General features: G+C 66.9%; 110 protein-coding genes and 1 pseudogene (2 of these 111 running past the window's edge). 74 read left to right on the top strand and 37 right to left on the bottom strand.

Annotated features, from left to right (window positions below):
- Window positions 1-1,481, top strand: the 3' portion of a protein-coding gene (locus BRW65_RS07090) for an MOSC and FAD-binding oxidoreductase domain-containing protein (RefSeq protein WP_073872721.1). Its footprint begins 283 nt before the window's first position; the window shows 1,481 of its 1,764 coding nt (coding positions 284-1,764); its start codon lies beyond the left edge, outside the window; the stop codon is at window positions 1,479-1,481.
- Window positions 1,482-1,770: 289 nt separating this feature from the next.
- Complete coding sequence (locus tag BRW65_RS07085; protein ID WP_073873031.1) at window positions 1,771-2,367, top strand: hypothetical protein; 597 nt, start codon at window positions 1,771-1,773, stop codon at window positions 2,365-2,367.
- 247 nt (window positions 2,368-2,614) lie between these two features.
- Here BRW65_RS07085 and BRW65_RS07080 read toward each other — a convergent pair whose 3' ends face one another.
- The gene (locus BRW65_RS07080) at window positions 2,615-3,460 is read right to left on the bottom strand and encodes a class I SAM-dependent methyltransferase (protein ID WP_073872718.1); all 846 of its coding nucleotides are present in this window, start codon (window positions 3,458-3,460) and stop codon (window positions 2,615-2,617) included.
- Between the two features lie 170 nt (window positions 3,461-3,630).
- Here BRW65_RS07080 and fmt point away from each other — a divergent pair, with 170 nt between their 5' ends.
- The 4 genes from fmt to ribD all read left to right on the top strand — a co-directional run bounded on the left by fmt (window position 3,631) and on the right by ribD (window position 7,746).
- Window positions 3,631-4,563, top strand: a complete 933-nt coding sequence (fmt, locus tag BRW65_RS07075; RefSeq protein ID WP_073873027.1) for a methionyl-tRNA formyltransferase — start codon at window positions 3,631-3,633, stop codon at window positions 4,561-4,563.
- A complete protein-coding gene (locus BRW65_RS07070) occupies window positions 4,560-5,948 on the top strand; it encodes an RsmB/NOP family class I SAM-dependent RNA methyltransferase (protein WP_073872715.1) in 1,389 nt (462 codons plus the stop codon). The genes fmt and BRW65_RS07070 overlap by 4 nt, the downstream gene beginning before the upstream one ends.
- An 89-nt stretch (window positions 5,949-6,037) precedes the next feature.
- Window positions 6,038-6,727, top strand: coding sequence for a ribulose-phosphate 3-epimerase (rpe, locus tag BRW65_RS07065; protein ID WP_073872711.1), 690 nt, complete (start codon window positions 6,038-6,040; stop codon window positions 6,725-6,727).
- On the top strand, window positions 6,724-7,746 hold the full coding sequence (gene ribD / locus BRW65_RS07060; protein ID WP_073872708.1) for a bifunctional diaminohydroxyphosphoribosylaminopyrimidine deaminase/5-amino-6-(5-phosphoribosylamino)uracil reductase RibD: 1,023 nt from the start codon (window positions 6,724-6,726) through the stop codon (window positions 7,744-7,746). Before rpe ends, ribD begins: the two co-directional genes overlap by 4 nt.
- On the opposite strand, the gene BRW65_RS07055 is transcribed toward ribD, so the two are convergent.
- From BRW65_RS07055 to BRW65_RS07045, 3 genes are all read right to left on the bottom strand, one after another.
- The gene (locus BRW65_RS07055; RefSeq protein WP_073872704.1) at window positions 7,743-8,729 is read right to left on the bottom strand and encodes a GGDEF domain-containing protein; all 987 of its coding nucleotides are present in this window, start codon (window positions 8,727-8,729) and stop codon (window positions 7,743-7,745) included. The genes ribD and BRW65_RS07055 overlap by 4 nt on opposite strands.
- Window positions 8,730-8,845: 116 nt before the next feature.
- Window positions 8,846-10,408 carry an MFS transporter gene (locus BRW65_RS07050; RefSeq protein ID WP_073872701.1) on the bottom strand — a complete coding sequence of 521 codons (1,563 nt, stop codon included), beginning with the start codon at window positions 10,406-10,408 and terminating at the stop codon, window positions 8,846-8,848.
- Entirely contained in the window at window positions 10,405-11,112 is a 708-nt protein-coding gene (locus BRW65_RS07045) for an LppX_LprAFG lipoprotein (RefSeq protein ID WP_073872698.1), read from the bottom strand. The genes BRW65_RS07050 and BRW65_RS07045 overlap by 4 nt, the downstream gene beginning before the upstream one ends.
- 129 nt (window positions 11,113-11,241) lie before the next feature.
- Here BRW65_RS07045 and BRW65_RS07040 point away from each other — a divergent pair, with 129 nt between their 5' ends.
- Window positions 11,242-11,835, top strand: a complete 594-nt coding sequence (locus tag BRW65_RS07040) for a riboflavin synthase (RefSeq protein ID WP_073872696.1) — start codon at window positions 11,242-11,244, stop codon at window positions 11,833-11,835.
- Between the two features lie 30 nt (window positions 11,836-11,865).
- Here BRW65_RS07040 and BRW65_RS07035 read toward each other — a convergent pair whose 3' ends face one another.
- Window positions 11,866-12,141 carry a hypothetical protein gene (locus BRW65_RS07035; protein WP_073872694.1) on the bottom strand — a complete coding sequence of 92 codons (276 nt, stop codon included), beginning with the start codon at window positions 12,139-12,141 and terminating at the stop codon, window positions 11,866-11,868.
- Window positions 12,142-12,362: 221 nt separating this feature from the next.
- Between BRW65_RS07035 and BRW65_RS07030 the strand changes: the two genes are divergently transcribed.
- The 4 genes and pseudogenes from BRW65_RS07030 (at window position 12,363) to BRW65_RS07020 (ending at window position 14,648) form a co-directional block, all read left to right on the top strand.
- Entirely contained in the window at window positions 12,363-13,640 is a 1,278-nt protein-coding gene (locus BRW65_RS07030; RefSeq protein ID WP_068259922.1) for a bifunctional 3,4-dihydroxy-2-butanone-4-phosphate synthase/GTP cyclohydrolase II, read from the top strand.
- Window positions 13,641-13,642: 2 nt separating this feature from the next.
- Window positions 13,643-13,714, top strand: a pseudogene (locus tag BRW65_RS32870) (16S rRNA (guanine(966)-N(2))-methyltransferase RsmD); the annotation flags it as partial.
- Window positions 13,711-14,190 (top strand): 6,7-dimethyl-8-ribityllumazine synthase, encoded by a 480-nt coding sequence (ribH, locus tag BRW65_RS07025; protein WP_073872682.1) that lies wholly within the window; start codon window positions 13,711-13,713, stop codon window positions 14,188-14,190. The pseudogene BRW65_RS32870 and the gene ribH, both read left to right, overlap by 4 nt.
- Entirely contained in the window at window positions 14,187-14,648 is a 462-nt protein-coding gene (locus BRW65_RS07020) for a PH domain-containing protein (protein ID WP_073872680.1), read from the top strand. Before ribH ends, BRW65_RS07020 begins: the two co-directional genes overlap by 4 nt.
- Window positions 14,649-14,716: 68 nt before the next feature.
- Here BRW65_RS07020 and BRW65_RS07015 read toward each other — a convergent pair whose 3' ends face one another.
- The gene (locus BRW65_RS07015) at window positions 14,717-15,055 is read right to left on the bottom strand and encodes a hemophore-related protein (protein ID WP_073872678.1); all 339 of its coding nucleotides are present in this window, start codon (window positions 15,053-15,055) and stop codon (window positions 14,717-14,719) included.
- A gap of 285 nt (window positions 15,056-15,340) precedes the next feature.
- Here BRW65_RS07015 and uvrC point away from each other — a divergent pair, with 285 nt between their 5' ends.
- The 9 genes from uvrC to BRW65_RS06970 all read left to right on the top strand — a co-directional run bounded on the left by uvrC (window position 15,341) and on the right by BRW65_RS06970 (window position 26,939).
- Window positions 15,341-17,296: an excinuclease ABC subunit UvrC gene (gene uvrC, locus BRW65_RS07010; RefSeq protein ID WP_073872676.1), complete on the top strand. Its 1,956-nt coding sequence runs from the start codon at window positions 15,341-15,343 to the stop codon at window positions 17,294-17,296.
- Complete coding sequence (gene rapZ, locus BRW65_RS07005; protein WP_073872674.1) at window positions 17,293-18,210, top strand: RNase adapter RapZ; 918 nt, start codon at window positions 17,293-17,295, stop codon at window positions 18,208-18,210. The genes uvrC and rapZ overlap by 4 nt, the downstream gene beginning before the upstream one ends.
- Window positions 18,207-19,283 carry a uridine diphosphate-N-acetylglucosamine-binding protein YvcK gene (gene yvcK, locus BRW65_RS07000; protein ID WP_073872668.1) on the top strand — a complete coding sequence of 359 codons (1,077 nt, stop codon included), beginning with the start codon at window positions 18,207-18,209 and terminating at the stop codon, window positions 19,281-19,283. Before rapZ ends, yvcK begins: the two co-directional genes overlap by 4 nt.
- Window positions 19,280-20,257: a DNA-binding protein WhiA gene (gene whiA, locus BRW65_RS06995; protein ID WP_139272911.1), complete on the top strand. Its 978-nt coding sequence runs from the start codon at window positions 19,280-19,282 to the stop codon at window positions 20,255-20,257. Before yvcK ends, whiA begins: the two co-directional genes overlap by 4 nt.
- A gap of 841 nt (window positions 20,258-21,098) precedes the next feature.
- Window positions 21,099-22,364 (top strand): PPE family protein, encoded by a 1,266-nt coding sequence (locus BRW65_RS06990; RefSeq protein WP_073873023.1) that lies wholly within the window; start codon window positions 21,099-21,101, stop codon window positions 22,362-22,364.
- 14 nt (window positions 22,365-22,378) lie between these two features.
- Entirely contained in the window at window positions 22,379-23,740 is a 1,362-nt protein-coding gene (locus BRW65_RS06985; RefSeq protein ID WP_073872666.1) for a PPE family protein, read from the top strand.
- Window positions 23,741-23,837: 97 nt separating this feature from the next.
- Window positions 23,838-24,194, top strand: a complete 357-nt coding sequence (locus tag BRW65_RS06980) for a DUF732 domain-containing protein (protein ID WP_073873020.1) — start codon at window positions 23,838-23,840, stop codon at window positions 24,192-24,194.
- 77 nt (window positions 24,195-24,271) lie between these two features.
- Window positions 24,272-25,282 (top strand): PPE family protein, encoded by a 1,011-nt coding sequence (locus tag BRW65_RS06975; RefSeq protein WP_244168012.1) that lies wholly within the window; start codon window positions 24,272-24,274, stop codon window positions 25,280-25,282.
- A gap of 268 nt (window positions 25,283-25,550) precedes the next feature.
- A complete protein-coding gene (locus tag BRW65_RS06970; RefSeq protein WP_073872664.1) occupies window positions 25,551-26,939 on the top strand; it encodes a WS/DGAT/MGAT family O-acyltransferase in 1,389 nt (462 codons plus the stop codon).
- 65 nt (window positions 26,940-27,004) lie between these two features.
- Here the strand turns inward: BRW65_RS06970 and BRW65_RS06965 are convergent, their stop codons facing one another.
- From BRW65_RS06965 to BRW65_RS06950, 4 genes are all read right to left on the bottom strand, one after another.
- Window positions 27,005-27,850 (bottom strand): DUF559 domain-containing protein, encoded by an 846-nt coding sequence (locus BRW65_RS06965; protein WP_073872662.1) that lies wholly within the window; start codon window positions 27,848-27,850, stop codon window positions 27,005-27,007.
- A gap of 151 nt (window positions 27,851-28,001) precedes the next feature.
- Entirely contained in the window at window positions 28,002-29,264 is a 1,263-nt protein-coding gene (locus tag BRW65_RS06960; protein WP_073872660.1) for an alpha/beta hydrolase, read from the bottom strand.
- Window positions 29,264-30,871, bottom strand: a complete 1,608-nt coding sequence (gene fadD12 / locus BRW65_RS06955) for an acyl-CoA ligase FadD12 (RefSeq protein ID WP_073873013.1) — start codon at window positions 30,869-30,871, stop codon at window positions 29,264-29,266. The genes BRW65_RS06960 and fadD12 overlap by 1 nt, the downstream gene beginning before the upstream one ends.
- A gap of 24 nt (window positions 30,872-30,895) precedes the next feature.
- Window positions 30,896-31,636, bottom strand: a complete 741-nt coding sequence (locus BRW65_RS06950) for a lysophospholipid acyltransferase family protein (protein WP_244168021.1) — start codon at window positions 31,634-31,636, stop codon at window positions 30,896-30,898.
- Between the two features lie 359 nt (window positions 31,637-31,995).
- On the opposite strand from BRW65_RS06950, the gene BRW65_RS06945 reads away from it, so the two are divergent.
- The 6 genes from BRW65_RS06945 to tpiA all read left to right on the top strand — a co-directional run bounded on the left by BRW65_RS06945 (window position 31,996) and on the right by tpiA (window position 38,830).
- The gene (locus BRW65_RS06945) at window positions 31,996-32,358 is read left to right on the top strand and encodes a hypothetical protein (protein ID WP_244168011.1); all 363 of its coding nucleotides are present in this window, start codon (window positions 31,996-31,998) and stop codon (window positions 32,356-32,358) included.
- Window positions 32,359-32,499: 141 nt separating this feature from the next.
- On the top strand, window positions 32,500-34,257 hold the full coding sequence (locus tag BRW65_RS06940) for a DUF3556 domain-containing protein (protein ID WP_073872654.1): 1,758 nt from the start codon (window positions 32,500-32,502) through the stop codon (window positions 34,255-34,257).
- Window positions 34,254-35,681, top strand: a complete 1,428-nt coding sequence (locus tag BRW65_RS06935) for a phytoene desaturase family protein (protein ID WP_073872652.1) — start codon at window positions 34,254-34,256, stop codon at window positions 35,679-35,681. Before BRW65_RS06940 ends, BRW65_RS06935 begins: the two co-directional genes overlap by 4 nt.
- A gap of 106 nt (window positions 35,682-35,787) precedes the next feature.
- Entirely contained in the window at window positions 35,788-36,807 is a 1,020-nt protein-coding gene (gene gap, locus BRW65_RS06930; RefSeq protein ID WP_073872650.1) for a type I glyceraldehyde-3-phosphate dehydrogenase, read from the top strand.
- A gap of 2 nt (window positions 36,808-36,809) precedes the next feature.
- A complete protein-coding gene (locus BRW65_RS06925; RefSeq protein ID WP_073872646.1) occupies window positions 36,810-38,048 on the top strand; it encodes a phosphoglycerate kinase in 1,239 nt (412 codons plus the stop codon).
- The gene (gene tpiA, locus BRW65_RS06920; RefSeq protein ID WP_073872644.1) at window positions 38,045-38,830 is read left to right on the top strand and encodes a triose-phosphate isomerase; all 786 of its coding nucleotides are present in this window, start codon (window positions 38,045-38,047) and stop codon (window positions 38,828-38,830) included. Before BRW65_RS06925 ends, tpiA begins: the two co-directional genes overlap by 4 nt.
- A 7-nt stretch (window positions 38,831-38,837) precedes the next feature.
- On the opposite strand, the gene BRW65_RS06915 is transcribed toward tpiA, so the two are convergent.
- Window positions 38,838-39,521, bottom strand: coding sequence for a PAS and ANTAR domain-containing protein (locus BRW65_RS06915; RefSeq protein ID WP_073872642.1), 684 nt, complete (start codon window positions 39,519-39,521; stop codon window positions 38,838-38,840).
- 198 nt (window positions 39,522-39,719) lie between these two features.
- Here BRW65_RS06915 and secG point away from each other — a divergent pair, with 198 nt between their 5' ends.
- From secG to BRW65_RS06900, 3 genes are read left to right on the top strand one after another with little or no spacing between them, the layout of a single operon-like run.
- Window positions 39,720-39,953: a preprotein translocase subunit SecG gene (gene secG / locus BRW65_RS06910; RefSeq protein ID WP_040624202.1), complete on the top strand. Its 234-nt coding sequence runs from the start codon at window positions 39,720-39,722 to the stop codon at window positions 39,951-39,953.
- 45 nt (window positions 39,954-39,998) lie between these two features.
- Window positions 39,999-42,806, top strand: coding sequence for a phosphoenolpyruvate carboxylase (gene ppc / locus BRW65_RS06905; protein WP_073872640.1), 2,808 nt, complete (start codon window positions 39,999-40,001; stop codon window positions 42,804-42,806).
- A gap of 16 nt (window positions 42,807-42,822) precedes the next feature.
- A complete protein-coding gene (locus tag BRW65_RS06900) occupies window positions 42,823-43,635 on the top strand; it encodes a DUF1206 domain-containing protein (protein WP_073872638.1) in 813 nt (270 codons plus the stop codon).
- A gap of 7 nt (window positions 43,636-43,642) precedes the next feature.
- On the opposite strand, the gene BRW65_RS06895 is transcribed toward BRW65_RS06900, so the two are convergent.
- Genes BRW65_RS06895 through tkt form a run of 6 tightly spaced genes read right to left on the bottom strand, consistent with a single transcriptional unit; the run spans window position 43,643 to window position 50,540 of the window.
- Window positions 43,643-44,041: an ATPase gene (locus tag BRW65_RS06895; protein ID WP_067275764.1), complete on the bottom strand. Its 399-nt coding sequence runs from the start codon at window positions 44,039-44,041 to the stop codon at window positions 43,643-43,645.
- A gap of 26 nt (window positions 44,042-44,067) precedes the next feature.
- Complete coding sequence (gene pgl, locus BRW65_RS06890) at window positions 44,068-44,817, bottom strand: 6-phosphogluconolactonase (RefSeq protein ID WP_073872636.1); 750 nt, start codon at window positions 44,815-44,817, stop codon at window positions 44,068-44,070.
- The gene (opcA, locus tag BRW65_RS06885) at window positions 44,814-45,725 is read right to left on the bottom strand and encodes a glucose-6-phosphate dehydrogenase assembly protein OpcA (protein WP_073872634.1); all 912 of its coding nucleotides are present in this window, start codon (window positions 45,723-45,725) and stop codon (window positions 44,814-44,816) included. The genes pgl and opcA overlap by 4 nt, the downstream gene beginning before the upstream one ends.
- A gap of 49 nt (window positions 45,726-45,774) precedes the next feature.
- The gene (gene zwf, locus BRW65_RS06880; protein ID WP_073872632.1) at window positions 45,775-47,319 is read right to left on the bottom strand and encodes a glucose-6-phosphate dehydrogenase; all 1,545 of its coding nucleotides are present in this window, start codon (window positions 47,317-47,319) and stop codon (window positions 45,775-45,777) included.
- Complete coding sequence (gene tal, locus BRW65_RS06875; protein WP_073872630.1) at window positions 47,316-48,434, bottom strand: transaldolase; 1,119 nt, start codon at window positions 48,432-48,434, stop codon at window positions 47,316-47,318. The genes zwf and tal (BRW65_RS06875) overlap by 4 nt, the downstream gene beginning before the upstream one ends.
- Before the next feature lie 15 nt (window positions 48,435-48,449).
- On the bottom strand, window positions 48,450-50,540 hold the full coding sequence (gene tkt / locus BRW65_RS06870) for a transketolase (protein ID WP_073872628.1): 2,091 nt from the start codon (window positions 50,538-50,540) through the stop codon (window positions 48,450-48,452).
- Window positions 50,541-50,797: 257 nt separating this feature from the next.
- Here tkt and BRW65_RS06865 point away from each other — a divergent pair, with 257 nt between their 5' ends.
- Window positions 50,798-51,724 (top strand): heme o synthase, encoded by a 927-nt coding sequence (locus tag BRW65_RS06865; protein ID WP_073872626.1) that lies wholly within the window; start codon window positions 50,798-50,800, stop codon window positions 51,722-51,724.
- Window positions 51,725-51,801: 77 nt separating this feature from the next.
- Here the strand turns inward: BRW65_RS06865 and BRW65_RS06860 are convergent, their stop codons facing one another.
- The gene (locus BRW65_RS06860; RefSeq protein WP_073872624.1) at window positions 51,802-52,776 is read right to left on the bottom strand and encodes a quinone oxidoreductase family protein; all 975 of its coding nucleotides are present in this window, start codon (window positions 52,774-52,776) and stop codon (window positions 51,802-51,804) included.
- Window positions 52,777-52,795: 19 nt separating this feature from the next.
- On the opposite strand from BRW65_RS06860, the gene BRW65_RS06855 reads away from it, so the two are divergent.
- Window positions 52,796-53,458, top strand: a complete 663-nt coding sequence (locus tag BRW65_RS06855; RefSeq protein ID WP_073872622.1) for a hypothetical protein — start codon at window positions 52,796-52,798, stop codon at window positions 53,456-53,458.
- On the opposite strand, the gene BRW65_RS06850 is transcribed toward BRW65_RS06855, so the two are convergent.
- From BRW65_RS06850 to mptB, 4 genes are all read right to left on the bottom strand, one after another.
- On the bottom strand, window positions 53,408-54,361 hold the full coding sequence (locus BRW65_RS06850; RefSeq protein WP_073872620.1) for a COX15/CtaA family protein: 954 nt from the start codon (window positions 54,359-54,361) through the stop codon (window positions 53,408-53,410). The genes BRW65_RS06855 and BRW65_RS06850 overlap by 51 nt on opposite strands.
- Before the next feature lie 133 nt (window positions 54,362-54,494).
- The gene (locus BRW65_RS06845) at window positions 54,495-55,205 is read right to left on the bottom strand and encodes an ABC transporter permease (protein WP_244168020.1); all 711 of its coding nucleotides are present in this window, start codon (window positions 55,203-55,205) and stop codon (window positions 54,495-54,497) included.
- Window positions 55,206-55,282: 77 nt separating this feature from the next.
- Entirely contained in the window at window positions 55,283-56,218 is a 936-nt protein-coding gene (locus tag BRW65_RS06840; protein ID WP_167374008.1) for an ABC transporter ATP-binding protein, read from the bottom strand.
- Entirely contained in the window at window positions 56,215-57,915 is a 1,701-nt protein-coding gene (gene mptB, locus BRW65_RS06835; protein WP_073873005.1) for a polyprenol phosphomannose-dependent alpha 1,6 mannosyltransferase MptB, read from the bottom strand. The genes BRW65_RS06840 and mptB overlap by 4 nt, the downstream gene beginning before the upstream one ends.
- Window positions 57,916-58,021: 106 nt before the next feature.
- Here mptB and BRW65_RS06830 point away from each other — a divergent pair, with 106 nt between their 5' ends.
- Genes BRW65_RS06830 through BRW65_RS06800 form a run of 7 tightly spaced genes read left to right on the top strand, consistent with a single transcriptional unit; the run spans window position 58,022 to window position 64,250 of the window.
- Entirely contained in the window at window positions 58,022-58,801 is a 780-nt protein-coding gene (locus BRW65_RS06830; RefSeq protein WP_073872618.1) for a helix-turn-helix transcriptional regulator, read from the top strand.
- Window positions 58,798-60,246, top strand: a complete 1,449-nt coding sequence (sufB, locus tag BRW65_RS06825) for a Fe-S cluster assembly protein SufB (RefSeq protein ID WP_073872616.1) — start codon at window positions 58,798-58,800, stop codon at window positions 60,244-60,246. Before BRW65_RS06830 ends, sufB begins: the two co-directional genes overlap by 4 nt.
- The gene (gene sufD / locus BRW65_RS06820; protein WP_073872613.1) at window positions 60,243-61,406 is read left to right on the top strand and encodes a Fe-S cluster assembly protein SufD; all 1,164 of its coding nucleotides are present in this window, start codon (window positions 60,243-60,245) and stop codon (window positions 61,404-61,406) included. Before sufB ends, sufD begins: the two co-directional genes overlap by 4 nt.
- Entirely contained in the window at window positions 61,403-62,185 is a 783-nt protein-coding gene (gene sufC, locus BRW65_RS06815) for a Fe-S cluster assembly ATPase SufC (protein WP_073872611.1), read from the top strand. Before sufD ends, sufC begins: the two co-directional genes overlap by 4 nt.
- A 4-nt stretch (window positions 62,186-62,189) precedes the next feature.
- A complete protein-coding gene (locus BRW65_RS06810) occupies window positions 62,190-63,431 on the top strand; it encodes a cysteine desulfurase (protein WP_073872607.1) in 1,242 nt (413 codons plus the stop codon).
- Window positions 63,428-63,928: a Fe-S cluster assembly sulfur transfer protein SufU gene (gene sufU, locus BRW65_RS06805; RefSeq protein ID WP_084187739.1), complete on the top strand. Its 501-nt coding sequence runs from the start codon at window positions 63,428-63,430 to the stop codon at window positions 63,926-63,928. Before BRW65_RS06810 ends, sufU begins: the two co-directional genes overlap by 4 nt.
- Window positions 63,903-64,250, top strand: a complete 348-nt coding sequence (locus BRW65_RS06800; RefSeq protein ID WP_068077128.1) for a metal-sulfur cluster assembly factor — start codon at window positions 63,903-63,905, stop codon at window positions 64,248-64,250. Before sufU ends, BRW65_RS06800 begins: the two co-directional genes overlap by 26 nt.
- A 213-nt stretch (window positions 64,251-64,463) precedes the next feature.
- On the opposite strand, the gene BRW65_RS06795 is transcribed toward BRW65_RS06800, so the two are convergent.
- Window positions 64,464-65,195 carry a DUF5666 domain-containing protein gene (locus tag BRW65_RS06795; RefSeq protein WP_073872603.1) on the bottom strand — a complete coding sequence of 244 codons (732 nt, stop codon included), beginning with the start codon at window positions 65,193-65,195 and terminating at the stop codon, window positions 64,464-64,466.
- A 299-nt stretch (window positions 65,196-65,494) separates the two neighbouring features.
- Here BRW65_RS06795 and BRW65_RS32170 point away from each other — a divergent pair, with 299 nt between their 5' ends.
- The 3 genes from BRW65_RS32170 (at window position 65,495) to BRW65_RS06780 (ending at window position 67,933) form a co-directional block, all read left to right on the top strand.
- Window positions 65,495-66,064: a hypothetical protein gene (locus BRW65_RS32170; RefSeq protein ID WP_244168010.1), complete on the top strand. Its 570-nt coding sequence runs from the start codon at window positions 65,495-65,497 to the stop codon at window positions 66,062-66,064.
- Window positions 66,065-66,166: 102 nt separating this feature from the next.
- Window positions 66,167-66,901 (top strand): NADP-dependent oxidoreductase, encoded by a 735-nt coding sequence (locus BRW65_RS06785; protein WP_073872601.1) that lies wholly within the window; start codon window positions 66,167-66,169, stop codon window positions 66,899-66,901.
- 411 nt (window positions 66,902-67,312) lie between these two features.
- Window positions 67,313-67,933, top strand: a complete 621-nt coding sequence (locus BRW65_RS06780; RefSeq protein WP_073872599.1) for a GNAT family N-acetyltransferase — start codon at window positions 67,313-67,315, stop codon at window positions 67,931-67,933.
- 123 nt (window positions 67,934-68,056) lie between these two features.
- On the opposite strand, the gene BRW65_RS06775 is transcribed toward BRW65_RS06780, so the two are convergent.
- On the bottom strand, window positions 68,057-68,371 hold the full coding sequence (locus BRW65_RS06775) for a putative quinol monooxygenase (RefSeq protein WP_167374007.1): 315 nt from the start codon (window positions 68,369-68,371) through the stop codon (window positions 68,057-68,059).
- Between the two features lie 524 nt (window positions 68,372-68,895).
- Here BRW65_RS06775 and BRW65_RS06770 point away from each other — a divergent pair.
- From BRW65_RS06770 to tal (BRW65_RS06755), 4 genes are all read left to right on the top strand, one after another.
- Window positions 68,896-69,666, top strand: coding sequence for an SDR family NAD(P)-dependent oxidoreductase (locus BRW65_RS06770; RefSeq protein WP_073872595.1), 771 nt, complete (start codon window positions 68,896-68,898; stop codon window positions 69,664-69,666).
- 28 nt (window positions 69,667-69,694) lie between these two features.
- Entirely contained in the window at window positions 69,695-70,183 is a 489-nt protein-coding gene (msrB, locus tag BRW65_RS06765) for a peptide-methionine (R)-S-oxide reductase MsrB (RefSeq protein ID WP_073872593.1), read from the top strand.
- Window positions 70,180-70,728 (top strand): peptide-methionine (S)-S-oxide reductase MsrA, encoded by a 549-nt coding sequence (gene msrA / locus BRW65_RS06760; protein WP_073872591.1) that lies wholly within the window; start codon window positions 70,180-70,182, stop codon window positions 70,726-70,728. The genes msrB and msrA overlap by 4 nt, the downstream gene beginning before the upstream one ends.
- 159 nt (window positions 70,729-70,887) lie before the next feature.
- Window positions 70,888-71,976, top strand: coding sequence for a transaldolase (gene tal / locus BRW65_RS06755; RefSeq protein ID WP_073872589.1), 1,089 nt, complete (start codon window positions 70,888-70,890; stop codon window positions 71,974-71,976).
- A 67-nt stretch (window positions 71,977-72,043) separates the two neighbouring features.
- Here tal (BRW65_RS06755) and BRW65_RS06750 read toward each other — a convergent pair whose 3' ends face one another.
- Window positions 72,044-72,643 (bottom strand): sigma-70 family RNA polymerase sigma factor, encoded by a 600-nt coding sequence (locus BRW65_RS06750; RefSeq protein WP_073872587.1) that lies wholly within the window; start codon window positions 72,641-72,643, stop codon window positions 72,044-72,046.
- Window positions 72,644-73,153: 510 nt separating this feature from the next.
- Here BRW65_RS06750 and BRW65_RS06745 point away from each other — a divergent pair.
- The 9 genes from BRW65_RS06745 (at window position 73,154) to BRW65_RS06700 (ending at window position 80,366) form a co-directional block, all read left to right on the top strand.
- Window positions 73,154-73,609, top strand: coding sequence for a DUF5709 domain-containing protein (locus BRW65_RS06745; protein ID WP_073872585.1), 456 nt, complete (start codon window positions 73,154-73,156; stop codon window positions 73,607-73,609).
- A gap of 33 nt (window positions 73,610-73,642) precedes the next feature.
- The gene (locus tag BRW65_RS06740; protein ID WP_073872583.1) at window positions 73,643-75,058 is read left to right on the top strand and encodes an NAD(P)H-quinone dehydrogenase; all 1,416 of its coding nucleotides are present in this window, start codon (window positions 73,643-73,645) and stop codon (window positions 75,056-75,058) included.
- Between the two features lie 289 nt (window positions 75,059-75,347).
- Entirely contained in the window at window positions 75,348-76,715 is a 1,368-nt protein-coding gene (locus BRW65_RS06735; RefSeq protein ID WP_073872581.1) for an NAD(P)/FAD-dependent oxidoreductase, read from the top strand.
- A 28-nt stretch (window positions 76,716-76,743) separates the two neighbouring features.
- Window positions 76,744-77,343: a sulfite oxidase-like oxidoreductase gene (locus BRW65_RS06730; protein ID WP_073872579.1), complete on the top strand. Its 600-nt coding sequence runs from the start codon at window positions 76,744-76,746 to the stop codon at window positions 77,341-77,343.
- Between the two features lie 8 nt (window positions 77,344-77,351).
- A complete protein-coding gene (locus BRW65_RS06725) occupies window positions 77,352-78,113 on the top strand; it encodes a ferredoxin reductase (RefSeq protein WP_073872577.1) in 762 nt (253 codons plus the stop codon).
- Window positions 78,110-78,382: a DUF6510 family protein gene (locus BRW65_RS32165; protein WP_073872575.1), complete on the top strand. Its 273-nt coding sequence runs from the start codon at window positions 78,110-78,112 to the stop codon at window positions 78,380-78,382. The genes BRW65_RS06725 and BRW65_RS32165 overlap by 4 nt, the downstream gene beginning before the upstream one ends.
- Before the next feature lie 489 nt (window positions 78,383-78,871).
- The gene (locus BRW65_RS06710) at window positions 78,872-79,300 is read left to right on the top strand and encodes a Rid family hydrolase (RefSeq protein ID WP_073872573.1); all 429 of its coding nucleotides are present in this window, start codon (window positions 78,872-78,874) and stop codon (window positions 79,298-79,300) included.
- Between the two features lie 34 nt (window positions 79,301-79,334).
- Entirely contained in the window at window positions 79,335-79,838 is a 504-nt protein-coding gene (locus BRW65_RS06705; RefSeq protein WP_073872571.1) for a DUF421 domain-containing protein, read from the top strand.
- A 120-nt stretch (window positions 79,839-79,958) separates the two neighbouring features.
- Window positions 79,959-80,366: a four-helix bundle copper-binding protein gene (locus tag BRW65_RS06700; RefSeq protein WP_073872569.1), complete on the top strand. Its 408-nt coding sequence runs from the start codon at window positions 79,959-79,961 to the stop codon at window positions 80,364-80,366.
- 184 nt (window positions 80,367-80,550) lie between these two features.
- Here BRW65_RS06700 and lpdA read toward each other — a convergent pair whose 3' ends face one another.
- The 8 genes from lpdA to BRW65_RS06660 all read right to left on the bottom strand — a co-directional run bounded on the left by lpdA (window position 80,551) and on the right by BRW65_RS06660 (window position 93,553).
- Entirely contained in the window at window positions 80,551-81,960 is a 1,410-nt protein-coding gene (gene lpdA / locus BRW65_RS06695; protein ID WP_073872567.1) for a dihydrolipoyl dehydrogenase, read from the bottom strand.
- A 259-nt stretch (window positions 81,961-82,219) separates the two neighbouring features.
- A complete protein-coding gene (locus BRW65_RS06690) occupies window positions 82,220-82,654 on the bottom strand; it encodes a hypothetical protein (protein ID WP_279627649.1) in 435 nt (144 codons plus the stop codon).
- A 226-nt stretch (window positions 82,655-82,880) separates the two neighbouring features.
- The gene (locus BRW65_RS06685) at window positions 82,881-83,258 is read right to left on the bottom strand and encodes a tryptophanase (protein WP_244168008.1); all 378 of its coding nucleotides are present in this window, start codon (window positions 83,256-83,258) and stop codon (window positions 82,881-82,883) included.
- Window positions 83,259-83,594: 336 nt separating this feature from the next.
- Entirely contained in the window at window positions 83,595-83,939 is a 345-nt protein-coding gene (locus tag BRW65_RS06680) for a hypothetical protein (protein WP_073872563.1), read from the bottom strand.
- Window positions 83,940-84,130: 191 nt separating this feature from the next.
- The gene (locus tag BRW65_RS06675) at window positions 84,131-84,646 is read right to left on the bottom strand and encodes a YkgB family protein (RefSeq protein ID WP_073872561.1); all 516 of its coding nucleotides are present in this window, start codon (window positions 84,644-84,646) and stop codon (window positions 84,131-84,133) included.
- A gap of 307 nt (window positions 84,647-84,953) precedes the next feature.
- Window positions 84,954-87,230, bottom strand: a complete 2,277-nt coding sequence (locus tag BRW65_RS06670; RefSeq protein WP_073872559.1) for a LuxR C-terminal-related transcriptional regulator — start codon at window positions 87,228-87,230, stop codon at window positions 84,954-84,956.
- A 633-nt stretch (window positions 87,231-87,863) separates the two neighbouring features.
- Window positions 87,864-90,671 carry a helix-turn-helix transcriptional regulator gene (locus BRW65_RS06665; protein ID WP_073872557.1) on the bottom strand — a complete coding sequence of 936 codons (2,808 nt, stop codon included), beginning with the start codon at window positions 90,669-90,671 and terminating at the stop codon, window positions 87,864-87,866.
- An 86-nt stretch (window positions 90,672-90,757) separates the two neighbouring features.
- Complete coding sequence (locus BRW65_RS06660; protein ID WP_073872555.1) at window positions 90,758-93,553, bottom strand: helix-turn-helix transcriptional regulator; 2,796 nt, start codon at window positions 93,551-93,553, stop codon at window positions 90,758-90,760.
- 455 nt (window positions 93,554-94,008) lie between these two features.
- Here BRW65_RS06660 and BRW65_RS06655 point away from each other — a divergent pair, with 455 nt between their 5' ends.
- From BRW65_RS06655 to BRW65_RS06570, 16 genes are all read left to right on the top strand, one after another.
- Window positions 94,009-94,389 (top strand): hypothetical protein, encoded by a 381-nt coding sequence (locus BRW65_RS06655; protein WP_073872553.1) that lies wholly within the window; start codon window positions 94,009-94,011, stop codon window positions 94,387-94,389.
- Between the two features lie 75 nt (window positions 94,390-94,464).
- Complete coding sequence (gene usfY / locus BRW65_RS06650) at window positions 94,465-94,809, top strand: protein UsfY (protein WP_244168007.1); 345 nt, start codon at window positions 94,465-94,467, stop codon at window positions 94,807-94,809.
- 661 nt (window positions 94,810-95,470) lie between these two features.
- On the top strand, window positions 95,471-95,686 hold the full coding sequence (locus tag BRW65_RS32160; protein WP_244168006.1) for a hypothetical protein: 216 nt from the start codon (window positions 95,471-95,473) through the stop codon (window positions 95,684-95,686).
- Window positions 95,687-96,600: 914 nt separating this feature from the next.
- Complete coding sequence (locus BRW65_RS06630; RefSeq protein WP_073872547.1) at window positions 96,601-97,035, top strand: cupin domain-containing protein; 435 nt, start codon at window positions 96,601-96,603, stop codon at window positions 97,033-97,035.
- Between the two features lie 62 nt (window positions 97,036-97,097).
- Window positions 97,098-97,577: a hypothetical protein gene (locus BRW65_RS06625; protein ID WP_244168018.1), complete on the top strand. Its 480-nt coding sequence runs from the start codon at window positions 97,098-97,100 to the stop codon at window positions 97,575-97,577.
- Window positions 97,578-97,697: 120 nt separating this feature from the next.
- Window positions 97,698-99,176, top strand: coding sequence for a dihydrolipoyl dehydrogenase family protein (locus BRW65_RS06620; protein ID WP_073872545.1), 1,479 nt, complete (start codon window positions 97,698-97,700; stop codon window positions 99,174-99,176).
- Between the two features lie 76 nt (window positions 99,177-99,252).
- The gene (locus tag BRW65_RS06615; RefSeq protein WP_244168017.1) at window positions 99,253-100,194 is read left to right on the top strand and encodes an NADP-dependent oxidoreductase; all 942 of its coding nucleotides are present in this window, start codon (window positions 99,253-99,255) and stop codon (window positions 100,192-100,194) included.
- A 32-nt stretch (window positions 100,195-100,226) separates the two neighbouring features.
- Window positions 100,227-100,616: a Rid family hydrolase gene (locus tag BRW65_RS06610; RefSeq protein WP_073872543.1), complete on the top strand. Its 390-nt coding sequence runs from the start codon at window positions 100,227-100,229 to the stop codon at window positions 100,614-100,616.
- A complete protein-coding gene (locus BRW65_RS06605) occupies window positions 100,613-101,278 on the top strand; it encodes a nitroreductase family protein (RefSeq protein ID WP_073872541.1) in 666 nt (221 codons plus the stop codon). Before BRW65_RS06610 ends, BRW65_RS06605 begins: the two co-directional genes overlap by 4 nt.
- A 66-nt stretch (window positions 101,279-101,344) precedes the next feature.
- Window positions 101,345-101,614: a hypothetical protein gene (locus tag BRW65_RS06600; RefSeq protein WP_139272901.1), complete on the top strand. Its 270-nt coding sequence runs from the start codon at window positions 101,345-101,347 to the stop codon at window positions 101,612-101,614.
- Between the two features lie 98 nt (window positions 101,615-101,712).
- Window positions 101,713-102,093, top strand: a complete 381-nt coding sequence (locus BRW65_RS06595) for a nuclear transport factor 2 family protein (RefSeq protein WP_073872536.1) — start codon at window positions 101,713-101,715, stop codon at window positions 102,091-102,093.
- A 30-nt stretch (window positions 102,094-102,123) separates the two neighbouring features.
- On the top strand, window positions 102,124-102,891 hold the full coding sequence (locus BRW65_RS06590) for an SDR family NAD(P)-dependent oxidoreductase (protein ID WP_073872534.1): 768 nt from the start codon (window positions 102,124-102,126) through the stop codon (window positions 102,889-102,891).
- Between the two features lie 56 nt (window positions 102,892-102,947).
- Window positions 102,948-103,478, top strand: coding sequence for a cupin domain-containing protein (locus tag BRW65_RS06585; protein WP_244168005.1), 531 nt, complete (start codon window positions 102,948-102,950; stop codon window positions 103,476-103,478).
- Between the two features lie 86 nt (window positions 103,479-103,564).
- A complete protein-coding gene (locus BRW65_RS06580; RefSeq protein WP_073872981.1) occupies window positions 103,565-103,873 on the top strand; it encodes a hypothetical protein in 309 nt (102 codons plus the stop codon).
- 243 nt (window positions 103,874-104,116) lie between these two features.
- A complete protein-coding gene (locus tag BRW65_RS06575; RefSeq protein ID WP_073872978.1) occupies window positions 104,117-104,875 on the top strand; it encodes an SDR family oxidoreductase in 759 nt (252 codons plus the stop codon).
- A gap of 3 nt (window positions 104,876-104,878) precedes the next feature.
- Window positions 104,879-105,289 carry a cupin domain-containing protein gene (locus tag BRW65_RS06570; RefSeq protein ID WP_073872532.1) on the top strand — a complete coding sequence of 137 codons (411 nt, stop codon included), beginning with the start codon at window positions 104,879-104,881 and terminating at the stop codon, window positions 105,287-105,289.
- Window positions 105,290-105,464: 175 nt separating this feature from the next.
- Here the strand turns inward: BRW65_RS06570 and BRW65_RS06565 are convergent, their stop codons facing one another.
- Together BRW65_RS06565 and BRW65_RS06555 are read right to left on the bottom strand one after the other, a co-directional pair.
- Window positions 105,465-106,241, bottom strand: coding sequence for a DUF5666 domain-containing protein (locus BRW65_RS06565; RefSeq protein WP_244168004.1), 777 nt, complete (start codon window positions 106,239-106,241; stop codon window positions 105,465-105,467).
- A gap of 86 nt (window positions 106,242-106,327) precedes the next feature.
- Entirely contained in the window at window positions 106,328-108,154 is a 1,827-nt protein-coding gene (locus BRW65_RS06555) for an acyl-CoA dehydrogenase (protein WP_073872526.1), read from the bottom strand.
- Between the two features lie 209 nt (window positions 108,155-108,363).
- Here BRW65_RS06555 and trxA point away from each other — a divergent pair, with 209 nt between their 5' ends.
- The 4 genes from trxA to BRW65_RS06535 all read left to right on the top strand — a co-directional run bounded on the left by trxA (window position 108,364) and on the right by BRW65_RS06535 (window position 111,534).
- Window positions 108,364-108,717, top strand: a complete 354-nt coding sequence (trxA, locus tag BRW65_RS06550) for a thioredoxin (RefSeq protein WP_073872524.1) — start codon at window positions 108,364-108,366, stop codon at window positions 108,715-108,717.
- Window positions 108,718-108,772: 55 nt separating this feature from the next.
- Window positions 108,773-109,582: an enoyl-CoA hydratase gene (locus BRW65_RS06545; protein WP_073872522.1), complete on the top strand. Its 810-nt coding sequence runs from the start codon at window positions 108,773-108,775 to the stop codon at window positions 109,580-109,582.
- A gap of 21 nt (window positions 109,583-109,603) precedes the next feature.
- Window positions 109,604-111,232, top strand: coding sequence for an ABC-F family ATP-binding cassette domain-containing protein (locus BRW65_RS06540; RefSeq protein WP_073872520.1), 1,629 nt, complete (start codon window positions 109,604-109,606; stop codon window positions 111,230-111,232).
- A 104-nt stretch (window positions 111,233-111,336) separates the two neighbouring features.
- Window positions 111,337-111,534 carry a helix-turn-helix domain-containing protein gene (locus tag BRW65_RS06535; protein WP_073872974.1) on the top strand — a complete coding sequence of 66 codons (198 nt, stop codon included), beginning with the start codon at window positions 111,337-111,339 and terminating at the stop codon, window positions 111,532-111,534.
- Window positions 111,535-111,542: 8 nt separating this feature from the next.
- Here the strand turns inward: BRW65_RS06535 and BRW65_RS06530 are convergent, their stop codons facing one another.
- Both BRW65_RS06530 and BRW65_RS06525 read right to left on the bottom strand, forming a co-directional pair.
- A complete protein-coding gene (locus tag BRW65_RS06530; protein WP_073872518.1) occupies window positions 111,543-112,124 on the bottom strand; it encodes a TetR/AcrR family transcriptional regulator in 582 nt (193 codons plus the stop codon).
- 9 nt (window positions 112,125-112,133) lie between these two features.
- Window positions 112,134-114,744, bottom strand: the 3' portion of a protein-coding gene (locus tag BRW65_RS06525; protein WP_139272900.1) for an aconitate hydratase. It continues 206 nt past the right edge of the window; 2,611 of the gene's 2,817 nt are visible here — the last part of the coding sequence; the start codon falls outside the window, past its right edge; it ends in the stop codon at window positions 112,134-112,136.

Here is a 114,744-nt window from a genome sequence, read left to right as displayed (position 1 = left end):
CCGATGACGAAGTATGCATCGGGGATCGCTATCGCATCGGCCAGGTGATCCTCGAAGTCACCCAACCCCGGGTTACGTGCTATCGGGTGGGCATCCGGGTTGGTGAGCCGCGGATGCCGGCGCTCCTCGTATCGCATCGACGCCCGGGCTTCTATTGCCGCGTACTCGCCGAAGGGGAAGTCGAGGCCGGGCAAGCCGTCGAGAAGATAGCCGACGGTCCCCAAGGGGTCACCGTCGCCGAGATCGACGCGCTGCTCTATCTACCGGGTCATCCCCGCGACGCGCTGGAGCGGGCATTGCGCATTCCGGCGCTGAGCCCGGGCTGGAAGTGGTCGCTGCAGCAGCTGCTCGACCAGGGTGCTGTCACAGCGACGACAACCGGCAACAGCGGCTTGACTGGCAGCAATTCGCCGCCACCCGCCTGGGCGGGCTTCCGTCCGCTGCGCGTGGTTGTCGCGCGGGACGAAAGCCGAAGCGTGCGCTCCGTCTCGCTGGGTGACGCCGAAGGCGCGCCGCTGCCGGAATGGCAGCCCGGCCAGTCGATTACGGTACGCATCCCGGCCGGGCCCAATGGCGAGTCCCTCATCCGCAACTACTCGCTGTCCAACGAGCCCGGCGCAGGCATCTATCGGATCAGCGTCAAGCTCGAGCCGGGCGGCGCCGTCAGCTCGTACATCCACGACCACGTCCGGCGCGGTGACATGCTTGATGTCGCCGCCCCGCGCGGCACCTTCTTCCTCGATGACGGCAACGACCCACTGATCCTGCTGTCCGCGGGAGTTGGTGTGACGCCGGTGCTTTCCATGCTGCATGTGCTGGCGAAGGCCGCGTCGAAACGGTCGATCTGGTGGGTGCATGGCGCGCGTGACGGCACGGAACACCCGTTCGCTGCGGAAGCGCGAGAATTGCTCCGAGCCCTTCCCAACGGGCAGTCGCACGTGTTCTACAGCCGCCCGAGGGCCACTGACCGCCGGGGCGTCGACTACGACGAATCGGGCCGGGTCACCGGAGACAGGCTTCGCGCCCTTGCCCTGCCCGCATCGGCGCAAGCCTTTCTGTGCGGGCCGGAACAGTTCATGGACGAAATAGCAACGGCGCTCACGGGATGCGGCCTGGACCCCGCGAGGATTCATACAGAGAAGTTCGGCGCCCTGGCCGGTCTGACCCCCGGTATCGCCCCCACTGCGGCGAAGCCGCCGCACCCGCCCGACGGCCCGGTGGGACCCGGACCGGAGATCCATTTCGCACGCAGCGCACTGTCGGCGCAGTGGGCGCCCACTTACGGGAGTCTTCTCGCCTTTGCCGAAGCCTGCGACGTGCCCACCCGGTGGTCATGCCGCAGCGGCGTCTGCCATAACTGCGAAACAGCCCTGGTTTCCGGGCAGGTGCGATATAGCGTCGACCCTCTCGAACCCCCCGCTCGGGGCAACGTGCTGCTGTGCGTTTCCACGCCGGCCGAAGACGTCGTCCTGGATCTCTGAGGATCAAGGCGAGCGCCTACACCGATGAGCCGTCAGGCCTAGCGTGCAATGTGCGCAAGGGCGCGACATGCTGACCGGTCAGGTCGACCCAGACCCGTCGGCCGCCTTCGGAATTCGTTGCTGAAAACGATCACAGTATTCTGACTTTTCCCCTTGTTCGTGGGCGGTGGACAAGCCACCCTAGTATCGAGGTAAATCGAAAAACTGTTCGCCACAATTAATTTAGGGCGTTATGGTCCTTCGCTGGCCCCCAACAAAGAACGCCGACGATCAACGAAACGAGCAAGACATGGAAAGCCAAGAGCTGGACCGGTTCGTGTACTCTCAAACCCCCGGCTATGTCGAGAGTGAGGTGCGGAAAGCCTTCCACGACGCAGTACCTCTGAAGACCGTGGTCACGTACTGCTACGACCCCCGCGCTGCGGAGATTCCGTTCCAACTTGCGAAGTTTCTCTCCGGAGAGGTGTATCCGGGTGAGGTCGTGTACGACCGTGAGGGCAAGAAGGTCGGTTCGACGTCGACAATTTTCCCCGTAGTGGTAGCGGGGGGTCGCACGGTCGACGCCTTGCGGTCTATCACGATCGCTCACCATCTGTTCGGCCTTGAGAGGGTAGTCGTTGTGCACCACACGAACTGCGGTACAAGCAGTTTCACCAGCAAGGGGCTCCTCGACGCCTATAAGCTGGAGCAGGGCATCGACATCGGTGGCGTGTATGACCAGGCAAGCATCGCCATCGATCACCTGGCGTCCACACTTCGCCATGACGTTCAAGTAGTGCGGGACTCGCCAGCGGTACCAGCGTGTGTCAAGGTGGTCGGGTACGTCTACGACATCGACGCGGATGCGTTCGTCGGTGATATCGCCATCACGCCCGCTCGCGAGTGATTGACGGCCTGCTTGCACAGCGAGGGCGACGGAGGCGATGAAGCCCACATTGTGCCGGCCGCCGATAACTTGATCGCTGCACCCATGGGCGCCACTGTAAGTGCGTCCGCCTCCCACAGCTTCGTCGGCCGCGCAATCCCGTTCTGCGCGAAGAAAACCGGGCAACCTCGGCACCCAAGCAAATCCAAAAGGCAGTTGCCTCTTGCGGCCGGGAGCGAGATGTTGCCGTGGGTGGCGGCCTGACTCGCTACCGCTTCTCGGCGGTGACCAGCAGGTACTCCCAGTCCATGCTGCCGTGGGCGAGGTATTGCTCGGCGAGCTCGATGAGTTGGGCGTCCAGCTCCGCGGCCAGCACACGGTTGTGGCCGATGTTCGTGTAGGCCTCGATCGTCGGGCCGTAGTGGTTCTTGAAGTAGGTGTGCACCGCCGCGGCGCTGTCGAACCGGTTCACTCGCAGCAGGCCTCGCCCCGCCGTCATCCGCGCGACGCGGTCACCGAGCAGGCCGGTGACGTAGCCCTCGCGTCCCCACAGCGCGGCTGGCGGCACGGCCTGGGACAGGCTGGGGCGGTAGGGCCGGATGGTGGCGAGCATCCGGCCGAAGAATCCCTCCGGCGTCCAGCTGATCACGCCGATCGTCCCGCCCGGCCGGCAGACCCGGACCAGTTCGTCGGCGGCCCGCTGCTGATCGGGGGCGAACTGCACGCCGATCGCGGAGATGACCACGTCGAACTCGCCGTCGCCGAAGGGCAGCGCGTGCGCGTTGGCCTCCCGGTAGTCGAGCGTCAGCCCCTGCGCCGCGGCGCGGGCTCGTGACCGCTGCAGCAGCTCGGGGGTGAGGTCGCTGGACACCACGGTGGCACCCGTGGCGGCGGCCGGCAGCGAGATGTTTCCGGAGCCCGCGGCGACGTCGAGCACGCGGACGCCCGGGCGGATACCGGTGGCCCTGACCAGGACCGGGCCCAGCGGGGCCATCACTTCCTCGGCCATCAGGGCGTAGTCGCCCAACGCCCATACCGTGCGGTGCACGGCGGCGTCGCTGATCGTGGTGTCGCTAGTGGTCGTGGTGTCGCTGATCGTCGTGTCGAGGGTCATCAGGCCTCCTTGAAAGGTAAGGAAAGGGCTGCCCACTCGACCTCGTTGTCACTAGCGCGGCAGAGCGGCCACATCCGCAGACGGTAACCGCTAGCAACAGTATGCATGAGAAATAATCAACGCACGCAAGTTTTTGATGGGCGGCGGGCGGCGCTTTCTAGACTGTGCCGGTGCGTCTCCTCTTCGCCGGCACCCCCGAACCCGCGCTGCCCGCGCTGCGCCGCCTCATCGACTCGCCCCGGCATGAGGTGATCGCCGTGCTGACCCGGCCGGACGCCGCCGTCGGCCGGCACGGCAGGCCGCAGCCCTCGCCGGTGGCCAGCGAAGCACTCGACCGGGGCATTCCATTGCTACGGCCGGCGCGGCCGAACTCGGACGAGTTCGTCGCCGAACTGACCGAGCTCGCGCCGGACTGCTGCGCCGTCGTGGCCTACGGCGCGTTGCTGCGCGAGGGCTTGCTCGGGGTGCCGCCGCACGGATGGATCAACCTGCACTTCTCGCTGCTGCCCGCCTGGCGTGGGGCGGCGCCGGTGCAGGCGGCGATCGCGGCCGGGGACACCGTCACCGGGGCGACGACCTTTCAGATCGAGCCGAGCCTGGACTCCGGGCCCATCTACGGCGTCGTCACCGAGACGATCCGGCCGACCGACACCGCGGGGGAATTGCTTGAGCGTCTGGCGGTTTCGGGCGCGGCGCTGCTGTCGACGACCCTGGACGGCATCGAAGATCGGACGTTGACGCCGCGACCGCAACCCGCCGACGGGGTCAGCAGCGCGCCGAAGATCACCGTCGAGCAGGCCCGCGTGCGCTGGGACCTGCCGGCGCTGGTCGTGGAGCGCCGGATCCGCGCGGTCACACCCAATCCGGGCGCCTGGACACTGATCGGCGACCTGCGCATCAAGCTGGGCCCGGTGCGCATCGACGAGGATGCTCCAGAACCGTTGGCGCCCGGCGCTATTCACGTCGGCCGCAAAGACGTGTGGGTCGGCACCGGCTCGCAGGCCGTGCGGCTGGGCCAGATACAGCCGCCCGGCAAGAAACTCATGGACGCGGTCGACTGGGCCCGGGGCGCGCGGCTCGACTCCGCGGCGCGGGCGACATGAGCCCGCCGCGGCCCACCGACCGCGGGCGCGGCAAGCGGCGGCGGCCGCTCGACCCCGCGCGCGCCGCCGCGTTCGACGTGCTGCGGGCGGTCAGCGAGCGCGACGCCTACGCGAACCTTGCCCTGCCCGCGCTGCTGCGCGACCGTGGAATCGGCGGCCGCGACGCCGCGTTCGCCACCGAACTGACCTACGGCACCTGCCGCACCCGGGGCCTGCTCGACGCGGTCATCGCCGCCGCCGCCAACCGCTCGCCGGACACCATCGACCCCGTGCTGCTCGATCTGTTGCGGCTGGGCACCTATCAGCTGCTGCGCACCCGGGTCGATAGCTACGCCGCGGTTTCGACGACCGTGGAACAGGCGGGGATCGAGTTCGATTCGGCGCGAGCGGGTTTCGTCAACGGTGTGTTGCGCGCGATCGCCGCCCGCGACGAGAAGTCCTGGGTCGAGGAGCTGGCGCCCGACCCGGCGCGGGATCCGGTCGGTCATGCCGCCTTCGTGCACGCGCACCCGCGCTGGATCGCGCAGGCGTTCGCCGACGCGCTGGGGGCGGCCGCGGCCGAGCTCGACGCGGTGCTGGCCAGCGACGACGAACGACCCCAGGTGCACCTGGCGGCTCGCCCCGGAGTCCTGACCGCCGCCGAGCTGGCCGACGCTGTGGGTGGCACGGTGGGCCGATATTCGCCTTACGCGGTGTACCTGCCGGGCGGCGACCCGGGGCGGCTGGCCCCGGTGCGCGACGGCGCCGCGCTGGTCCAGGACGAGGGCAGCCAGCTGGTCGCGCGGGCGCTGACGCTGGCGCCGGTCGAGGACGACGCCGGGCGGTGGCTGGATCTGTGTGCCGGTCCGGGCGGCAAGACCGCGCTGCTGGCCGCGCTCGGCGCCGGATCGGGGGCCCGCGTCACGGCCGTGGAGCCGGCCCCGCGCCGCGCCGACCTGGTGGTCGAGAACACCGGCGGCCTCCCGGTCGACGTGTTGCGGGTGGACGGGCGGCAAAGCGGGCTCGAGCCGATCTTCGATCGCGTGCTCGTCGACGCCCCGTGCACCGGGCTGGGCGCGTTGCGGCGCCGGCCCGAGGCGCGGTGGTGGCGCCAGCCGGGCGACGTGCCGGCGCTCACCAAATTGCAGCGCGAGCTGCTGGGCGCCGCGATCGCCCTGACCCGGCCGGGCGGTGTGGTGCTCTACGCGACCTGCTCGCCCCACGTCGCCGAGACTGTCGGCGTGGTCGCCGACGCGCTGCGCCGGCATCCGGTGTCCGCGTTGGACACTCGGCCGCTGTTCGAGCCCGTGACGGGGCTGGGGGATGGTCCACACGTCCAGCTCTGGCCGCATCGGCACGGCACCGACGCGATGTTCGGCGCCGCGCTGCGCCGCGAAGCGGGGTAGCGCGTCGGCGACTCAGCGAACCGGGCCGCCGCCGCGCTGCGCCGCTTGCCGGCGTGAAGAGGCCGGCGACGCTCAGTAGTCTGGCGCACATGTCTGGCAACACCGGTAGGCCGCTGATCGCGCCGTCCATCCTGTCCGCCGATTTCGCGCGGCTAGCCGACGAGGCCGCGGCCGTCGTGGGCGCCGACTGGTTGCACGTCGACGTGATGGACAACCACTTCGTGCCGAACCTAACCATCGGCTTGCCGGTGGTCGAAAGCCTGCTGGCTACCACGACCATCCCGATGGACTGCCATCTGATGATCGAGGACCCCGACCGGTGGGCGCCCGGCTACGCCGAGGCCGGCGCCTACAACGTGACCTTCCACGCCGAGGCCACCGACAACCCGGTCGGCGTGGCGCGCGACATCCGCGCCGCGGGCGCCAAGGCCGGCATCAGCGTCAAGCCGGGAACCCCACTGGAGCCGTATCTGGAGATCCTGCCGCAGTTCGACACGCTGCTCATCATGTCGGTCGAACCCGGCTTCGGCGGCCAAAGCTTCATCCCCGACGTGCTGAGCAAGGTGCGCATCGCGCGCAAGCTGATCGACGCCGGGGAACTGACCATCCTGGTCGAGATCGACGGCGGCATCAACGACGACACCATCGAGCAGGCCGCCGAGGCCGGCGTCGACTGCTTCGTCGCCGGTTCGGCGGTGTACGGCACCGAGGACCCGAAAGCCGCCATCGAGGCGCTGCGGAGGCAGGCCGCCGCCGCGTCACCGCACCTGCGCCGATGAACCAGCCTATGGACGGACTCGACGCGGCCATGCGCCTGGCGATCGAGCAGTCCAACCACGTCAAGGGCAGCACCTATCCGAACCCGCCGGTGGGGGCTGTCATCCTGGACGCCGCCGGCACGGTCGTCGGCGTCGGCGCCACCGAACCCGCCGGGGGCGACCACGCCGAGGTGTTGGCCTTGCGGCGGGCCGGCGACTTGGCGGTGGGCGGTACCGCGGTGGTGACCCTCGAGCCGTGCAACCACTACGGCAAGACCCCGCCGTGCGTGAACGCCCTACTCGAGGCCGACATCGCGGCCGTCGTCTACGCCGTCGCGGACCCGAACCCCGCCGCCGCCGGTGGCGCGGCCCGGCTGACGGAGGCCGGCGTGCGGGTGCTTGCCGGGGTGCTGGCGGACCAGGTTGCCGGCGGGCCGCTGCGGGAGTGGCTGCACAGGCAGCGGACCGGGCAGCCGCACGTCACGTGGAAGTACGCCAGCAGCGTCGACGGCCGCAGCGCGGCCGCCGACGGCACCAGCCAGTGGATTTCCAGCGAGGCCTCGCGGCTGGATCTGCACCGCCGCCGCGCGGCCGCCGACGCGATCGTGGTCGGCACCGGGACCGTGCTGGCCGACGATCCGGCGCTGACCGCCCGGTTGCCCGACGGTTCGCTGGCGGACCGGCAACCGCTGCGCGTGGTGGTCGGCATGCGCGAAATACCTTCGGAGGCAAAGGTTCTCAATGACGATTCGCGGACCATGGTGATCCGCACGCACGACCCCTTGGAAGTGATCAGGGCGCTGTCGGATCGCACCGACGTCTTGCTCGAGGGCGGTCCCACCCTCGCCGGAGCCTTCCTGCGGGCCGGCGCTGTCAACCGCATCCTGGCGTATGTCGCGCCGACGCTGCTGGGCGGTCCGATCTCGGCCGTCGACGACGTGGGGGTGCCCACCATCGCGCGGGCGTTGCGCTGGCATTTCGACGGAGTTGACCGCGTCGGGCCGGACCTGCTGCTCAGTCTGGTGCCGCGCGGCGACTAGGCGAGAGCGGTCGGATCGCCGTTGATCGAGTCTCGACCGGCCAGGCCACGCGCACGCTTGTCGGCGTACATCCCCTCGTCCGCGAGGCGCATGACGTCATGCTCGCCGGCGGCAATGCCCGCGCTGAAGTCGACCGGCGCCCCGGCCTCGGCCCACCGTCGGCGAAGCCGCTCCAGGATCCGCCCGGCCTCGGGAGGATCGGCACCTACCAGCATCAGCAGGAACTCGTCGCCGCCGATGCGGAAGATGATGTCATCCTTGCGGGCCGACCGGCGCAGTGCGTCGGCGAAGGCGACCAGAACTTCATCGCCGGCCTCGTGGCCGTGACGATCGTTGTAGCGCTTGAAGTTGTCGAGGTCGGCAAGCACCACGGCGCACCGGCCGGCGTGGTGCGCCAGCCGATCCCCCAGGGTGCTCCGGTTCAGGAGTTGGGTCAACGGGTCGGTCTGCGCGATGTCGCGCAGCAACAGACTCTGCTGCACGAGCCGCGCGATGAGCCACGCCGGCACCTCGGCGACGAGGACCCACATGATCGCGGCCAGCACCACGGTCAGCGTCGAGGAGGGAAGCGGTTTGGCGCAGGCGACGACGAACGCCGCCGCCCCGAGCGGGAGCAGGGCCAGTGAGCGCCACCGCCGACCGGTGAGTCCGAGGTAGGCGAAGGTGATCGTGATCGTGCCGGGTAAGTCACGCGTGGCGGCCGGCTCGACGGCCCCGGCGAGCAGAGTGACGACAAGCGACGCCACCGGCCATCCGACGAGCAAACCCCGCCGCCCCTGCCAGCCGCGGAGCCGGCCGATCAGCGCGACAAACGCCGCCAGCACCGCGGCTGCACCGAGCACCCAGTTCAGCGTGGTGTCGCGGCCGGTGGTTCCGGCGTGCAATCCGGCCGCGGCATACAGCCCGAGCATCGCAAGAAACGCGGTGAAGCCGATCGTGTGCAACCGTTCGGCTGACGGTTGAGGATCGATGCTCCACGGCACGGAGCCAGAATATGAGACCCGAGGCGGCAGTGTGGAACTCAAGCGCGCACCGCAATCGACGGCGCTGGGCCCCCTGTCAGGTGTGTTACCGGTTCACCGGCGACACATGGCAGCGCCTAGCGCTGGTGCTCCCCGAGGGTGACCGTCTGCGGCTCAGGGACTTCCGGTTCCTCGGCGTGTTCCTTGCGGCCGCCGATCAACAGCCCGAGCAGCGCTCCCACGATGCAGATCACCACGGTGGCGCTGAAGATGTCGCCGTACATCATCGCGAACGCCTTGAGGTACATCGTCCCCTGCGCGGCGATCCGCTCGAGCAGGGAGGCGTTGGGCGGTATCGCTGCCGTCAACCCCGCCACGATCTGGTTGAACCGGTAGAGGCCCCACGCGCTGAGCGCGGCGACGCCGATCAGCATGCCGGTCATCCGGGCCACCACCACCGCCGCCGAGGCGATGCCGTGCTGCGCCGAGGGAACGACCCGCAGCGCCGCGGAGGTCAGCGGCCCGATCACCAGGCCGAGGCCCACGCCGGCGACCAAGAGGTCGGCGTGCAACACGGGAACGCTGAAGACCCCGAAGATGTCGTGCTTCTGGCTCAATACGTCCTGGCGCCAGTAGTGGATCAACCAGTATCCGTAGGCCGCGATCAGCAGCCCGATGAACGTCATCACGCGGTCGCCCACGCGGGTGGCGATCCAGCCGCCCAGCACGGCCCCGATCGGCAGCGCGATCAAGAACCACAACAGCAAGCCGGCGGCCTGCGTCTGGTCCATCTGCAGCACGCCCTGCCCGAACAGCTCCACGTCGACCAGCGTCACCATCAGCGCCGCGCCCGCGGCCAGCGATGCGCCCAGCGCGGCCAGGAAGGGGCGGAAGTGCACGCCCGCCGGCTCGATCAGCCGGGTGCGCGAGAACCGTTCCCAGAGCAAGAACAGCACCGCAACGACGACCGCCCCGATGACCAGGGGGAGTCCGTAGCTCGGCAGGATCTGCTTGCCGTCGGGTTGCGGGTTGTACAGCCCGATGACCGCCAGCCCCAGGGCGACCGCGAGCAGCACGCCGCCGACCAGGTCGACCCGCTCGGGATTCTCGACCTTCTCGTGCGACGGGAGGCTGAATTGGATCATCGCCATCGCGATCAGGGTCAGCGGGACGTTGATCCAGAACACGTAGCGCCAGTCGTGGAACAGGTACACGATGAAGATCCCGTACAGCGGGCCCAGCACGCTGCCGAGTTCCTGCGCGGCGCCGATGCCGCCCAGCACACCGGCGCGATTGCGCTGAGCCCACAGGTCGGCGCCCAGGGCGAGCGTCACCGGCAGCAGCGCGCCGCTGGCCACGCCCTGGATGGTGCGGCCGCCGATCAGCAGGTGGAAATCGCCCCAGTGCCCGGCGAGTGCGGTCACCACCGACCCGACCATGAACAGGGCCAGGCTGACCTGCAACACCAGCTTGCGGCCGAACCGGTCGGAGGCCCGGCCCAGCAGCGGCATGGCGGCGATGTAGCCCAGCAGGTACATCGTAATGATCCAGGTGATGCGCTGCAGCTGGTTGATGGGAATGTGAACGTCGCTCATGATGTCGCGCATGATCGTCACGACGACATAGGCGTCCAGCGCGCCCAGCAGGACCGCCAGACTGCCGGCGCTGATCGCGACGCGGCGCCCGGTCTGCGAACTCATGAACTCACCGGGGGCTTGGTGACCTGAACCTGCTCGCCCCAGTTGGACAGGGTGACCTGTACGGAATTGCCGGAGCTCTTCTGCATGTTGGCCTGGACCAGCTGGTGGTCGCCGGTCTCCTGGATCCACACCGTGCTCGGCACCGGCTGCGTCGCGTTGAACTGCGGCATGATCTTGTTCACCGCATCCGCGGAGACGTTCCCACTGATGCGAATCGTGTTCTGCCCGTTGATGGTTTCGCGGCCCTCGGCCTTGGCGTTGCTGAAGTTGGCCAGCGCGTTGCCCAGCCCGGTGTCCGGGTTCAGCAGCACGGACACGTCATAGATGTCGGACGCCTTGCCGAAGTCGCTCCACTTGTTCGGCGTCAGGGTGGCGTACAGGGTGCCGTCGACGACCACGAAGTTGGCGTCGATGTCGGACCCACCGAGCGTGATCGTGGCGTTGCCCGACGCGGCGGTGGCCGGCGCCGTGGTGAGGTCACCGGTGAGCGTCTTGATCGGCAGCCCCTGGATCTTGCCCTGGATCGACAGGACCAGGTGCACGCTCTTGACGGCCTTGGTGGCGTCGGCCGACTGCTTGACCAAGGTGGTGGCGTCGGGCAGCGGGGCGCCGCTCTGCTTTGAACCCGACGAGCAGCCGGCGATCAAGGCGGTGGCGAGAATCAGGGATGCGATGACGGCCGATAGACGGCGGCGGGTCTGCATACCTTGCATCGTAGAGGGTGCCGCCGACCGGCTTTCCAGACGCGGGGGCCCGGTGTCCGCCCGGCGGCGCCGGTTTGGCCTGTTCACCAGCATGACCGCCGGGTTTGGGCGTCCGATTAACCTGATGGCATGTTCACCGGAATTGTCGAGGAACTCGGAGAGGTGACGGGCCGCGACGTGCTGTCCGACGCCGCGCGGCTGACCATCCGTGGGCCCGTCGTGACCTCGGACGCCGGGCACGGCGATTCGATCGCCGTCAACGGCGTCTGCCTGACGGTCGCGGAGCTGCTGCCCGACGGGCAGTTCACCGCCGACGTGATGGCCGAAACCCTCAACCGGTCCAACCTGGGCGCCTTACAGGTCGGCAGCCCGGTCAACCTGGAGCGCGCCGCCGCGGTCAACAGCCGGCTCGGCGGGCACATCGTGCAGGGACACGTGGACGGCACCGGGCAGGTGGTCAGCAGGGCGCCGTCCGAGCACTGGGAAGTCGTGCGGATCGAGATTCCCGCGGCGGTGGCGCGCTACGTCGTCGAGAAGGGATCGATCACCGTCGACGGCATCTCGTTGACGGTCTCCGGGCTCGGCGCCGACTGGTTCGAGGTTTCGCTGATCCCCACCACCCGGGAGTTGACCACGTTGGGCCGCGCCCCGGTCGGGACGCAGGTGAACCTCGAGGTCGACGTCATCGCGAAATACGTCGAGCGGCTGCTCGCCGCGCGTTAGGCCGGACCGGGTAAGTGCACCCGGTGCCGATCAGCAGGGCTCGCCCGGCGGAGTCCAATACGGCTCGCGGGACGGGGTGTAGCACGGCGGTGGTGCATCGGGCGGCGGGACCGTCGTCGCGCCGGCCGGCAGAACCCAGTTACCCCAGCGCTCCGGGTCGGTGCACCCACCGACGCTGACATGCCGACCGCCGACGTCCGCGCACGCGTCGGCCGCGGCACGTTGCGGGCAGGCGATACCCGCCGCAAATCCGGCCGCAAATATCGAGGTCACGACCGGTACCGACAGTCTGGATGCGATACTCATGCAGGTCAGCGTAGATTGCTGGCCGCGGGTAGGGAGCCGTTTTCGCCGCGGCGCTTGAGCGGCCGATTGCTGCCGGTCACCCAGGCACAGGCCGCGAAATCACGGTCGCGCTCGCGGGCCCCTGTGAACGGCATCGCAATAAGTAGCCTCGCGCGGTGGTTCATACTGAATGCAAGACTTGGGCTCTTCCCGCGGACCCCTGACACAGCAAGGTAGCGACGATGACGAGGTTGGACTCCGTCGAGAGGGCGGTTGCCGACATTGCGGCCGGTAAGGCCGTGGTCGTCATCGACGACGAGGACCGCGAGAACGAAGGCGATCTGATCTTCGCCGCCGAGAAGGCCACGCCGGAGATGGTGGCGTTCATGGTCCGCTACACCTCGGGCTACCTTTGCGTGCCGCTGGACGGCGCGATCTGCGACCGGCTGGGCCTGCTGCCCATGTACGCGGTGAACCAGGACAAGCACGGGACCGCCTACACCGTCACCGTCGACGCCAAAAATGGTGTGGGAACCGGGATCTCGGCCTCCGATCGGGCCACCACCATGCGCCTGCTGGCCGACCCGGCCAGCGTCGCCAACGATTTCACCCGCCCGGGGCACGTGGTTCCGTTGCGCGCCAAGGACGGCGGCGTATTGCGCCGGCCCGGACACACCGAGGCAGCCGTCGACCTGGCCCGGATGGCCGGGTTGCAGCCGGCGGGCGCGATCTGCGAGATCGTCAGCCAGAAGGACGAAGGCTCGATGGCGCAGACCGACGAGCTGCGTGTCTTCGCCGACGAGCACGACCTCGCGCTGATCACGATCGCCGACCTCATCGAGTGGCGACGCAAGCACGAGAAGCACATCGAGCGGATCGCCGAGGCCCGCATACCGACCCGGCACGGCGAGTTTCGCGCCATCGGTTACGCCAGCATCTACGAGGACGTCGAACACGTCGCGCTGGTTCGCGGCGAGATCGCCGGGCCGAACGCCGACGGCGACGACGTGTTGGTGCGTGTGCACTCCGAGTGCCTGACCGGTGACGTGTTCGGTTCCCGGCGCTGCGATTGCGGGCCCCAGCTGGATGCCGCCATGGCGATGGTCGCGCGGGAGGGGCGCGGCATCGTGCTGTACATGCGCGGCCACGAGGGCCGGGGCATCGGCCTTATGCACAAGCTGCAGGCCTACCAGTTGCAAGACGCCGGTGAGGACACCGTCGACGCCAATCTCAAACTCGGATTGCCCGCCGATGCAAGGGATTACGGAATCGGGGCGCAGATCCTGGTCGACCTCGGTGTGCGCTCGATGCGGCTGCTGACCAACAACCCCGCCAAGCGGGTGGGGCTGGACGGCTACGGCCTGCACATCATCGAGCGGGTGCCGCTGCCCGTGCGCGCGAACGCCGAGAACATCCGCTACCTGATGACCAAGCGCGACAAGATGGGCCACGACCTGGCCGGTCTCGACGACTTTCACGAATCGGTGCACCTGCCGGGCGAATTCGGCGGCGCTCTGTGACCGCCGGTGACGATGCAGTGGGGGTACCGCCCGCTTGCGGGGGACGGAGCGATGCTGAGGAGCGGCGCAGGTGAGCGGTAGCGGGGAGCCGGACATCCCGGCGCTCGACGCGTCCGGCCTGCGGGTCGGCATCGTGGCCAGCACGTGGCACAGCAAGATCTGCGAAGCGCTGCTGGGCGGCGCACGTCGGGTGGCCGCCGAGTCGGGCGTCGACAACCCGACGGTGGTCCGCGTGCTGGGGGCCATCGAGCTCCCGGTGGTGGCGCAGGAGCTCGCCCGCAACCACGACGCGGTCATCGCCCTCGGCGTCGTGATCCGCGGGGGAACGCCGCACTTCGAGTATGTCTGCGATGCGGTGACCCAGGGCTTGACCCGGGTGGCGCTGGACTCGTCGACGCCGGTCGCCAACGGGGTGCTGACCACCAACACCGAGCAGCAGGCGCTTGATCGCGCCGGGCTTCCGGAATCGGTCGAAGACAAGGGCGCTCAGGCGGCCGGGGCGGCACTGACCGCGGCGCTGACGCTGCGTGAGCTGCGCGCCCGGTCGTGACCACAAGCGAGGATTGGGACGTCGAGTTGCGTCCCCACCGCACACCGATATTCGTCTACGCCGCGGCGTTCACCATCGCCGCGGTGCACATCGCGATCGGCTTCCTGCTCAAGGTCGGATCCACCGGGGTGGTCTTCCAGACCACCGACCAGGTGGCGATGGCACTGCTCGGCCTGGTGCTCGCCGGGCTGGTGCTGCTGTTCGCCCGGCCGCGGTTGCGAATCGGGGCGGCGGGAATCTCGGTGCGTAACCTGTTGGGCGACAAGCTTATTGAGTGGCCAGATGTCGCCGGTGTCTCGTTCCCGGTGGGCAACCGATGGGCGCGCGTCGATCTACCCGACGACGAATACATTCCCGTGATGGCCATCCAGGCCGTGGACAAACAACGCGCGGTCAACGCCATGGACACCGTGCGCTCGCTGCTGGCGCAATACCGGCCGGACCTTCCTGCCCGCTGACGGGAGCCACCCGCTCGCACGGATAGCTCCCCTCAGGTGAAACGGGTCAGAAGTTCTTACAGAACGGGTCAGAAGTTCTTACAGTCGGTCATCATCTGCTGGAAGATCGGCAAAGCCTGCTGCGCGCCCTGGTTGTGCTCGATGGCGTGCAACAGGTTCACGCGCTGATCCGGCGACGACGCCAGGTACTGCTGCAAGAACTGCTGGTTCGGCGGCGACTGGTCGAGGTACTGGGCGGCCATCGGGTTTTCCGCGTGCACCGCCCGCATCGCCTGGTCGTAGCTGCAGGTCGTGTTGATCATCGGGCCGTAGTCGGGGGCTGCGGATGCGACCCCAGCTGCGGCGGTCGACGCCAAGGCCAGGCCGCCAAACCCCATCGCGATCCTGGTCAACGAGCGCTTGAACATCTGTGGACTCCCTCCATTGATTGCCACCCACTCTATCGTCCAGCTACCCCCTTGGTAACCAGAACAAACCGTCCGCACCGTCGATTGGCCGTTGTAATCCAAGGTCATCGGGCCTTTTCCGGGAAATGGCGGATCGATCGGCGGCCTACCTGTCTATCGAACAAGCGCTCGAATGCGTTACAGGGAGCATCGGTGGTCGCTGGAGGCCGGGGGGCGTCGCGCTCAGCGCGTCGAGCCGTGATCCCGAGGCACCGGCATGACCCCGACGGCTACTAGCCTGGACGAGTGCCAGATCCCGCCACGTACCGTCCCCCGCCCGGGTCCATCCCGGTCGAACCGGGCGTCTACCGATTCCGGGACGCGCACGGGCGAGTCATCTATGTCGGGAAGGCTAAGAGCCTGCGCAGCAGGCTGACGTCCTACTTCGCCGACGTCGCAGGCCTGCATCCACGAACCCGGCAGATGGTGACCACCGCCGCCAAGGTCGAGTGGACGGTGGTCAACACCGAAGTCGAGGCGCTGCAGCTCGAATACAACTGGATCAAAGAGTTCGATCCGCGCTTCAACGTCCGCTATCGCGACGACAAGTCGTACCCGGTGCTGGCCGTCACCCTCAACGAGGAGTTTCCGCGACTGATGGTCTATCGCGGCCCGCGCCGGAAGGGGGTCCGCTATTTCGGGCCCTACTCCCACGCGTGGGCGATCCGGGAAACGCTGGACCTGCTCACCCGCGTCTTCCCGGCCCGCACGTGTTCCGCCGGTGTGTTCAAGCGGCACAAGCAGATCGACCGCCCGTGCCTGCTCGGCTACATCGACAAGTGTTCGGCGCCCTGCATCGGGCGGGTCAGCGCCGAACAGCACCGCCAGATCGTCGATGACTTCTGCGACTTCCTGTCCGGCAAGACCGACCGCTTCGCCCGCGAATTGGAACAGCGGATGCAAGCGGCCTCCGACGAACTCGACTTCGAGCGGGCCGCGCGCCTGCGCGACGACCTGGGCGCGCTCAAGCGCGCGATGGAGAAGCAGGCCGTGGTGCTCGGCGATGGCACCGACGCCGACGTGGTCGCCTTCGCCGACGACGAGCTGGAGGCGGCGGTCCAGGTGTTCCACGTCCGCGGCGGCCGGGTGCGCGGCCAGCGCGGCTGGATCGTCGAAAAGTCGGCGGAGGCCGGTGATTCCGGCGAGGAGCAGTTGGTCGAGCAGTTCCTGACGCAGTTCTACGGCGAACAGGCCGAACTGGGTGGCCAGGACAACCAAGGGGCCGACGAAGCCGCCAACCCGGTGCCGCGCGAGGTACTGGTGCCCTGCCTGCCGTCCAACTCCGACCAACTGGCCAGGTGGCTCTCCGGCCTGCGCGGTTCGCGCGTGACCTTAAGGGTGCCGCGCCGCGGCGACAAGCGGGCGTTGGCCGAAACCGTCCAACGCAACGCCAAAGAGGCTCTGCAGCAACACAAGCTGAAGCGGGCCGGTGACTTCAACGCCAGATCGGCTGCGCTGCAGAACATTCAGGATGCACTCGGGCTGGCCGATGCGCCGCTGCGCATCGAATGCGTCGACATCAGCCACGTGCAGGGCACCGACGTGGTGGGCTCGTTGGTGGTGTTCGAGGACGGGCTGCCGCGCAAGTCCGACTACCGCCACTTCGGGATCCGGGAGGCCGCCGGGCAGGGGCGCTCCGACGACGTCGCCTCGATCGCCGAGGTGACTCGCCGCCGCTTCGCGCGGCACCTCAGCGAACAGAACGACCCGAATATGCTTTCCGCCGAAGGGAAGTCGCGCCGGTTCGCCTATCCGCCCAACCTCTACGTCGTCGACGGCGGCGCACCGCAGGTCAACGCGGCCAGCGCTGTGCTCGAAGACCTCGGCATCACCGACGTCGCGGTGATCGGTTTGGCGAAACGGCTGGAAGAGATCTGGGTGCCGTCCGAGCCCGACCCGGTCATCATGCCGCGCAACAGCGAAGGGCTTTATCTACTGCAACGGATTCGCGACGAGGCGCATCGGTTCGCCATCACCTACCATCGCAGCAAGCGATCTAAGCGAATGACCGCCTCAGCGCTGGATTCGGTGCCAGGATTGGGGGAGCATCGCCGCAAGGCGCTGGTGACCCATTTCGGATCCATAGCCCGCCTCAAGGAGGCCACCGTCGACCAGATCACGGCCGTTCCCGGTATCGGTGTGGCCACCGCCACCGCCGTCCTGGAGGCGCTGCGACCGGAGCAACCCGGAGAAGCCGGATGACCGGTGAAGTAGCGGAGGGCCACCCGGTAGAGGCCCGCCCGGAGGGCGGGGCCGGTATCGACGTCGTTCTGGTGACCGGATTATCCGGCGCCGGGCGGGGCACTGCGGCGAAGGTGCTCGAGGACCTGGGCTGGTACGTCGCCGACAACCTGCCGCCCCAGCTGATCACGCGGATGGTGGATTTCGGCATGGACGCGGGATCTCGGATCACCCGACTGGCGGTGGTGATGGACGTGCGGTCGCGCGGCTTCACCGGTGACCTCGACGAGGTGCGCAACGAGTTGGCAACCCGCAACATCACCCCGCGCGTGGTGTTCATGGAGGCCTCCGACGACATGCTGGTGCGCCGCTACGAGCAGAACCGGCGCAGCCACCCGCTGCAGGGCGACCAGACGCTGGCCGAGGGCATCGCCGCGGAGCGCAGGATGCTGGCGCAGGTGCGCGCCACGGCCGACCTCATCATCGACACGTCGACACTGTCCGTGCGCGGGTTGCGGGAAGGCATCGAGCGCGCGTTCGGCGGCGATGCCGGCACGTCGATCAGCGTCACAGTCGAATCGTTCGGCTTCAAATACGGCCTGCCGATGGACGCCGACATGGTGATGGACGTGCGGTTCCTGCCCAACCCGCACTGGGTCGACGAGCTGCGCCCGCTCACCGGTCAGGACCCCGCGGTGAGTGAATACGTTTTGAATCAGCCCGGCGCAGCCGACTTCCTCGATACCTACCACCGGTTGCTGTCTCTGGTGGTCGACGGCTACCGCCGGGAGGGCAAGCGCTACATGACGGTGGCGATCGGCTGCACCGGCGGCAAGCACCGCAGCGTCGCGATCGCCGAGGCGCTGATGGGGCTGCTGAAGGCCAATCCTCAACTGTCGGTGCGGGTGCTGCACCGGGATCTGGGCCGCGAATGAGCGGGCCGACGAATCACGGCATCGTCGCGCTGGGCGGCGGACATGGCCTGTACGCGACGCTGTCCGCGGCCCGCCGGCTCACCCCGCACGTGACCGCCGTGGTGACCGTCGCGGACGACGGTGGTTCGTCCGGCCGGCTGCGCAGCGAGTTAGACGTGGTGCCGCCGGGTGACCTGCGAATGGCCTTGGCGGCCCTGGCATCTGACAGCCCACACGGTCGGCTGTGGGCGACCATCCTGCAGCACCGTTTTGGTGGCGACGGCGCGCTGGCCGGGCACCCGATCGGCAACCTGCTGCTGGCCGGGCTGTCCGAGGTGCTGGCCGATCCGGTGGCCGCCCTCGACGAGCTCGGCCGCATCCTGGGCGTCAAGGGCCGGGTGCTGCCGATGTGCCCGATCGCGCTGCAGATCGAGGCCGACGTCTCCGGCCTGGAGACCGATCCGCGGATTTTCCGGCTCATTCGCGGACAGGTGGCGATCGCCACCACGCCGGGCAAGGTCCGGCGGGTGCGGCTGCTGCCGTCCGACCCGCCGGCGACCCGGCAGGCCGTCGACGCCATCATGGCCGCCGACCTGGTGGTGCTGGGTCCCGGCTCGTGGTTCACCAGCGTGATCCCGCACGTCCTGGTGCCGGGGCTGGCGGCCGCGCTGAAGGCCACCACCGCCCGCCGGGCGCTGGTGCTGAACCTGGTCGCCGAGCCGGGGGAGACGGCGGGCTTCTCCGTCGAGCGTCACCTGCACGTGTTGGCCCAGCACGCACCGGGATTCACCGTGCACGACATCATCATCGATGCCGAACGGGTGCCCGGCGAGCGGGAGCGTGAGCACCTGCGCCGCACCGCGTTGCTGCTCCAAGCCGAGGTCCACTTCGCCGATGTGGCCCGACCTGGTACACCTTTACATGATCCGGGCAAACTCGCGGCGGCCCTGGACGGCGTCCGGGCGGCCCACAAGGCTCCGGGAGCGCCTCCGGTCACGGCCACCGCGGATAGTCGGGTCGACGGTGCAAGCCCACAGACCGGTGGGGGTGGACCGGCTGGCAGCGGACCAAGGGGTGACGACGCGTGGCGATGACGACCGAAGTCAAGGACGAGCTGAGCCGCCTGGTCGTGAAGTCGGTCAGCGCCCGTCGCGCGGAAGTCACCTCGCTGCTGAGGTTCGCCGGCGGGTTGCACATCGTCGGTGGCCGGGTGGTCGTCGAGGCCGAGGTGGACCTGGGCAACGTCGCGCGGCGGCTGCGCAAGGACATCTTCGAGCTCTACGGCTACAACGCGGTCGTGCATGTGTTGTCGGCCAGCGGCATTCGCAAGACCACCCGTTACGTGCTGCGGGTGGCCAACGACGGCGAGGCACTGGCCCGCCAGACCGGCTTGCTGGACAACCGCGGCCGGCCGGTTCGCGGTCTGCCCGCCCAAGTCGTGGGCGGCAGCGTCGCCGACGCCGAAGCCGCCTGGCGCGGGGCCTTCCTGGCGCACGGGTCGCTGACCGAGCCGGGACGGTCGTCGGCTTTGGAGGTCAGCTGCCCCGGCCCGGAGGCCGCTCTGGCGTTGGTGGGCGCGGCGCGCCGCCTCGGGGTCAGCGCGAAGGCCCGCGAGGTGCGCGGCGCCGACCGGGTGGTGGTGCGCGACGGCGAGGCGATCGGCGCGTTGCTGACCCGGATGGGCGCCCAGGACACCCGGCTCATCTGGGAGGAGCGCCGGATGCGCCGCGAGGTGCGGGCGACGGCCAACCGCCTCGCCAACTTCGACGACGCCAACCTGCGCCGCTCGGCGCGGGCCGCGGTCGCGGCGGCCGCCCGGGTGGAACGCGCACTCGAGATTCTCGGCGACACCGTTCCCGATCACCTGGCCTCGGCCGGCAAGCTGCGGGTCGAGCACCGGCAGGCCTCGCTGGAGGAGCTCGGCCGGCTCGCCGACCCGCCGATGACGAAAGACGCTGTCGCCGGCCGCATTCGGCGGCTGCTGTCGATGGCCGACCGCAAGGCGAAGATCGAGGGCATCCCGGACACCGAGTCGGCGGTCACGCCCGATCTGTTGGAAGACGCTTAGCCCGGCAAACCGTTTTCGAGCGCTGAGTGCTGGGGCAGCAAAGCGCGCGTTTCTCGTCGCGCCGAACGACCCGGGGCGAAGGCATTGCCCATTCGCATTCCATATTCAATTCACATAAATCATGTAATTCATAGGATTAACAACCGCGGCGACATGCAATGAGACCTCGGGCGTTAGGCTGCGATTTTCGGTTCGCCGGCCCGCTGACACACGAGTTCTCGACATGCCAATTCATGGGATTCCCATATGTTCTTTGAAGATCATATGAGTTTGGACGGGTCGACGTCCCCGCGTCGCGGCGGGCGTTCCTGGCGGGCGGAAACACGCGCGGAGTGTGTGCGCAGGTAACCCGGGCCGCGGCGAATCCCTTGCGGCGAAGCGCAAGCTATGGCCAGGTCCGCCTTGGGTGCCCGGTCCCGCCGAGGCGTCCCCTCGACGGCTCTTCTGCGCCGCGATCGCAATTTATGATCGCGAGATTTTTATTCATTGGATAGCGATCCGCGGACGTCCTTCTCGCAATTTCACCGACTATTCATCCCGCGGTCTTGTCTGATTCGCGCGAGGTAGAGAGGTTTATGTCCGTTCTGGTTGTCGGGTCACCGGGGAGCGGTCCGCGAATCGGGGCGCTGTGACGGGGCGGAACCCGGCCCAGTTTGACGGAAGGCAGTTTGGCCGCGGCTGGCTAGTGTCCTGTCTGCAAGGAAGATGCTCGCCGCCCAGCAAACTCTCATCCCACGTTTGGCGTCGGCATGAAGGGGCTCGATGTCGTCGGCGTTCGGCTTGTCGGCGGACGCAAAGCGACAGGGCGGCGGTGGCGACACGGCCGGAGGCGGAGGATGCAATGGATTTCGGGGCGTTACCGCCGGAGATCAACTCCGGCAGGATCTATTCAGGTCCGGGACCGGCGCCGTTGCTGGCAGCCGCGGCGTCCTGGGACGGTTTGGCGGCCGAATTGCGTTCGGCGGCGGGGTCTTACGGTGCCACGATCGCGGTGCTGAGAACCCTCTGGCGCGGGCCCGCGTCGACGGCGATGGCGACCGCGGCGACGACCTTCATCGCGTGGCTTGACGGCACCGCCGTGCAGGCCGAGCAGACCGCCGGTCAAGCCAAGGCGGCGGCGGCCGCCTATGAGGCCGTCTTCGTGGCCACCGTCCCGCCCCCGGTGATCGCGGCCAACCGGGCCTTGCTGGCCTCGTTGATCGCGACGAACATCCTGGGTCAGAACACCGCGGCGATCGCGGCCACGGAGGCGCAGTACGCCGAGATGTGGGCCCAGGACGCGGGCGCCATGTATGCCTATGCCGCCTCGTCGGCGGCGGCAACCCGGCTCACGCCGTTCACCGCGCCGTCGGCGACCACCGACGGCGGCGGCGAAGCCGACCAGTCGGCCGCGGTGGCCTCCGCGCTCGGGTCGTCGACCGGCTCTCGGGTGGAATCAGCACTCCCGGAAGCGGTTTCGCAGGCTCCGACCGGGCTGCAAAGCCTCGCGGCGAGCGCGAACGCGGTGACGACACCGGCGGCCGGTCTGCCGCTCGGCCTGACGGACATCACCGGGATCCTGAAGACCTTCAACAGCGTCATGGGCACGATCTCCGGGCCGTACACCCCGCTCGGGGTGGCCAACCTGGCGAAGAACTGGTACCAGATCGCCCTCAGCATCCCAAGCGTGGGGACGGGTATCCAAGGCATCGGCCCCCTCTTGCACCCCAAAGCGCTCAGCGGGGTGTTGGCGCCGCTGCTGCGCAGCGACCTGTTGACCGGCGCGACCGCGTTGTCGAGTGCGAGTTCGGTCTCGGCCACGACGGGGCAGGCCGGGCTGGTCGGATCGTTGTCGGTGCCGGCGAACTGGGCTTCCGCCGTTCCCGCGATCCGAACGATAGCCGCGGAGCTGCCGGAGACGATGGCGGAAGCCGCTCCCGCCATGGCGGTGAACGGCCAACAAGGCATGTTCGGCCCGACGGCCCTGTCAAGCCTGGCCGGACGCGCCGTCGGCGCGAGCGCCACTCGTGCGGTCGCCGGGTCGACCGTCCGGGTGCCCGGCGCCGTGGCCGTCGACGACATCGCGACCACGTCCACCGTCATCGTGATCCCGCCGAACGCCAAATAAGAAAGGTTGTGGCAATGGTTTTCAGCGATTTCGCAACGCTGCCACCGGAGGTGATCTCCACCCAGATCTATGCGGGACCGGGTGCCGGGCCGCTGCTGGCCGCCGCTGCGGCCTGGGACACGCTGGCCGCCGAGTTGCACTCCACCGCCGCCTCGTACGGCACGGTGATCTCGGACCTGGTCGGCGAGTCGTGGCAGGGTCCGTCGTCGGAGTCGATGGCCGCCGCGGCGACACCGTATCTGGCGTGGATGTCGACCACCGCGGGTCAAGCCGAGCAGACCGCCGCCCAGGTCCGGGCCGCGGCCGCCGCCTACGAGGCCGCCCTGGCGGCTACGGTCCCGCCGCAGCTCGTCGCGGCGAACCGCATCGAGTTGGCCGGACTGTTGCAGACCAACCTCCTGGGGCAGAACGACGCCGCGATCGCGGCGACCGAAGACGAGTACGCCCAGATGTGGGCCCAAGACGTCGCCGCCATGTTCAGTTACGCCAGCGCGTCGGAGTCGGCCGGTGACCTGACCCCCTTCGAGGAGGCGCCGGCCACCACCAACGACGCCGGACCGGCGGCCCAGGCGGCCGCCGCGGCTGCGTCCCAGCCGACGTCGTTGTCATCCTGGCTGAAGCAGATAGAGGACTACCTGACCTCCCTCACCGGCCAGTACACCAAGTTTTGGCAGCAGTTGATCGGCGGAGTTACGGGGAGTCCGGACGTGGCGCCCTTGTGGGAAGCGTTGTATTCCAGCATTTCCCAAATCGGCACGCAGGCGACGTGGACCAACGTTACCAATGCCAGCATCAGCATGGGCGTCTCGCAGTGGAAAAACTTCTTCATCTACGCGCCCTGGAGCGCGGCGATGTCGAAAACCGCGCTGGGCGCCGGTCTCGCGTCGCCGGGCCACGTTGCCGCCGGAGTCGCGGCCAAGCCGGTGTCGGCCGTGCTGGGTAACGCGCCGACCGTGGGGAAGCTTTCGGTTCCGCCCGGCTGGGCGACCGCCGCCCCGGCGATCCGGCTGGCGGCTCTGCCTGGCACCAGCGTGGCCGCGGCCGCGGCGGCCGATTTCCCCGGCCTGGTGAACGAGGCGACCCTGGGCAGCCTGGCGGGTGGCGCGCTGGGCGGCCCGGCGGCGCGCGTGGTCAGTTCGACCGGCATCCAGCAGGCCCGCATCGGCACCGCCGAGCGGCGCACCGCACCGGTCAAGCTTGACCGCATCATCGCCCAGCTGCAGGAAATGCCCGACCAAGTTCAGCACTGGAACGTTGACGAGGCCGGTCTCGATGACCTGGTCGCCAAACTCAGAACGACGCCGGGCGTGCACGCCGTGCACGTGGCCGATAGCGCTGAGGTCGCGGTTGGCGGCGCCGAATCGAAGTTGGGGTAATGACGTCGCGCACAGCGGTTCTCGCGTCGTGATCGATCGATCCTCGCCGCGCCATGGCGAGGAAACCACTGAGATGATTCGCATCGAAGGAGGACCGATGAAACTGCTGTTAGCGCTTCTCGGTGTGTCGCTGGGCATCGTTGCCGCGGCGCCCGCGCACGCCGTCCCCGGGGAGGACGAAGCGGCGACAGATGAGAACAACGAGGTCTTCATCGCCGACCTGCACAGGGTGGGGATCAGTTTCGCGGACCCGGATCAAGCCGTCGCGGCCGGAAAGGCGGTGTGCGGGTTGATCTCTCGTGGGGTGTCCGGTCTTCAGCTGCTGAATGACCTGCGGGACAACAATCCCGCGCTGACCACCAACGGTGCGGCCCAGTTCGCGACGATATCAGCGAAGTCGTTTTGCCCGCGACAACTCGACGCCTCCGCGGGAGCTGGCAAAGGCGGCGGTTGAATCACCACACTGCCGTAGCGCAATGCGCGGCTCCCTACCACTGAACTCTGTCCATCCACTCCGCGGAGAAAAAGCCGATGTCGCAACACGAGTCGCCCACCGTTGAGCTGGAGCCGGTGATGGATTTCGGTGCCCAGCCGCCGGAAACCCATTCCGGTCGGATGCGTTCGGGGCCCGGGGCCGAACCGATGATGGAAGCCGCCAGGGCATGGGGTGTGCTCGGTGCTCAACTCGCTGACATGGCCCTGAACTACCGGGCGGTGTCCTCCGAACTGGAGTTGACGGAACAGAGCGTTTCGGTAAGGGCGCTAAACCGAGCCGTGACAGCCCATTCAGCGTGGCTCGATGCCACCGCGGCGCGGGCCCGGCAGACGGCAGCCCAAGCCGAGGCGGCCGCGAGCGCTTACGGGTTGACACTTGCGGCGACGGCGGCGCCGCACGTGATCAATGCCAACCGGCTGCAGCGGATCTGGCTGGCGGCGACGAACTGCCTAGGCCAGATGAGTCCGGCTATCGCCGACGCCGAAGCCGACTACGACCGGATGTGGGCTCAAAACGCCGGCGCGATGTACGCGTACGCCCGCGCCTCGGCGGGCATCGGCGAGCTGACGCCGTTCAGTTCACCCCCGCCCTGCACTGATCCCTGCGAGCCGGCGCGACAGGGCGCCGGGGTCACCGAACCGTCCCGCAGGTGGCGCCTGGAGGTGGCGCCGGAGATCGTAACGACTGGCGCGCAAGTGATCTCGGCCATCACCGAAGCGCTCGACGCGTTGTCCTGCTCGCCGCTGGCCTCCTTCGACGTGTCCCTGCTGCCGACAGCGGCGCCCCTGTCCAGGTTGAGTTCATTGTCGGCGCCGCTGGACCGAGCGCTCAACCACCTGAACTCCCTCAACAAGGCCGCCGCGCTGAACCGGGCCACGGTCGTGCGGTCGCGAACGGTTGCCGGGGCCGATGGCGCAGCGCCTCGGGTGCGCGTTGGTCGCCGCGCGGCAGTCGGGGCCTTGTCGGTTCCGCCGGCGTGGATTCGATCAATGCCAAGCCCGGCGCGGCCGAGCCCGCAAGCGAGCACCGTCGATCGAAGCCACTGAGCCAGCCGCTCGGCGGCGCCGATAAATTGCGGTGCAAGGTCATTCGCGGCAGGTGTGCGGGTCAGGAATGGCGACAACCGCGCGTCGGATGCCGGCGGTGTTCGCGGATGCGGTGTATGCGCCCGCAGCTCGCGCCAGGGGCCCATCGGAACGGGCTACGGGGTCGTCGCACCCACCTGCCTGCGGCGGGCATCCACTGGGCTGATCCGGCGGGCAGTTTGTTTGCCAATGCTGGTCGCGACGGGGGTCGGAGGGCTACGGTCGGGGGATGAAACGGCTCTCGAGTGTTGATGCGGCGTTTTGGTCGGCCGAGACTGCGGGCTGGCACATGCATGTGGGCGCGCTCGCGATTTGCGACCCCAAGGACGCACCGGAATACAGCTTCCAGCGGCTGCGCGAACTGATCATCGAACGGCTGCCGGAACTGCCGCAGCTGCGATGGCGGGTCACCGGGGCGCCGCTCGGGCTGGACCGGCCATGGTTCGTCGAGGACGAGGACCTGGACCCCGATTTCCACATCCGGCGCATCGCCGTCCCGGCGCCCGGCGGCCGGCGCGAGCTCGAGGAACTGGTGGGCCGCTTGATGTCCTACAAGCTGGATCGCGCCCGGCCGCTGTGGGAGATGTGGGTTATCGAGGGCGTCGAGGGCGGCCGGGTCGCGTCGCTGACCAAGATGCATCACGCCATCGTCGACGGAGTCTCGGGCGCGGGCCTGGGTGAGATTCTCTTGGACGTCACGCCGGAACCGCGCCCGCCGCAACAGGAAACGGTGGGATCCCTGGTCGGCAACCGGATTCCGGGCATCGAGCGGCGGGCGGTGGGCGCCCTCATCAACATCGGCGTCAAGACGCCCTTCCGCATCGCCCGGCTGGTCGAGCAGACGGTGCGCCAGCAGATCGCCGCGCTCGGTGTGAGCGGCAGGCCCCCGCGCTATTTCGAAGCGCCCAAAACCCGGTTCAACGCGTCCGTATCGCCGCACCGGCGGATCACCGGCTGCCGCGTCGAACTGGCCCGGGCCAAGGCCGTCAAGGACGCCTACGGTGTCAAGCTCAACGATGTCGTGCTGGCGCTCGTGGCCGGCGCCGCCCGCGAATACCTGCAGAAGCGGGGCGAGCTGCCCGCCAAACCGCTGATCGCCCAGATCCCCGTCTCCACCCGCACCGACGAGAACAAGGACGACGTCGGCAACCAGGTGAGCTCGATGACCGTGTCGTTGGCCACCAACATCGAGGATCCCGCCGAACGGCTGCGGGCCATCCACCAGAGCACCCAGAACGCGAAGCTGATGGCCAAGGCGTTGTCGGCGCACCAGATCATGGGGCTGACCGAGACGACGCCGCCTGGCCTGCTCCAGCTGGCCGCCCGGGCCTACACCGCCAGCGGGCTGTCGCGAAACCTGGCCCCCATCAACCTCGTTGTGTCCAACGTGCCGGGACCGCCGTTCCCCCTGTACATGGCCGGCGCCAAGCTGGATTCCCTGGTGCCGCTAGGGCCGCCCGTCATGGACGTCGCCCTGAACATCACCTGCTTCTCCTACACCGACTATCTGGACTTCGGCTTCGTGACCACGCCCGAGGTGGCCAACGACATCGACGACATGGCCGACCGCATCGAGTCGGCGCTCACCGAACTGGAGAAGGCCGCCGCGGGGGTGTGAGGCGGGGGATCATCGACTGCTCGTCGAGCGTCACGCCAGTGTGACTGCCGACAGCGAGTGTCGCGCTAGCGTGACGCGCGTGTGGCCAACGCGGCTCGTACCCGGGCGATGATGTCGGCGGGGCGATCCCCCACCACCACTCGAATGACGAGCCAGCCCATTCGCTCGAGCGTCTCGCGCCGCCTGATGTCCCACGTGTACTGCCATCGATCCCGTCGATGTTGCTCGCCGTCGTACTCGGCCGCGACCTTGAAATCCTCCCAGCCCATGTCGAGGTAGTACGTTTGGTCGCCGAACTCGTCACTGACCGCAATCTGCGTTTGCGGGCGGGGCAGCCCCGCTCGGATCAGCACCAGCCGCACCCAGGTTTCCTTCGGCGACTGTGCGCCGGCGTCCGCGAGATCGATTGCATCGCGCGCCGATTGAATGCCCCGTCGACCCGGATACCGTTCAGCGAGCATCTGACACTCGGCCACCTTGCAGTCGGTCGCGCGCAGCAAGTCGTCGATCACGGCCACAGCGTCGTTCACCGGATGCCAGCACCCCAGGTCGACGGCAGTACGGGCCGGCGTCGTCACGGGAACACCGTCGATCAGCGTGAATTCTTCCTCTCTGAGGGGACCACTGTGAACCCGTAGTCCCGGCAACGGGTTTCTGTTGCTATGGAGAATCTCGAGCGGTGCCGTGGCGTCCACCCACCGGGCGCCAAGAACGGCGGCGGCCGACAGCCCCGCGATAATCCCTCGCCGACGCGACCACAGCCATGCCGCGCGGGCTCGGATGAGGGGAGTGAGTTCGGCGCCAGGATCGACATACACATCGCGGAACAACTTCCGGTAGTGCGTGCGCAAAGCGCTCTTGACGACTTCTCCATTCGAGACCGCCTCACTGCCAATGAAGGGCTCCACCATCGCGGCAGCGTCGCACACACCTCGACGAACGTCAGGTCACTGCGGCCCGGCTATCCACAGCCAGCCACGCTAGCGTGACGCTCGCGCTCGAAGGCCACGCTGGCGTGACGCTCGGCGCGATGGCACTGGGCGGGGCTCGCCGCCGTCGGCCCTAGTCGCGATTGGGCGGGTTCGTCGCGTACACCCACGACAAGAATCGGGCGACGGCCTCCGCGGACCGATGCGCTCGCGGGGAGCTGAAGATGTCGAAAGCGTGTTGCGCGTTGGGCAATCCGGCATAGGCGACCGGGGACTTCGACACCGCGCGCAGTTCCTCGATGAACTCCTGGGCCTCGCCGACGGGAATCAGCGAATCGTCGCAGCCGTGCAGAACGAAGAACGGCGGCGCGTCGGCCCGCAGCCGCCGGATCGGCGAGGCATCGACGTAGACGTCGCGGTGTGAGTCGTAATCCCGCTTCACCACGAACTTTTCGAGCAGGGAGACGAATTCGGGCCGCCCCTCACCCTCGGTGGAGAACCAGTCGTAGCGGCCGTAGATCGGGACGGCGGCCGCCACCGACGTGTCGGCGTCTTCGAAGCCCGGCTGGAACTTGGGGTCGTTGGGGGTCAGCGCCGCCAGCGCGCACAGGTGCCCGCCCGCGGATCCACCGGTGACCGCGACGAAGTCGGGGTCACCGCCGTAGTCGGCGATGTTCTCCTTGACCCACGCCAGCGCCCGTTTGACGTCGACGATGTGGTCGGGCCAGGTGTGGCGGGGGGAGACGCGGTAGCCGATGGACACACATACCCAGCCGCGGGCGGCCAGGTGGCTCATCAGCGGGTAGGCCTGCGGCCGGCGCATCCCGATCATCCACGCGCCGCCCGGAACCTGCAGCAGCACGGGCGCCTTCGCGTCGCGCGGGAGGTCGCGTCGGCGCCAGATGTCGGCGAGATTGGCGCGGCCGTTCGGGCCGTAGGACACCACGTTCGTCTTCTCGACGTACCGCCGGCGCGCCACGGTGTTGCCCAGCGGCAGGCTGCGCCGCCCGCTGCGCGTCGGCTTGGCGTGTGGCAGCTTGGCCAGCGCCTCCTCGTAGTCGTGGCCGAGCTGCTCGCGCAGGCCCGCCTCCAGCACCGGGCCCGGGGTCGTGACGCCGCGGTAGCGGATCACCCCCAGGATGGCCCACGACGCGGCCGTCATGGCCAGCGCCGCCTTGCCCCGTCGTCCCGCGAAATGGCCGCGCCGCGCGCGCCGCAGCGCGTCCACCAAGGAGACGGTGAAGTAAACGCCCGGCACCTCCGACGTCGGCCAGCCGAACCAGAAGACCAACACGGTGCTGTAACCCTTGCGAGCCAACGGCCGTAATCCGTTGGCGGCGTTGGCCAATTCCAGCGCGGCGCGCGCCAGCGGCCGGGGGCGGACCAGGCGGCGCATCACCCGTTGACCCGGGACTGCAGTTCGTTGCGCAAAATCTTGCCGGTGCTGCCGCGGGGGAGTTCGTCGAGAACGGTGATGTCGCGAGGCACCTTGTAGTTGGCCAGGTTTTCCCGGACGTGTTGTTTGAGGGTCTCGGGCGTGGCTTGGGCGCCGGCGCTCAGCACGACGAACGCCGCCAGGCGCTGCCCGTACTGCTCGTCGTCGACGCCGATCACCGCGGCCTCGACCACGTCGTGGTGTGCCGCCAGGATCTTCTCCACCTCGATCGGGTAGACGTTCTCGCCGCCGGAAACGATCATCTCGTCGTCGCGGCCCACCACGAACAGGCGGCCGGCCTCGTCCAGATAACCGACGTCGCCCGACGACATGAACCCGGCGTGGAAATCCTTGGTAGTGCCGGAGGTGTAGCCCTCGAACTGGGTGTCGTTGCGGACGTAGATGGTGCCGACCTCACCGGTGGGCAGCTCGTTGAAATCGCCGTCCAGGATCCGGATTTCGGTCCCGCCCGCCGGCCGGCCCGCGGTGTCGGGCGCCGCGCGCAGGTCTTCCGGGGTGGCGGTGGCGATCATGCCGGCCTCGGTGGCGTTGTAGTTGTTGTAGATCACGTCGCCGAACTCGTCCATGAAAGCGGTGACGACGTCGGGACGCATCCGCGAGCCGGAGGCCGCGGCGAACCGCAATGACTTGCAGCTGTAGCGCTTTCGCACCTCGGGCGGCAGCTCCATGATGCGGTCGAACATCACCGGAACCACCGCCAGGCCGGTCGCCTGGTGCCGGTCGATCAGGTCCAGCGTCGCCTCCGGGTCGAACTTGCGCCGGGTCACCACGGTGCACGCCATCGACGCCGCGAAGATCAACTGCGAAAAGCCCCAGGCGTGGAACATCGGCGCCACGACCACGACGGTCTCCTCGGCCCGCCACGGCGTGCGGTCCAGGATGGCCTTCAGCGTGCCGATGCCGGCGCTGCCCCCAGTTTGGTTCGCGCCCTTCGGCGTTCCGGTGGTGCCGGAGGTGAGCAGGATCATCCGGCCCTTGCGGTCGCCGCGCCGAGGCTGTTGCCCGGCGTGACCGGTGATGAGCTTTTCCACCGTCAGTTCATGCTGCCCACCGGTCCACGCCACGATGCGGGTGGCCTCGGGTTTGTCGGCCAGCGCTCGATCCACCGTCTCGGTGAACTCTTCGTCGTAGATGACGGCGTCGACGCCTTCGCGGTTGACCACCTCGGCGAGCGCGGGGCCGGCGAACGACGTGTTCAGCAGCACGACGTCGGAGCCGAGCCGGTTGACGGCCACCACGGACTCGACGAAGCCGCGGTGGTTGCGGCACATGATTCCGACGACCTTGGGTTGGCCGGCGGGCAGGTCCTGCAGCGCCGCGGCGAGGGCGTTGATGCGCTCGTCGAGCTGCCGCCAGGTCAGCGTGCCGAGTTCGTCGATCAGGCCCGGCCGGTCCGGGCAGCGTTGCGCCGCACTGGCGAAGCCCACCGTCATTCCCAGTCCCTCACGGCGCATGGCCGAGGCGATCTTCAGGTAGCGGTCGGGTCGCATCGGCGCGATCATGCCGGCGCGGCGCAGTGTGGAGATGACGCCGAGGGCGTCGCTGATCGGACCCAGAGGAGAAGCCACGGGTCAGCCCAGGATCGGGAAGCGTCGCTTGGCGGCCAGGTCCTTGAGGGCCCGCTGCATCACCGACCGCACGTACTCGTCGACCTCGTCGACGTCCGGGTCGTCACCGAACCGTGCGGCGATGTCGATCGGCTCGAGCACCTGGGTCACGATCTTGGTGGGCAGCGGCAGGTTGGGCGGGATCACCGCGCTGAAGCCGAACGGGAAGCCGAACGACAGCGGCAGGATGGCGCTGCGCAACAGCCGCTTGATGCCGAGCCGCTCGGCCAACCAGGTGCCGCGCGACAGGTAGAGCTGCGTCTCCTGTCCACCGATGGACACCGCGGGCACGATGGGAACGCCGGCCTCGATCGCCGTCCTGACGTATCCCTTGCGGCCGTCGAAGTCGATGACGTTCTCCGAGAGCGTGGGCCGGTACGCGTCGTAGTCCCCGCCCGGGAAGACGATCACCACCCCACCGGACCGCAGGGCCTGGGCCGCGTTCTCCCGGTTGGCCCGGATGTATCCGGTGCGCCGGAAGAACTCCCCGGTGGGGCCGGTCATCAGGATGTCGTGGCTCAGCGTGTAGACCGGACGGTCGTAGCCGAACTTCTCGTAGAAGTGGACGGTGAAGATCGGGACGTCCATCGGGAACATGCCGCCCGAATGGTTTCCGACGACCAGCGCACCGCCGGGCGGGAACGACCCCAGGCCGTGCACCTCCGAGCGGAAGTAGGTCTTCAGGACCGGGCGCATCACGCCCATCAGACGCTGGGTCAAGACGGGGTCGAATTTGCCGATGTCGCCAACATCGGGGTGATCGTCGTCGGTCACGTTCCTCCCTTGACGCTCCCGCGAGGCTGCCTCGGGTCTGAAGAGCCGCGTCGAATTCCTCGATGGTAGCGACCGGGGTGCGCCGGCCGTCATAGTGTTTCTCTTTGCCCCTTCTGGGGATATGGTGCGGGCGGCGCGTGGGCGCTATTGTTACGTCGCCTTCAGTGAAATCTGTCAGAAACGGGAACCCGATGGACGTTGCCGGTCTGTCCCCAGAGCGCAGCGCCCGCTCGGGTGGGGCACGCAGGATTAGCTCCCGTGACCATCGTGGCCGCCGGCCCCACGCCAGCGTGGCCCGTCCCGAATCGCAGGCATCCGCGCCGTCGGTACCGGCCGCCGACCGACCGGCCGGAGACGCCGGTCCGGCCGCCCCCGACGCGGCCGACCAACGCCAGGCCGACTACTTCGTGCGGGTGCTCTCCCAGAACCGCAGGCTCATCGAGCAGCGGCTCGACGACTACCAGAAGGCGATCGTGACCGCGCAAGCGGGCGGCGACGTGGATGCCGTCTGCAACCTTCGGCGCATGGCGCGGATCGAGGAACAGGATCGCGACGATCTCGACGGCATGCTCGAGCGGTTGCGCAGCCGCTTCGCCCGCCGGGCGCAGGCCGAGCAGGCCCTTTCCCCGCGCCACCGCCCCGCCGTCCGGTAGCAATTCGCTTACCGCGCAGCGGTTTACGTCGCCCGAGACGCCCGCCGACGGGCTGAGCCTTCCGAATCGGCCACGCCCGCACCGCGGTGCCGATACATTTGACGGGCCAACTGGTTTCCTCCCACACCGAACGAGGCCGCCATGGGATTCATGAGCCCTGACCTTCCTGACGTCGATCGCAACACCTGGCCCACACTGCCCCGGGCCACCCGACTGCAGGTCGTGACGCGGCATTGGGCGGAACACGGCTTCGGGACACCGTATGCCGTGTATCTGCTGTACCTGATCAAGATCGCCCTGTACATCGCCGTCCCCGCCGCGATCATCTCGCTGACCCCGGGCCTCGGCGGGCTCGGCCGCATCGCCGACTGGTGGACGCAGCCGATCGTCTACCAGAAGGTCATCGTCTTCACGCTGCTGTTCGAAGTGGTGGGCCTGGGTTGTGGGTCCGGCCCGCTGACTGGGCGGTTCATGCCGCCCATCGGCGGAATCTTGTACTGGCTGCGGCCCAACACGATTCGGTTACCCCCGTGGCCTGCAAAGGTGCCGTTCACCGCCGGTGACAGCCGCACCGTCGTCGATGTTGCGCTGTACGCAATCGTTTTGGCCGGCGGGGTGTGGGCGCTGCTGTCGCCCGGCCACGGCGGGCCGGTCACCGCGGCCGGCGACGTTGGCCTGATCGACCCCGTCCACGTCATCCCGACGATCATCGCGCTGGCGGTGCTGGGCCTGCGCGACAAGACGATTTTCCTGGCCGCGCGTGGCGAGCACTACTGGCTCAAGCTGTTCGTGTTCTTCTTCCCGTTTACCGATCAGATCGCGGCATACAAGCTCATCATGCTGTTGTTGTGGTGGGGCGCCGCAACATCCAAGCTCAACCACCACTTCCCGTATGTGGTGTCGGTGATGACGAGCAATAATGCGCTGCTGCGGCCCAAACTGTTCAGCCCGATCAAGCACATGCTGTACCGCGACCACATCAACGATCTGCGTCCGACCTGGTTGCCGAAGATGATGGCCCACGTCGGCGGCACCACAGCCGAATTCGTGGTTCCGACGGTGCTGGTGTTCTTCGCCGCCGATCACCCGTGGCGGTGGTTCCTGATCGGATTTATGGTGATCTTCCACCTCAACATCATTTCCAACCTCCCGATGGGAGTTCCGTTGGAGTGGAACGTCTTCTTCATCTTCTCGCTTTTCTTTCTGTTCGGGCACTACGCGTCGATCCAGGCCACCGACCTGCGTTCGCCGCTGCTGTGGGCCCTCATCATCGCCGCGCTGGCAATCGTGATCGCGGGAAACATGTTCCCCCAAAAGATTTCGTTCCTCCCCGCGATGAGGTATTACGCCGGCAACTGGGCCTCCAGCGTGTGGTGCTTCCGCACCGGCGCGGAGGAGAGGATCGAGGCCGAGATCGTCAAGAGCTCCGCCCTCGTCGTCAACCAGCTGGCCCGGCTCTACGACCCCGAGACCGCGGAGATCATGGCGGACAAGACCGCCGCCTTCCGGGCCATGCACTTGCACGGCCGCGCGCTCAACGCCCTGGTGCCTCGCGCCCTGGGGGGAGAGGCCGGCGAAGCCAATTACAAGATCCGCGAGGGCGAAATCGTCGCGGGGCCGCTCGTCGGCTGGAACTTCGGAGAGGGCCATCTGCATAACGAGCAGCTGCTCGAAGCCGTGCAGCGCCGTTGCCACTTCGAGGACGGCGACGTGCGGGTGATCGTGCTTGAGGGACAGCCCATCCACATCCAGAAGCAGTGGTACCGCATCTTCGACGGCAAGGCTGGACTGATCGAGGAAGGCTATGTCAACGTCGAGGACATGCTCGCCCGCCAGCCGTGGCCGGAGCCCGGTGACGAGTTGCCCGTGCATGTGACAGATCGGCGCAACGCCCCATGACCCGAGCAGTCGTCGTAGGCGCCGGCCCGAACGGCATGGCCGCGGCGATCCACCTCGCTCGGCACGGCGTCGACGTCCAGGTGCTCGAGGCGCGCGACACCGTGGGCGGGGGAGCCCGCTCGGGCGAACTGACGAGGCCCGGCGTCATCCACGACCACTGCTCGGCGTTTCACCCGCTGGGCGTCGGTTCGCCGTTGTGGAAGGAAATCGACCTGCAGCGCTACGGGCTGCGGTGGAAGTGGCCGGAGATCGACTGCGCCCACCCGCTCGACGACGGCAGCGCCGGCGTGCTGCATCACTCGATCGACGAGACGGTGGCCCGCATGGGACCCGACGGCAGCCGCTGGAGGCGGGCGATCGGCGACCTGGCGGCGGGGTTCGACGAGCTGGCCGAGGATCTCATGGGCCCGGTGCTGGGCATCCCGCGTCACCCGCTTCGCCTGGTCGGCTTCGGACCACGCGCGCTGCTGCCGGCCACGACCATGGCCCGCTGGTTTCGCACCGAGCAGGCGCGCGCGTTGTTCGGCGGCGCCGCGGCCCACGTCTTCACCCGGCTGGACCGCCCGCTGACCGCGTCGCTGGGGCTGATGATCCTGGCCAGCGGGCACCGCTACGGCTGGCCCGTCGCCGAAGGGGGGTCCGGGTCGATCAGCCGGGCGCTGGCGGCCGCCCTCGAGGAACACGGCGGCTCGGTGGCCACCGGGGTGACCGTCGCGAGCCGCAAGGACATTCCCGATGCCGACATCGTGATGCTCGACCTCAGCCCGGCGGCGGCGCTGGGCATCTACGGCGACGCCATGCCGCGCCGGATTCGGCGGTCGTACCAGCGCTACCGCGAGGGCTCGTCGGCGTTCAAGGTCGACTTCGCCATCGAGGGCGACATCCCGTGGACGAACCCCGACTGCGCCCGGGCCGGCACCGTGCACCTCGGCGGCACGTTCGCCGAGACGGCGGACACCGAACGCCAACGCGCACAGGGCAGGATGGTCGACCGTCCCTTCGTGCTGGTCGGCCAGCAATACCGGGCCGACCCGTCCCGCTCGGCGGGCAACGTCAACCCGATCTGGGCGTACGCGCACGTGCCGTTCGGCTATGACGGCGACGCCACCGCCGCCGTGGTCGCCCAGATCGAGCGGTTCGCCCCCGGCTTTCGCGACCGCGTCCTGGCGACGGTCAGCAAGGGGACCGCCGAACTGCAGGCCTACAACGCCAATTTCATCGGCGGCGACATCATCGGCGGGGCCAACGACGGGCTCCAGGTCATCTTCCGCCCGCGCATCGCCGTCGACCCCTACGCGATCGGGGTGCCGGGCGTCTACCTGTGTTCGCAGTCCACCCCGCCGGGCGCCGGCATCCACGGCCTGTGCGGCTATCACGCCGCCGAGTCGGCGCTGAGGTGGCTGCGGAAGACGCGCCGCGACTGACGTCACATAGTCCGCGGGAACCGGGGCGGCAACGCCCATGTTGCTCATCTAGGCTGACCAGGAGCGCGTATTCAGCCGACAGACATCAGAAGACAGGGAGAGATCAGTGACGGTCCGAGTAGGTATCAACGGCTTCGGTCGAATCGGACGCAACTTCTACCGGGCCCTGCTGGCCCAGCAGGAGCAGGGCACCGCCGACCTCGAGGTGATCGCGGTCAACGACATCACCGACAACCACACACTGGCGCACCTGCTCAAATTCGACTCGATCCTGGGCCGGCTGCCTTACGACGTCAGCCTGGAAGGCCAGGACACCATCGTTGTGGGCCCGCACAAGATCAAGGCGCTCGAGGTCCGCGAGGGCCCGGCGGCGTTGCCGTGGGGCGAGCTGGGTGTCGACGTCGTCGTGGAGTCCACCGGGCTGTTCACCAACGCGGCCAAGGCCAAGGGCCACCTGGACGCCGGCGCCAAGAAGGTGATCATCTCCGCGCCGGCCACCGACGAGGACATCACCATCGTGCTGGGCGTCAACGACGACAAGTACGACGGCAGCCAGAACATCATCTCCAACGCCTCCTGCACGACGAACTGCCTGGCCCCGGTCACCAAGGTGCTGCAGGACGAGTTCGGCATCGTCAAGGGCCTGATGACCACCATCCACGCCTACACCCAGGACCAGAACCTGCAGGACGGACCGCACAAGGACCTGCGCCGGGCGCGCGCCGCCGCGCTGAACATCGTGCCGACCTCGACCGGCGCCGCCAAGGCCATCGGGCTGGTGATGCCCGAGCTCAAGGGCAAGTTGGACGGCTATGCGCTGCGGGTGCCGATTCCCACCGGCTCGGTGACCGACCTGACCGTCGAGCTGGCCAAGTCGGCCAGCGCCGAGGAGATCAACGCGGTATTCAAGGCCGCCGCCGAGGGCAGGCTGAAGGGCATCCTGAAGTACTACGACGCCCCGATCGTCTCCAGTGACATCGTCACCGATCCGCACAGCTCGATCTTCGACTCCGGCCTGACCAAGGTGATCGACAACCAGGCCAAGGTGGTGTCCTGGTACGACAACGAGTGGGGCTATTCCAACCGCCTCATCGACCTCGTCGCGCTGGTCGGCAAGTCGCTGTAGTCGTGGCCGTTCCGAACCTCTCAGACCTTCTGGCCGAAGGGGTTTCGGGTCGTGGCGTGCTGGTGCGCTCCGACCTGAACGTCCCGCTCGACGAGGAGGGTGCGATCACCGACCCGGGCCGGATCACCGCGTCGGTGCCGACGTTGCAGGCGCTGGTCGACGCGGGGGCCAAGGTGGTGGTCACCGCGCACCTCGGACGGCCGAAGAACGGGCCCGACCCGAAGTTGTCGCTGGCACCGGTCGCCGCGGCCCTCGGTGAGCAGCTCGGCCGGCACGTGCAGCTGGCCGGTGACGTCGTCGGCGGCGACGCGCTGGCCCGGGCCGAGGGACTCACGGACGGTGACGTCCTGCTGCTGGAGAACATCCGCTTCGATCCGCGCGAAACCAGCAAGGACGACGGGGAGCGACTCGCGCTCGCCCGTGAACTCGCCGAATTGGTCTCGCCCGGAGGCGCTTTCGTCTCCGACGGCTTCGGGGTGGTACACCGCAAGCAGGCCTCGGTGTACGACGTGGCCACGCTGCTGCCGCACTACGCGGGCAAGCTGGTGGCCGAGGAGATCGCGGTCTTGGAGCAGCTGACCAACTCCACCGAGCGGCCCTACGCCGTGGTGCTCGGCGGGTCGAAGGTGTCCGACAAGCTCGGCGTCATCGAATCGCTGGCGACCAAGGCGGACAGCATCGTGATCGGCGGCGGGATGTGCTTCACTTTCCTTGCCGCACAGGGATATTCGGTGGGCAAGTCGCTGCTCGAAGAAGAGATGGTGGACACCTGCCGCAACCTGCTGGAGACCTACGCCGACGTGTTGCGGCTGCCCGGCGACATCGTCGTGACCGAGAAGTTCGCCGCCGATTCCCCGCCACAGTTCGTGGCCGCCAACGCGATTCCCGACGAGCTGATCGGCTTGGACATCGGCCCGGGGTCGGTGAAACGGTTCGCCGCGTTGCTGTCGAACGCCAGGACCATTTTCTGGAACGGCCCGATGGGCGTGTTCGAGTTCCCGGCGTACGCCGCCGGCACCCGGGGCATCGCCGAGGCGATCGTCACGGCGACCGGGAAAGGGGCGTTCAGCGTTGTCGGTGGTGGTGACTCCGCCGCCGCGGTCCGCGCGCTGAAGATCCCGGAGGACGCCTTTTCGCACATCTCCACCGGCGGGGGCGCGTCCCTGGAATACCTTGAGGGCAAAGCGCTGCCCGGCATCGAAGTGCTCGGTCAGCCGCAGCCAAGTGGAGGGGACGCGTGAGCCGCAAGCCGCTGATCGCCGGCAACTGGAAGATGAACCTCAACCACTTCGAGGCGATCGCGTTGGTGCAGAAGATCGCGTTCGCGCTGCCCGACAAGTACTACGACAAGGTCGACGTCACCGTCTTGCCGCCCTTCACCGACCTGCGCAGCGTGCAGACCCTGGTCGACGGGGACAAGCTGCGGCTGACCTACGGCGGCCAGGACCTGTCCCAGCACGACTCGGGCGCCTACACCGGTGACATCAGCGGGGCGTTTCTGGCCAAGCTGGGCTGCAGCTTCGTCGTGGTCGGCCACTCCGAGCGGCGCACCTACCACAACGAGGACGACGCGCTGGTGGCCGCCAAGGCGGCCGCGGCGCTCAAGCACGAGCTGACCCCGATCGTGTGCATCGGCGAGCACCTGGACGTCCGCGAGGCCGGCGGCCACGTCGCTCACTGCGAGGAGCAGCTGCGCGGCTCGCTGGCCGGGCTGTCGGCCGAGCAGATCGGCTCGGTCGTCATCGCCTACGAGCCCGTGTGGGCGATTGGCACCGGCCGGGTGGCCAGCGCCGCCGACGCCCAGGAGGTGTGCGCCGCGATCCGTACGGAGTTGGCCTCGCTGGCCTCGCCGCAGGTCGCCGACGCCGTGCGGGTGCTCTACGGCGGCTCGGTGAACGCCAAGAACATCGGCGACCTCATCGCCCGCGACGACATCGACGGCGCGCTGGTCGGCGGGGCCTCGCTGGATGGCGAGCAGTTCGCGACGCTGGCCGCGATCGCCGCCGGCGGGCCGCTTCCCTAGGGCCGCCTCAGCCGCGGCGGGAGTCGACGCGGAGATGTGCGGTAAGCACGATGTCGTCGTAGGCGGATCGGAGCGGGTGATCGTCTCGCCGTGACAGTGCCGGGAATTCGCTCACGATCTGCCGCGCCAGCGGCCGCAACTTGACGTTGTTCTCCTGGGACCGCCACTGCAGCAACGTGAACGCCGTCGGCTCGGTGATGCCGTAGACAACCATCAACATCCCCTTGGCCTGTTCGATGACTGCGCGGTTCTTGCTGAACTTCTGCACCTCGACGTCGATGGCTTGCCGTAGTTCGACGCCCGAGGGCGTCACGTCGAGGTAGAAACCCTCCGTACCAACCACGTTGCGCGCCGTGTCGAAGATCTGGTTGGCGACCACGACCACGTGGTGGATGTCGCCGTACGTGTCGACGATGCGATGCCGGGTGCTGAATGAGCCATGGTTGCGCCGGATGTCATCGAGGGTCGCCGCGATCTCGTTGCGGTCGTCGGGATGCTTGTGCGCAAGCACCAGCTCGGTTGTCGGCGTCACGCTGCCCGGTTCGTAGCCGTGCAGCTGCTGCACCTGCTCGGACCACTCCCAGCGCTCGCCCTCGAAATAGAAGCGGAACGCGCCCATCCGTTGCGGGGAACCACCCGCCAACGCCTGAAAAACCGCATCCTCGTTCAGCTCGCCGGATTCCGTCGTCATCGCCACTCCCGGTGTTTGGCATGTGGCAAAGATGCGGTGGGTGGACAGCGGCCGTTGCGATGTGCCACTGCGAGAATCCGGCCCTGCACCCGGCGACCGGGACTTTCTGTGACTGATCTTCACACTAAAGCGGCCTGACGGCAAGAGCGATTGGTGGTGACGGCGGCGGGCCGTCTGCCGCCCGGTATGCTGCCTGTCATGGAGTTGGCCCTGCAGATCACCCTGGTGGTCACCAGCGTGCTGGTGGTGTTGCTGGTGCTGCTGCACCGCGCCAAGGGTGGCGGCCTGTCGACCTTGTTCGGCGGCGGTGTGCAGTCCAGCCTTTCCGGCTCGACGGTGGTGGAGAAGAACCTGGACCGGTTGACGCTGTTCATCACCGGCATCTGGCTGGTGTCCATCATCGGGGTCGCCCTGTTGATCAAGTACCGGTGACCCGTCGGCGGGCGGACCACGTGATCCGCACCGATACTGGGACACATGGTTGACGTTTCCGACATCGCGCTCGAACCGATCGGCGCCGTGCAACGTACGCTGGTCGGCCGCGAGGCGACCGAGCCGATGCGCGCCGACATCAGGCTCCTGGGCGCCATCCTCGGCGACACCGTGCGTGAGCAGAACGGGAACGAGGTCTTCGACCTCGTGGAACGGGCCCGGGTCGAATCGTTTCGGGTGCGCCGCTCCGAGATCGACCGGGCCGAGCTGGCCCGGATGTTCGACGGCATCGACATTCACCAAGCGATCCCCGTCATCCGCGCGTTCAGCCACTTCGCGCTGCTGGCCAACGTGGCCGAGGACATCCACCGCGAGCGCCGCCGCGCCATCCACGTCGCCGCAGGCGAGCCGCCGCAGGACAGCAGCCTAGCCGCGACGTACGCGAAACTCGATGGCGCCGAACTCGATTCGGCCACGGTCGCCGACGCGCTGCGCGGGGCCCTGATATCCCCGGTGATCACCGCCCACCCCACCGAAACCCGGCGGCGCACCGTCTTCGTCACCCAGCACCGGATCACCCAGCTGATGCGGTTGCACGCGGAGGGGCACACCGAAACAGATGACGGCCGCGACATCGAGCGAGAGTTGCGCCGCCAGGTGCTCACCCTGTGGCAGACCGCGCTGATCCGGTTATCGCGGCTGCAGATCACCGACGAGATCGAGGTCGGATTGCGCTACTACGCCGCCGCGTTCTTCCAGGTCATCCCGCAGGTCAACGCGGAGGTCCGAGACGCCCTGCGGAAGCGCTGGCCCGACACCGATCTGCTGGCCGCGCCGATCCTGCGGCCCGGTTCCTGGATCGGCGGTGACCGCGACGGCAACCCGAACGTGACGGGTGAGGTGGTCCGACAGGCCACCGGCAGCGCCGCGTTCACCGCGCTGTCCCACTACCTGGAGGAACTCACCGCCCTCGAGCAGGACCTGTCGATGTCGGCGCGGCTCGTCCCCGTCACCCCCGCGCTGGCCGAACTGGCCGAGGGCTGCGCCGAATCGGCCCGCGCCGACGAGCCGTACCGGCGGGCGGTGCGGGTCATCCGGGCCCGGCTCACCGCCACGGGGGCCGAGATCCTGGACCGCCAACCCCAGCACGAACTGGACCTCGGCCTGGCACCGTATTCCACGCCGGCCGAACTGCAGGCGGACCTCGACACGATCGACGCGTCGCTGCGCGCCCACGGTAGCGCGCTGCTGGCCGAGGACCGTCTGGCCCTGCTGCGAGAAGGCGTGAGCGTCTTCGGGTTTCACTTGAGTGGCCTCGATTTGCGGCAGAACTCCGACGTGCACGAAGAGGTGGTGGGGGAGCTGCTGGCGTGGGCCGGGGTGCATCCGGACTACGTCTCGCTGCCCGAGGACGAGCGCGTCACGCTGCTGGCGGACGAACTGGGCACCCGCCGTCCACTGGTCGGTGACCGCGCGCAGCTGTCCGACCTGGCGCGCAAGGAGCTCGAGGTCATCGGCGCCGCGACGCACGCCGCCGGGCGCTACGGCCCGGCGGCCGTCCCGAACTACGTCATCTCGATGTGCCGCTCGGTGTCCGACGTCTTGGAGGTGGCGATCCTGCTGAAAGAGGCTGGGCTGCTGGACGCTTCCGGGCCGGAACCGTACTGTCCGGTGGCCATCTCGCCGCTCTTCGAGACGATCGACGATCTGCACAACGGGGCGGACATCCTGCATTCGATGCTGGAGCTTCCGCTGTACCGGGCGGTCGTCGACGCCCAGGGCGGTTGCCAGGAGGTGATGCTCGGCTATTCCGATTCGAACAAGGACGGCGGTTACCTGGCCTCCAGCTGGGCGGTCTACCGCGCCGAGCTGGCTTTGGTCGAGGTGGCCCGCAAAGCGGGAATCCGCTTGCGGCTCTTCCACGGTCGCGGCGGCACCGTGGGCCGCGGCGGCGGGCCCAGCTATCAGGCCATCCTGGCGCAGCCCCCGGGCGCGGTGAACGGCTCGCTGCGGCTCACCGAGCAGGGCGAGGTGATCGCCGCCAAGTACGCCGAACCGCAGGCGGCGCGGCGCAACCTGGAGAGCTTGGTCGCGGCCACGCTGGAGTCGACGCTGCTCGACGTCGAGGGCCTGGGCGACGCTGCGGAGCCGGCCTACGCGGTGCTCGACGAAGTGGCCACCCTGGCGCAACGCGCCTACGCCGAATTGGTACACGACACACCGGGTTTCGTCGAGTACTTCATGGCCTCCACCCCGGTCAGCGAGATCGGTTCGCTGAACATCGGCAGCCGCCCGACGTCGCGCAAACCCACCTCGTCGATCTCGGATCTGCGCGCCATCCCGTGGGTGCTGGCCTGGAGCCAGTCGCGGGTCATGCTCCCGGGGTGGTACGGCACCGGGTCCGCGTTCGAGCAGTGGATCGCGGCGGGCCCGGAGAGCGAAGACGAGCGGGTGGCGATCCTGCACGAGCTCTACGAGCGGTGGCCGTTCTTCCGCAGCGTGTTGTCCAACATGGCGCAGGTGCTGGCCAAGAGCGACCTCGGCCTGGCGGCCCGGTACGCGGAGCTGGTCGACGATGAGGAACTGCGGCACCGGGTTTTCGACAAGATCGTCGACGAGCACCGGCGAACCATCGCGATGCACAAGCTCATCACAGGCCAGGACGACCTGCTCGCCGACAACCCCGCACTGGCGCGTTCGGTGTTCAACCGCTTCCCCTACCTGGAGCCGCTGAACCACCTTCAGGTGGAATTGCTGCGGCGCTACCGCTCCGGCGACGACGACGAGCTGGTGCAGCGCGGCATCCTGCTCACGATGAACGGGTTGGCCAGCGCGTTACGGAACAGTGGGTGACGGGCATTCGTAAGGCATGCCGGACATCGCGTCGCCCGTCACCGCGGCTCAGGTTGCCCAGAACGGCGTCTTCGAACGACTCGCGCGCGTCGGGTACGTCGTCAACGGGATACTGCACCTGATCGTCGGCTACCTCGCCATCCGGGTCGCGTGCGGAGACGGCGGCACCGCCGACCAAACCGGCGCCCTCGCGACGCTGGCGGCCAAGCCGGGCGGCCCGCTCGCGCTCTGGATCGCCACCGCCGCGCTGCTGGCGATGGGCCTGTGGCGGCTCGTCGAATGCTTCCTCGGCCGATCGTGTGACCGCGAGTCGGAGGGCCCGTCGTCGGATGCGTCGTCGCGGTTGAAGGCGTTGGGCCTGGCGGCGGTCTACCTGGCTTTCGCCTATTCCGCGTTCGGCTTCGCCCGCGGCGCGGGCAGGCAGGCGGACCAACAGAATTCGGGCATCAGCGCGCGCCTGATGGAGACGACCGGTGGCACCATCGCGCTGATCGGGTGCGGCGTGGTCATCGTCGCGGTCGGTTGCTACCACATCTACAAGGGAGCCAGCCGAAACTTCGTCGACGACCTCCGCGGCAAGTCCGGTGAGGTGGTGCGCCGGCTCGGCGTGGCCGGGTATGTCGGCAAGGGAATCGTGCTCACGCTGACGGGCGCGTTGGTGATCGTCGCCGCGTGCCGCTCGGAGCCCAAGAAGGCCACCGGCCTCGACGGCGCGTTGAAGACCCTCGGGGCCCAGCACTTCGGGGCGGCGCTGTTGATCGCCGCTGCGATCGCGCTCATCACCTACGGGCTGTACAGCTTCGTGATGGCCCGCTCGACCAAGATGTAGCGCGCCGCTATTCCACCGCGCGGTTTCGCAGCCGGTCCACGACGCCGCGCACCGCGTGCTCGGTCATGGACAGCGGCGTCATCATCACCTCGCCGACTTTGACCATGTCGTCGATCCGCCCGACGATCGCCTCGACGGGCTCGACCAGGACGATCAGGCGCCGCGCCAGATCGTCCAGCCGCGACAGCGTGCCGTCCAGGTGGTCCAGGCCGCTTTCCATGCGCTCGACCGTGGCGTTCAGGGCGGACAGGGAGGTGTTCAGCTCCTTCATCGTCGTGCTCAGGCCGTCCAGGACGTCTTCGACCTGCTCCACCGTCTTGTCGGCGTTCAGCGCAGCCTGGGTGAGGGTCTTGATCCGGCTTCGCTCTTGCCCACCGCGCACGGTTCTGTCTGCCATGCCCGTCATTATCACCCGACCCACCGGGTGAGGGACTAGCTTCGCTGAGCCGGGGGCAGTTTGGCCGCGGCCTCCTCGTCGAGCAGCCACAGCGTGGTTTCCTGGCCGACCGCGCCGGCGGCCGGCACCGAGACCGGCGCGGCGCCGCCGATGGCCGCCGCCACGGCGTCGGCCTTCGAGGCCCCGGACACCATCAGCCAGACCGCACGCGAACGTTGAACCGCGGGCAGCGTCAAGGTGATTCGCTGGGGAGGCGGCTTCGGGGAGTCCTCGACCGGCACCACCATGCGGCTGGTTTCCAGCACGGCCGGGGTGTCCGGAAACAGGGAGTTGATGTGGCCCTCGGGTCCCATGCCCAGCAGGTGCACGTCGAAATTCGGCGCCGGTTGGCCTGGTTCGGCATTGGCCGCCAGCAGCTGTTCGTAGGCCAGCGCCGCGGCGGCGAGATCGGTGCCGAATTCGCCGTCGCTGGCCGGCATGTTGTGCACATGGCTGGACGGGATGTCGATGTGATCGAGCAACGCCGCCCGCGCCTGCTTGTCGTTGCGTTCGTCGTCGTCCTCGGGGACGTAGCGCTCGTCGCCCCAGAACAGGTGCACCTTGGGCCACGCGATCTCGAAGCCCGCCAGCGACTCGAGCAACCCGATGCCGTTGCCGCCGCCGGTCAGCACCACGAGTGCCCGGTCCCGGGCCGCCACCGCGTCGCGGATGCTTTCGGCCAATCGATTGGCCGCGGCCTCAACCAGTGCTTTGCTGTCCGGGAAAACTTCGATGATGGTGCTCACACGTACTGCACTTTCTCAATGCCTTCTAACGCTGTCTGGTAGATCTCATCGGGGTCGAGCCGGCGCAGGTCCTCGGCGAGGCACTCGCCGGTTTCCCTGCGCGCCAAGGGAAGCAGGGCATCGGGTTTGGCGGTGCGGCTCAGTGTTGCCGTCCTGCCCTCCTGGGGCCGGCTCAAGACGATGGTCTCGCTCTTGCGCAGGAGTTCCACCTTGAGCTCGCCGACCGCCCGGCGCACCGGGCCCTCGATGCGGCTGGCTAGCCAGCCGGCGAGAACGTCGAGCGCCGGTTCGGTTTTCAGCCCGGACACCAGCGCCGACTCGATCGGTTCGTGGGGCGGCAGGTCGACCGCGGAGGCGAGCAGCGCCCGCCAGTAAGTGATGCGGGCCCAGGCCAGATCGGTGTCGCCGGCGGTGTACCCGGGCCGCCGGCCCTTGATCGCCGCCAGCGGGTCGGTTCCGTTGGTGGCGTCGGTGATGCGGCGAATCGCCAACTTGCCCAACGGGTCCCGAGCGGGAACGGCCGGGGCGACGTCGGGCCACCACGCCACCACCGGGATATCGGGAAGCAAGAACGGGGTCACGACACTGGCGGCGTGCCCGGCCAGCGCGCCGGACAGGTTGAGGATCACCACCTCGGTGGCGCCGGTGTCGCCGCCCGCCCGCAACTGCGCGTCCAGCCGCGGCTCGTCGGCGTACGGGTCGCCCCGCATCGTCACGATGACCCGGCTGGGATGCTCGTGGCTCGCGTCGTTGGCCGCCTTGAGCGACTCTTCGAGTACGGCGTCGCTGTCCGGCGCGATGATCAGCGTCAGCACCCGGCCCATCGTCACGGCGCCGACCTTCTCCCGCAGTTCCTCGAGCTTCTTGTTGACCGCGGTCGTGGTGGTGTCCGGCATGTCGATGATCATGCGTCCCAACCCTTCTCATCACGCCGTTCCGCATCGTCGCCGGCGCGGATCATGGGCGCCGCCATTCGCGCCCCGTCCGGCGCAGCATCTCGAACGCGGACTCCGGACCCCAGGTGCCCGCCTCGTACGGCTCGGGCTTGCCGTCGGTCGCCCAGTAATCCAGCACGGGATCCAATATCTCCCACGCCAATTCGACCTCTTCGTTGACCGGGAAGAGAGAGGGCTCGCCCAGTAGCACGTCGAGGATCAGCTGTTCGTAGGCCTCCGGTGACTCCTCGGCGAACGCCGAGCCGTAGGAGAAGTCCATGTTGACGTCGCGGACCTCCATCGCGGTTCCCGGCACCTTGGAGCCGAACCGCAGCGTGATGCCCTCGTCGGGCTGCACCCGGATCACCATCGCGTTGGCGCCCAGCTCGTCGGTCATGGTGGCATCGAACGGCAGGTGCGGGGCGCGTTTGAAGACGAGGGCGATCTCGGTGACCCTGCGGCCCAGGCGTTTTCCGGTCCTCAGGTAGAACGGCACGCCGGCCCAGCGGCGGGTGTCCACCTCCAGCGTGATCGCGGCGAACGTCTCGGTGGTGGAGTCCTTGGCGAACCCCTCCTCGTCGAGCAGCCCGACGACCTTCTCGCCGCCCTGCCAGCCGGCGGTGTACTGGCCGCGGCTGGTGGTCTCGTCCAGCGGCTGCGCCAATTGGGTCGCCGACAGCACCTTGATCTTCTCGGTCTGCAATGCCGACGGGTTGAAGCTGACCGGCTCCTCCATCGCGGTGAGCGCCAGCAGCTGCATCAGGTGGTTCTGAATGACGTCGCGGGCGGCCCCGATGCCGTCGTAATAGCCGGCGCGCCCGCCCAATCCGATGTCCTCGGCCATCGTGATCTGCACGTGGTCGACATAGTGCGCGTTCCAGATCGGGTCGAACAACTGGTTGGCGAAGCGCAGCGCCAAGATGTTGCGCACCGTCTCCTTGCCCAGGTAGTGGTCGATGCGAAACACCGCCTCCTCCGGGAAGACGGCGTTGACCGCGTGGTTCAGGGCCTGCGCGCTCTCCAGGTCATGCCCGAACGGTTTCTCGATGACCACCCGGCTCCAGCGGTCGCCCTGCGGGCGGGCCAGCCCGGACTTGTGCAGCTGATCGCACACCACCGGGAAGGACTTCGGCGGGATCGCCAGGTAAAAGGCGTGGTTGCCGCCGGTGCCGCGCTCGGCGTCCAGTTTCTCCAGCGTTTCGGCCAGCCGGCCGAACGACGCGTCGTCGTCGAAAGATCCCGGTACGAACCGGAATCCCTCGGCCAGTCGCTCCCAGTTCTCCTCCCGAAACGGTGTGCGGCAGTGGTCCTTGACCGCCTGGTAGACGACCTTGCGGAAGTCCTGGGTTTCCCAGTCCCGGCGCGCGAATCCCACCAGCGAGAAGCTCGGCGGCAGCAGCCCGCGGTTGGCCAGGTCGTAAATGGCCGGCATCACCTTCTTGCGGGCGAGATCGCCGGTGACGCCGAAGATCACCATGCCGCACGGGCCGGCGATCCTCGGCAGCCGCTTGTCGCGCTTGTCCCGTAACGGGTTATGCCATTGTTCAGCGGTGCGAGCCGGACTCATTTCGAAGCGGAGTCCAGCTGCTTCTGTGTCTCCTCCAGCAGCTCGGTCCACGACTCCACGAACTTCTCCACGCCTTCGTTCTCCAGCACGACGAACACGTCGGTCAGGTCGATCCCGAGCCCGCTGAGCTTGTCGAACACCTCCTGGGCCGCGGACGCGGTGCCCGTCACGGTGTCACCCTTGATCTCACCGTGGTCGGCCACGGCGTCAAGCGTCTTCTCCGGCATGGTGTTGACCGTGTTCGGCGCGACCAGCTCGGTGACGTACAGGGTGTCGGAGTAGTCGGGGTTCTTGACCCCGGTCGACGCCCACAGCGGACGCTGCACGCGGGCCCCGCTGGCCTTGAGCGCCTCGTAGCGATCACCGCCCTCGAAGACTTCCTGATAGGCGGCGTAGGCCAGCCGGGCGTTGGCCACCCCGGCCTGTCCGCGCAGCGCGAGCGCCTCCTGCGAGCCGATCTTCTCCAGGCGCTTGTCCACCTCGGTGTCCACCCGGGACACGAAAAACGAAGCGACGGAATGGATCTTGGACAGGTCGTGTCCCGCCTCGCGGGCCTTCTCCAGGCCGGCCAGGTAGGCGTCCATCACCTGGCGGTGCCGCTCGACGGAGAAGATGAGAGTGACGTTGACCGAGATCCCTTCGGCGAGAACGGCGGTGATGGCCGGAATTCCGGCCTTGGTCGCCGGGATCTTGATGAACAGGTTGGGCCGGTCGACGATCTTCCACAGCTCGACCGCCTGCGCGATGGTCTTGTCGGTTTCGGCGGCCAGGCGCGGGTCGACCTCGATGGAGACCCGTCCGTCGACACCGTCGGAGGCTTCCCACTGCGGCCGCAGCACGTCACACGCGTTGCGCACGTCGTCGGTGGTGACCGTGCGGATCGTGGCGTCCACGTCGGCGCCGCGCGCGGCCAATTCGGAGATCTGGTCGTTGTAGGTGTCGCTGTCGGCCAGCGCCTTCTGGAAGATCGACGGGTTGGTCGTCACTCCCACAACGCTTTTGGTATCGATCAGCTCCTGCAGGTTTCCCGACTGCAACCGCTGGCGCGACAGGTCGTCCAGCCACACGGATACGCCCGCGGCGGACAGCGCCGCGAGGTTAGGGTTCTGAGTCATGTGGATCACCCTTTCTCAGTTGTCCACTACCTGTTCCGCGGCGGCCGCAACGGCTTCTGCGGTGAAACCGAATTCACGGAACAAAGTCTTGTAATCGGCGGATTCGCCGTAGTGCTCGATCGAAACGATGCGGCCGGTGTCGCCGACGAGCTTGTGCCAGGACTGCGCGACGCCCGCCTCGACGGCCACCCGCGCCGACACCGACGGGGGCAGCACGCTGTCGCGATAGTCCTCGGGCTGCGACTCGAACCATTCCACGCACGGCATCGACACCACCCGCGCGACAATGTCCTTGTCGGCCAACAACTTCTGGGCCTCGACCGCGAGCTGGACCTCGGAGCCGGTGGCGATCAGCACGACGTCGGGATCCTCGGCCCCTGCGTCACCCAGGATGTAGCCACCCCGGGTCACGCCGTCGTAGTTCGTGCCCTCGAGGATCGGCACGCCCTGGCGGGTCAGGATTAGCCCGACCGGCCCGCTGCCGTTGCCGCGGGCCAGTATTGTGCGCCAGGCGTACGCGGTCTCGTTGGCGTCGGCCGGGCGCACCACCGACAGGTTGGGGATGGCACGCAGCGCCGCCAGGTGCTCGATGGGCTGGTGTGTCGGGCCGTCCTCGCCCAGCCCGATCGAGTCGTGGGTCCACACGTAGATCGTGTCGATGTCCATCAGCGAGGCCAGGCGCACCGCCGGGCGCATGTAGTCGGAGAACTGCAGGAACGTGCCGCCGTAGGCGCGGGTAGGGCCGTGCAGCACGATGCCGGACAGGATCGCGCCCATCGCGTGCTCGCGGACGCCGAAGTGCAGCGTGCGCCCGTACCAGTCGGCGGTGTAGTCCTTCGTCGAAATAGACGGGGGCCCAAACGATTTGACGTTGTCCATGGTGGTGTTGTTGCTGCCCGCCAGGTCGGCCGAACCGCCCCACAGCTCCGGCAGTTTCGGCCCCACCGCGTTCAGCACCTTGCCGGACGCCGCGCGGGTCGCCAACGGCTTGTCTTCCGTTGTCCAGGTGGGGACGTCGGCGTCCCAGCCGTCGGGCAGCTGCTCGGCGGTCAACCGGTCCAGCAGCGCCTTGCGTTCGGGTTCGCGTTGTGCCCACGCGTCGAACTCCGCCTGCCACTTCTCGTGCGCTTCCTTGCCGCGGTCCACCAGCTTGCGGGTGTGCGCGATCACCTCGTCGCGCACCTCGAAGTCCTTGTCCGGATCGAAGCCGAGGATCTTCTTGACGGCCGCGACCTCCTCGTCCCCGAGGGCCGCGCCGTGCGCCTTACCGGTGTTCATCAGGTTGGGCGCCGGGTAGCCGATGATGGTGCGCAGCTCGATGAACGACGGCCGGTCGGTGACCGCCTTGGCGTTGGCGATGGCCTCCTCGATGCCGACGACGTTCTCGCCGCCCTCCACCCGCTGCACGTGCCAGCCGTAGGCCTCGTAGCGCGCGGCGGTGTCCTCGCACAGCGCGATGTTGGTGTCGTCCTCGATGGAGATCTGGTTGTGGTCGTAGAACACGATCAGGTTGCCGAGCTGCTGCACGGCCGCCAGCGACGACGCCTCGGAGGTCACGCCCTCCTCGATGTCCCCGTCGGAGGCGATCACGAAGATGAAGTGGTCGAAGGGGCTGGTTCCCGGCTCGGCGTCCGGGTCGAACAGGCCCCGCTCGTAGCGCGACGCCATCGCCATCCCGACCGACGATGCCAAGCCCTGGCCGAGCGGACCGGTGGTGATCTCAACGCCCTTGGTGTGCCGGAACTCCGGGTGCCCGGGCGTCTTGGATCCCCAGGTGCGCAACGACTCGATGTCGGACAGCTCTAAGCCGAACCCGCCGAGGTACAGCTGCAAGTACAGCGTCAGGCTGCTGTGCCCGGCCGACAGCACGAACCGGTCGCGACCCAGCCAGTAGGTGTCGCTGGGATCGTGCCGCATCGTGCGCTGGAAGAGCGTGTACGCCAGGGGGGCCAGGCTCATCGCCGTTCCGGGATGTCCGTTGCCGACCTTTTGCACCGCGTCGGCAGCCAGCACCCGAATAGTGTCGACGGCGGCCGAGTCGATCTCGGACCAGTCGTCGGGGAGGTGCGGTTGGGTCAGCGTAGAGATCTCTTCGAGTGTGGTCACAGACTCAGTCCTTGGGGTCATCGAGCTGATCAGTCCCACCCTAGTGCGGGAGGGCCGGCTCTTGCAGTGCTGGATTTGGGGTACCCGCCGCCGGCTGATGTGAAAATTACGCGGTGGCCGTCGACCCGTAACATTCAGTTCGGAAATCTGGGAGAAGTCTGGGTGAATGGACCCTGCGGGCAGGCCGTCACCGGCCCGCGGTCTACCATCGTGCGTAGTAGATGCTGCGCGCTGCTGCGACCCCAAGGAGTTATTGCGTGAGCGTTCGCGGGCGCGTCGCCCCGAGCCAAGTACCGAGCCGAATACAGAGCACGGTGCTGGCGTATTTGGCGCTGACCAAGCCGCGGGTCATCGAGCTGCTGCTGGTGACCGCGATACCCGCCATGCTGCTTGCTCACCGCGGCGTCGTGAACCCGCTGCTGATCCTCAACACGTTGATCGGCGGGATGCTGGCCGCCGGGGGAGCCAACACGCTCAACTGCGTGGCCGACGCGGACATCGACAAGGTGATGAAGCGCACTGCGCGCAGGCCGCTGGCCCGCGCGGCGGTGCCGACCCGAAACGCGTTGGTGCTGGGCCTAGTGCTCAGCGTTGGCTCGTTCTTCTGGTTGTGGTGGACGACGAACCTGCTGTCGGGTCTGCTGGCGGTCGCCACGATCGCCTTCTACGTGTTCGTCTACACGCTGCTGCTCAAGCGCCGCACGTCGCAGAACGTCGTGTGGGGCGGCGCGGCCGGTTGCATGCCGGTGATGATCGGCTGGTCGGCGGTCACCGGGACCATCGGCTGGCCGGCGCTGGTGATGTTCGCGATCATCTTCTTCTGGACGCCGCCGCACACCTGGGCGCTGGCCATGCGCTACAAGGACGACTACAAGGCGGCCGGCGTGCCGATGCTGCCCGCCGTGGCGACCGAGCGTCAGGTCACCAAGCAGATTCTGATCTACACGTGGCTGACGGTGGCGGCGACGCTGGCGCTGGCGCTGGCCACCGGTTGGCTCTACGCGGCGGTCGCCGTGGTGGCCGGGGTGTGGTTCCTGGCGATGGCCCACCAGCTCTACGCCGGGGTGCGCGCCGGCGAGGCGGTCAAGCCGCTGCGGTTGTTCCTGCAATCGAACAACTATCTCGCGGTGGTGTTCTGCGCATTGGCGGTCGACTCGGTGATCGCGCTACCGCACCTGTTCTAGCCGGGCGCCGAGCGTGGGCCCTAAGTACGGAATCCGTCTCCCGTTCGTGCCTAGGCCCCACACTCGGCGGCCCAGCCCTAAGGCAGCAGGACGATCGAGCCCGCCGTCTTGCGGCCCTGCAGATCCTGGTGGGCGCGCGCGGCTTCGGCCAGTGGGTAGCGGCCGCCGACCTCGATGGTGATCGCCCCGCCGGCGATCGCGTCGAACAATTCCCCTGCCCGCCAGCCGAATTCCTGGCCGGTGCGGATGAAGTGGGCCAGCGACGGCCGGGTCAAAAACACCGAACCGGCGGCGTTGAGGCGCTGCGGATCGAACGGCGGAACGGGTCCGCTGGCCGCGCCGAAGAGCGCGAGCGTGCCCCGCACCGCCAGGCTGGCCAGGCTGGCGTCGAAGGTGGTGGCGCCGACGCCGTCATACACGGCCTCGACACCGGCGCCGTCGGTGAGCCCGCGGATCTGGCGGCCGAATTCGTCCGCGTCGTCGGGGTAGGACAGCACCTCGTCGGCCCCGGCCCGCCTGGACAGCCGGGCCTTCTCCGGCGTCGAGACCGTGGTGATCACCCGCGCGCCGAGCAGACGCGCCCACTGCGTCAGAATCAGCCCGACGCCGCCCGCTCCGGCGTGCACCAGCACGGTGTCGCCCGCCTGTACCGGATACACCGACTTCACCAGGTAGTGCGCGGTCAGGCCCTTCAGCAGCACCGACGCGGCCACCTCGGAACTCACGCCGTCGGGCACGTGGGCTGTCAAAGCCGCCGGGGCGGTGGCGAATTCGGCGTAGGCGCCGGACGCCGCGGCGGTGCCCACGCGGTCGCCCTCGCTGAACCCGTCGACCCCGTCGCCCGTGGCGACGACGGTGCCGGCGGTCTCCTGGCCGAGGATGAACGGCAGCTCGCGCGGGTACTGCCCGGAGCGGAAGTAGGTGTCGATGTAGTTGACGCCGATCGCCTCGGCCTTGATCAGCACCTCGCCGGGCCCGGGCGTGGGCCGGGGCGCGTCGACGTAGCGCAGCACCTCGGGGCCGCCGGTTTCGCTGACTTCGATTGCGTGCATGTGCTTATCATGCCCGGGCATGAAACTCGCCCGTCCGGACATCTTCCATCCCCGCATCGTGCTGGCGGGGCCCGGCGACGATGCCTGCCGTGGCCCGCGACAGCCCGACGATGCCGGCCTGGTCCCCGCGCTGCGCACCCGTGGGCTGCACGCACGCTGGCTGTCCTGGGACGACCCCGAGACCCTCAACTCCGACCTGGTGATTCTGCGGGCCACCACGGACCGCCACGACGAGTTCCTTGGCTGGGCGCGGCGGGTGCGCCACCTGCTCAACCCGCCCGACGCGGTCGTTTGGAACCTCGATGAGCGGTACCTGCGCGATCTGCAGGACGGCGGGGTGCCGACGCGGCCGGGCGGCCTACCGGAGGCGGCGCTGATCTTTCTGGGCGGGAAGCAATCGCACGCCTGGCCGGTCGAGCCGGAGTTCGAGTCGTGGGACCTGGGTTACGCCGCGCTCGGGGTCGCCGCCGACCGCGCCGGGATAGCCGTACGCGACCTTCTGTACGCGCGCGCCGACGTGGTCGGCGGTCGGCTGGTGGGACTCGACCTCGTCGCGCCGTCGCTGGGCTGGCGCCATCTCGACGGCGACGACCGCGAACGCGCCCAGCGCGACTTCGCGCTGGCCGTGGAGTCAGCCTGCGAGCGGCTCGGGCTCGGCCCGTTCTCGCATCGCGGCCCATAGCGCGGCGGTGGCCGCCGTACACGCCGCCGCCCCGGCCACGTGCAGGGCGACCAGCGCGGCCGGCACCCCGGTGAAGTACTGGGCGGTGCCGACGGCGGCCTGCGCGCACACCAGGGCGAGCAGCACGATCAGCCGCCGCAGGATGGGCCGGGCGGCGCGCACTGCCAGCAGCCCGAAGCCCAGCCCGACCACCAGGGCGAGGTAGGCGATCAGCAGCGAGGAGTGCGCGTGGACCAGGGTGTCGACCGCGACCTTGAGCCGGGGCACGGTCCGGGTGGGGCTGCGGTCACCCGCATGCGGGCCGGCGGCCGTCACCAGCGTGCCGGTGACCAGCACCATGGCCAGGTCCAGCCCGATCAGCGCCGTCAGCGCCCGCAGCGGCCGGGGGACGCGCCTGCGCACCACCCCGTCGTCGGGCTCGCCGATCTTGACGTAGAGCAGCACGGACAGCCACACCATCGTCATCGAGGTGAGCAAGTGGATGGCCACCGTCCACCAGAGGAGGCCGGTGCGCACGGTGATGCCGCCGATGACCGCCTGCACCACCGTCGACACCGGCATCAGCCACGCATAGACCAGCACCTCGGTGCGTCGCCGGGCGCGGATCACGGCCAGCACGGCCAGCGCCGCCGCGACGACCACCGCGAAGGTGATCATGCGGTTGCCGAACTCGACCGCCTGGTGGATGCGGGGCACCTCGGCGTGGGCGACGGGGGTGAAGCTGCCCGGGAAGCACTGCGGCCAGGTGGGGCACCCCAGGCCCGACGCGGTGACGCGGACGATCGCCCCGGTGACGGCGATACCGCCCTGGGTAAGGATGACGACCGCGGCGATGAGGCGCTGGACCCGCACGCTCGGGTTGGGGAGCAGGTCCACCAACCGCATCAGCGTTCGTCCGAGCATGGCCCGATGGTAGGCCAACGAAAACTACACCCTGTAGTAAGCCCTGGTGTCGCCGAGATTGCCGTGATGGCCGTGCCGAGGTCACCGACCACGACCATGGCGGCAATCTCGCCGCGCGTCAGGTGAACGCGCGTCAGGTGAAGCGGAACCAGCGCCGCGCCGCCAGCGCCGCGACCGCCCCCCACACCGCCAGGACGGCGACGCCGAACCAGTCCACCGACAGGACCATCGCCCGCGACAGGGCCTCGGTCAGCGCACCCGACGGGGTGAGCCGGGCCGCCCACTTGACCCCCGTCGGGATCATCCCGCTTTCCACGGTCAGGGCGCCGAGCCCGGCGAACACGAACCACATGAGGTTGGCCAGCGCCAGCACGATTTCGGCCCGCAGCGTCCCGCCGAGCAACAGCCCTAGCGCGGTGAAGCCCGCGGTGCCCAGCGCGATGACCGCCGCGCCGAGCAGCAGGGCGGCCGGCGCGGGCCGCCAGCCCAGCGCAAACCCGATGGCGCCCAACAGGATTGCCTGCAGGAACACCACCGTCACCACGGCCAGCGACTTGCCGGCGATGATGCCCCAGACCGGCAGCGGGGTCGCGCCCAGGCGCTTGAGCGCGCCGTAGCGACGGTCGAAGGCCACCGCGATGGCCTGTCCGGTGAACGCGGTCGAGATCACCGCGAGGGCCATGATGGCCGGGACGAACGTGGCGGCGCGGTTGTGGCCGAACGAGCCAAACGGCAAGAGCGTCAACCCAACCAGAAGCGTGATCGGGATGAACATGGTCAGCAACAGCTGCTCGCCGTTGCGCAGCAGCAGCTTGAGCTCGAGGCCGAACTGCGCGGCCAGCATCCGCGGCACGGCGTTCGGCCTGGGATCGGGGGTGAAGGTGCCCGCGGGGAAGACGTTCGATTGGGTCGTGTCCAGTTTCAAGGCCGCAACTTCCTGCCGGTGAGGTCGAGAAACACGTCCTCGAGGCTGCGCTGCTCGACGCGCATGTCGGTGGCCAGCACGTCGATCCGCGCGCACCACGCCGTGACGGTGGCCAGCACCTGCGGGTCGATCCGGCCCTCGACCAGGTACTCGCCCGGGGTCACCTCCGAGACCTTGTAGTCCTCGGGCAGGGCGGCGGTCAGCAGCGTCAGGTCGAGCCGCGGCGGCGCGGTGAACCGCAGCTCGTCCTTGGCGCCTGCGCGCATCAGCTCGGTGGGCGTGCCGGCGGCGACGGTCGCGCCGTGGTCGATGATGACCAGCCGATCGGCCAGCTCCTCGGCCTCCTTGAGCTGGTGTGTCGTCAGCAGCACCGTCACGCCGTCGCGGCGCAGCGCGTCGATCAGCTCCCAGACCAGCAGTCGGGCGTGGGCGTCCATGCCGGCCGTCGGCTCGTCGAGGAAGACCAGCTCGGGCCGGCCGACCAGCGCGCAGGCCAGCGCGAGCCGCTGCTGCTGCCCGCCGGACAGCCGCCGGTAGGTGGTGCGGGCCGCGTCGGTGAGGCCGAGGGTGTCCAGCAGCCAGGCCGGGTCCAGCGGGTCCGCGGCGTAGGAGGCGACCAGGTTCAGCATTTCGCCCGCCCGCGCGGAGGGGTAGCCGCCGCCGCCCTGCAACATCACCCCGATGCGGGTGCGCAGGCGGGCGTTGTCGGCGATCGGGTCCAGGCCGAGCACCTCGATGGTGCCGGCGTCCGGGCGCACGAAGCCCTCGCACATTTCGACCGTCGTGGTCTTGCCGGCGCCGTTGGGTCCCAGCAGGGCCAGCACTTCGGCGGCGTGCACCTCGAGGTCGAGATCGGCGACGGCCGTGGTGGATCCGTAGCGCTTGCTCACCCCGCGCAGCCGCACGACCGTTTCAGGAACGTCCGAGCTCACGTGGAATCAGCGTAGGCGTCAGGTACCGCCGTCGGGCGAGGGGTCTGCGCGGTCGCGGGCGCAGGCGCCGTGTCGGCGGTTGCCTCTTGCGTCTCGGCGCTGTCGGCCGGGAGTCGCCGCCACGGCAGGCGGGTGTAGGTCACCGCGATGAGCACCGCCACGATCACGGTGCTGGCCAGGGTCGCGTCGACGATCTGGAACAACGCGAAGCGGTCGCCGTTGGCCGTCGGCCCGAAGATGCCGACGACCAGGGTGATGACGATGACCGCCACCCGGAATCCGCTGCGGGTGGCCCAGGCGGCGAGCGGGATGATCGCCCAGAGCAGGTACCAGGGCTGCACGACGGGGAACAGCAGCACCGTGACGCCCAGCGCCACGCCCAGGCCGCCGATCGGATGCAACCGGCCCCGGAAGACGGCCACCAGCAGCCAGCCCACCATCACCGTGATGATCAGCACGCCGATGGCGCGCGTGAGCCCCAGCACCGCGGTGGTGTGGTCGCCCAGCCCCAGCAGGATGCCCACCTGCCCCGTGCCCAGGGCGAGCAGCGTCGGCGGCGACATCCAGCTGCGCACGACGTTGGCGGTGCCCAGCGTGTAGATCCAGCCGAATCCGAGGCCGCTGGCCCAGCCGACGAGCGCCATCACCGCCAGCGACAATGCGCTCATCGCGCCGCCCGCAAGCAGCAGCGCCCGCAGGTTCCCCCCGCAGCGGTACGCCAGCGCCATCGTGACGAAGCCGAGCGCCAGCAGCGACGGCAGTTTCACCTGCGACGACAGCACGATCAGGACCGCGCCGGCCAGCAGCATGCCCAACGGTTCCCAATCGGGACCCGGCCGCCAGGAGGCCGGGAACAGCCGCGGCGAGTCGATTCCCCGCAGCGCGAACTCGGCGCCGGCCAGCATCAGCCCGAGCATCAGTGCCTCGTTGTGAACGCCGGCGACGAGATGCATGATCAGCAGCGGATTGGCCGCGCCCAGCCACAGCGCGCTGACCTCCGCGACGCCGCAGCGCCGGGCCAGCCGCGGGGTAGCCCAGACGATGAGTCCCACGCCGATCAGCTCGACGAGCCGGTGGCAGAGCACGGCGGCGACGATGTTCTCCCCGGTGATGGCCGAGATGCCGCGCCCGATCCACAAAAACAGCGGGCCGTAGGGCGCCGGCGTCTCCCGCCACAGCGTCGGCACGGACAGCGTGAAGACGTGGGACAGCCCGAGCCCGGACGCCGGCCCCACCCGATACGGGTCGAGCCCCTCCAGCGAGATCTGGCTCTGGGCCAGGTAGGAGTAGACGTCTTTGCTGTACATCGGGGGGGCGATCAGCAGCGGCAGCGTCCACAGCAGCAGGGTGCGGTCCAGGTCACCGCGCGACATCCGCCTGCTGCCCAACGCGAACCGCCCGAGCATCAGCCAGGCCAGCGCCATCATGACCGCGCCGGTGGTCGTCATCGTCAGGGACACGGTCTGGATCCGGGACGGCAGGTTTAGCAGCCGCACCCCGAAGGTCGGGTCCTGTACCACGGGCCGGGCGCCGGCGCCCAGCGCGCCGATGGCCATCAGGATGGTGCCGGTCGCGCCGAACAGGCGGGTGCGCTGCAGCGCGGTGAGCTCGGTGGCGTTCAGCGGCGTGCCCACCGCCTGCTCGTCGCCATGCAGGCTGGCGATCGACGAGCTCAGCACGTGGTGGCGGGCTGCCATCAGAGCAGCGTAGCCGCCGGGGTCGCCGGGCTCGCCTTCCAACCCGGCAGTGGGTCGCCGCGCGTCCGACTCAATGTGACCAGCGCAACGCCCGCCCAGGGCACCCTTGGTAGACCGATCCCCGGAATTGCGTCACACTGGTGTTGTGAAAATCCGTACCGGCCTCGACGACGCTGCCGTGACCGCGGCGGTGCCAGATGGGCACACCCGCCGCGCCATCGTGCGCCTGCTGGTGGAGTCCGGATCGATCACCGCCGGCGAGATCGGTGACCGGCTTGGGCTGGCCGCCGCCGGCGTGCGCCGCCACCTCGACGCCCTGATCGAGGCGGGGGAGGCCGAGTCGGTGCCCGCCGCGTCCTGGCAGCAGGTGGGGCGCGGGCGTCCCGCCAAGCGGTTCCGGCTCACCGCGGGGGGCCGCGCCAAGCTCGAGCACGCGTACGACGACCTCGCGGCGGCGGCCATGCGGCAGCTGCGGGAGATCGGCGGCGAGGACGCCGTCCGCACGTTCGCCCGGCAACGGATCGACTCGATCCTGGCCGGAGTACCGTCGGCAGAGGGCGACGACGACGCCGAGGTCGAGGCGGCAGCCGAGCGGGTGGCCGGCGCGCTGACCGAGGCGGGTTACGTCGCCACCACGACGCGGGTCGGCGGCCCGATCCACGGCGTGCAGATCTGCCAGCACCACTGCCCGGTGTCACACGTCGCCGAGGAATTCCCGGAGCTGTGTGAAGCCGAGCAGCAGGCCATGGCCGAGGTGCTCGGGACCCACGTGCAGCGGTTGGCGACCATCGTCAACGGGAACTGCGCTTGCACCACCCACGTGCCACTTACCCCGGCGCCCAGCCCGCGTCGCGACACCACGAGCATCGAAGGAGCGTCGTTATGACCCTCACGCCAGAGGCCCAGAAGGCCATGACAGAGCCGTTGACCCAGGAAGAGGCGATCGCCTCGCTGGGCCGCTACGGCTATGGCTGGGCGGACTCCGACGTCGCCGGAGCCAGCGCCCAGCGCGGGCTGTCCGAGGCGGTGGTTCGCGACATCTCGGCGAAGAAGAACGAGCCCGAATGGATGCTGCAGACCCGGCTGAAGGCGTTGCGCATCTTCGACCGCAAGCCGATGCCGACGTGGGGCTCGAACCTCTCGGGCATCGACTTCGACAACATCAAGTACTTCGTGCGGTCCACCGAAAAGCAGGCCGCCACTTGGGATGACCTGCCGGAGGACATCCGGAACACCTACGACCGGCTGGGCATCCCGGAGGCCGAGAAGCAGCGGCTGGTCGCCGGTGTGGCCGCCCAGTACGAGTCCGAGGTGGTGTATCACCAGATCCGCGAGGACCTGGAGTCCCAGGGCGTCATCTTCCTCGACACCGACACCGGCCTGCGGGAACACCCCGAGCTCTTCCAGCAGTACTTCGGCACCGTGATCCCGGCCGGGGACAACAAGTTCTCCGCGCTGAACACCGCGGTGTGGAGCGGCGGATCCTTCATCTACGTTCCACCGGGCGTGCACGTCGACATCCCGCTCCAGGCCTACTTCCGGATCAACACCGAGAACATGGGCCAGTTCGAGCGCACCCTGATCATCGTCGACGAGAACGCTTACGTGCACTACGTGGAGGGCTGCACCGCGCCCATCTACACGTCGGACTCGTTGCACTCGGCGGTGGTGGAGATCATCGTCAAACCCGGTGGCCGTTGCCGTTACACCACGATTCAGAACTGGTCGAACAACGTCTACAACCTGGTCACCAAGCGGGCGCGCGCCGAGGCCGGCGCCACCATGGAGTGGGTCGACGGCAACATCGGGTCCAAGGTGACCATGAAGTACCCGGCCGTTTGGATGACCGGTGAGCACGCCAAGGGTGAAGTCCTCTCGGTCGCTTTCGCCGGGGAGGGCCAACACCAGGACGCCGGCGCCAAGATGTTGCACCTGGCGCCCAACACGTCGAGCAACATCGTCTCGAAGTCGGTGGCCCGCGGCGGCGGCCGCACCTCCTACCGGGGCCTGGTGCAGGTGAACAAGGGCGCGCACGGCTCGCGTTCCAGCGTGAAATGCGATGCGCTGCTGGTCGATACGATCAGCCGCAGCGACACCTACCCCTACGTCGACATCCGCGAGGACGATGTCACGATGGGCCACGAGGCCACCGTGTCGAAGGTCAGTGACAACCAGCTGTTCTACCTGATGAGCCGCGGGCTGACCGAGGACGAGGCGATGGCGATGGTGGTGCGCGGCTTCGTGGAGCCGATCGCCAAGGAACTGCCCATGGAGTACGCCCTGGAGCTCAACCGGCTCATCGAGCTGCAGATGGAGGGCGCGGTCGGATGACGGCCACTGCTGCCGCCCTGAACAAGGGCGAATTGTTCGCGTCCTTCGACGTGGACGCCTTCGAGGTGCCCAGTGGGCGCGACGAGATCTGGCGGTTCACCCCACTGCGGCGGTTGCGCGGGCTGCACGACGGCTCGGCTCAGGCCACCGGTAGGGCGCAGATCAGCGTCGGAGAGCAACCGGGTGTGCAGGTCGAGGCCGTGCGCCGCGGCGACGAGCGGTTGGGTCGCGCCGGCGTGCCCACAGATCGCGTTGCCGCGCAAGCGTTTTCGTCGTTCAACTCCGCGACGCTGGTGAGCGTGGGCCGGGACGTGCAGGTTGCCGAGCCAGTCAACGTCACGGTGACCGGGCCGGGCGAGGGCGCGGTGGCATACGGACATCTGCAGATCGCCGTCGCCGAGCTGGGCGAGGCGGTCGTGGTGATCGACCACCGGGGCAGCGGAACCTACGCCGACAACGTCGAATTGATCGTCGGCGACTCCGCGCGCCTCACCGTGGTGTGGATCGCGGACTGGGCCGACGACACGGTGCACGTGTCCGCGCACCACGCAAAGTTGGGCAAGGACGCGGTGCTCCGCCACGTGGCCGTCACCCTGGGCGGCGAGGTGGTCCGGACGTCGGCCAACGTGCGGTACGCCGCACCGGGCGGGGACGCCGAGCTGCTCGGCTTGTACTTCGCCGACGACGGGCAGCACCTGGAATCACGGCTGCTGGTCGACCACGCCCAGCCCAACTGCAAGTCCACCGTGCTGTACAAGGGTGCGCTGCAAGGGGATCCGTCATCGCAGCGGCCCGATGCGCACACGGTCTGGGTCGGTGACGTGCTGATCCGCGCCGAGGCCACCGACACCGACACCTTCGAGGTGAACCGCAACCTGGTGCTGACCGACGGGGCGCGCGCCGACTCGGTGCCCAACCTGGAGATCGAGACCGGCGAGATCGTCGGCGCCGGGCACGCCAGTGCCACCGGGCGTTTCGACGACGAGCAACTGTTCTACCTGAGGGCCCGCGGCATCCCCGAGGACCAGGCGCGACGGCTGGTGGTGCGCGGCTTCTTCGGCGAGATCATCGCCAAGATCGCCGTGCCGGACATCCGCGAACGCCTCACCGCCGCCATCGAACACGAACTGGAAATCACGGAGAAGACAACAGCGTCATGACGACTTTGGAAATTAAAGACCTGCACGTCAGCGTCGAAGATCCCAACGCCCCCGAGGGCAGCCGCGAGATCGGAATCCTCAACGGCGTCAACCTGACCGTCAAATCCGGTGAGACACATGCGGTCATGGGGCCCAACGGCTCGGGCAAGTCCACGCTGTCCTACGCCATCGCCGGTCACCCGAAGTATCGGGTGACGTCCGGGTCGATCACGCTGGACGGCCAGAACGTCCTGGACATGAGCGTCGACGAACGCGCCCGCGCCGGACTGTTTCTGGCCATGCAGTACCCCGTCGAGGTGCCGGGCGTGTCGATGTCGAACTTCCTGCGCAGCGCCGCCACCGCCGTCCGCGGCGAGCCGCCGAAACTGCGGCACTGGGTCAAGGAGGTCAAGGCCGCGATGACCGACCTCGACATCGACCCGGCGTTCGCCGAACGCAGCGTCAACGAAGGGTTTTCCGGCGGCGAGAAGAAGCGCCACGAGATCCTGCAGCTGGGTCTGCTCAAGCCGAAGATCGCCATCCTCGACGAGACCGACTCCGGCCTGGACGTGGACGCGCTGCGGGTGGTCAGCGAGGGCGTGAACCGCTACGCGGAGGCCGAGCACGGCGGCATCCTGTTGATCACTCACTACACCCGGATCCTGCGCTACATCCACCCGCAATTCGTGCACGTGTTCGTCGGGGGCCGGATCGTCGAATCCGGCGGTCCGGAGCTCGCCGACGAGCTCGAGGAGAACGGCTACGTGCGCTTCACCGAAGCGGCGGCCGCGGGGGCCTAAGCACATGACCGCACTGGACGTCGACGCGATCCGCGCGGACTTTCCGATCCTGAAGCGCGTGATGCGCGGCGGAAAGCAGTTGGCGTACCTGGATTCCGGCGCGACGTCGCAGCGCCCCCTGCAGGTGCTCGACGCCGAACGCGAGTTCCTGATCACCTCCAACGGCGCGGTGCATCGTGGCGCGCACCAGCTGATGGAGGAGGCGACCGACGCCTACGAGCAGGGCCGCGCCGACGTCGCGGCGTTCGTCGGCGCCGAGGCCGACGAGCTGGTCTTCACCCGAAACGCCACCGAGGCGCTCAACCTCGCGTCATACGTGCTGGGCGACAACAGGTTCGACCGGGCCGTCGGCGAGGGTGACGTGATCGTCACCACCGAGCTGGAGCACCACGCCAACATTGTCCCGTGGCAGGAGCTGGCCCGTCGCAGCGGCGCCACGTTGCGCTGGTACGGCGTGACCGATGACGGGCGCATCGACTTGGATTCACTGGAGCTCGACGAGCGCGTGAAAGTCGTTGCTTTCAGCCATCATTCGAATGTGACCGGCGCGGTGGCGCCGGTGGCGGAACTGGTCAGCCGCGCCCAAGCCGTCGGCGCCGTCACGGTGCTGGACGCCTGCCAGTCGGTGCCGCACGAGCCGGTCGACCTGCACGCGCTCGACGTCGACTTCGCGGCATTCTCCGGTCACAAGATGTTGGCCCCCAACGGGGTCGGCGCGCTCTACGCCCGCCGCGAGGTGTTGTCGAAGCTGCCGCCCTTCCTGACCGGCGGGTCGATGATCGAGACGGTCACGATGGAGACGTCGACCTACGCCCCGGCGCCGCAACGGTTCGAGGCCGGCACCCCGATGACCTCTCAGGTCGTCGGATTGGGTGCGGCCGCAAGGTATCTGGGTGCCATCGGCATGGACGCGGTGCGAGCGCACGAGCGCGAACTGGTCGCTGCGACCCTCGCGGGCCTTGCGGGCATCGAGGGCGTGCGGATCATCGGGCCCACCGTCATGGAAAACCGCGGCTCGCCCGTCTCGTTCGTCGTCGACGGCGTGCACGCGCACGACGTCGGGCAGGTGCTCGACGACGACGGTGTTGCGGTGCGCGTCGGGCATCACTGCGCGATGCCGTTGCACCGCCGGTTCGGCGTGGCGGCCACCGCACGGGCGTCGTTCGCCGTGTACAACACCGCCGACGAGGTCGAGCGGTTGGTGGCCGGCGTGCGCCGGGCGCTGGAATTCTTCGGGAGAGACTGACCGTGCGCCTGGAGCAGATGTATCAGGACGTGATCCTCGATCACTACAAGCATCCCCAGCACCGGGGGCTGCGGGAGCCGTTCGGCGCGCAGGTTTCTCACGTCAACCCGGTCTGTGGCGACGAGGTGACCCTGCGGGTCGCGCTGTCCGAGGACGGTCGGCGCGTCGCGGACGTCTCCTATGACGGTCAGGGCTGTTCGATCAGCCAGGCGGCCACCTCGGTGCTCACCCAGCAGGTGATCGGGCAGACCGTGCCCGAAGCGCTGAACACCGTCAGCGCGTTCACCGAGATGGTGTCCTCGCGCGGCACCGTCGAGGGCGACGAGGACATCCTCGGCGACGGGATCGCGTTCGCCGGAGTGGCCAAATACCCGGCCCGGGTGAAATGCGCACTGCTGGGCTGGATGGCGTTCAAGGACGCGTTGGCCCAGGCTTGCTCGGACACGGGCGCGGACTTCGAGGAGGAGAAAGATGAGCGAGACCGCCGCACCGGATGACGAATTCATTGCCGACCTCGAGGAGGCGATGCGCGACGTAGTCGACCCCGAATTGGGCATCAACGTCGTCGATCTGGGACTGGTCTACGGGCTCAACGTGGAAGAGGGCGACGACGGAACCGTCGCCCTGATCGACATGACGTTGACGTCTGCGGCCTGCCCGCTGACCGATGTCATCGAGGACCAGTCGCGCAGCGCGCTCGTCAGCAGCGGCCTGGTCGACGACCTGCGGATCAACTGGGTGTGGAACCCGCCGTGGGGTCCGGACAAGATCACCGAGGACGGTCGCGAACAACTGCGCGCCCTCGGCTTCACCGTCTGACTCGGCGGCGACCCGCCGCGCCCGGCTTCGCCGCGCTTGCGATCGCCGCTGACCTGATGGCGGCGACCCGCTGCGCCCGGCTCTGCCGCGCTTGCGATCGCCGCTGACCTGATGGCGGCGACCCGCCGCGCCCGGCTCTGCCGCGCTTGCGATCGCCGCTGACCTGATGGCGGCGACCCGCCGCGCCCGGCTTCGCCGCGCTTGCGATCGCCGCTAAAGGTGGAAGGGCAGGTGCGGCAGGTGCAGGTGGTGGTGCGGTCGCCCCATCGGCGGGCACTGTTCCAGGCTGATGGTCGTCGCCCGCAACGCGCCGCCATCGTTCGTTCCTTGAGCCCCCATGCAGGTGCCGTTCGTGATCGCCTGGGTGTTGCTGATCGTCTGCCTCTTGTAGGACGTCGCGTCTGTGACGGTCACCGTGGTGGGGCCCCCGGGCCCAATCCCGTTGACGTCGATGGTGTTTGCCGACACGGAGGTTACCGTGCCGTAGAAGCCGGCGGGCGGCGGGCACTTGCCGTCGACCGCCGCGGTGATCATGACGGTCTGCGCGGTGACGCCGGCGGCGGGTGAACTTTGCGGGGTGGCGCGCACGTTGACACAGCTACCCGGAGTGACATCGGGGAGCGTGGCCGGGGCCACCTGGAAGACGGGTGTCGCCGGGGCGAAGTCCACGGTCGCCGAACCGCTGCGTGTTCTGAGCTGAATCTTGTCGCCGGCGACCGACTGGACCATGCCCTCGACGTAGTCCTTGCCGACGGGCGGGGGCGCCGGGGGCGGCGCCGCCGCGCTCGGCGGCGGGGCGGGCGGGGCAGCTGCCGGCACCGACGGCTTGGCGGCGTTGCCGGTATTCGTATGGCTCGACCGGCACATCGCGACGCTCAGGATGGCGACCCCGACGACGGCGACGAGCGCGATCCGCGCCAGCCGCGGCTTGACCGTGATAGCCATCGGCGCGCTCCGATCGTGACAACAACAGACCCGATGACCCGGGTACCCGTTCGAAAGTGAGATATCACCCGACCGTAACCGAGATCACTGATCGCGGCCCCCGCGAGGAGGTGTCTTCCGGGACCGCACGCCGATTACCCCGTGATGTTCGTCCACCCAATGTGCGCTTGTCGTCACTCAGTCACCCGGGTGAATGCTCGGTCGGGGTGATGACCATTCACCCCGACGCCCGTCACGCTAACTGATGAGCAGACCGGACTAATCGGGGCTGCGACGCAAAATCACAGGAGAGCCACGACGTGCCCACCGACTTTGACGCTCAGAGGGTCGCGCCGCTGCCCAACGGGGACCGCGAAGATTCGCCGACGTCAGTCAACTGCCGCCGCGCGGCGGGGCTCCGCCGTCAACTGATTGATCGGGCCGAGATCACAAGCTCGCCGGTTCCGTTTCGACCAGATGCGTATCCGCGCGGCGCGGTCGGTGATGCAATTGCCAGCCCAAGCGGGAGCCCGCTGGTGCGTAACCCGGTTGCCGTTCCCCGCGGCATTGAGCATCTCGATTTCTCCCCCCGATGTCAGATCGCGTTCTTGGATAACGGGTTTCGGTGTAAACAGCTGGCCTCGGCCTATATCGAATTCCACATGGTCGGCTACTGCAGGCGCTTTGACTGTGACGAGGACGGCAATGCGTGTGGCTTCGTGTGTGCCGGCCATCTCGACGCATTGGAATACACCGCCGAGTGCACCGTGCGAGAGCTAAAGCCGGCGGCGCCGGTGCGGTGGATATCCCGCCACATCGGTCGATGCACGACCTGCGGCCGGTCGATCATGTTCGTCTCCGACATTCTGCAAGTTGTGGTGATGCTCTAGAAACGCCGACGCTAACGCCGCAGATATATTCCGAACCACCGAAAAGCTAAGCCGGTTAACACGATTCATTGTGTAATCAAGAATCCTACGAAGGAGAATTTCATGAAGGCGATACGTCTGCACACGGACGGGCTGCGACTTGACGAGATTGCCCGACCCGAGCCCAGGCCGGACGAGGTGCTTGTGCGCGTCCATGCCGCGGCGATCACGCGGGATGAGCTGACCTGGTCGACCGATCGGTTGCCGGCGATCCCCTCGTATGAGCTGTGCGGTGTCGTCGAATCGACCGGCGAGGAGGTGATCGCGCTGACGCCGTTCGACCGCGACGGCGTCGCCGCCGAGTGGGCCGCCGTGCCGAAATCCCTGCTCGCCCCGAAGCCGTCCGCACTAAGCCGCGAGCAAGCGGCGGCGCTTCCGATGCCCGGACTGACCGCGTGGCAGGCGCTGGTCGTCCACGGCAAGGTCACGGCCGGCCAGCGGGTGCTGATCACGGGCGTGCATGGCGGAGTCGGACACATCGCCGCCCAACTCGCACGGCACCTCGGAGCGGTTCTGGTCGACGAAGGAGAGGACTGCGACGTCCTCTTCGACACCACCGGCGGTGAGGCACTTGCTCGGAGTGCAGAGCGCGCCGGGCGCATCGTGACGATCGCGGCGGAGACGCCGGGCGCGCAGTACTTCGTGGTCGAGCCGAACGGAGCACAGCTCGCGGCACTTCCGGATTTGCAGCCGCAGGTCGACACGGTCTTTCCCCTCGACCAGTTCGAAGAGGCTTTTGCTCGCACCGCACAGCGCGGGAAGAAGGGGAAGGTTGTGCTTTGCGTCGCTGAGACGTAAACCGCCCGCCCGGACGGGTGATTCCCCCGGCCAGCCGACCGCCGGCAGCGTCGCTGTGGGATGGTTACGAGCAGCCGTCGCGGTTCGCGTGCGTGCCCAGCTGTGCAGCGCGAATGGCCGCCACGTAGCCGCGCCGGAACCTGTGCCGAGGACGAGGAGGTCGTAACGACCGTCGGCCGGCGGGGTCATCCTCAAGCCGCAACTCTCAAACCGCTGACCCTCGCCAGCACAGCCCGATCCATCCGCGCTTTGGTTCGCGGCGGCGCATTACTCACCCGGGTGAATCGGGGTTTGGGGTGGTGACAGCTCACCCCGCCCGGCTGCAGTGTCGGTACCACCAGACCCGGCCGCGATTGCCGCCTTCTTTGCGGGCGTCGCTGTGCTAGTGGCTCACTTGTCCCAGTATGAGTTATGACGATCCAGGAGGCGACATTGGATGATCACCGTCACGTCGAATGGAACCCTCACTCCCGACGCATCCTGACGGCCCGTCTCCAGTTGCGCCCATGGCAACTCGACGACGACGGTGCCGCCTACCGGATATATGGAGCGCCGGAGGTTTCGCGTTGGCTGTGTCCGGCGCTGCCGTTAATCGCCGATCGCGCAGGCATGCGCCAACTCTTGGGCGAATGGATCCGACAGAGCGACGGATCCGGCCTGCCGGTGGGTCGTTGGGCGATCGCCGATAGATACTCCGGCGACTTAATCGGGGGAGTGGCACTGCTTCCACTACCACCCGGCCGCACGGATCTCGAGATTGGATGGCAGGTTGCGCCAGCCCTGTGGGGTCACGGCTACGGTGCGGAAGCCGGTCATGCGGTGGCCCATCAAGCATTCACAAATATCGGGGTCAGCGAGGTCTTCGCAGTCGTGCGACCAGGGAATCATCGCGGAGTGGCTACGGCTCGACGAGTGGGCATGGAATTGGTCGGTGAAACCGACAAGTACTACAACCTGCGCCTTGAGATCTATCGACTTAACAAGGCGGACCTTGATCTGCCTGAACCGGCCTGCGCACCGGCGCCCGGGTGACCCTAGCGCCGAATATCACCGCGCCAAAGTTGCGCGATCACTCGGGCTTCAGCTGCACGCTCGGTCGATGCCGACGTCGCTTCCGGGCAGGATCCCGGAATCAACGATTCGAGTTCGAAGGGCCTAGCGACTCAGTACACGGTAGAAGGTGGTCTGGGCGTTGCCGCCCTCAGCGAACTCGGCCAACGCTTCCACATTGAGCGCGAAATGATCGGATTGGACGTGAAGGTCGACACCGTGTTGGTTGCGGAACCGCTGATAAAGCGCGAAATGCCCTGGCCGATCGCGATCTTCGTGCAGCCGAAAGGTGCTAACGGCTCCTTCGGCCAGCGACTGGGGAATTAACCCGACAAAAGCGCGTCGCAGGTCGTCTCCCTTGCCCGGCAAAGCCACGGCCTCGGTGATCAGCACTACTTCTTCTTCATCTGACCCGTACATGTTTGACGCTCCTTCACTATCTTCCCAAGGGCTTTGCGCCATCGCGGGATCGAGTAACTACCTCGCCGGCGCGGTCATTCGTGTACCGCAACGGCACATCTGATGGTGCGTCACCCGCAATGGAACGTACTGCCTGAGATATGGCCACGACTTGGTGAACGACATTCGCCACCGCTTTGCTCCGCCGCTTGTTGTGAGCCTCATAAACACTTCTTAGGCAAGACTACCCGCTCGGCGATAGCGGATTCGCTGAATTACCGTCTACGCGTTCATAACTCAGTGGGCCACGGCGGGCCTCTGAGCGTCCCGGCGGAGTCGATGTGTGCCTCGGAGATCAAAACTCACCCGGGTGAATCGACGCCGGGATGATGACGGCTCACCCTGCGGCGCACCAGACTCGATGCAGTTCGACTTTGATATCCGGGATGCCGGATGTCGACGCCAAGGCAACAAATCGTCTTGCCGGGCAAAGGCGCTAATGGCCCGGCGGAGCCGTCGAGAATGATCAGCAGAAGGGTCTCATCATGCATTTCGATTCCAGGAAGGCCATCATCGTCGGAGGCAGCGCCGGCATGGGCCGGCAGGTCGCCGTTGACATCGTGCGCCACGGCGGTAGCGCGGTGATTGTCGGACGGTCGAAAGACCGTGTGGATGACACGCTGAGCGAACTGACGAGCGAAGGCGGCCGAGCGTGGGGGATCACTGCGGAGTTGACCGAGCGCGCCGCGGTCGCCGATGTTCAGCGCGCACTCTCCGAGGAGCACACCGATGCGACTCTGCTCGTCAACGCGGCCGGATTCTTCATCCCCAAGCCGTTTCTCGAGTACGACGCGCTGACCTATGACTCTTACATGGAGCTCAACTATGCCCTGTTCTTCCTGACGCAGACCGTCGTCGCGGGCATGATCGCTAAGGAAGAGGGCGGGGCAATCGTCAACATCGGCAGCATGTGGGCACACCAGGCGATCGGTCTGACTCCTTCGTCGGTTTACTCGATGCAAAAGGCCGGCCTGCATGCGCTCACCCATAACCTGGCCATCGAGCTTGCGGGGCACAACATTCGCGTCAACGCGGTGGCGCCGGCCGTGGTCAAGACCCCGCTCTACGAGGGCTTCATCCCGAAGGACGAGATCGACACCACGCTTGCCACTTTCGCGCCGCTTCATCCGCTGGGACGAGTCGGGACCCCGGCCGACGTGGCCAACGCAGTGACGTATCTGCTCTCTGATGAGGCCAGTTGGGTCACCGGTGCGATTCTCAACGTCGACGGCGGCATCATGGCTGGCCGCAACTAAACAAGCCTGTCCGAACGAAGGAGACCAGGTGTCACACCAATACAGCAAGGACCCTGCCGCGGTCGACGCGCTCAGCCCCGAGCAATACCACGTCACCCAGGAGAGCGGCACGGAGCCTCCGTTCACCGGCGAGTACTGCGACAACCATGAACCCGGCATCTACGTCGATATTGTTTCTGGCGAACCACTTTTCGCATCGGCGGACAAATTCGACAGCGGAAGTGGCTGGCCCAGCTTCACCCGGCCCATCGACGCGGACAGCCTGGTTGAGAGGCGAGACCTTAGCCACTTCATGGAACGGGTCGAGGTGCGCTCAGCCCATGCCGGCAGTCATCTGGGGCACGTATTCACGGACGGCCCCGGAGAAGCTGGCGGCTTGCGTTACTGCATCAACTCGGCGTCGCTGCGATTTATCCACCGCGATGACCTGGAAGCTCAGGGTTATGGGCAATACCTGCGATTGTTCGCGAAAGACGTATCGGGGCAGGCCCAAAGCGTCGGTGAGCAACAATCATGACCGGTCACGACAAGATCGCCATTCTCGCCGGCGGGTGCTTTTGGGGCATGGAGGACCTCTTCCGCGGGCGGCCCGGTGTGGTATCCACCCGTGTCGGCTACACCGGCGGCAGCAACACTCACCCCACCTATCACAATCACCCCGGTCACGCCGAGGCACTCGAAATCACCTACGACCCAGACCAGACCGATTACCGGGCGCTGTTGGAATTCTTTTTCAAGATCCATGACCCGACCACCAAGAACCGTCAGGGCAATGATGTCGGAACCAGTTACCGGTCGGCAATTTTCTATCTGGACGACGAGCAAAAGCGAATCGCAATGCGAACCATCGCCGACATCGAGGATTCCGGGAGGTGGCCCGGCAGAGTTGTCACCGAGGTGAACCCGGCCGGTGAGTTTTGGGAAGCCGAACCCGAACACCAGAACTACCTGCAGCGCTACCCATCGGGCTACACGTGCCACTACGTCCGCCCCGATTGGACGGTACCCAACCGCGGTGACGGGGCAAAGGCGTCGGCGGCTGGACGCGACAAGCCGGCTTAGCAACGACATGGGCTCGGTAACACAAGACAGGGACGCGACAGCTCCGCCTCATGGGCAGGTGCTGTTGAGCGTGTACGCGCCGCTGGTGCTTTCTGGCGCAGCATGCGCCGCAGGATGGGTTCTACCGCGGCCCAGTGATGGGCGAGCGGCGGCGACGGGATGACTCAGAATCCGAATCTGGCCGCGTTGTCGGCGGCGGGAGTGTCGGTTTGGCTGGACGACTTGTCCCGCAGTCTGCTGCAATCTGGCAAGCTGCGACAGCTTATCGACACGAGAAGCGTTGTCGGCGTGACCACTAACCCGTCCACCTTTGAGCATGCACTTGCGAACGGCCGCGCCTACGATGGCCAGATCGCCGAGCTGACGGCCCGCGGCACGGACATCGGCACCGCGGTCCGCACGGCGATCACCGATGACGTCCGGGCGGCCTGCGATGTGCTGCGCCCGCAATGGGAAGGTTCCGGCGGCGTCGACGGAAGAGTGTCCATTGAAGTCGACCCGTCGCTCGCGCACGACACCGATGCGACAGTCACGCAGGTGGTCGAGTTGGCCAAAATTGTCGACCGGCCCAACGTGTTAATCAAAATACCGGCCACCGCCGCGGGGCTGCCCGCAATCACCGCGGCGTTGGCCAAGGGTGTTTCTGTCAACGTGACGCTGATCTTTTCCGTCCAACGCTACCGGGCGGTCATGGATGCTTATCTGGCCGGCATCGAATCCGCCCTGCACGCGGGCGCTGACCTATCCCAAATCCATTCGGTAGCATCATTATTCGTCTCCCGGGTGGACACCGAAGTCGACAAGCGACTCGAGGCAATCGGCACCGATGAGGCGCTCGCCCTGCGGGGACAGACGGGCATCGCCAACGCCCGATTGGCCTACGCCGCCTATCAGCAGGTCTTCGAAGCCGAGCCTCGTTACGCGGCGTTGCGCGCCGCGGGTGCTCGCCTGCAACGCCCACTGTGGGCCTCCACCGGAGTGAAAAACGCCGCCTACCTTGACACGTTGTACGTCACCGAACTGGTGGCACCCAACACTGTCAGCACCATTCCGGAGCCCACGCTGGAAGCGGTCGCCGATCACGGCGTCGTCTCCGGTGACACCGTGACCGGCAAGGCGGCGCAGGCCCAGGAGGTTTTCGACCGGCTGACAGCCGTCGGTATCGATCTGCACGACGCGTTCGCTCTGCTGGAACACGACGGGGTGTCCAAGTTCGCGGCGTCCTGGTCGCGGTCAGTTCAACGCTAGACACGCCCGCCGTGCGCTGAGCGCTCGTTTTGTTCATCGGGCTAGCTGACCTACCGATCGAGGCGCATCAACTCGCTACCCGCGCCTCGTGACTGGCTGGCGAGTTGGACAGTAAATCGCGCAACTGTCTTCGGCCGCGGTTGAGCCTCGAACTTACGGTTCCTGGTCCGGTATCCGTCAGGGCAGCGATCTCTTTATACGTGTATCCGGCAATGTCGGCGAAATACACCGTGATGCGGAACTGCTCGGGCAAGAGCATCATTGCCGCCTTGAGGTGGGGGTCTGGCAGCATCTCGAGCGCCTGGTCTTCGGCCGACCGTAGGAACCGATGGGTGCGTGGGGCATTGACCACGAGCTGTTGATCGGTGATCTCACCAGCCGGATGCTGGGCGGGACGGCGCTTTTGCCGCCGATAACTGGTGATATGAGCGTTGGTCATGATCTGCCGCAGCCATGCCTTAAGGTTCGTTCCGGGCTCGAATGACCCGAGACCGGCATACGCGTTGAGCAGCGTTTCTTGCACCAGATCCTCCGCATCCACTCGATTGGAGGTCATTCGAAGAGCGTGCCGATACAGCGGCTCAATGAGCGGGGTGATGGCGCTTTCAAACTGAGCGTTCAGCGCGCCGTCTGGCGCCTTCGCCGATTCCGCTCGTACGCGACCCACGCTATGCTCCGGCTGTCGCGAAAACCATTGGCATGCAGCGAGGCTCGCTCCCGCGGCGGCGAGCTGGCCAGGCCACGCGCGAGAGGCACGGGCTGTCCTGCTCGACGATCCGGCGCCTCAAGGAATGCGCAAACCAAATGCGTGAGCCTCTATCCGCACGTGCGCCTGTCATCGCATCTAACGCCGTCTCGGCCGCCTCTAGGGCCGATCGCCGTCCCAGACAACGATCGTCGCGGGTACGGTAATTCTTCACCTCCACTGCACCTCCGCTCGTCAACCTGGTGCCAGCATCGATCACCGCGGGGTGAGCGGTCATCACCCGCCGAGACAATTCATCCGGATGAGCGCCCGCGCCGCTGCCGAGTCAAGTTGACCGCCAGATCACCCGGGTGAGCGACGAGGTGGATGGCGACAGTTCACCCCTCTGCGCGCCATGATCACAACAGCGATGGCTGCGCAGCTGTGCGTTGTTCTCGGAACCTTTGCAGCTACGGAACGGAGACGGTGCCAATGGGGATTTCTGAATTCGATGATGTGCAGGCCCATCTGCTCGAGCCAGAAGAAAGCCTGGATTCAGAACAGACGGGCATCGACCTCGACGAAGGCTACTCACCGCCGGAACGCCCCCGCGAACTGCGAGCCTGGGGACTGACCGCGAGGGAAGCGCGCACCCATGAAAGTCTTGCGCGCCGACTGGCCCGCGAGGTGCCCGACGTGACCGACGAGTGGGATGGCGACGGGATCGGTGATAGCGCTGACAGCGATGGTGAGCCAATCGACGATCAGGTAGGCGATATGCGCGCAGGCCGGCTTGTCGCCTTCGACGTCGACCCCACGGACCCGGGCGGGGATTACCTTGCCCACGACGTCGGCATTGACGGCGGCGCTGCCTCGGCTGAGGAAGCCGCCATGCACATCGTCGTCGACGAAGACACCAGCGCCGGTGAGGGATGGCGCCTGCGATGACCTACCGTGCGGCCAGTGCGTGAACTCTGAGCAGTGGTAACCCGCATTGTGATCCTTGGCGGCGGCCCGGCCGGTTATGAGGCAGCGTTGGTTGCAGCTGCACGAGGCCCTGCCGTAGCGCGCGTCACCGTTGTCGACTCCGACGGGGTCGGAGGTGCCGCGGTGCTGTGTGACTGCGTGCCGTCGAAGACCTTTATCGCCTCTACGGGGCTGCGCACCGAACTGCGACGGGCAACCCGCCTGGGTTTCGACGCCCACGTCGACGACGCCAAGGTCTGTTTGGCAGAAATCCACCAGCGCATCAAGACACTCGCTACCGAGCAATCGGTAGATATCACGGCCCAACTGCTGGCCATGGACGTTGAGTTAATCGCGGGCCGCGGCGAATTGGTGGATGCGGCTCCCGGTCTGGCGCACCACTGCGTCAAGGTGACCGCTCGCGACGACAGCACTACGGTCCGCGATGCCGATGTCGTATTGATCGCCACCGGCGCCAGCCCCCGGACCCTGCCGTCGGCACACCCCGACGGCGAGCGGATCTTGACCTGGCGCCAGCTTTATGACCTGGACTCGCTGCCCGACCACCTCATCGTGGTGGGCTCCGGGGTTACCGGCATCGAATTCGCCAACGCCTACACCGAACTGGGTGTGACGGTAACGCTGGTAGCCAGTCGTGACCGGGTTTTGCCGCACGAGGACGCCGATGCCGCACAGGTGCTCGAGGAATCGTTCGCCCAACGTGGCGTCGAAGTGATCAAGGACGCCCGGGCACAATCCGTGAGGCGCACCGACGGCGGGGTGCTCGTGACGATGGCAGACGGGCGCACCGTCGAAGGCAGCCACGCATTGATGACACTTGGGTCAGTGCCCAACACCGGCCGGCTAGGCCTACAGCGTGTGGGCATCGAACCCAGGCCCGGCGACTACATTGCAGTCGACCGAGTATCGCGCACATCGGTCGCGGGCATTTACGCGGCGGGGGACTGCACCGGTCTTTTGCCGTTGGCCTCCGTTGCAGCCATGCAGGGCCGCATCGCGATGTATCACGCGCTCGGTGAGGCCGTCATTCCGCTTCGATTGCGCACTGTCGCGTCGACGGTGTTCACCCACCCGGAGGTCGCGGCGGTCGGTGTCTCGCAGGCCGCGATCGACCAAGGGTGCATTCAGGCCCGCGTCGTCACGCTGCCGCTGAAAACCAATGCGCGGGCGAAAATGTCGGAGCTGCATCAGGGATTCGTCAAGCTATTTTGCCGACAGGACAGCGGGGTGATCATAGGTGGCGTGGTGGTCGCGCCGATCGCCTCCGAATTGATACTGCCTATCGCGATCGCTGTTCAAAACGGCATCACCGTAGACGATTTGGCCCAGACGCTTGCGGTCTATCCGTCGCTGTCCGGCTCGGTCACCGAGGCGGCCCGCCGGCTCATAGTCCGCGACGAGCTCAACTGATGCACGGATTCACCAGCGCACCAGGCGCGCCGCTCGCGGTCCCTTGAAGCACGCGTCACTCGGGGCGCACGGGCAGTCGATTCGGTGTAGCTGGATCCCAGATTGAGCATTATCACCCGGGTGAATCGGCCTGAGGAGTGATGACAGATCGTCAGCGTCGGGCGATGCTCGTGCTGGATACCCACAGCTGTCCACCGCGCCGCAGGCAACACGCTTGGCCACTAAGGACCACGACGACGTCGCGCGATCGATCGCCGACGCCACCCAGATGCCAAACAGGAGAAGAGATATGAAACCGGCCTCGGCTCGCCGTCAACCTCAGGATGAGGAACCGACCACCTCGGTTGTGATCGTCGGCAGCGGGTTCGCCGGTTTCGAGTGCGCGCGCCGACTGGTCCGGCGGCTGGTTAAGGCGCGCGCCTCTAATGTGAGGGTGACCATCGTTTCGCCGGTCGATTACCTGCAGTACACGCCATTGCTCGCGGATGTGGCCGGTGGGTTGGTCGACCCGCGGTTTGTCTGTGTTCCGCTGGCCGGGACCCTCAAGGGCGTGCGGGCGATACGTGGAGTGGTTGACAGCGTTGACTTCGATCGGCATCTGCTGTCGTTCACCGATCCGGAGGGTCGACCAGGGACGCTGTCATGGGATCGGCTGGTCTTGACACCGGGCTCGGTGACCCGGCTTTTCGATACACCCGGTCTGACCAAATACGCGCACGGCCTGAAGTCGACGGCCGAGGCGCTGTATCTTCGTGATCGTGTGATCGAGCAGTTGGAACTGGCTCAGGTCGACGAAAACGAGACACGCGCCGCCGCCCGCCGCACGATTGTCGTTGTCGGGGCGTCATATTCGGGTTCCGAATTGACGGCGCAGCTGCGCGCGCTCGCCGACGCAGCGGCGAAGCAGATGGGCTTCGATCGGGTCTCGGTGCGGTTTGTGCTGCTCGACTTGGCGGACCGGGTCATGCCCGAGCTAGGGCACAAGCTCGGCGACGCGGCGATGCGTGTGCTGCGCTCTCGCGGAGTCGACGTGCGGCTGGGCACGACCCTCAAGGAGGTCCACGCCGATCATGTTGTGCTCACCGATGATTCGCGGATCGACACTTACACCGTGGCGTGGGTGGCCGGCGTGACTCCGTCCCCGCTGATCGCCACGCTGGGATTGGAAACGGAACGGGGCCGCCTGAAGGTGCGGACCGACTTGCAGGTACCAGGTCATCCCGAGGTCTATGCCGCGGGCGACGCCGCCGCGGTCCCGGACCTGACCCAGCCGGGCAAGATCGCCCCGCCCACCGCCCAACACGCGAGTCGGCAAGGTAAGGCGTTGGCACGCAACGTCGCCGCAAGTCTCGGCTACGGCCAGCGGAAGAATTACCGCCACAGCGATCAGGGCCTGGTGGTCGACCTGGGTCCGCGCTACGCCGTCGCCAACCCGCTAGGCGTGCACCTATCGGGCTATACCGCAAAGTTTGTCGCCCGCGCCTACCACCTCTACGCGATTCCCCGGGCCGTCAACCGCTGGGCGGTCGCACTGGCCTACTTCACCGACGTCTTCTTCCCCCGCACCGTGTTGTCGATGGGGTTCAATCCGCGCACCCACGCCGAGTTCACGGTCGGCGAAGTCGTCCAACTACCGAAGGCCGCGGGCGCAGAATGATATTCGCCAACAAGTGTTGTGAACACCAATGACAATCGTCAACAAAGGCTTTCGTGGACGACGCGGCGAGTCGGCGCGTGAGCTCCCGCCCGGGCAGCATTTGACCGCGGACTTCCCTGTGCTGCAAGCGGGACCGACTCCGCGGATCGAACTTGATGACTGGGAATTCACCATTCGCGACGAGCGCGACGCTGAACACTCGTGGACCTGGGCCCAGCTCAAGCTGATGCCCAGCGAGCGACTAAGCGTGGACATTCACTGCGTTACGACATGGTCCAAGCTGGATACGGAATGGGAAGGCGTCTCCCTGGACACGCTCTTCCAATCGATCGACACCACCGCCGGATTCGCACTCGTCGGCTCCTACGGCGGGTACACTACCAACCTTCCGTTGGGCGACATTCTCGGTGGGAAGGCGTGGATCGTGTACGCCTACCAGGGCGCGCCGCTTAGCGCGGTGCACGGCGGCCCGGCACGGCTGCTGGTGCCACACCTGTACTTCTGGAAGTCCGCGAAGTGGGTGAGATCCATTGAGCTGCGCGACAACGACATACCGGGATTCTGGGAGGGGTTGGGCTACCACAACTACGGCGACCCATGGCAAGAACAACGCTACGCCGGGGATTGACGACGGCGATGGAGGTCCACGTAAGGCCGAAATTGCAGTGGCGGGTCGCGCGTGTGGTGAACTCCGAACCCGAGACCAACTCTGCGCAAACGATCGGGCTGACCGTGCCGGGCTGGGGCGGCCACTTGGCGGGGCAGCACATTGATCTCAAGCTGACCGCCGCAGACGGGTACACCGCGCAACGCAGCTATTCGCTGAGCAAACCACCCGACGGTGAGCGCATCGAGCTCACCGTGCAGCAGATCCCCGGCGGGGAAGTCTCGCCCTACCTCGCCGGGCTTGTTGCCGGGGACGAGGTCGAACTCCGAGGACCCATCGGAGGCTGGTTTTTCTGGCGGCCCGACGACGCGGCCCGGGTTCTGCTCGTCGGCGGCGGATCGGGAATCGTGCCGTTGATGGCCATGCTTCGACAGCGGGTAGTGGCGGGCAGCGCCAACTTTCGGTTGGTCTATTCGGTGCGCAGTCCCGGCGACGTGTACTACGCCCAAGAGCTGGGCCGGCTCGAGCGCGAATGCGGCTGGTTACAGGTCGCGCTGATCTACACCCGCGTTGCCGCCTCGCAGACCGCCCGGCCGCCCGGCCGGGTCCGTGCCGCTGACCTCGCATCGACCGACTGGGCGCCCGCCGACGCTGCGCGCGCCTACGTTTGCGGTCCAACAGGGTTCGTGGAGTCGGTCACCGCGAAGCTGATCGAGCAAGGGTATCCGCCCTCAGCGATCCGGACCGAGCGGTTCGGGGCGAGCAACCAACCCGGAAGCGAGGAGCGATGACCGAACCAACGCACGTCGACGGTAACGCGGCCGCGGGCGTCTTCGCAGAAGTGCTGGGATTCGATGTCACCACCGCGACGTTGACGTGCGGGAAATGCCGTTGCGCCAGGGCCTTTGCCGAATGTCACGTCTATCACCGCGGACCCGGCATCGTGGTGCGTTGTCCATGCTGCGGAGACGTCCTGGCCCGCCTGGTGCGAACGCCCAGTGAAGTGTGGCTCGACTTCCGCGGAGCCCAGTCTTGGCGTGTCCCGATCCCGGCACCTTGATGGAGTCCCTCGATGCACTTGCCCGCCGCGTGCGTACCCCCGACATCGTGGATGCGATGGGGCGACTGCATCGACATCGGTGTCATCTCCTCGACTTGGTGAGCCCACTCCCGGTCGTCGCATCTTCGGCCCCGGCGTGACCATTTCCAATTTTCCGGCGTGCCGGGCCGCTTTCCCGCTTGAGCGTTACAACCTCAAGAGGTTGTTCTAACACCCCAGCGAAGGCGGTGCCGACGGGCGCGCGATGGTTGTGGCGGGTGCACCGATGCGTCGTTGGGTGGTGCGACGAAGTCCTGAGCGCGTCGTGGGCATACGCCGGTCTCCACCCGGGTGAATTACCCAGCCGGATGAGGACACCTCACCCCACGCGCAGGGATAGTGGTCATTGGATCTGAGTTGTGGGCCCCGGACCGACCGTCCTGTTCGGACAAGCGGATCGATCGCGGACGGCCTAGCCCACCACAATTCGACGAGGAGAAGAGGCGAAGCATGGCTAAACTCGAGTTCTGCGACACCCCCGGGTACGGCGAGATAGCCCGTACCCGCAACCACTACCGCCAAGCTCTACGCATCGGCGATCGTATCGAGATCTCCGGCCAAGGAGGCTGGGACGCGGACTTCGCCATGTCGGCGACATCCCTGGAGGAGGAGATAGTCCGGGCGTGCGACAACGTCGAAAAGACCCTCGCTGAGGCCGGCGCCAGCTGGCGCGACGTCGTGAACGTCCACTCCTACCACGTCCCTACGGCCCCTGATTCCATTGGGACTGAACATATGGCGCTGATGGTGGACCAGTTCCGCAAGCGATTCGGCGAGACTATGCCGCTGTGGACCGCGCTGGGCGTCGAGGCGCTCGCATTGCCCGAGCAGCATGTCGAGATCGAGGTCGTGGCGATCGTGGAATCGGGCAGGAAGTAGACAACGGCACTCGGTCGCGAGGTCGGAGGCACGGGTGGACCGAATATTTCATGCCCTGATCGGTGACCCGCCCGGAGCGGTCGATGCGGCCGTCAAAGCCTCGGCGCTGTTTCTCACGGCTGCGATCCTGTTTCGTTTCATGGAACGCCGTACCCTCGCCGAATTCGCGCCGTTCGACTGGATCGCTGCGGTGGCGGCCGGAGCCATCGTCGGTCGGGCCGCAACCGCCAGCGATAGCTCCTGGCTAAACGCAACCTCGGCGCTCATCAGTCTTCTCGTCGCCCACGCCGTACTGGCGAGATTGCGCTTTATTCCGGCGATTCGACGTGTCATCGATCCGCCTCTCAAAGTGCTGATCCGCAATGGACACGTCGACCGACGCAACCTGCGTCGATGCGGACTGACCACCGCCGATCTCGAGGCTGTGCTACGACAGCACGGACACGAAAGCTCCGATCGTATTCACCTGGCGATCTTCGAAGCCAAGGGCGCAATCTCGATTCTGTTGACGGATGGGAAGGGGAAATCGGCCGGCTGAACCGCATATCGACGTCCGGTTTCACATCAAACGATCTATCGAAGCGCTTTTCGTTACAGCGCATTTCGCTGGCGATGCCGCGGACGATGGCATTTCAGCACAGATAGGAGGAGGGATCCGATGAGCACCGTGAGCAAAATGCTGGCGACCAACCCCGGAGGGCTTGGTCGTATCGACAGCGCCAAACTGATCAGATGTATAGAAGCCTGCAAAGAGTGCGCTCAGGCCTGCACGGCGTGCGCGGACTCCGACCTTAGCGAGGAGCGGGTCGCGCATCTCACGAAATGCATTCGCACAAACCTCGACTGCGCCGACATTTGCGTGACGACGAGCCGCGTAGTGTCTCGTCGTACGGCATACGATGCCAACGTCACCCGCGCGGTGCTGGAGGCATGCGCGGTTACCTGTAAGGCCTGCGGCGACGAATGTGATCTGCACTCGACGCATCATGAGCACTGCCGTGTCTGCGCCGACGTGTGCCGCCGCTGCGAAAAAGCGTGCCGCGAGCTTCTCGCTTCATTGGGGTGAACGGCCCTCGGGCTCAACGGATGTTGCGGAGTAGCGTCAGCATGCTCGCCAGCAAGGTCACGATCGCGGTCATCGCTTGGTTGGCGTGGCCGGTTGTGATCCGTTCGGTGGTGCTCGATGGGGCGGACCGGCCTTCGGCGTCCAAGGGGTCGGCGCGGCATGGGCGCGTCACTCGGTGTCGGCGTCATAGGTTGATGGCGTGTCCGATGAGCGAGTGGAAGCACTCCTGTAGTCCCTCGCCCAGCGTGGGATGGGTGTGCACGTTGCGGGCCAGCTCGGTGGCGGTCAGGTCCCAGAGCTGGGCTGCGGTGAGCTCGGGCAGAAGCTCGCTGACTTCGGCACCGACGAGGTGGGCTCCGAGTAGCTCGCCGTGCGCGGCGTCGGCGATGAGCTTGATGAAGCCGGCCCGTTCGCCGAGGCCGTGCGCCTTGGCGCTGGCCTGCATGGGGAACGTGGCGACGCGAATATCGCGGCCGGTGGCGCGGGCCTGGCCTTCGGTGTAACCGAAGCTGGCAACTTGGGGTTGGCAGAACGTCACGCGTGGCATCATGCGGTAGTCCAAGGGCATGGTCGGCGCGCCGGCGATGGTCTCGGCGGCGACGATGCCCTGGGCCGAAGCGACATGGGCCAGTTGCACTTTGGCGGTGACGTCGCCGATCGCGAAGATGTGGGGAGCCGAGGTGCGCATGTAGTCGTCGATGTCGATTGCCCCGCTCGTGGTGAGGTGCACGCCGACCCTGTCGAGGCCGAGGTTTTCGACGTTGGGGCAGAATCCGATGCAGATGAACGCGCGGGCGGCGTCGACTGAGGCGGTGTGGCCGCTGCCGTCGGTGTGGGTGACGGTGACGCGGTCGCCTTGGTCGATCACCGAGTCCACCCGGGTGTTGGTATGGATGGGGATGCCGCGGCGTCGGTACTGGCGGGTCAGTTCCTTGGAGACGTCGGTGTCTTCGTTGGGGAGTGCGCGGTGGGCGTACTCGAGAATTTGGACGCCGACGCCGTAGCTGTCGAGGATGTAGGCGAATTCCATGCCGATTCCGCCGGCGCCGATGATGATGATGGACTCGGGTATCGTCGCGTCGAGGATCTGCTGTTCGTAGGTAACGATATTCTCGCTCAGGGTGATCCCGGGCAGTGTCCGCACTCGTGAGCCAGTGGCGATGATGGCGTTGTCGAAGCGGAGGGTGCTGGTGCCGCCGTCACGCAGCTCGACGTCGAGTGTGTGGGCCCCGGTGAAGCGGCCGCGCCCGTCGAATTCGGTGATCTTGTTTTTGCGCATGAGGAAGTGCACGCCGCGCACCCGGGCGTCGGCGACTTCGCGGCTGCGTGACACGGCACGGGCGTAGTCGAGGTGGATGTCGCCGCGGATGCCGAACTCGTCTGCCTGGTGCTTCAGGATGGACGCGATTTCGGCGTTGCGTAGCAAGGCTTTTGACGGAACGCAGCCGGTGTTGAGGCAGACCCCGCCCCAGTAGCGTTCTTCGATGATGGCGACTGTCAAGCCGAGTTGGGCTGCCCGGATGCCAGCGACATATCCGCCCGAGCCGGCGCCGAGGACCACCAGGTCATATTTCAGGGGCGCTGGTGTACTCATCGCAGTGCTGTTCTGGGGTTCACCGGTTAGTGCCCCTTCTTGGTCGTCCGACATGCTTGCGGTTGGGCCGCGGTGTCCGTGCGAACCATCGGCGAGACACGGCTTGCCCGGGAGCCGCGGCCTGCGTGGAAAGCATCCGCAACTCTTTGTCGACCAGACTGTCGCCGAGCCGGGCGAGATGTCGTCGCCCTCGACAGCGATTCACCCGGGTGAGGACGACCGGCGGGCGCCGTCGTTCGGGCGTGCGCGCGTAGCTATTCTATGGCGGCACGCTTTCCAAGACCACCGCTACTGCTTGGCCCGACCCAATGCAGACCCCAATCACCCCGTAACGGGCGCCTCTTTCCGCCAATTCCGTCGCCAGCGTCAACAAGTAACGAGTTCCCGTGGCCCCAAAGGGATGTCCAATCGCTATCGCGCCGCCGTTGGGTGTCAGCTTGTCATCGGGCACCACAAAACCGTCCAACTGGTTTGGCAATTCCCGCAGCACGCCGAGCGCTTGGGCGCTGAACGCCTCATGCACCTCCCACACGTCGACCTGCTCGGGGACGAGCCCCGCCCGGCGGATCGCAGCCGGGATCGCCCACGCAGGGGCCACGCCCATGATGAGAGGGTCGATCCCGTAGACCGCGCTCGATACCACTCGGGCTAGAGGGTCGACGCCGAGTTCCCTGGCTCGTTCCCCGGAAGCGATGACTACGGCACTGGCGCCATCACTTAACGGCGAAGAGTTGGCAGGTCGCAGGCGCCCTTCATCGTCATACCCAGCAGGTCATCCGCCCGAAAACCTGACAGCGTGCCGCCGTATCGGGTAAACGGGGTTCGTACACCCCCCAGAACATAAGCCTCACTCATCGCCAGCCCTCTTCGAACGCACCGGGATTCGAACTATCTAGGTCGATGCCTCCGGCCGCACCCACCTAAATCGTCTCAAACAGCTGCAGGCGAATTACGGCAAGCATCATGCGCAGTTGCGGCTCATCCGGGTTGCCGGCGTAGCTGTTCAGCCAGCGGGTGAGCTTTGAGAGTATCGGTACCGGCAACGCCGTCGGATTTGACAGGAGCGTGGTGAGGATGCGCTTGATCACGAGATAACCTTCCCCGCAGCCTAACTCGACGAAGACGATCGTGCGCTCATCGCCGGTCAGACACGGCTCCACCGCATCGACCAGTGACCACGCCATATCTTCATCGGAGATGGTTGGCGAGTGGACCGCGGCCCGCGGTTGCGCCGGCGATCGACGGCCCGCGAAGTTCAACTTCGTCGACGGCGCAAGTCGCACCATGGCACGTTTCATATTGGCGACCATCTCTCTGGTTCGCGAGCATCTGTGGTGCTGGGATGCACGCCAGTGACCTGACGCCCTATCGCGACATTGGCGGCGGTACCGAGGACCTTTTCCGCCTCAAAGCCTGTACGCATGTCGTGGTTTCCTCCTCGTGCTCCCAAGCGTGGGTGCGCGTAGCGCTGGCCTAGGCACGCCCCCCAACGAGGCCATGAGCTTGGCGAGATCTGCTCCCTGATGAGGTTGCCCCTGTATGGGGTGAATCGTCATCACCCCAACGGCCTGTTCGCCCGGGTGATTAACGCGAGACGTTCTCGGACGGGACGATTTGTGATGGGCCCAGATGAGCTATTGGTCGGAACGGAGTCGACTCAGCGGCAGCGGCCTCGTGGCCACTGGTGATTCTGCGGTGAGGTGAACGTCGCCGAGATCGTGATGAAGCACCAAGGAGCGCTGGTTGAATCGGTCTTCGAGCTCAAACCGCACGGCGACCATGAGATCCATGCGGCGGCCGGCGATCTCGGTCGCACGGATCACCACCGCCGGATCACCGCTGAGCGTGTCCAACCGGATCGGGATCGTGACCATCTCATAACTGCGTCGCTTGTGGGCGGGGGAGTCCGCCAGAAGGATGTCGATGCAACACCTGGCGATCAGCAGGTCGATTTCCGCCAGCGCCTTCGCGGTGACCATGATCGATACCCTGCTGGGCAGACCCGCCCCCGTCGGAGCGGTTGTGATGAGTGCGGACGCGCCCGTCAACACAACGCCCTCAGCCATATCCGATCGGGACCTGCCCGCCAGCGGTCGCTGGTCTCGTATCGACGATCGCATCCGATGTCTTGGTCTGTGGAGTTGACGGTCGCGATGGCTCCTGCTATGTGTCAACGGGTTTCGGCTAGCGTCGCCTGCCGGCGGGTTGCGTCGATCGAGTCCGCAAGCAGCCACAGCGCCAAGCCGATGAGCGCAATGTCCTTCATCAAGAATTCGCCGTCGGCGGACAAAACGGGAAAGCCGCCAGCAGACGCCTCGCCTTCACCGGGAGTGGTGATCATGAAGCTCAGCGTGATAACGAAGAACAGTGAGGCGAATAGGCCGCCGACCACAGACGCCTTCGGGAACCACGGCTTGACGGCAAGCAATGCTGCTGTAATCAATTCTATTGATCCGTTCAACCGACCAAAGGCGTCGATGGACATGATTTCGTAGACCCAACTCAGCAACGGGCTATTGGCCACCCAATGTGAAATACCATGGGATTCATAGTAAGTGAACTTCATAGCCCCGAACCAGGCCAGGACTATCACCAGACCGTACCGTGCGATCAGGGGCGCGAGGCCAGTTGTTCGAAGCCTTCCTTGGCGATCAGCCAACATGGTGGTGGCCTCATCGTGTGACATGCGGTCTCCCGTCCTGGATGTGTCGTTTTCACCGCATGGCCGCTGCCGAACTCACTGCCTTGGTTGGCGGCGCAGTTGGTCGAGACGTTTTTCCAGGCGGTTATCAGTGACCACTATCTGTGCGCAGTGGCCGAACTGTCTTCATCCGCGCGCACAATTCACCCGGGTGAGACGCCGACGAGGAAACCTCCTGCGGCACAGATCCTCTTCGAGAGCACGGGTGCAGCTCGCCCAGGTGATCACTGAAGGCCGTTCTCAGACGAGATGATTCGCGGCCGGCCGGTCCAGTTTGGCGCGAGAAGGCGAATTACAGCAGGCCGAGTTCTCGCGCCCGGCTGACCGCCGCGCTGCGGTGCTCGACGCCGAGTTTGCGGTAGACGGCCCGCTGATGGGTCTTCACGGTATTGAGCGAGACGTATAGCCGCTCACCGATTTCGCGCCGCGATAACCGGGTGGCGAGCAGGCGAAGAACCTCAAGTTCCTTGGGGGTCAACCCGTCGACGACGACGCACCCCTCGGTCCGTGAAGTCACCGCGACGCCCGCATTGTGCTCGGCCGACGCGCGCAGTGACACGGCGGGGCCGGCCTCCGCGCTGCCGCGCACCAGGGTGTCGGCTTCTTCAAGGATGGCCTTGGCGCCCCGGTGGTCACCGAGTTGCGAGGAGATCTTCGCCCGGACCGACAGCGCCGTCGCCACCTCGAGGATCGCTCCGCCTTGGCGCGCCGACATGACGGCCATGTCGGCGGGCGCGACCGCTGCGGCTGCGTCGCCGCGCATACGAAGGACTTCAGCCGTGGCGAGCGACACCATCACGTCCACAAGGTGTTCCGCATCCTGGAGGCCGCGGGAACTGCCGGAAGCGCGACGGATCTGACGTTCGGCGTCTGCGAGCTGGCCGCGCTCCGCCGAAATCAGCGCCAGATAGCCCAACGCGTAGCTGCGCGCGCGACGATCACCCACCTTTTCGGCGAGGTCCACGGCCCGGCGGAAGGCGGCTTGCGCCTCTTGAGCGCCGCCCGACATGTACAGTGCGGAGCCATAAACGCAGTAGGCGATTGGTCGGCCCAGCGGCGTTTCGCCGAGATCGAGGGCGATCGCCCGGCGAGCCGCCTCGAGGGCCGCGGTGACGTCACCCGTCTTGAATGAGTGAACCGCGCGCAAGACGACGGCTTGAGCGCTGATCGCGCGACCGCCCGTCATGTCGGCCGTCGATCCGGTCTCGGCTGCCTCGATCCACGAGGCGGCGTCATCGAGCCGACCAACGCTTAGGGAAATCCAGGCGCGTGCCACGCTCAGCCGCGGATCCTGGCGAACCGTTTCCTCCGGAAGCAGATCAAGCATGCCGGTTACCGTCGACAGGCCGCCCCCGTTGAACTCGTCGACCCAGTCGGCGGCGATCAGATCGGCACTGCGCGCGATGTCACCACCGGCAACCAGGTGGCGCACCGCCTCGTCGACAAGGCCTTTGGCCTCGAACCAGGCCGCGGCTCGTCGATGCAGATCGGCGACGAGATCGGGCTCGGTGCGGCGCAATTCGGTGCGCAGCAACTCACCGAACAGGTGGTGATACCGGTACCAGTGACGCGACATGTCGAGCGGCACCACAAACAGGTTTTCGCGCTCGATCCTCTCCAGAACCGAGGCCGAGCCAGACGACTGCAGCACAGCGTCGCACAGCGCACCGTTGAGTCGTCCCAATACCGAGGTACGGAGCAAGAAGCTGCGCATTTGCGGTGGCTGACCGTCGAGCACCTCGGCCATCAAGTAGTCGACGATATGTCGGTTATCGCCTGCAAACGTCGCAATGAACGCCGACGCATCGGCACGCCCGGCAAGCGAGAGCGCGGCAAGGTAAAGGCCGGCGGCCCAGCCCTCGGTGCGCCGGTGCAAAAGCTCAACATCAGCCTGAGGCAGGTCGAGCCCGAGGACATTGTTGAGCAGATGGTCCGCTTCACCGGTCCCGAAACGTAAATCGTCGGTTCGCACCTCGGCAAGATCACCGCTGGCCCTCAGCCGAGCCAACGGCAGCAACGGATCCGATCGGCTAGCCAGCACGAGGTGGAGATTCGCCGGCATCCGGCTGATGACGAATGTCAGCTGCTCGTGAACCGTTCGATTCAGCACTAGGTGGTAGTCATCAAGAATGAGCACGATGGGGCGAGCGATCGTGTCCAGATCGTTCAGCAGAGTGGGCAGAACGACCTGCACGGGGTCGGCCCCCATCGCCAGGAGTTCGGCCGCTCGGATTCCCACCCCGGGACTGATCTGCTGCAGCGCGGCAACCACGTACATCCAAAACCACACCGGGTCGTTGTCGGAGGAATCAAGCGACAGCCAGCTGAACCGCTCGTCCTCAGCCGCACCGAGGGCCCACTGCGCCAGCAATGTCGTCTTCCCCCACCCCGCCGGCGCACTCAGCAGCGTCAACTTGCGGCGACGTCCCGCCGACAAAGCGTCGAGCAGGGCGGCCCGGTGAACGAGCTGGCTCCCGATGGCCGGAACATTCAGCTTGGTGGCGAGCAGGACTGCCCGCGCAGCTGCTTCACCAAAGCCGTTGTCGCTGCGGCCATCTGAGACGGTCATCGGCAAACTCCCAGCACTCCGCGAATCAACTGAGCCGACCGTCCGGACGCCATTTTGGGTGGGTGTCGGCCTCGCCGATTCTCTGTTCTTCCCTGCGGGATCGGGCGGGCTTGTTGTGTGTGGCGATCGCGGCGAACCTATTGAATCAGAGGCGTTGTCGGTGATTACCTCCGGTGCACGCCCGCTTGGGCTGGTGGACCAAGGAGCCGGCAACGGTACGAAACTTTGCTCGTGCGCCACGCTCACGCTGGGCCCCTTCACTGCGTTCCTCCACTCCTGCATCGATGTATCGGATTCACCGACTCATCACAACGCCCGGGGCAGGAAGGTGACGTCTCGACATGAGATCGACTTCTCGTGCTCATGGTCGTCGGGACACCAACACGTACCCACTGACACCGAAGACCACCGGCATCATCAACACCATTCCCAACAATGTGCTCATCATCGTTCTCTCGATCCCCCCATGTCGTCGCTCTCGGTTGCCAAATCCTGGCTGGCGCGGCGGCGGTCGCGACGATTTGGGCTCAATGACAACGTTCCCAGCGCGGGCGCCGCGGCACCATCGGCCAGCGGATGATCTTTAGGGCCGGTTCGGTGTATGCCTAGCGATCCTGATATTTGACGGGCTGGTCAATCCGAGGGGCGCATGAACTGCGCCAGTTGAGCGCGCGACGTGACGCCGAGTTTGGCAAAGGCGTTGTGTAGATGGGTTTTCACCGTGTGCGGGGATAGGTGCAGTTCCTGTGCGACGGTGCGGTTGGTCGCGCCGTCAGCGATCAGGTTGACGACTTTGAGTTCGGAATCGGTGAGGCTATCCCAGCCCGTTTTTGCCCGCGGGTGCGCGACGATGCGCCGTTCTACGCCCAACCGGCGCAGCGCGCGGCCGACGCGCCGGGCATCGGCTATCGCTTCGCAGGCGATGTAGGTATCGAATGCCGCGTTCAGCTGGTCGAGGGCCTCAGCGTTGCGCTGCGCGCGACTCAGTTCGGCCCCGGCGTCCTCGGCGGCGCTGGCGTAAAGAAGCGGCCGCGCCGACGAGCGAAGCGACTCCGCGGCAACCACTAAAGCCTGCGTGTCACGTTCGAGTATCCCGCGGGCATACCCGGCCACCGCTGAGAACAGCGGAACTGCCGGCCGCTCACGCTCGAGCACTTCGACTGCCTGCAAGACCCGAGCGCGCAGGCCGGCATCGCCGGCGGCCGAGGCCACTCGCGCACCCAACACCAACCGAATCAATGCGTGGGGGAAAAGCGGTGTCCCCAAAAGGATTACATCGCCGAGCCAGCGCATCGCGTCGTGAACGTCATCGCGCTGCCACGCCGCGCGCGTGAGCACATACGCTGATCCTCGCCGTATGCCAGGGGAGCCAGTGGAGTGGGCATCGCGGGCATCATTGGCCATCCGCTGCAACAAGTCCCGGTCGTCGGTATGCGCTGCCACCTCGGCGAGAACCACCGTGCGAAGTACGTCCTGCTCGGTCGCGCCGGTGGGCTGCGGTGGCGGCAGGGACTCCGTCGCGTCGCGAGCGGCCGAGAGCCGGCCTGCAGCGAGGTGGACCAGCCCACTGAAGACGGCCCAGCTGGCCAGGGCCATCTCGTTGCCCTCGCGGCTGGCCTGCTCGATGCCGTCGGCCACCTGGGCGGTCGCATCGTCCAACCGGCCGACCACCGCCAGCAGGTTCGCGTTGTACATTCCAGCGTAGGCATGGGCTAACGCCGTATCGTTCGTGTAGGCGAGCCGACAGAGCCCTTGGAAGCGGTCCAGTGCGCGGGCCGTGAACCCCTCACCCGCATCGAGCAAAGCTATGGTGACGTCGGCCATGATCTGGGCCTCGAGGTCGCCAGTCGCTGCCGCGGCCGCGGCAGCCTCGTCGGCGGCCGCGCGCCGTTTCCCGCCTTCGTCGAAGACGAGGTTGTACGCCAGCCACGCCTGCAACCGTGCCCTGGTGACGTCGCTGATGCCGCTCAACTCGAGCGCCCGGCGGTTCTCCTCCACCCGCCGCTGGTCGGTGTGCTTGGTCTGCACCGGCAGCCGGAGACGAATCTCGGCCTCGATTTCAGGCGACCCTGCCTCCGACAGCGCCACATCGGCCAATTCTTCGGCCTCGCGGTAGCGACTGGCCCGGTTGAGCCACCCCACCGTCTCGCCGACCAGGGATCCGCGCTCCGCGTCGTCGGCCGGTAACAGCTCCAACGCGCGCCTGGTCAGGTCCGCGGCCGCACTCGCGTCGCCGCGACCTACCGACTGCGCGGCTTGGCGCAGTGCGTTGATCGCCTCCCGGTCGCCGGGTTCGGCGCTGCGCGCCAGTTGGGTGGCCACCTCGGCCGGCGCCACGCCCATCCCCAGCATGACCGACGCGGACTGGCGCTCCATCGCCCGCCGCAACGACTGTGGCAACGCCTGCCGCGTCGCCTCACGCAGCAAGTCGTGCCGGAACCTCAACCGTTCACCGTCTTCGACGAAAAGATCCGCGCGCACCGCCTCCTCCAACGTTGACAGCAACGACGCCGGCGACCGTTCCAGCATCGCGGCCAACAGCTCCACCGAAAACCGGTCCGGCAGCACCGCGGCCACCCGCACCGCCTCCGACGCAGTATCGGAGAGCAGGTCCAGTCGCTGCTGGATGCCGACGGCCAGACGCCGCGGCAGCCCCTGTCCGGTAGCCACCGCCCGCCCGCCGCTGATGCTCAGTCGGTCCTCCTCGCCCAGCCCTCCGACCAGCTCGCTGACCAGAAACGGATTTCCGTGCGCCTTGGCGGCCAGATTCAGCAGCGACACATCGGCTTTGGCGCGCACGACGTCTTGGACCATGTCGGCGACCGCCTCCGGCGACATTGCGCGCAATCGCAAGACTGTGGCGTTCGCGCGTTGCAGCACCGACAAGGTCTCTTGAGCCGCGGGACCTCCGGCCCCGGTGCGGGCAGTCAAGACCCATAGCACCGCCGCATCCGGTCGCGCGGTGGCCAGCGACCGCAGCGCCAACAGCGTGGCGTTGTCGGCCCAGTGAATGTCCTCCAGCACGATCGCCAGCGGGGTTTGTGCCGCGGCCGTCTGAATCGCGTCGGCCAGGTCGTGCACAACCCAGTAGCGCAGATCGGCCGAACCGCCTAGCTGCCGCAGCGCCTGGGCGTCACCTACCGGCGGGTTCGCGTTGAGCGTGGCCATGAACAGCGAGAAAAACGGCACCGTCTGCTGGTACTCGAACGCCTCCCCGAACAAGGTGCGCACTTCACTCTTGTCGGCCAGCATCAACACCTCGGTCAGCAACCGACTCTTTCCGATGCCGGGCGGCCCTTCGATGACCAGCACGCCCCCGCCCCCCTGAGCGACCGCCGCGATCAGGGCGCCAATCAGTTTCAGCTCGTCTTCGCGTCCCCGAATCGGCGGAATGACCATTCGCTGACCGCCGACATCGGAAAGGCCAGCTGGAACCTCCATCGGGTGTCCTGTTCGCGCGTTACCGACTGCCACTGAAGTGGACGTAATTCTAGCCCGCCGCCGACAGCCATTCGATTTGCTGTCGATCAATCAGCGTCGCGGATGAGCTGCGCCAATTGGCCGCGTGACGTGATGCCGAGTTTGGCGAAGGCGTTGTGGAGGTGTGTTTTCACGGTGTTAGGGGAGAGGTGCAGTTGCTGGGCGACGGTGCGGTTGGTCGCGCCGTCGGCGATAAGGTTGATGACTTTGAGTTCGGAGTCGGTGAGGCTGTCCCAGCCCGTTTTTGCCCGCGGTTGGGCGACGATGCGCCGTTCAACGCCTAATCGTCGGAGTGCGCGGCCGACCCGGCGGGCATCGGCTATCGCTTGGCATTCGACGTAGGTGTCGAAAGCGGCGTTCAGCTGGTCGAGCGCCTCGTCGTTGCGCTGCCTGCGACCGAGCTCGGCACCGGCGTCCTCGGCGGCGCCGGCGTAGAGAAGCGGTCGCGCCGACGAGCGAAGCGACTGCGACGCAGCCACCAATGCCTGCGCGTCGCGGTCGAGTATCCCCCGAATATGTTGGGCGACTATGGAAAACAACGGCACCGTTGGCCGCTCGCGGTCGAGCACTTCAACGGCATCCAGGAGACGCGCCCGCAGGCCGGCATCACCGGCGGCTGACGCCACGCGCGCGGTCAAAGTCAGCTGATCCAAAACGGTTGGCAAGAACGGTGTCATGAGTAGCGGTATATCGTCGCCGAGCCAGCGAAGCGCTTCATGAGCGTCGTCGCGCTGCCACGCCGCCAGCCCCAGTGCGCACGCCGCCCCTCGACGTACCGCAGGCGAACCGTTCGAGTATGCGTCGCGTGCCTCACTCAGCATCTCAAGCAGCAACGTTCGGTCGTCGGTGCGCGCCGCTACCTCCGTCAGGGTGAACATCCGCATCGCGTTGACGAAGGTCGACCCCGGGCGTTCCGGCTTCGGCAACCCTTCGGTGGTGGCACGGGCAGCCAGCAGCCGGCCCGCAGTCACCTGCACGACTCCCGCCATCAAAGCCCAAATGTAAAGCGCCATCCCGTCCTGTTCTTTCTGGGATGTTGCTGTGCTGCTTGCGACCAGCGTCGCCGCATCTTGCGCGCGACCGACCACGGCAAGCAGGTTGGCAAGGTGGCATACGGCGAGGTTGTGAGTAGTCATGTCGCCTGCGGCGGTCAGGTCTTGAAGTTCGTTAACGCGCCCGAGACCCCGGCGGGCGTAGCCGTTTGCGCAGTCGAGGTACGCAAGTGCTATGCCGGACAGAACGCTTGCCTCGCGGTCGCCGGTTGTCGCCGCAGCGGCCGCCGCTTGATCAGCTACCGCGCTGTCGTGTCCACGCAGGCCGTACATGGCTAGGTTGTACGCCAGCCAGGCCTGATGTCTTGCCCGGGTGACTTCGCTGAGGTGGGGCAACTGAAGCGCCCGACGGTTCTCCTCAATGTGTCCAGCGGTCGTATCCGTGATGGCCGTCCGGAGCCGCAGCCGAATTTTGGCCTCTTCCTCAGGCGGCAGAGCGTTAGACATGTTGGTGCTGGCCAACCGTTGCGCTTCCCCGTAGCGGGTGGCCCGATTGAGCAGCACGATCGTTTCCGTCACAAGTGCCCCACGTACCGGGTCTTCGGCGGGCTGGAGTTCTAGGGCGCGCTTGCTCAAATCGGCCGCAACGTTCGGGTCGCTACTGGCCACCGTCTGTGCGGCTTGGCGCAGGGCCGCAATCGCTGCCTGGTCGCCCACCTCGGCGCTGCGGGCAAGCTGGGTTGCGACCTCCTCGGGTGCCGCTCCCATGTCGAGCATTACGGTTGCCGATTGCCGCTCCATAGCCCGGCGCAGCGACTGGGTTAAAGATTGCCGCGTCGCTTCCCGCAGCAAGTCGTGTCGGAACCTCAGTTGATCACCGTCTTCGATGAACAAGTCGGCACGGACAGCCTCTTCTACCGCCGATATCAGCGCAGTGGGGCGGCGTTCCAGCATGGCGGCGAGCACCCCGGCCGAGAACCGGTCGGGAAGCATGGCGGCTACCTGCACGACTTGGCTCGCAGTGTCGGAGAGCTGATGGAGCCGTTGCTGCATGGTGTCACTGAGCCGTCGCGGCAACGAGTCTCCGGTAGTGACGGCGCGGCCGCCGCTGATTTTCAGCCGGCCGTCCTCGTCCAGTCCCCGCAGCATCTCCGTCAGTAGGAAGGGGTTGCCGTGTGCCTTCTCAGCCAGACTCAGCAGCGACGCATCGGCGTCGGCTCGCACGGAATCTCGCACAATGTCTGCGACCGCACTCGCCGCTACGGCAGTCAACCCCAGAAATTTCGCGTCCTCACGTTCCAGGGCGGTCAACGTCTCGCGGGCGGCCGGTCCGCCGGCGCCGGTCCGTGCGGTGAGCACCCACAGCACCGGGGCAGAGGGCCGCGTAGCGGCGAGCGACCGCAGCGCCAGCAGGGTGGCGTTGTCGGCCCAGTGGATGTCCTCGATGAGGATCGCCAGCGGCGTTCTGGACGCGGCCGCGTGGATGGCGGCTTGCAGGTCGCGCACCACCCAGTAGCTGAGATCGGCCGACGTGCCCAGGCGACGCAACGCCTCGACATCACCGACAGGGGGATCCGCCCGCAGGGTCGCCATGAAGAGCGAGAAAAACGGCACCGTCTGCTGGTACTCGAAGGCCTCACCGAATAGCGTCCGAACACCCGCCTTCTCGGCCAGCGCCAAGACCTCGGTCAGCAGTCTGCTCTTCCCGATGCCCGGCGGCCCCTCGATGACAAGTACGCCCCCGCGCCCCTGAGCGACCGCTGCGACCAGCGCGCCGATCTCCTTCAACTCGTCCGCCCGCCCCCGAATCGGCGGTATGCGGACCTTCCCCGATGGCCTTGCGGTGCTCACGCGAACCGGCTCCCCCCGACGTGAAGTAGGCGGGCGGAAGGTCTCCCAGTCGTGTGGCCCACAGATTCTCGCAACCGCTAGCGCTGGTAGTTAGTGTAAGCGACTAGCCGGCACACCGATCGGGCCGTACATGTCCACACCGACGCTGTGCACCCAACGACTCCGACACCGTGCGAATCAGCGCGGCGAATGGCGAGGGCCCCGGGTGCGCGCTCCGTGCGGCCCAGTTGTCCTCACCCGGGTGATTGACGCGGTGGGGTGAAGACACCTCACCCGGCAGACGCTGAAGCTTGACTTTCACAGGACGCGCGGCCATGGCCGATTGTGCCAATGCCAAACGCGCAGCACGCCCTAGTAGTAGGTGATTCGGGAAGGGACTGAGCCATGTGCGCCGAGTCAGACGGCAAGAACATCGGATTGGGCGGCGGGCCCGGCTCCGCGACCTACACCTCGCCATGAGGCGAATCCTGCGGTTCGCGGGCGTGTTCCTGACATCGTGGGGGATCGGGCTACTGGTCGCGGCGTGGGTTGTTCCCGGAGTCGTGGTGTCGATACCGGGTTTCGTCGTCGGAGTGCTGGCGTTCGCCGTAATGCAAGGGAGCCTCTCCTCTTCGCTGATGAAGTTGCCACGCGAGTACGCGACACTGCTGCTTGGAGGCGCCGGCTTGGCAGTGACGGTCGTCGCGTTGACCCTCGCGTCGCTATTGACGCACGGAGTCACCATCGATGGCGCGCCATCCTGGCTGGCGACGACGGTGGTGGTGTGGCTCGTGACAACCATTGGGGCGATAACGCTGCCCGAGCTGCTCAACCGGGCCGGGGCAGACTCGACCTGACCATCGCGCGCACGCACGCCCCGGCGGTCCGCATAGAGGTCGTGCATTTCGTGCGGGTCCGCCGTGGAGGGATTGTTGGTCACCGGCGAGACGACGAAGGGAGTGATGATGGGGGACACGCATGATGATCCGACGGATCACTGCCGCACCACACAACCCCACGCGGGTATCGCCGTGAAGGACAACTTGTTCTGGCCAGGCTTGGTCCTGCTGGTCGTAGCCGTGTGCGGGCTGATCAGCTCGGCAGCAGAAGCCGCGTATGGGCGTTACGAATGGCTCTGCACCTCGTTGCTCGTCGCCATTCTCGCCACGGTCGCCGCAACGCTGTGGCTCACGATAGAGCTTCGTCGCGTCACGCGCATCGATTCACAGTGGGACGCTGCGCACACAGGTAGTCGGGGGCGTCCGCCCATCCGCTGATCACCACTTGCGAGGGAGCATCCCGTCGGCATTGGCGTCGGGGGTCGTCCACAACAGCGGCCTCGACGTCGTTGTATCGCGTTGCGCTACAGCACAAATCGGCTTGTCCTTAATCTCTTGGGCCAACCAGTTCGCGTGCAGTCGTATACGAGCAGCGCTCGTCGAATCGCCCGGGTGAATTGGCTTGCCGGGTGATGACCACTTATCCCGGGTCGATAAATGCTGGCATGACAGATCGCGAGCGCGACGGTACACGTGGGATCGGCCATGTATGTACCGGGCCTGCCTCGGCCGCGTCAGCGGGCGGCGAGTCGCGATGACGGTGGACGCGCTGGCTGTGTTGATCGCCGCGGAACGCCATCGCCACGGATTGGAGAAGACCAGATGAAGCGACGCCCATCCCATCAATCGCCTGCCGAATACGGCTCCGGCGCCGGCCGGACATCACGGCTGCTGCAACGAATCTGGGACGCCGTCGCCCCAGCCCGGCGGTGGGCGTACCGGAATGGGGATGTCGCGGTGGACCCCGCCTTCGGCATCGAGCACCAGCTCATCTCGCTGCGGCCTATCTGTACTGCCCCGGGGGCTATCGAGCGACGAAACATGCGGCGCGCCCGCGGTGGTGGTCGCCGAGATACACGCTGTCGACGGATGCAACCAGATGGGGTTAAACCCGGACGGCGACCTCGTTGAGGTGCTTTGTCAGGCCTGCCTTGAAACGGTCCGATGGGCCATGGCGACCTATGTGGACGACAAACGCGAGATGGCGTCTCGACGAGGCGCCAGTCCGGTGTGTGCCACCTGCGGGCGTCCCGCTGGATACCTGCGCGGCATCCTCGCCGTGCGCCCGATCGGGGCGGAGTGGCTGGCGTTGTGAATCGCCTACGCAACGCCTGCCTGTTCGTAGCTGTGGTCTCCGGTGACTACGCGGTTCTCATGTTGATCGATGGTCAGCAGGTCGATTTCGGTGTTACTGCCGTGAGCTGTGCGGGAGGCGCGGCCACAGCCTGGCTGATCGCCCGTGCTGACAAACGGCGCCGCCGAGCGGTCGCGCCGCGACGCGCGGCCGTCTGGCCGCACCGTGACTAGCAGTCCAGGAGCGGCGCCAAGAGGCAATGCCCGTCATGCCGAGGTACGCGCAAACAACGCTGCGGCTCGACCAGATTCGTTGACCGGCACGGCGTTCTCTAATGTCTAACGTGCCGGAATCTGCTCCGGCGAAGCGCATTTCGGGCTCCGCCGTCGGAAGCCGGTCACCGACGCGCGCGCCCGTTCCCGATCGCTACCAATCCGGCCACTGACGCCTCTGCGCTCACCCGGGTGAATTAGCCCGCTGGGTGATGACGACTCACCCCGTGTCCGTGAATCCTTAGTTAGGAGCTGACGAGTGGAGGCTTAAGTGCAGTCGACGATGTATCGGATCTGCATTCGAGGCCGCCTGACGGAGCGGCTCGGGTCAGCATTAGACGGGATGCGCCTCGAGGCCAATGCGAACGAAAGCGTGTTCACAGGTGAAATCCGAGACCAATCACAGCTTTACGGACTACTCGACCGGGTCCGTGATCTAGGCCTCGAGCTCGTCAGCGTACAACCGCAGCCCGCGGCTTCCCCGACCCGCATGAGGAAGGGCCTGTAATGCAAGCCATCACTGTTCAGATCGTGATGCCGGCGTCGTCGCGGGCAGACTTGCCATCCTGCCCCTTACCGAAACCGCCGCCGCGTTCGCTCCCGGCAAGAGCGTCCCTGCCAAGACGACCGCGTGTAACTGAAGTGTTAAGGGAGGCAGCCAAAATGGTTCTCAAAGCGGCAGCACTTGCCACGCTGACAGTCGCGATGATGCTCGCGCCCGGGGCCCACGCCGAGCCGGCGCCGGAAAATTCGGGTCAAAAACCGGTTGTCCGGCCAGTCTTCAACCAGCCAACCAATGTTCCGGGCAAATCACTTCAAGCAGTCACCGTCAGTTACCCGCCCGGAGCCAAAAGCGGAGCGCACCACCACGCGAAATCCGCGTTCATCATGGCCTACGTGATCTCCGGAGCGATCCGCAGCCAAGTCGAGGGTGAACCCGCTCGCGTCTATCACGCCGGTGAGACCTGGCGTGAAGCTCCCGGCGCGCACCACACCATCAGTGAAAACGCCAGCGCCACCGAACCTGCCGAATTGCTAGCGGTCTTCCTGTTAGACACCGGAGACGGGCCGCTCACGATGGACGACAACGCAGAATGAGCTCGGCGGTTCGGCGGGGAACAGCCATGACACCGTTCGGAATGATCCGCCGGGAACACTCCATGCACATGCATGATCCGATCCGCGTTGTCCGGATCGCACTACGCTTGTCGCTGGCGGCGGCATTCCTGTCGGCTGTTGCCGATCGATTCGGTTGGTGGAAGCCGTTCGGGCAGGGCAACTGGGGGAGCATGGGCTCCTTCGCCGACTACACCCACCAGCTTGTTCCATTTGCTTCTGGTTGCTTACTGACCGTCATTGTGTGGGTTACCACCGTAACCGAGGCGACGCTGGGAGTATTGCTCCTGACCGGCTGGCAACCGACACTCGTCGGCGCGTCGAGTTGCTTGGTGCTCAACATATTTGGCATCGCGATGGCCGTATCGCTCGGTATGGAAGCGCCGCTTAGCTACAGTGTCTTCTCCGCGGCGAGCGCGGCAGCGGCCTACGCGATACTCGGTATGACGCCGACACGCACCCCCGGCGCATTGCGCGGTCCAGACACTCGAAACCCGCCGCCGGACTACTGTGACTGCGGTTAGTCCATTGAGCCGGTTCGGGAGTGCGGGTACCAGCCCCTAATGACCCTAAGCCAGCCGCCCGTTGCGACGAGCGACCCGGCGAAACGCGGCGGACATACCAATCTTCGGGAATGAGGCCAGATGAAGGCTAGCAAGCAATTCGACGTGATCGTCCTAGGCGGCGGGGTGGGCGGCGTGGCCGCCGCGCGGAAGCTTGCTTCGGTTGGCCTTTCGGTAGCCCTCGTTGAGGATCGTCTCGTCGGTGGCGAGTGCCACTACTGGGGCTGCAACCCGAGCAAAACGCTGCTTCGCCCGATCGAGGTGCTCAACCTCGCGAAGGCTGTCCCTGGTGTGCGAGAGGCTCTTTCGGGGAAGCAACTGGATGTCGCGGCTCTCTTCGCAAAACGAGATGAGCTCATCGAGCACCTCTCGGACCTAGAGCGGACAGCATCGTTGCAGCAAGCCGGTGTAGTGGTGTTTCACGGGTTCGGCCGGTTGAGCGGTGAACGAACGGTGCGCGTGGCCTACGCCCTCGGCGATACGACCGAAGCCGTCTTGACTGCACGCCACGCGGTCGTGCTGGCCACCGGTACTCGTCCGAACGTGCCGGAGATACCTGGTCTGGCGCAAGCACGACCGTGGACTAATCGGGACTTGACCACCATGACGCGCGTGCCACCACGCGCTCTGGTGGTGGGTGGCGGCCCCGTCGCCGTCGAGTTCGCGACCATCCTGAGCGGGTTGGGGTCATCGGTAACGCTTGTGGTGCGCGAGAACACGCTGCTGTGCAACTGCGAACCCGAAGCTCGCGATCTGGTCGCGCAGTCTCTGCGCAGCAATGGCGTCAACATTCATTTGGAGACACAGTTGTCGGCGGTGGCCCGGCCCGTGGCGGGCGGGCCCGTCACCGCGACTTTCAACGGCCGCACCATCGACATAGACGAGGTCGTGCTGGCCGCCGGTCGACGCAACAACACGGACGGCATCGGACTGGAAACCATTGGCCTGACGGGAGGCGAAACCGTTTGCGTCAACGACCATCTCCAGGCGGTCGGTGTCACGGGCGACTGGCTATACGCTCTCGGAGATACCACTGGGCGTGCGCGGTTGTCTCATATCTCCACCTACCACGGACGCATCGTGGCCGAAATCATCGCCGTGCGGGCCGCGGGGCGGGAACTGTCTGACAACGAATTGACTGCCCGTGATGCCGGCAGCCTGGCGCAGGTTATCCACACTGACCCTCAGGTCGCCTGGGTGGGCCGCACCGAAAGTCAAGCCCGAGCAGAAGGGTTCGCGGTGCGGACGCGAACGGCCCGCTACCCCGGCGCCGTGTCATTCCTCGCCCTATACCGTGATGGCTTTCAAGGATGGGCGAAACTGGTCATCAACGACGAGACCAACACACTGCTCGGAGCGACATTTGTTGGCCCGCAATTCTCCGAACTGGTTCAAGCGGCCACGCTGGCCGTCGTCGCGAAAATCCCGGTCACTCTCCTGCGCCATGCGGTCGCGCCGCATCCGACGGTCAATCAGGTTTGGGATCCGCTACTCGCGGAAGAGTCGGAACTTGCGGCGTTGCTGAGCACCGCGGCGCAGAACGCGCAGAGAACCGCTTAGGCGATCAAACCCGTCAATCTCGGTGTTCGAGAGGAGCCACGATGACCTACGACTGGCCGGTCGTCTGACCGTGACCATGCTGGTAGCGGGGGTCCGCACGCCCGGCGGCAACGTGGAGACGTTCGAAGTGGACGACCCGCGGTCTTTGGCGTCCGACGAGGTTCTGATCGCAACTCGTGGCGCCGGGGTTGGGAACTGGGACAACATCATTCGCTACGGCGGTTGGGACGTCGGCAGGACCGTCCCGCTCGCGCTCGGCGTCGAGGCCGCCGGCGTCATCGAGGCCGTCGGTGACAATCGCCAGAGCGGATTCAGCGTGGGCGATGCGGTGCTGTGTCACCCCGTGCCGCTGCGCGATCAAGGCACTTGGGCGCCGCTTCTGATCGCGCCGGTGGGCTCGCTCGCCCGCAAACCGCGCGAAATTCCGTGGGGGACCGCAGCGATCTTTCCGGTGCCGGCGTTGACCGCCGAGCAGGTGGTCGGCGAGGCATTGGGCCTGCACCGCGGAGAGACGTTGCTCGTTCATGGCGCGGGTGGAATCACCGGCGGCCTCATCGTCCAGCTGGCGGCCACGCGCGGGGTCGACGTGCTCGCCACCGCCGGCCCGGGCAGCGCCGACCGAGTCCGCCGGCATGGCGCCCGCGAAGTGCTCGATTACCGCGATCCGCTGTGGCCAGAGCACGCGAAGGCGTTGGCGAAGGACTCGATCGACGCCGTCGCCAACGCGGCCCCTGGCGGTGCTGCTGCGGCGATGGCCGCGCTTGCCGGTGGCGGCCGGCTGGCGACCATCACCCCCGACCTACCCGCATCGACCCGCGGGATCGGCGTGACGGCAGTTTACGTCCGCTCGGATGGGCCCCAACTCGACCGCCTCACCGCGCTTCTCGCGTCGGGCAGGTTGACCATGCCCACCCCGCGGTCCTGCGGCCTCGATCAGGCCGCCGCTGCCTTGGCGCATGTTGTGGCGGGCCACGAGCCCAGCGGAGTCGTCCTCACGACAGACAACCCGGGAAGCTAACCGAAAATCGCACAGCAACAAGGAGTCTCGAAATGACAACTATTTCCCCGATCCTCACCGGAGTGGCGGCACACATCGGACACTACGCCGACGCCGTCGCGGTATCCGGAGGCGGCACACAGGTCTTCGTCTCCGGAACACCCGGGGTGCGTGAAGACGGCACACTTCCTGAGGACTTCACTGACGAGGCCCGGCAGTGTTGGATCAATGTCGAAAATGCGCTCGGTAAGGCTGGTGCCAAGCTCACCGACATCGTCTACATGCGCCAATGGATCACCAGCCGTGGCTATGCGTCCGCATACCTGGCGGTCAGCAAAGAGATAATCCGCCATCAACCCGCCGCCATGTTCAGCATCATCGACGGGCTGGTGTGGCCCAACATCCGCGTGGAAGTCGAAGTCACCGCCATCCTGCCGGCATGACCGATTACCCCGTCGTCGAGTTGTCCACCGACGAGCTGTTGACCACGACCCGCTCGGTGCGCAGACGCCTCGATCTGACCAAACCCGTTCCCATGGGGCTGATCCGGGAATGCCTGGAGATCGCGGTGCAGGCACCGACGTCGGCCAATGTGCAGAACTGGAGTTTCATCGTCGTCACCGACGAACAACAGCGACGCGCGATCGCCGATGTGTATCGGCGCACATGGGAGCTGATCGTCGCTTCGCCGTTCGCGGTCGCCGATCGATTCAAGGACGACCCCGTCCGCAACCGCGAGCAGCGCAAGGTGTCCGACAGCGCGGCGTATCTCGCCGAGCACATCGGCGAGGTCCCCGTCCTGACGATCCCGTGCGTCGAGGTCATCGATGGTGACGGCGCACTGACGGCCGAGAACGCCAACCAGTATTGGAGTTCGATCATGCCCGCCACCTGGAGCTACATGCTCGCCGCGCGGTCGCGGGGCTTGGGAACGACGTGGACCGGGGTGACCATCATGGCCGACGACGACATGCGGGCCATTCTCGGGTTGCCCGACAACGTCTATCACGCCACGACCGTCCCGACCGCGTACTACACCGGCACCACGTTCCGGCGTGGCAAACGGATACCGCTCGACGATGTGCTGCATTTCGACCGGTGGTGAGCACACCACCGGAACCGGGGTGCGGGACAACCGCCCGTGCGGAAGCGAAGCTACAAGGAGGACAACATGGAAGGCGATTACGGCGGTCAAAGTCGTGCCAACACCCAGGGTTCCAGCGGATCCCTCGATACCGGTGACGTCGGCGAGATCAAAGTCGAGGCGGCCAGCCAGACCGACGAGCATCGCAACCGTGCACCGCCGGCGAACGAGACGGCGAACGACGCTGCAACCGAATTGGTTCGCTCGCCGCGAGATCGAGATAGTCGCCAGACGGTTTGGCGCGCATTCGTTTTGATGGCAGGTCTGTTCACCCGGGTGAATGCACGGTTCGGGTGATGACAGGTCCACGACACACTCCGGAGGATGCATGTGAGACCAAGCCCGTCTCGACGACCTTGTCGTCGAGCTCACACCGCACAGAGAAGGAACCGAAGATGCACCACGCTGAGCAGTCGGCCGAAGATCTGGCCATCCTCGAGCAGCTCAACAACGACTATGTCCACTCCGACCAGTTCAACGATGTCAAGCGCTTCAGCGAGTTCCTCGCCGAAGACTTCATCGTGCAGACTCCCGGTGTAACCCGGAACCGCGAAGAGTTCCTCGACTACATCGCCAAGCCGCGTCCCTTCAAGGATCTGGCTGTGCACGACGTGAACATTCGGATCCTCAGTGACGTTGCTCTGATCCATGCCCGCGCCACCTACACCATGCTCGACGACGAAGCGGACCAGGAAGCTCTGTACACGGACACCTATCAAAAGCGTGATGGCACCTGGGTCTGTGTCGCGGCCTGCGCGATCGCCCCGGGCGCATAACCCGCTCCAAACCAGGAAGGCAACCCGCACGTGCATTTTGAGGGCAAGAAAGTCATCGTTATCGGCGGCAGTGCCGGCATGGGCCGGCAGGTCGCGATCGACATCGTCGATCACGGCGGGAGCGCGGTGATCGTTGGCCTGTCGAAAGACCGCGTCGATGACACCGTCACTGAGCTGAGCCGGCGCGGCCATGCGTGGGGTATCGCCGCCGAGCTGACCGACCGCGCCGCGGTCGCGGATGTACAGCGGGCGCTTTCTGAGCAACACGGCAAGGCGACACTGTTGGTCAACGCGGCCGGGTTCTTCATCCCCAAGCCGTTTCTGGAGTACAACGCGCAGGACTACGACTCGTACATGGAGCTCAACTATGCCCTGTTTTTCCTGACGCAGACCGTCGTCGAGGGCATGGTCGCCCGCGGTGAGGGTGGGGCCATCGTCAACATCGGCAGCATGTGGGCACACCAGGCGGTCGGTGTCACGCCTTCGTGCGGGCACTCGATGCAAAAAGCAGGGCTGCATGCGCTCACCCGCAACCTGGCCATCGAGCTTGCCGGACACAACATCCGCGTCAACGCGGTGGCACCAGCCGCGGTCAGGACGCCAGCGCTTGAGAAGTGGGTCCGCAAGGACGAGATCGACGCCACGCTTGACACTTTCGCGCCGTTTCATCCGTTGGGACGAGTCGGTACGCCGGCCGACGTGGCCAACGCGGTGACGTATCTGCTCTCTGATGAGGCAAGTTGGGTGACCGGCGCGATCCTCAACGTCGACGGCGGCGTGATGGCGGGTCGCAATTAGCCCGGTGCAGGTGGTTGCGGACGTTCGAAGCGACAGGAAGCTGAAAGGAAGATGCAATGGCAATCGGTATTTTGAGGCCGGGCGGCCCGCGGGCCAAGTCCGTCGGCCGCGGCGAAGGCAGGTCCTTGTTCAACGGAACGGTCGGTGTACGCCACATCCTCGACCAGGCTCAGGCGGACGGCCGCTTGTCCGTGCTCGAGCATCCCATGTCCCCTCGGGCGCTGGCCGCACCGCTGCATCGCCACCGCAACGAAGATGAGTACAGCTGGATCATTGAGGGACGCGTGGGCGCCTTGCTTGGCGATGAGGTGCTCGAGGGGGGCCCTGGCGACTTCATTTTCAAGCCACGAGGCCAATGGCACACGTTCTGGAACGCGGGCGACGAGCCGGCCCGCATACTCGAGATCATTTCCCCCGCAGGATTCGAGCAGTTCTTCGACGAGCTTGCTGATCTCGGGGGTATAGCCACGATATCGCCCGAAGTCCTGGATGAGCTCTGCGCGCGCTACGAACTGGAGATGGATGTCGACAGCGTGCCCGAACTATGCAAACGCTTCGGCTTGAAATTCCCCGGTGAACCTCTCTGAGAGTGAACGATGAGTTCGAAAATTCCTGATGTTGTTGGCTTGCTGCGTTAAGCAGCCGTGCCGAGGGCAATGTGGAGGTGAGAAACATGCTCGTCGACGGCGATTACGACGACGCTAGGCCCGACGGAACGTTAGGACCCAGCGAATCTTTGGACTCTGACGAAGTACGCAATGACGATGGTGACATCGTGGTCGATGCGCCATTGCGTTGGATATCTCCTGACGGGCACCTGACGCTGGATGAGCGTCTGGCCGCCGAGGAGCCGGAACTTGGCTACACCGAGGGCCCGCCGCCGCGGGCCGGGCGGCACCACGGTCAGATCAGTGGCAGCCCAAACGACGGCCCTTCGTTCTACACGGTGGCGCGCGAAGAGTTTGATGAGGACGCCGACTGACTGGGCACCCCCGGTCCTCACCCGGGTGAATAGGTGGTCGGGGTGATGACGGATCACCTCGACCGGCCGCAGGCTCAATACCACGGATACGGGCGATGGCCGGTCTGCTTGCAGGACGCCAGGGCGAACGAACTTCTCCGGCGGATTGTCTTCGCAGGAGCCACGTCTCCGGTGCGGGCAAGCCTTCCCATCGGCTTGGCGGGTCCCGGTCACCGGTCGGACTACAACGCTGAAAGGTTCATCATGAAGATCGTAGTCATTGGCGGTCGTGGCCTCATTGGCTCGAAAGTAGTGGCCAAGCTTGGCGCGCAGGGACACGACGTGATCGCCGCTTCACGCCGATCCGGTGTCGATTCGCTTACCGGCGAAGGCCTAGCAGACGCCGTCACCGGCGCGGATGTCCTCGTCGACGTCGCTGATTCACCAGTGTTCGACGATGAACCTGTGATGCACTTCTTCACGACCACGACCAAGAATCTTCTCTCTGCCGAGCGGGAAGCGGGAGTCGAACACCATGTCGCGTTGTCCGTCGTGGGTTCGCAAAGCATGCCAGACAGCGGCTACAACACCGCGAAAGCAGCTCAGGAGGAGCTGATCAAGGTTTCGGGCCGGCAGTATTCGATTGTGCGCGCAACGCCGTTCTACGAGTTCGCGATTGGCTTGGCCGATTCCGCGACAGACGGCGAGATTGTCAGATTGCCACATGCATCGTTCCGCCCCATCGCCGCCGACGATGTCGCCACCGCCGTGGCTCGCGCGGCGGTGGGAGCTCCCATCAACGGCGTCATGGAGATCGCGGGGCCCGAAGCAATGGGAATGGACGACTTCGTCCGCGCGGGCCTTGCCGCAAACGGTGATCGCCGCCGAGTCGTGACCGACCCCGAGGCTCCATATTTCGGTGCGGTGATCGACGATCACAGCCTCGCGCCCGACGAGAACGCCACCATCTTTACCACTCGATACTCCGACTGGATCGAGGCACGCTCCACCAGGATCGGATGACGAATGTCGTTCGAAACGAGCGACTCCGAACACGAGTCAACAGTCCAGGTGCTTCAGGAAGTGCGATCACCGTCCATTCCTGACGATGCCCATGTGCTGACCGTTCTCATCAACCATCCGCCGGGCGCCCCCGGGTACCCGCCACACCGTCTTCCCGGGGGCCCGGGATTCGGTTACATGATCGACGGTGAGATGTTGTTCGAGCTCGAGGGTGAAGCGCCACGCGTCCTCCGCGCAGGAGACGCCTTCTGGGGGCCCGGCGACGACCTGATCCACTATCGGGACGCCAACAACCGCACCGACATTCCTTGTAGCTTCGTTCTCACGCTGCTGTGCGCGCCCGGACGACCGATGCGCGAATGGGTCACCGAAGCGGAGCTCGCGGCGAGAAAACACCTGCGGGTCACGGGCTGACTCCTCGAGCACTAGGCATTCAGCCGCGCCGGTGGGTGCTTGGCCCGACCTACGAATCGAAGCGCCATCGACACATCTCCGACCGCGCGCACAGCCGTCACGTGTGCATGCCCAACTCGGGGCGCGGTTATCACAACCGCACCCGCCCGTTGTGACAGTTATCTCATGGACTCCGTCAGCCGCCCTGCCCGGACTGCTTGGGTTTGCCGCACTTGCCGTCGTTGGCCTGCCGCACGTTGATGCTGGTCGCCTGCAGCGTGCCGTTGTCCATGGTTCCGCGGGCCCACAGGCACTTACCCTGCGCAATCGCGTCGGTGGTCGCGGAGGCCTGCTTGCTGTATTTGGTCCTCTCGTCGACCGTCACCGCGGTTTGGGTGGTGTTGCCGCTGGGGTCGGTGCCGGTGATGTTGATGGTGTTACCCGACACGGACGCCACCGAGCCGCGCACCGGTGCCGGGGCCGGCGACCCCGGGGGCGGCGGGGTGGAGGAACCCTGGCCGGGGCCCTGACCCGCCGGCTTGGCCGGGCAGGCGCCGTTGACGGAAGGACTGACCTTCACCGACGCCGCCGTGACGGGCTGGCCGCCCCGGGCCTCCTTGGCGGGCCGCACGGTGACGCAGCTGCCGGAGGTGACATCGGGAAGCGAGGCCGGGGTGGTCTCGGTGACCTTGGTGGTCGAGGTGAAGTTCACCGCGGCGGTGGAGTTGTCTTCCTTGGTGACCTGGATGGAGTTGCCCGCCACCGACGCGATCAGGCCGCTGAGCCGGGCTTCACCCTTGGCTGGAGCGGGCGACGTGGTCGTGGAGGTCACCACCGAGGTGGACGTCGATGTCGACGTCGTCGGGCTTGCCTTGTTGGACGAACCGCACGCGGCGACGGACAGCGCGGTGACCCCTGCGACGGTGAGGACCGCCCACCGGGTGGACCGTGGCGTTGGACAGCTAGCAGGCATCGAGGTTTCTCCAATCATGGTGGGACCCAACACCAATGGGTATTACCAGTTGGAGCTGTAGCTAACCTGTGTGTAATGCGGTTGGGTCAGAACGCCTGTTCGGGGACGCGCATGACCTCGTCGTCGATCGACTCGATGACTTTGCGCAGGGACGTGAGCTTGGGCAGCATGTTCTTGGCGAAGAACGCCGATGTGGCCACCTTGCCCCGATAGAAGGCCGTGTCGTTCCCGTCCGCGTTCGCCAGCGCGGCGTTCGCGACCCCGGCCTGCACCAGCAGCCTCCAGCCGATGAGCAGGTCGCCGACCGCGAGCAGGTACCGCACCGATCCGAGCCCCACCTTGTAGATTTCGGTCGGATGTTGCGCGGCGGACATCAGGTATGCGGTCAAGGCGCCCGTCATCGCCGTGACCTCGTCGAGCGCGGACTGCAGCAGCTCGGCCTGCGGTTTGAGCGCGTCGTCGCACGCATCGATCGTCGCGGTGATCTGCGCGGTCACGAACTGCAGGGCCTGGCCGCGGTCGCGGACGATCTTGCGGAAGAAGAAGTCCAGCGCCTGGATGGCGGTGGTGCCCTCGTAGAGGGAATCGATCTTGGAATCCCGGATGTACTGCTCCAGCGGGTAGTCCTGCAGGAAGCCCGAACCGCCCAGCGTCTGCAGAGACTCAGTCAAGATCTCGTAGGCCCGCTCCGAGCTCACGCCTTTCACGATCGGCAGCAGCAGGTCGTCGACCCGGTGCGCCATCTCGTGGTCGGCACCCGAAACGTGTTGGGCCACAGCGTCATCCTGATGAGCGGCGGCGTACATGTACAACGCCCGTAGCCCCTCGGCGTAGGCCTTCTGCGTCATCAGGCTGCGACGCACGTCGGGGTGGTGGATGATCGTGACCCGCGGGGCCGTCTTGTCGGACATCTGCGTGAGGTCGGCGCCCTGCACCCGCTCTTTGGCGAACGCCAGCGCGTTCAGGTAGCCCGTGGACAACGTGCCGGCCGCCTTGACGCCGATCGTCATGCGCGCGTGCTCGATCACGGTGAACATCTGCGCGATGCCGTTGTGCACGTCGCCGACGAGGTAGCCGACCGCCGGCAGGTCGGTTGCGCCGAAAGTCAATTCGCACGTGGGGGAGGATTTGATTCCCATCTTGTGCTCCACGCCGGTGACGAAAACCCCGTTGCGGGGCCCGAGTTCGAACGTTTCGGGGTCGAAAAGGTACTCCGGCACGTAGAACAGGCTCAGGCCCTTGGTGCCCGGGCCGGCGCCCTCGGGGCGGGCGAGCACGAGGTGGAAGATGTTGTCGGCGGTGTTGCCCACGTCGCCGCCCGAGATGAACCGCTTGACGCCCTCGATGTGCCAGGTGCCGTCGGGTTGTGCGATGGCCTTGGCGCGGCCGGCGCCGACATCGGAGCCCGCGTCGGGCTCGGTGAGGACCATGGTGGCGGCCCAGCCCCGCTCCACGCCCTCCGCCGCCCAGCGCCGCTGCTCTTCGTTGCCCTCGACGTAGAGGGCTTGGGCCATCAGCGGTCCGAGGCTGAAAAAGTTCGCGGACGGGTTGGCGCAGATGATCATTTCGTTGACGCCCCACGCCAGCGGCGGCGGCGCGGCCATGCCGCCGATCTCTTCGTCCAGCATCAGTCGCCACCAACCGGCCTCTTTGATCGCCTGCACCGTTTTGGCCAGTTCGGGCGCCACGCTGATCGTGTGGGTGGCCGGGTCGAAGACCGGCGGGTTGCGGTCGGCGAAGGCGAAGGACTCGGCCACCGGGCCTTCGGCAAGGCGGGCGGCTTCCTCGAGGATCGTCCGCACCGTCTCGGCATCGAGGTCGCTGTAGCGTCCAGTGCCTAGCACGGCGCCGAGGTCGAGCACTTCGAACAGGTTGAACTCGAGATCACGGACGTTAGCGATGTAGTGGCCCAACGCGATTCCCTCACTGGTCCCTTGACGCGGCGGATCGTCCGCCCAGTGTCTCCGACGTGGGAAAACGTACGCAACCGTAACCTACGACCGGCCCCCGACGGGTTACGCGCCGGTTGCATTGGGGAAACGGCGGCCGCGGCGCGCGGGGCAAACTCGGCCGGCTTCCTCACCCCGGGAACACCACGTCTGGCCCCCGCGTTACGGCAAATGTGACAACACTCGACCTCACCGCTGACAAGTTCAACGAAACCATCGAGGGCAACGACATCGTGCTCGTCGATTTCTGGGCGTCCTGGTGCGGGCCATGCCGCCAGTTCGGGCCCACTTTCCAGGCGTCCGCGGAGAAGCACCCCGACATCGTGCACGCCAAGGTGGACACCGAGGCCGAACAGCAACTGGCCGCGGCCGCCCAGATCCGGTCCATCCCGACCCTGATGGCGTTCAAGAAGGGCAAACTGCTGTTCAACCAGCCCGGTGCGCTGCCGCCGGCGGCGCTGGAAGACCTCGTTCAGCAGATCAAGGCCTTCGACGTGGACGCGGCCCAGGCCGGCCAGGCCGAATAACCGCTACATCGCGGCGCACACGGGATTGAACCCCGCTACGCGCTAGGTTGCTTGGGTGAGTCTGGTACTGGTAGAGCAACCGCGCCCCGGCGTCGCGCTGATAACCCTCAATCGGCCCGAGCGAATGAATTCCATGGCGTTCGACGTCATGGTCCCGCTGAAAGAGGCCCTGGAACGGGTCAGGTACGACAATTCCGTGCGCGTGGTCGTGCTGACCGGGGCGGGCCGGGGATTCTCCTCGGGTGCGGACCACAAGTCCGCGGGCTCGGTGCCCCACGTCGAGGGCCTGACCCGCCCCACGTACGCGCTGCGCTCCATGGAGGTCCTCGACGAGGTCATCCTGGGGCTGCGCCGCCTGCATCAGCCCGTCATCGCCGCGGTCAACGGCCCGGCCATCGGCGGGGGGCTGTGTCTGGCGCTGGCCGCCGACATCCGGGTCGCCGCGACCGGCGCATATTTTCGCGCGGCCGGCATCAACAACGGCCTGACCGCCAGCGAGCTGGGACTGAGTTACCTGCTGCCCAGGGCCATCGGATCGTCGCGGGCGTTCGACATCATGTTGACCGGCCGCGATGTGACCGCCGAGGAGGCCGAGCGGATCGGGCTGGTGTCCTGCCAGGTGCCCGACGAGCAGCTGCTGGACACCTGCTACGCCATCGCCGCCCGGATAGCGGCGTTCTCGCGGCCGGGAGTCGAATTGACCAAGCGCACACTGTGGAGTGGACTGGACGCCGGTAGCCTGGAGGGGCACATGCAAGCCGAAGGCTTGGGTCAGCTGTTCGTCCGTCTGCTCACCGCCAACTTCGAAGAAGCGGTTGCCGCGCGCGCGGAGCGACGCCCCGCGGTTTTCACCGACGACAAGTAGCCACGACATAAGGGAGTAGATGTGATCACGGCCACGGACCTCGAGGTCCGCGCTGGTGCGCGCATCCTGCTCTCACCCGATGGGCCGGACCTGCGCGTGCAGCCCGGCGATCGCATCGGGCTGGTCGGGCGCAACGGTGCCGGCAAGACGACCACCCTGCGCATCTTGGCGGGGGAGACCGAACCGTACGCCGGGGCTGTGATCCGCGCGGGCGAAATCGGTTATCTGCCACAGGATCCCAAAGAGGGTGACCTCGACGTGCTGGCCCGCGACCGGGTGTTGTCCGCGCGCGGCCTGGACGTTCTGCTCACCGATCTGGAGAAGCAGCAGGCGCTGATGGCGGAGGTCGCCGACGACGATGCCCGCGACCGCGCCATTCGCCGGTACGGGCAGCTGGAGGAGCGGTTCGTCGCGTTGGGTGGCTACGGCGCCGAGAGCGAGGCCAGCCGCATCTGCGCGAGCCTCGGATTGCCGGACCGGGTGCTGACGCAGAAGCTGCGCACGCTGTCCGGGGGACAACGCCGCCGAGTGGAGTTGGCGCGGATCCTGTTCGCCGCGTCCGACACCGGTGCCGGCTCGTCAACCACCCTGCTGCTCGACGAGCCCACCAACCACCTGGACGCGGATTCGGTTGGCTGGCTGCGCGATTTCTTGCGCGCCCACACCGGCGGGCTGGTGATCATCAGCCACAACGTCGAGTTGCTGGCCGACGTCGTCAACCGGGTGTGGTTTCTCGACGCCGTGCGCGGCGAGGTCGACGTCTACAACATGGGCTGGCAGAAGTACCTGGATGCCCGGGCCACCGACGAGCAACGGCGTCGCCGTGAGCGCGCCAACGCCGAACGCAAGGCCGCCGCGCTGCGCACGCAGGCCGCGAAGCTGGGCGCCAAAGCCACGAAAGCCGTTGCCGCCCAGAATATGTTGCGCCGCGCCGACCGGATGATGGCCGCGCTCGACGACGAACGGGTCGCCGACAAAGTCGCCCGCATCAAGTTCCCCACCCCGGCCCCGTGCGGGCGCACCCCGCTGGTGGCCAAGGGACTGAGCAAGTCATACGGGTCGCTGGAGGTGTTCACCGGCGTGGACCTGGCCATCGACCGCGGCTCGCGGGTGGTGGTCCTGGGGCTGAACGGCGCCGGCAAGACCACGCTGCTGCGGCTGCTGGCCGGCACCGAGGAGCCGGACACCGGCGGCCTGGAACCCGGACACGGCTTGCGCATGGGCTATTTCGCGCAGGAGCACGACACCCTCGACAACGACGCCAGCGTGTGGGAGAACATCCGGCACGCCGCGCCCGACACCGGCGAGCAGGATCTGCGGGGCCTGCTGGGCGCGTTCATGTTCAGCGGACCCCAACTCGACCAACCGGCGGGCACCCTGTCGGGTGGGGAGAAGACGCGGCTCGCGCTGGCCGGGCTGGTGGCGTCGACGGCGAACGTCCTGCTGCTCGACGAACCGACGAACAACCTCGATCCCGCCTCGCGCGAACAGGTGCTCGACGCGCTGCGCAGTTATCAGGGCGCGGTGGTGCTGGTGACGCACGATCCCGGCGCGGCCGAGGCGCTCGACCCGCAGCGGGTCGTGCTGCTGCCCGACGGCACCGAGGACTTCTGGTCCGACGAATATCGGGACCTCATCGAACTCGCCTGACTTCTGGATGCTTTTCGTCCAAATCGGCCCGCGGCCGACGGCGGGTTCCTACTCTAGGTGCTTGCGATCGTGTTCAGCCGCGGAGGACATCCATGAAAAGGGCACTGCAAAGGTCGAAGAAGACCCGCGAGGAGTTGTTGTCCGAGCTGCGTCACGCCTACGAGGGCGGGGCCAGCATCCGCACGCTGGTCGCCTCCACCGGCAGGTCGTACGGATCGATACACAGCCTGCTGCTGCAAGCGGGCGCCACGATGCGCAGCCGCGGCGGCCCGAACCGCACCGCGCGATCCGCGCGGGTGTAGCCGCGCGGCTACTCCTGTGGCCCAGAGTCGTTGCGGCGCACGGACTTTTCCACTAGGTCGAGCACCGCGGACAACCGCCGCGGATCTTCTCCTGACGCCAGCCGCGCCACCAGGCCGTCGAGCACCAACTCCAGATAGCACTGCAACACGTCGCCGGGAACGTCGTCGCGCACCCGGTGCGCCTCCTTCTGCCTGCGCAACCGATCGGTCGTCGCCGCCGCCAGTTCCGCGGACCGCTCCGCCCAGCCGCGGCTGAACTCGGGGTCGTTGCGCAGCTTGCGTGCGATCTCCAATCGGGTGGCCAGCCAGTCGAACTGGTCGGGCGCGGCGAGCATGTCGCGCATCACCTGGATGAGCCCCTCGCGCGACGCCACGTCGGCCATCCGCTCGGCATCCTCGTGCGCGAGCGCGAAGAACAGCGCGTCCTTGTCGCGGAAGTGGTGGAAGATCGCGCCACGCGACATCCCGATGGCCGTCTCCAGCCGCCGCACCGTGGCCTTGTCGTAGCCGTATTCGGCGAAGCAGTGGCGGGCACCGTCGAGGATCTGGCGGCGGCGAGCCGCCAGATGGTCCTCGCTGACTTTGGGCACAGGCGACGGCTATGACTTCAGCATGTTGCGTAGCACGTACTGCAGGATGCCGCCGTTGCGGTAGTAGTCCGCCTCCCCGGGGGTGTCGATGCGCACCACCGCGTCGAACTCGACGGCGTCCCCACCGTCCTTGGTGGCCTTGACGTGCACCGTCTTTGGCGTCTTACCGTCGTTGAGCGCCTCGATGCCGGTGATGTCGAAGACCTCGGTGCCGTCCAGCCCCAATTCCTTGGCGGACTTGCCTTCGGGGAACTGCAGCGGAATCACGCCCATGCCGATCAGGTTGGAGCGGTGGATGCGCTCGAACGACTCGGTGATCACCGCCCGCACGCCCAGCAGCAGCGTGCCCTTGGCGGCCCAGTCGCGCGACGAACCGGAGCCGTACTCCTTGCCGCCCAGCACCACCAGCGGAATGTTCTGCGCCGCATAGTTTTGCGCAGCGTCGTAGATGAACGCCTGCGGACCGCCATCCTGGGTGAAGTCGCGGGTGTAGCCACCCGAGACGTCGTCGAGCAACTGGTTGCGCAGCCGGATGTTGGCGAAGGTGCCGCGGATCATCACCTCGTGGTTACCGCGCCGGGACCCGAAGGAGTTGTAGTCCTTGCGTTCGACGCCGTGCTCGTCGAGGTACTGTGCGGCCGGGGTGCCCGGTTTGATCGCGCCCGCGGGGGAGATGTGGTCGGTGGTCACCGAGTCGCCCAGCAGCGCCAGCACCCGCGCGCCCGTGATGTCACCGACCGGCTCGGGCTCCGCCGCCATCCCCTCGAAGTACGGGGGCTTGCGCACATAGGTCGAATCCTGGTTCCACTCAAAGGTATTGCCGCTCGGGGTGGGCAGGTTGCGCCACCGCTCGTCGCCCTTGAACACGTCGGCGTAGTTCTTGGTGAACATCTCCTGGCTGATCGCCGAGGCGATGGTGTCCGAGACGTCCTTCTGCGACGGCCAGATGTCTTTGAGGAAGACGTCGTTGCCGTCGTTGTCCTGACCGAGCGGCTCGTTGTCGAAGTCGAAGTCCATGGTCCCGGCCAACGCGTAGGCGACCACCAACGGCGGGGAGGCCAGGTAGTTCATCTTCACGTCGGGGTTGATGCGGCCCTCGAAGTTGCGGTTGCCGGACAGCACCGCGGACACCGAAAGGTCGTTGTCGTTGATCGCCTTGGAGATCTCGTCGGGCAGCGGGCCGGAGTTCCCGATACAGGTCGTGCAGCCGTAGCCGACCAGGTAGAAGCCGAGCTTCTCCAAATACGGCCAGAGGCCGGCCTTGTCGTAGTAGTCGTGGACCACCTGCGAGCCCGGCGCCATCGTAGTTTTCACCCACGGCTTGGACGTCAGCCCCTTCTCGACGGCGTTGCGCGCGAGCAGCGCCGCGCCCAGCATCACCTCAGGATTCGAGGTGTTGGTGCACGACGTGATGGCCGCGATCACCACCGCGCCGTGGTCGAGCTCGAACTCGCCACGGTCCTCAGAGCGCACCCGCACCGGGTTGCTCACCCGGCCTTTGGCATGTGCCGCGGCGGATTCGAACTTCGGGGCGTCGTCGGCGTGGCCGTTCTCCAGCGCCCCGGGGTCGCTGGCCGGGAAGGACTCGTCCACCGCCTCGTCGAGCTTGGAGTACTCCTTCTTGTCGGGGTCGTCGCCGACGTAGTCCCCGATCTGAGCGCGGAACGTTGACTTCGCGTCGGACAACGCGATTCGGTCCTGTGGGCGCTTCGGCCCGGCGATCGACGGCACCACGTCCGACAGGTTGAGTTCGAGGTATTCCGAGAAGGCCGGTTCGTGCTTGGGGTCGTGCCACATGCCTTGCTCTTTGGCGTACGCCTCGACCAGCGCGAGCTGTTCGTCGGAGCGCCCAGTGAACCGCAGGTAGGAGATGGTCTCCTCGTCGATCGGGAAAATCGCTGCGGTGGAACCGAATTCGGGGCTCATGTTGCCCAGCGTGGCGCGGTTGGCCAGCGGCACCTCGGCCACGCCCTCGCCGTAGAACTCGACGAACTTGCCGACGACGCCGTGCTTGCGCAGCATCTCGGTGACGGTCAGCACCACGTCGGTGGCGGTGACGCCGGCCTGGATCTCGCCGGTCAGCTTGAAGCCGACGACCCGCGGGATCAGCATCGACACCGGCTGACCGAGCATCGCGGCCTCGGCCTCGATGCCGCCCACGCCCCAGCCGAGCACGCCGAGGCCGTTGACCATCGTGGTGTGCGAGTCGGTGCCCACGCAGGTGTCGGGGTAGGCGACCCCGTCGCGTTCCATCACCACGCTGGCCAGGTACTCGATGTTGACCTGGTGCACGATGCCGGTGCCCGGCGGCACCACCTTGAAGTCGCGGAAAGCGCCCTGGCCCCAACGCAAGAACTGGTACCGCTCCCCGTTGCGCTGATACTCGATCTCGACGTTGCGCTCGAACGCGTCGGCGGTGCCGAACAGGTCGGCGATCACCGAGTGGTCGATCACCAGGTCGGCCGGGGCCAGCGGGTTTACCTTCTCCGCCTTGCCGCCGAGGTCGCCGATCGCCTCGCGCATGGTGGCCAGGTCGACGATGCAGGGCACGCCGGTGAAGTCCTGCATCACGACGCGGGCGGGCGTGTACTGGATCTCAATGCTGGGGTCGGCCTTGGGA

This window comes from Mycobacterium paraffinicum (assembly GCF_001907675.1).
Classification (GTDB): domain Bacteria; phylum Actinomycetota; class Actinomycetes; order Mycobacteriales; family Mycobacteriaceae; genus Mycobacterium; species Mycobacterium paraffinicum_A.
The sequence above is the reverse complement of the archived record's forward strand: the minus strand, read 5'-3'. Positions and strand labels throughout refer to the sequence as shown.

Coding starts and splice junctions, on each gene's coding strand:
- BRW65_RS06610 (WP_073872543.1), top strand. CDS start 100,227: ATGACAACTATTTCCCCGATCCTCACCGGAGTGGCGGCACACATCGGA.
- BRW65_RS07050 (WP_073872701.1), bottom strand. CDS start 10,408: ATGAGTTCGCAGACCGGGCGCCGCGTCGCGATCAGCGCCGGCAGTCTG.
- ppc (WP_073872640.1), top strand. CDS start 39,999: ATGGTTGACGTTTCCGACATCGCGCTCGAACCGATCGGCGCCGTGCAA.
- BRW65_RS06795 (WP_073872603.1), bottom strand. CDS start 65,195: ATGGCTATCACGGTCAAGCCGCGGCTGGCGCGGATCGCGCTCGTCGCC.
- BRW65_RS06680 (WP_073872563.1), bottom strand. CDS start 83,939: ATGGTCACCGCGAAGGCGCTGGCGGAAATCGACCTGCTGATCGCCAGG.
- BRW65_RS06915 (WP_073872642.1), bottom strand. CDS start 39,521: ATGACGACGGAATCCGGCGAGCTGAACGAGGATGCGGTTTTTCAGGCG.
- BRW65_RS06965 (WP_073872662.1), bottom strand. CDS start 27,850: ATGGTGGAGCCCTTCATTGGCAGTGAGGCGGTCTCGAATGGAGAAGTC.
- BRW65_RS06685 (WP_244168008.1), bottom strand. CDS start 83,258: ATGAAACGTGCCATGGTGCGACTTGCGCCGTCGACGAAGTTGAACTTC.
- BRW65_RS06605 (WP_073872541.1), top strand. CDS start 100,613: ATGACCGATTACCCCGTCGTCGAGTTGTCCACCGACGAGCTGTTGACC.
- BRW65_RS06585 (WP_244168005.1), top strand. CDS start 102,948: ATGGCAATCGGTATTTTGAGGCCGGGCGGCCCGCGGGCCAAGTCCGTC.
- BRW65_RS06670 (WP_073872559.1), bottom strand. CDS start 87,230: ATGACCGTCTCAGATGGCCGCAGCGACAACGGCTTTGGTGAAGCAGCT.
- BRW65_RS06710 (WP_073872573.1), top strand. CDS start 78,872: ATGGCTAAACTCGAGTTCTGCGACACCCCCGGGTACGGCGAGATAGCC.
- BRW65_RS06770 (WP_073872595.1), top strand. CDS start 68,896: ATGCATTTCGATTCCAGGAAGGCCATCATCGTCGGAGGCAGCGCCGGC.
- BRW65_RS06960 (WP_073872660.1), bottom strand. CDS start 29,264: ATGCGCCGCCTGGTCCGCCCCCGGCCGCTGGCGCGCGCCGCGCTGGAA.
- BRW65_RS06570 (WP_073872532.1), top strand. CDS start 104,879: ATGTCGTTCGAAACGAGCGACTCCGAACACGAGTCAACAGTCCAGGTG.
- BRW65_RS06800 (WP_068077128.1), top strand. CDS start 63,903: ATGAGCGAGACCGCCGCACCGGATGACGAATTCATTGCCGACCTCGAG.
- BRW65_RS32160 (WP_244168006.1), top strand. CDS start 95,471: ATGGGGTTAAACCCGGACGGCGACCTCGTTGAGGTGCTTTGTCAGGCC.
- BRW65_RS06745 (WP_073872585.1), top strand. CDS start 73,154: ATGGGGATTTCTGAATTCGATGATGTGCAGGCCCATCTGCTCGAGCCA.
- BRW65_RS06575 (WP_073872978.1), top strand. CDS start 104,117: ATGAAGATCGTAGTCATTGGCGGTCGTGGCCTCATTGGCTCGAAAGTA.
- BRW65_RS06845 (WP_244168020.1), bottom strand. CDS start 55,205: ATGCTGGCCGCGCAGTTCGGCCTCGAGCTCAAGCTGCTGCTGCGCAAC.
- BRW65_RS06665 (WP_073872557.1), bottom strand. CDS start 90,671: ATGGAGGTTCCAGCTGGCCTTTCCGATGTCGGCGGTCAGCGAATGGTC.
- BRW65_RS07085 (WP_073873031.1), top strand. CDS start 1,771: ATGGAAAGCCAAGAGCTGGACCGGTTCGTGTACTCTCAAACCCCCGGC.
- BRW65_RS06850 (WP_073872620.1), bottom strand. CDS start 54,361: ATGCTCGGACGAACGCTGATGCGGTTGGTGGACCTGCTCCCCAACCCG.
- BRW65_RS06985 (WP_073872666.1), top strand. CDS start 22,379: ATGGTTTTCAGCGATTTCGCAACGCTGCCACCGGAGGTGATCTCCACC.
- BRW65_RS06675 (WP_073872561.1), bottom strand. CDS start 84,646: ATGTCACACGATGAGGCCACCACCATGTTGGCTGATCGCCAAGGAAGG.
- sufB (WP_073872616.1), top strand. CDS start 58,798: ATGACCCTCACGCCAGAGGCCCAGAAGGCCATGACAGAGCCGTTGACC.
- BRW65_RS06810 (WP_073872607.1), top strand. CDS start 62,190: ATGACCGCACTGGACGTCGACGCGATCCGCGCGGACTTTCCGATCCTG.
- BRW65_RS06565 (WP_244168004.1), bottom strand. CDS start 106,241: ATGCCTGCTAGCTGTCCAACGCCACGGTCCACCCGGTGGGCGGTCCTC.
- BRW65_RS06615 (WP_244168017.1), top strand. CDS start 99,253: ATGCTGGTAGCGGGGGTCCGCACGCCCGGCGGCAACGTGGAGACGTTC.
- BRW65_RS06620 (WP_073872545.1), top strand. CDS start 97,698: ATGAAGGCTAGCAAGCAATTCGACGTGATCGTCCTAGGCGGCGGGGTG.
- BRW65_RS06990 (WP_073873023.1), top strand. CDS start 21,099: ATGGATTTCGGGGCGTTACCGCCGGAGATCAACTCCGGCAGGATCTAT.
- zwf (WP_073872632.1), bottom strand. CDS start 47,319: ATGAGTCCGGCTCGCACCGCTGAACAATGGCATAACCCGTTACGGGAC.
- opcA (WP_073872634.1), bottom strand. CDS start 45,725: ATGATCATCGACATGCCGGACACCACCACGACCGCGGTCAACAAGAAG.
- BRW65_RS06935 (WP_073872652.1), top strand. CDS start 34,254: ATGACCCGAGCAGTCGTCGTAGGCGCCGGCCCGAACGGCATGGCCGCG.
- BRW65_RS06780 (WP_073872599.1), top strand. CDS start 67,313: ATGACGATCCAGGAGGCGACATTGGATGATCACCGTCACGTCGAATGG.
- BRW65_RS07080 (WP_073872718.1), bottom strand. CDS start 3,460: ATGACCCTCGACACGACGATCAGCGACACCACGACCACTAGCGACACC.
- BRW65_RS07040 (WP_073872696.1), top strand. CDS start 11,242: ATGTTCACCGGAATTGTCGAGGAACTCGGAGAGGTGACGGGCCGCGAC.
- mptB (WP_073873005.1), bottom strand. CDS start 57,915: ATGGCAGCCCGCCACCACGTGCTGAGCTCGTCGATCGCCAGCCTGCAT.
- ribD (WP_073872708.1), top strand. CDS start 6,724: ATGAACCAGCCTATGGACGGACTCGACGCGGCCATGCGCCTGGCGATC.
- BRW65_RS06970 (WP_073872664.1), top strand. CDS start 25,551: ATGAAACGGCTCTCGAGTGTTGATGCGGCGTTTTGGTCGGCCGAGACT.
- sufD (WP_073872613.1), top strand. CDS start 60,243: ATGACGGCCACTGCTGCCGCCCTGAACAAGGGCGAATTGTTCGCGTCC.
- BRW65_RS06595 (WP_073872536.1), top strand. CDS start 101,713: ATGCACCACGCTGAGCAGTCGGCCGAAGATCTGGCCATCCTCGAGCAG.
- lpdA (WP_073872567.1), bottom strand. CDS start 81,960: ATGAGTACACCAGCGCCCCTGAAATATGACCTGGTGGTCCTCGGCGCC.
- tal (WP_073872589.1), top strand. CDS start 70,888: ATGACTCAGAATCCGAATCTGGCCGCGTTGTCGGCGGCGGGAGTGTCG.
- BRW65_RS06655 (WP_073872553.1), top strand. CDS start 94,009: ATGAGGCGAATCCTGCGGTTCGCGGGCGTGTTCCTGACATCGTGGGGG.
- secG (WP_040624202.1), top strand. CDS start 39,720: ATGGAGTTGGCCCTGCAGATCACCCTGGTGGTCACCAGCGTGCTGGTG.
- BRW65_RS06600 (WP_139272901.1), top strand. CDS start 101,345: ATGGAAGGCGATTACGGCGGTCAAAGTCGTGCCAACACCCAGGGTTCC.
- BRW65_RS06700 (WP_073872569.1), top strand. CDS start 79,959: ATGAGCACCGTGAGCAAAATGCTGGCGACCAACCCCGGAGGGCTTGGT.
- tal (WP_073872630.1), bottom strand. CDS start 48,434: ATGACTCAGAACCCTAACCTCGCGGCGCTGTCCGCCGCGGGCGTATCC.
- BRW65_RS06630 (WP_073872547.1), top strand. CDS start 96,601: ATGGTTCTCAAAGCGGCAGCACTTGCCACGCTGACAGTCGCGATGATG.
- whiA (WP_139272911.1), top strand. CDS start 19,280: ATGACGACCGAAGTCAAGGACGAGCTGAGCCGCCTGGTCGTGAAGTCG.
- sufC (WP_073872611.1), top strand. CDS start 61,403: ATGACGACTTTGGAAATTAAAGACCTGCACGTCAGCGTCGAAGATCCC.
- BRW65_RS07030 (WP_068259922.1), top strand. CDS start 12,363: ATGACGAGGTTGGACTCCGTCGAGAGGGCGGTTGCCGACATTGCGGCC.
- BRW65_RS06940 (WP_073872654.1), top strand. CDS start 32,500: ATGGGATTCATGAGCCCTGACCTTCCTGACGTCGATCGCAACACCTGG.
- rapZ (WP_073872674.1), top strand. CDS start 17,293: ATGACCGGTGAAGTAGCGGAGGGCCACCCGGTAGAGGCCCGCCCGGAG.
- BRW65_RS06855 (WP_073872622.1), top strand. CDS start 52,796: ATGAAACTCGCCCGTCCGGACATCTTCCATCCCCGCATCGTGCTGGCG.
- BRW65_RS06735 (WP_073872581.1), top strand. CDS start 75,348: ATGAAACCGGCCTCGGCTCGCCGTCAACCTCAGGATGAGGAACCGACC.
- BRW65_RS06860 (WP_073872624.1), bottom strand. CDS start 52,776: ATGCACGCAATCGAAGTCAGCGAAACCGGCGGCCCCGAGGTGCTGCGC.
- BRW65_RS07035 (WP_073872694.1), bottom strand. CDS start 12,141: ATGAGTATCGCATCCAGACTGTCGGTACCGGTCGTGACCTCGATATTT.
- BRW65_RS06900 (WP_073872638.1), top strand. CDS start 42,823: ATGCCGGACATCGCGTCGCCCGTCACCGCGGCTCAGGTTGCCCAGAAC.
- BRW65_RS06980 (WP_073873020.1), top strand. CDS start 23,838: ATGAAACTGCTGTTAGCGCTTCTCGGTGTGTCGCTGGGCATCGTTGCC.
- BRW65_RS06785 (WP_073872601.1), top strand. CDS start 66,167: ATGAAGGCGATACGTCTGCACACGGACGGGCTGCGACTTGACGAGATT.
- rpe (WP_073872711.1), top strand. CDS start 6,038: ATGTCTGGCAACACCGGTAGGCCGCTGATCGCGCCGTCCATCCTGTCC.
- BRW65_RS06895 (WP_067275764.1), bottom strand. CDS start 44,041: ATGACGGGCATGGCAGACAGAACCGTGCGCGGTGGGCAAGAGCGAAGC.
- BRW65_RS07070 (WP_073872715.1), top strand. CDS start 4,560: ATGAGCCCGCCGCGGCCCACCGACCGCGGGCGCGGCAAGCGGCGGCGG.
- BRW65_RS06625 (WP_244168018.1), top strand. CDS start 97,098: ATGCACATGCATGATCCGATCCGCGTTGTCCGGATCGCACTACGCTTG.
- BRW65_RS07045 (WP_073872698.1), bottom strand. CDS start 11,112: ATGCAGACCCGCCGCCGTCTATCGGCCGTCATCGCATCCCTGATTCTC.
- BRW65_RS06950 (WP_244168021.1), bottom strand. CDS start 31,636: ATGGGCGTGATGCGCCCGGTCCTGAAGACCTACTTCCGCTCGGAGGTG.
- BRW65_RS32165 (WP_073872575.1), top strand. CDS start 78,110: ATGACCGAACCAACGCACGTCGACGGTAACGCGGCCGCGGGCGTCTTC.
- BRW65_RS07015 (WP_073872678.1), bottom strand. CDS start 15,055: ATGTTCAAGCGCTCGTTGACCAGGATCGCGATGGGGTTTGGCGGCCTG.
- BRW65_RS06775 (WP_167374007.1), bottom strand. CDS start 68,371: ATGTACGGGTCAGATGAAGAAGAAGTAGTGCTGATCACCGAGGCCGTG.
- BRW65_RS06725 (WP_073872577.1), top strand. CDS start 77,352: ATGGAGGTCCACGTAAGGCCGAAATTGCAGTGGCGGGTCGCGCGTGTG.
- yvcK (WP_073872668.1), top strand. CDS start 18,207: ATGAGCGGGCCGACGAATCACGGCATCGTCGCGCTGGGCGGCGGACAT.
- BRW65_RS06730 (WP_073872579.1), top strand. CDS start 76,744: ATGACAATCGTCAACAAAGGCTTTCGTGGACGACGCGGCGAGTCGGCG.
- msrA (WP_073872591.1), top strand. CDS start 70,180: ATGACCGGTCACGACAAGATCGCCATTCTCGCCGGCGGGTGCTTTTGG.
- BRW65_RS06580 (WP_073872981.1), top strand. CDS start 103,565: ATGCTCGTCGACGGCGATTACGACGACGCTAGGCCCGACGGAACGTTA.
- BRW65_RS06975 (WP_244168012.1), top strand. CDS start 24,272: ATGTCGCAACACGAGTCGCCCACCGTTGAGCTGGAGCCGGTGATGGAT.